The organism is Streptomyces sp. NPDC097107 (assembly GCF_044762405.1).
In the GTDB taxonomy this organism is placed as follows: Bacteria; Actinomycetota; Actinomycetes; order Streptomycetales; family Streptomycetaceae; genus Streptomyces; species Streptomyces thinghirensis.
Genome location: NZ_JBIWEF010000005.1, coordinates 56,129 through 171,471, shown reverse-complemented (window position 1 = coordinate 171,471; position 115,343 = coordinate 56,129). Strand labels below are relative to the sequence as shown.

Annotated in this window: 88 protein-coding genes, 7 pseudogenes and 1 riboswitch (1 of these 96 cut by a window edge); of the genes and pseudogenes, 32 read left to right on the top strand and 63 right to left on the bottom strand. The window is 70.6% G+C overall.

The window, feature by feature from the left end; all coding sequences use genetic code 11:
* Positions 1-74 precede the first annotated feature (74 nt).
* The 3 genes and pseudogenes from ACIQ1J_RS13495 to ACIQ1J_RS13485 form a co-directional block, all read right to left on the bottom strand.
* Entirely contained in the window at positions 75-356 is a 282-nt protein-coding gene (locus ACIQ1J_RS13495) for a metal-sensitive transcriptional regulator (protein ID WP_018845516.1), read from the bottom strand.
* 242 nt (positions 357-598) lie between these two features.
* Complete coding sequence (locus ACIQ1J_RS13490) at positions 599-1,600, bottom strand: TIGR00341 family protein (protein WP_403556873.1); 1,002 nt, start codon at positions 1,598-1,600, stop codon at positions 599-601.
* Between the two features lie 128 nt (positions 1,601-1,728).
* Positions 1,729-2,061: pseudogene (locus ACIQ1J_RS13485) on the bottom strand (LuxR C-terminal-related transcriptional regulator); the annotation flags it as partial.
* Between the two features lie 66 nt (positions 2,062-2,127).
* Between ACIQ1J_RS13485 and ACIQ1J_RS13480 the strand changes: the two are divergent.
* Both ACIQ1J_RS13480 and ACIQ1J_RS13475 read left to right on the top strand, forming a co-directional pair.
* Positions 2,128-3,098, top strand: a pseudogene (locus ACIQ1J_RS13480) (IS3 family transposase); the annotation flags it as partial.
* A 4-nt stretch (positions 3,099-3,102) separates the two neighbouring features.
* Positions 3,103-3,507, top strand: a pseudogene (locus tag ACIQ1J_RS13475) (helix-turn-helix domain-containing protein); the annotation flags it as partial.
* Positions 3,508-3,611: 104 nt separating this feature from the next.
* Here ACIQ1J_RS13475 and ACIQ1J_RS13470 read toward each other — a convergent pair.
* The 3 genes and pseudogenes from ACIQ1J_RS13470 to ACIQ1J_RS13460 all read right to left on the bottom strand — a co-directional run bounded on the left by ACIQ1J_RS13470 (position 3,612) and on the right by ACIQ1J_RS13460 (position 6,250).
* The gene (locus ACIQ1J_RS13470; RefSeq protein WP_403557186.1) at positions 3,612-4,400 is read right to left on the bottom strand and encodes a serine protease; all 789 of its coding nucleotides are present in this window, start codon (positions 4,398-4,400) and stop codon (positions 3,612-3,614) included.
* A 537-nt stretch (positions 4,401-4,937) separates the two neighbouring features.
* Positions 4,938-5,117, bottom strand: a pseudogene (locus ACIQ1J_RS13465) (IS256 family transposase); the annotation flags it as partial.
* 20 nt (positions 5,118-5,137) lie between these two features.
* Positions 5,138-6,250 (bottom strand): ISAs1 family transposase, encoded by a 1,113-nt coding sequence (locus ACIQ1J_RS13460; RefSeq protein WP_403556871.1) that lies wholly within the window; start codon positions 6,248-6,250, stop codon positions 5,138-5,140.
* Between the two features lie 366 nt (positions 6,251-6,616).
* On the opposite strand from ACIQ1J_RS13460, the gene ACIQ1J_RS13455 reads away from it, so the two are divergent.
* On the top strand, positions 6,617-7,444 hold the full coding sequence (locus ACIQ1J_RS13455; RefSeq protein WP_403556869.1) for a glycoside hydrolase domain-containing protein: 828 nt from the start codon (positions 6,617-6,619) through the stop codon (positions 7,442-7,444).
* Positions 7,445-7,713: 269 nt separating this feature from the next.
* On the opposite strand, the gene ACIQ1J_RS13450 is transcribed toward ACIQ1J_RS13455, so the two are convergent.
* From ACIQ1J_RS13450 to ACIQ1J_RS13440, 3 genes are all read right to left on the bottom strand, one after another.
* A complete protein-coding gene (locus ACIQ1J_RS13450; RefSeq protein WP_403556867.1) occupies positions 7,714-7,857 on the bottom strand; it encodes a hypothetical protein in 144 nt (47 codons plus the stop codon).
* A gap of 172 nt (positions 7,858-8,029) precedes the next feature.
* Positions 8,030-8,467, bottom strand: a complete 438-nt coding sequence (locus ACIQ1J_RS13445; RefSeq protein ID WP_403556865.1) for a hypothetical protein — start codon at positions 8,465-8,467, stop codon at positions 8,030-8,032.
* 80 nt (positions 8,468-8,547) lie between these two features.
* Positions 8,548-14,694 carry a DNRLRE domain-containing protein gene (locus ACIQ1J_RS13440; RefSeq protein WP_403557185.1) on the bottom strand — a complete coding sequence of 2,049 codons (6,147 nt, stop codon included), beginning with the start codon at positions 14,692-14,694 and terminating at the stop codon, positions 8,548-8,550.
* Between the two features lie 450 nt (positions 14,695-15,144).
* Between ACIQ1J_RS13440 and ACIQ1J_RS13435 the strand changes: the two genes are divergently transcribed.
* The 4 genes and pseudogenes from ACIQ1J_RS13435 to ACIQ1J_RS13420 all read left to right on the top strand — a co-directional run.
* Entirely contained in the window at positions 15,145-17,370 is a 2,226-nt protein-coding gene (locus ACIQ1J_RS13435) for an N-acetylmuramoyl-L-alanine amidase (protein ID WP_403557184.1), read from the top strand.
* 281 nt (positions 17,371-17,651) lie between these two features.
* Complete coding sequence (locus ACIQ1J_RS13430) at positions 17,652-18,455, top strand: IS3 family transposase (protein WP_403556863.1); 804 nt, start codon at positions 17,652-17,654, stop codon at positions 18,453-18,455.
* A 198-nt stretch (positions 18,456-18,653) separates the two neighbouring features.
* Positions 18,654-19,724 (top strand): IS110 family transposase, encoded by a 1,071-nt coding sequence (locus tag ACIQ1J_RS13425; protein WP_403556861.1) that lies wholly within the window; start codon positions 18,654-18,656, stop codon positions 19,722-19,724.
* Between the two features lie 16 nt (positions 19,725-19,740).
* Positions 19,741-19,932: pseudogene (locus tag ACIQ1J_RS13420) on the top strand (integrase core domain-containing protein); the annotation flags it as partial.
* Positions 19,933-20,170: 238 nt separating this feature from the next.
* Here ACIQ1J_RS13420 and ACIQ1J_RS13415 read toward each other — a convergent pair.
* Positions 20,171-20,362 carry a hypothetical protein gene (locus tag ACIQ1J_RS13415; RefSeq protein WP_403556859.1) on the bottom strand — a complete coding sequence of 64 codons (192 nt, stop codon included), beginning with the start codon at positions 20,360-20,362 and terminating at the stop codon, positions 20,171-20,173.
* On the opposite strand from ACIQ1J_RS13415, the gene ACIQ1J_RS13410 reads away from it, so the two are divergent.
* Complete coding sequence (locus tag ACIQ1J_RS13410) at positions 20,361-20,669, top strand: hypothetical protein (RefSeq protein WP_103509394.1); 309 nt, start codon at positions 20,361-20,363, stop codon at positions 20,667-20,669. The genes ACIQ1J_RS13415 and ACIQ1J_RS13410 overlap by 2 nt on opposite strands.
* Before the next feature lie 226 nt (positions 20,670-20,895).
* Here ACIQ1J_RS13410 and ACIQ1J_RS13405 read toward each other — a convergent pair whose 3' ends face one another.
* Positions 20,896-22,248 carry a class I SAM-dependent RNA methyltransferase gene (locus tag ACIQ1J_RS13405; protein ID WP_403556857.1) on the bottom strand — a complete coding sequence of 451 codons (1,353 nt, stop codon included), beginning with the start codon at positions 22,246-22,248 and terminating at the stop codon, positions 20,896-20,898.
* Between the two features lie 83 nt (positions 22,249-22,331).
* On the bottom strand, positions 22,332-24,389 hold the full coding sequence (locus ACIQ1J_RS13400; protein ID WP_403556855.1) for an APC family permease: 2,058 nt from the start codon (positions 24,387-24,389) through the stop codon (positions 22,332-22,334).
* A 550-nt stretch (positions 24,390-24,939) separates the two neighbouring features.
* Between ACIQ1J_RS13400 and ACIQ1J_RS13395 the strand changes: the two genes are divergently transcribed.
* Positions 24,940-25,611 (top strand): TrkA family potassium uptake protein, encoded by a 672-nt coding sequence (locus ACIQ1J_RS13395; RefSeq protein ID WP_210964025.1) that lies wholly within the window; start codon positions 24,940-24,942, stop codon positions 25,609-25,611.
* Entirely contained in the window at positions 25,611-26,288 is a 678-nt protein-coding gene (locus tag ACIQ1J_RS13390; RefSeq protein ID WP_121749677.1) for a TrkA family potassium uptake protein, read from the top strand. The genes ACIQ1J_RS13395 and ACIQ1J_RS13390 overlap by 1 nt, the downstream gene beginning before the upstream one ends.
* Positions 26,289-26,360: 72 nt before the next feature.
* On the opposite strand, the gene ACIQ1J_RS13385 is transcribed toward ACIQ1J_RS13390, so the two are convergent.
* The 8 genes and pseudogenes from ACIQ1J_RS13385 to ACIQ1J_RS13350 form a co-directional block, all read right to left on the bottom strand.
* Positions 26,361-27,191 (bottom strand): DUF3159 domain-containing protein, encoded by an 831-nt coding sequence (locus ACIQ1J_RS13385; protein WP_403556852.1) that lies wholly within the window; start codon positions 27,189-27,191, stop codon positions 26,361-26,363.
* A gap of 3 nt (positions 27,192-27,194) precedes the next feature.
* The gene (locus tag ACIQ1J_RS13380) at positions 27,195-27,593 is read right to left on the bottom strand and encodes an OB-fold nucleic acid binding domain-containing protein (protein WP_073731801.1); all 399 of its coding nucleotides are present in this window, start codon (positions 27,591-27,593) and stop codon (positions 27,195-27,197) included.
* A 113-nt stretch (positions 27,594-27,706) separates the two neighbouring features.
* Positions 27,707-28,390: a response regulator gene (locus tag ACIQ1J_RS13375; RefSeq protein ID WP_403556850.1), complete on the bottom strand. Its 684-nt coding sequence runs from the start codon at positions 28,388-28,390 to the stop codon at positions 27,707-27,709.
* Positions 28,387-30,936 (bottom strand): ATP-binding protein, encoded by a 2,550-nt coding sequence (locus tag ACIQ1J_RS13370; protein WP_403556848.1) that lies wholly within the window; start codon positions 30,934-30,936, stop codon positions 28,387-28,389. The genes ACIQ1J_RS13375 and ACIQ1J_RS13370 overlap by 4 nt, the downstream gene beginning before the upstream one ends.
* Positions 30,937-30,980: 44 nt before the next feature.
* A pseudogene (locus ACIQ1J_RS13365) lies at positions 30,981-31,419 on the bottom strand (hypothetical protein); the annotation flags it as partial.
* Between the two features lie 173 nt (positions 31,420-31,592).
* Positions 31,593-32,345, bottom strand: coding sequence for a DUF3710 domain-containing protein (locus tag ACIQ1J_RS13360; protein WP_121749673.1), 753 nt, complete (start codon positions 32,343-32,345; stop codon positions 31,593-31,595).
* 1 nt (position 32,346) lies between these two features.
* Positions 32,347-32,925 (bottom strand): dUTP diphosphatase, encoded by a 579-nt coding sequence (gene dut, locus ACIQ1J_RS13355; protein WP_210964028.1) that lies wholly within the window; start codon positions 32,923-32,925, stop codon positions 32,347-32,349.
* Positions 32,922-33,506: a PaaI family thioesterase gene (locus ACIQ1J_RS13350; protein ID WP_403556845.1), complete on the bottom strand. Its 585-nt coding sequence runs from the start codon at positions 33,504-33,506 to the stop codon at positions 32,922-32,924. The genes dut and ACIQ1J_RS13350 overlap by 4 nt, the downstream gene beginning before the upstream one ends.
* A gap of 57 nt (positions 33,507-33,563) precedes the next feature.
* On the opposite strand from ACIQ1J_RS13350, the gene ACIQ1J_RS13345 reads away from it, so the two are divergent.
* A complete protein-coding gene (locus ACIQ1J_RS13345) occupies positions 33,564-34,025 on the top strand; it encodes a DUF3093 domain-containing protein (RefSeq protein WP_403556843.1) in 462 nt (153 codons plus the stop codon).
* Positions 34,026-34,037: 12 nt separating this feature from the next.
* Here the strand turns inward: ACIQ1J_RS13345 and ACIQ1J_RS13340 are convergent, their stop codons facing one another.
* The 4 genes from ACIQ1J_RS13340 to ACIQ1J_RS13325 all read right to left on the bottom strand — a co-directional run bounded on the left by ACIQ1J_RS13340 (position 34,038) and on the right by ACIQ1J_RS13325 (position 37,597).
* On the bottom strand, positions 34,038-34,976 hold the full coding sequence (locus ACIQ1J_RS13340; protein WP_403556841.1) for a hypothetical protein: 939 nt from the start codon (positions 34,974-34,976) through the stop codon (positions 34,038-34,040).
* 13 nt (positions 34,977-34,989) lie between these two features.
* A complete protein-coding gene (locus ACIQ1J_RS13335) occupies positions 34,990-35,286 on the bottom strand; it encodes a DUF4193 domain-containing protein (protein ID WP_003993510.1) in 297 nt (98 codons plus the stop codon).
* A gap of 406 nt (positions 35,287-35,692) precedes the next feature.
* Positions 35,693-36,937: a sensor histidine kinase gene (locus ACIQ1J_RS13330; protein ID WP_403556839.1), complete on the bottom strand. Its 1,245-nt coding sequence runs from the start codon at positions 36,935-36,937 to the stop codon at positions 35,693-35,695.
* A 6-nt stretch (positions 36,938-36,943) separates the two neighbouring features.
* On the bottom strand, positions 36,944-37,597 hold the full coding sequence (locus tag ACIQ1J_RS13325) for a response regulator transcription factor (protein WP_003993508.1): 654 nt from the start codon (positions 37,595-37,597) through the stop codon (positions 36,944-36,946).
* Positions 37,598-38,012: 415 nt separating this feature from the next.
* Here ACIQ1J_RS13325 and ACIQ1J_RS13320 point away from each other — a divergent pair, with 415 nt between their 5' ends.
* A complete protein-coding gene (locus ACIQ1J_RS13320) occupies positions 38,013-38,186 on the top strand; it encodes a hypothetical protein (protein ID WP_189231859.1) in 174 nt (57 codons plus the stop codon).
* Positions 38,187-38,666: 480 nt separating this feature from the next.
* Here the strand turns inward: ACIQ1J_RS13320 and ACIQ1J_RS13315 are convergent, their stop codons facing one another.
* Together ACIQ1J_RS13315 and ACIQ1J_RS13310 are read right to left on the bottom strand one after the other, a co-directional pair.
* Positions 38,667-39,485 (bottom strand): inositol monophosphatase family protein, encoded by an 819-nt coding sequence (locus ACIQ1J_RS13315; protein WP_403556836.1) that lies wholly within the window; start codon positions 39,483-39,485, stop codon positions 38,667-38,669.
* Between the two features lie 8 nt (positions 39,486-39,493).
* Positions 39,494-40,621: a ferrochelatase gene (locus tag ACIQ1J_RS13310; protein WP_403556834.1), complete on the bottom strand. Its 1,128-nt coding sequence runs from the start codon at positions 40,619-40,621 to the stop codon at positions 39,494-39,496.
* A 173-nt stretch (positions 40,622-40,794) separates the two neighbouring features.
* On the opposite strand from ACIQ1J_RS13310, the gene ACIQ1J_RS13305 reads away from it, so the two are divergent.
* On the top strand, positions 40,795-42,051 hold the full coding sequence (locus ACIQ1J_RS13305) for an MFS transporter (RefSeq protein ID WP_210964035.1): 1,257 nt from the start codon (positions 40,795-40,797) through the stop codon (positions 42,049-42,051).
* Positions 42,020-43,339, top strand: coding sequence for a D-arabinono-1,4-lactone oxidase (locus ACIQ1J_RS13300; RefSeq protein ID WP_403557183.1), 1,320 nt, complete (start codon positions 42,020-42,022; stop codon positions 43,337-43,339). The genes ACIQ1J_RS13305 and ACIQ1J_RS13300 overlap by 32 nt, the downstream gene beginning before the upstream one ends.
* Here the strand turns inward: ACIQ1J_RS13300 and ACIQ1J_RS13295 are convergent.
* Positions 43,263-44,114 (bottom strand): hypothetical protein, encoded by an 852-nt coding sequence (locus ACIQ1J_RS13295; RefSeq protein ID WP_403556832.1) that lies wholly within the window; start codon positions 44,112-44,114, stop codon positions 43,263-43,265. The genes ACIQ1J_RS13300 and ACIQ1J_RS13295 overlap by 77 nt on opposite strands.
* A 472-nt stretch (positions 44,115-44,586) precedes the next feature.
* Between ACIQ1J_RS13295 and sepH the strand changes: the two genes are divergently transcribed.
* Positions 44,587-45,651, top strand: coding sequence for a septation protein SepH (gene sepH / locus ACIQ1J_RS13290; protein ID WP_403556830.1), 1,065 nt, complete (start codon positions 44,587-44,589; stop codon positions 45,649-45,651).
* A gap of 221 nt (positions 45,652-45,872) precedes the next feature.
* On the opposite strand, the gene ACIQ1J_RS13285 is transcribed toward sepH, so the two are convergent.
* Positions 45,873-46,724: a sulfurtransferase gene (locus ACIQ1J_RS13285; protein ID WP_403556828.1), complete on the bottom strand. Its 852-nt coding sequence runs from the start codon at positions 46,722-46,724 to the stop codon at positions 45,873-45,875.
* A gap of 253 nt (positions 46,725-46,977) precedes the next feature.
* Between ACIQ1J_RS13285 and ACIQ1J_RS13280 the strand changes: the two genes are divergently transcribed.
* On the top strand, positions 46,978-47,817 hold the full coding sequence (locus tag ACIQ1J_RS13280) for a VOC family protein (protein ID WP_403556826.1): 840 nt from the start codon (positions 46,978-46,980) through the stop codon (positions 47,815-47,817).
* On the opposite strand, the gene ACIQ1J_RS13275 is transcribed toward ACIQ1J_RS13280, so the two are convergent.
* The 4 genes from ACIQ1J_RS13275 to ACIQ1J_RS13260 form a co-directional block, all read right to left on the bottom strand.
* Positions 47,806-48,456, bottom strand: a complete 651-nt coding sequence (locus ACIQ1J_RS13275) for a thymidine kinase (protein WP_310870784.1) — start codon at positions 48,454-48,456, stop codon at positions 47,806-47,808. The genes ACIQ1J_RS13280 and ACIQ1J_RS13275 overlap by 12 nt on opposite strands.
* Before the next feature lie 82 nt (positions 48,457-48,538).
* Complete coding sequence (locus ACIQ1J_RS13270; protein WP_403556824.1) at positions 48,539-49,732, bottom strand: alkaline phosphatase family protein; 1,194 nt, start codon at positions 49,730-49,732, stop codon at positions 48,539-48,541.
* Positions 49,732-50,328 (bottom strand): DUF5998 family protein, encoded by a 597-nt coding sequence (locus ACIQ1J_RS13265; RefSeq protein ID WP_403557182.1) that lies wholly within the window; start codon positions 50,326-50,328, stop codon positions 49,732-49,734. The genes ACIQ1J_RS13270 and ACIQ1J_RS13265 overlap by 1 nt, the downstream gene beginning before the upstream one ends.
* Before the next feature lie 62 nt (positions 50,329-50,390).
* Positions 50,391-53,234, bottom strand: a complete 2,844-nt coding sequence (locus ACIQ1J_RS13260) for a GNAT family N-acetyltransferase (RefSeq protein ID WP_403556822.1) — start codon at positions 53,232-53,234, stop codon at positions 50,391-50,393.
* Between the two features lie 198 nt (positions 53,235-53,432).
* Between ACIQ1J_RS13260 and ACIQ1J_RS13255 the strand changes: the two genes are divergently transcribed.
* Positions 53,433-53,714, top strand: a complete 282-nt coding sequence (locus ACIQ1J_RS13255) for an HPr family phosphocarrier protein (protein ID WP_403556820.1) — start codon at positions 53,433-53,435, stop codon at positions 53,712-53,714.
* Between the two features lie 129 nt (positions 53,715-53,843).
* Here ACIQ1J_RS13255 and ACIQ1J_RS13250 read toward each other — a convergent pair whose 3' ends face one another.
* From ACIQ1J_RS13250 to ACIQ1J_RS13235, 4 genes are all read right to left on the bottom strand, one after another.
* Positions 53,844-54,539, bottom strand: coding sequence for a GntR family transcriptional regulator (locus ACIQ1J_RS13250; RefSeq protein WP_403556818.1), 696 nt, complete (start codon positions 54,537-54,539; stop codon positions 53,844-53,846).
* Between the two features lie 199 nt (positions 54,540-54,738).
* A complete protein-coding gene (locus tag ACIQ1J_RS13245; RefSeq protein ID WP_403556816.1) occupies positions 54,739-55,503 on the bottom strand; it encodes a M23 family metallopeptidase in 765 nt (254 codons plus the stop codon).
* 12 nt (positions 55,504-55,515) lie between these two features.
* A riboswitch (cyclic di-AMP (ydaO/yuaA leader) is annotated at positions 55,516-55,678 on the bottom strand.
* Between the two features lie 191 nt (positions 55,679-55,869).
* The gene (locus ACIQ1J_RS13240; RefSeq protein ID WP_403556814.1) at positions 55,870-57,258 is read right to left on the bottom strand and encodes a M16 family metallopeptidase; all 1,389 of its coding nucleotides are present in this window, start codon (positions 57,256-57,258) and stop codon (positions 55,870-55,872) included.
* Entirely contained in the window at positions 57,255-58,607 is a 1,353-nt protein-coding gene (locus tag ACIQ1J_RS13235) for a M16 family metallopeptidase (RefSeq protein ID WP_403556812.1), read from the bottom strand. Before ACIQ1J_RS13235 ends, ACIQ1J_RS13240 begins: the two co-directional genes overlap by 4 nt.
* A gap of 330 nt (positions 58,608-58,937) precedes the next feature.
* Between ACIQ1J_RS13235 and ACIQ1J_RS13230 the strand changes: the two genes are divergently transcribed.
* A complete protein-coding gene (locus ACIQ1J_RS13230; RefSeq protein ID WP_403556810.1) occupies positions 58,938-61,394 on the top strand; it encodes a DNA topoisomerase (ATP-hydrolyzing) subunit A in 2,457 nt (818 codons plus the stop codon).
* Positions 61,395-61,567: 173 nt separating this feature from the next.
* On the opposite strand, the pseudogene ACIQ1J_RS13225 reads toward ACIQ1J_RS13230, so the two are convergent.
* Positions 61,568-62,620, bottom strand: a pseudogene (locus ACIQ1J_RS13225) (CobW family GTP-binding protein); the annotation flags it as partial.
* 319 nt (positions 62,621-62,939) lie between these two features.
* On the opposite strand from ACIQ1J_RS13225, the gene ACIQ1J_RS13220 reads away from it, so the two are divergent.
* Positions 62,940-63,488, top strand: a complete 549-nt coding sequence (locus ACIQ1J_RS13220; protein WP_403556808.1) for a DUF6082 family protein — start codon at positions 62,940-62,942, stop codon at positions 63,486-63,488.
* Positions 63,489-63,624: 136 nt separating this feature from the next.
* A complete protein-coding gene (locus ACIQ1J_RS13215; RefSeq protein WP_121749648.1) occupies positions 63,625-63,861 on the top strand; it encodes a hypothetical protein in 237 nt (78 codons plus the stop codon).
* Between the two features lie 171 nt (positions 63,862-64,032).
* Here ACIQ1J_RS13215 and ACIQ1J_RS13210 read toward each other — a convergent pair whose 3' ends face one another.
* Positions 64,033-65,205: a citrate synthase/methylcitrate synthase gene (locus tag ACIQ1J_RS13210; protein ID WP_403556806.1), complete on the bottom strand. Its 1,173-nt coding sequence runs from the start codon at positions 65,203-65,205 to the stop codon at positions 64,033-64,035.
* Positions 65,206-65,317: 112 nt separating this feature from the next.
* On the opposite strand from ACIQ1J_RS13210, the gene ACIQ1J_RS13205 reads away from it, so the two are divergent.
* From ACIQ1J_RS13205 to ACIQ1J_RS13190, 4 genes are all read left to right on the top strand, one after another.
* On the top strand, positions 65,318-66,577 hold the full coding sequence (locus ACIQ1J_RS13205; RefSeq protein WP_403556804.1) for a citrate/2-methylcitrate synthase: 1,260 nt from the start codon (positions 65,318-65,320) through the stop codon (positions 66,575-66,577).
* 54 nt (positions 66,578-66,631) lie between these two features.
* Positions 66,632-67,582 carry a sucrase ferredoxin gene (locus ACIQ1J_RS13200; protein WP_403556802.1) on the top strand — a complete coding sequence of 317 codons (951 nt, stop codon included), beginning with the start codon at positions 66,632-66,634 and terminating at the stop codon, positions 67,580-67,582.
* Between the two features lie 234 nt (positions 67,583-67,816).
* Positions 67,817-69,502, top strand: coding sequence for an ATP-binding protein (locus tag ACIQ1J_RS13195; protein WP_403556800.1), 1,686 nt, complete (start codon positions 67,817-67,819; stop codon positions 69,500-69,502).
* A complete protein-coding gene (locus tag ACIQ1J_RS13190) occupies positions 69,499-70,179 on the top strand; it encodes a response regulator (RefSeq protein WP_403556798.1) in 681 nt (226 codons plus the stop codon). The genes ACIQ1J_RS13195 and ACIQ1J_RS13190 overlap by 4 nt, the downstream gene beginning before the upstream one ends.
* Positions 70,180-70,209: 30 nt before the next feature.
* Here the strand turns inward: ACIQ1J_RS13190 and ACIQ1J_RS13185 are convergent, their stop codons facing one another.
* From ACIQ1J_RS13185 to ACIQ1J_RS13175, 3 genes are all read right to left on the bottom strand, one after another.
* Positions 70,210-71,802, bottom strand: a complete 1,593-nt coding sequence (locus ACIQ1J_RS13185; RefSeq protein ID WP_403556796.1) for a cation acetate symporter — start codon at positions 71,800-71,802, stop codon at positions 70,210-70,212.
* Entirely contained in the window at positions 71,799-72,362 is a 564-nt protein-coding gene (locus tag ACIQ1J_RS13180; protein WP_403556794.1) for a DUF485 domain-containing protein, read from the bottom strand. Before ACIQ1J_RS13180 ends, ACIQ1J_RS13185 begins: the two co-directional genes overlap by 4 nt.
* A 201-nt stretch (positions 72,363-72,563) precedes the next feature.
* A complete protein-coding gene (locus tag ACIQ1J_RS13175) occupies positions 72,564-74,687 on the bottom strand; it encodes a type IIA DNA topoisomerase subunit B (RefSeq protein WP_403556792.1) in 2,124 nt (707 codons plus the stop codon).
* Between the two features lie 440 nt (positions 74,688-75,127).
* On the opposite strand from ACIQ1J_RS13175, the gene ACIQ1J_RS13170 reads away from it, so the two are divergent.
* Complete coding sequence (locus tag ACIQ1J_RS13170; RefSeq protein ID WP_055419847.1) at positions 75,128-75,358, top strand: hypothetical protein; 231 nt, start codon at positions 75,128-75,130, stop codon at positions 75,356-75,358.
* 112 nt (positions 75,359-75,470) lie between these two features.
* Here ACIQ1J_RS13170 and ACIQ1J_RS13165 read toward each other — a convergent pair whose 3' ends face one another.
* The 7 genes from ACIQ1J_RS13165 to ACIQ1J_RS13135 form a co-directional block, all read right to left on the bottom strand.
* Complete coding sequence (locus ACIQ1J_RS13165) at positions 75,471-76,325, bottom strand: S1 family peptidase (RefSeq protein WP_403556790.1); 855 nt, start codon at positions 76,323-76,325, stop codon at positions 75,471-75,473.
* A gap of 135 nt (positions 76,326-76,460) precedes the next feature.
* A complete protein-coding gene (locus ACIQ1J_RS13160) occupies positions 76,461-77,993 on the bottom strand; it encodes an RNA polymerase sigma factor (RefSeq protein WP_403556788.1) in 1,533 nt (510 codons plus the stop codon).
* Positions 77,994-78,416: 423 nt separating this feature from the next.
* Positions 78,417-79,304: a sporulation transcriptional regulator WhiH gene (gene whiH / locus ACIQ1J_RS13155; RefSeq protein WP_403556786.1), complete on the bottom strand. Its 888-nt coding sequence runs from the start codon at positions 79,302-79,304 to the stop codon at positions 78,417-78,419.
* Positions 79,305-79,465: 161 nt separating this feature from the next.
* A complete protein-coding gene (locus ACIQ1J_RS13150) occupies positions 79,466-81,514 on the bottom strand; it encodes an ATP-binding cassette domain-containing protein (protein ID WP_403556784.1) in 2,049 nt (682 codons plus the stop codon).
* Positions 81,515-81,637: 123 nt separating this feature from the next.
* Positions 81,638-82,396, bottom strand: a complete 759-nt coding sequence (locus tag ACIQ1J_RS13145; RefSeq protein WP_345636512.1) for an NUDIX hydrolase — start codon at positions 82,394-82,396, stop codon at positions 81,638-81,640.
* 130 nt (positions 82,397-82,526) lie between these two features.
* On the bottom strand, positions 82,527-84,710 hold the full coding sequence (locus ACIQ1J_RS13140) for a glycogen debranching N-terminal domain-containing protein (RefSeq protein WP_403556782.1): 2,184 nt from the start codon (positions 84,708-84,710) through the stop codon (positions 82,527-82,529).
* Positions 84,711-84,906: 196 nt separating this feature from the next.
* A complete protein-coding gene (locus ACIQ1J_RS13135) occupies positions 84,907-86,460 on the bottom strand; it encodes a DUF4192 domain-containing protein (protein WP_403556780.1) in 1,554 nt (517 codons plus the stop codon).
* Between the two features lie 143 nt (positions 86,461-86,603).
* Here ACIQ1J_RS13135 and ACIQ1J_RS13130 point away from each other — a divergent pair, with 143 nt between their 5' ends.
* Together ACIQ1J_RS13130 and ACIQ1J_RS13125 are read left to right on the top strand one after the other, a co-directional pair.
* On the top strand, positions 86,604-88,769 hold the full coding sequence (locus ACIQ1J_RS13130) for a RecQ family ATP-dependent DNA helicase (RefSeq protein WP_403556778.1): 2,166 nt from the start codon (positions 86,604-86,606) through the stop codon (positions 88,767-88,769).
* Between the two features lie 276 nt (positions 88,770-89,045).
* Complete coding sequence (locus ACIQ1J_RS13125; protein ID WP_403556776.1) at positions 89,046-89,660, top strand: hypothetical protein; 615 nt, start codon at positions 89,046-89,048, stop codon at positions 89,658-89,660.
* A 186-nt stretch (positions 89,661-89,846) separates the two neighbouring features.
* Here the strand turns inward: ACIQ1J_RS13125 and ACIQ1J_RS13120 are convergent, their stop codons facing one another.
* The 3 genes from ACIQ1J_RS13120 to ACIQ1J_RS13110 all read right to left on the bottom strand — a co-directional run bounded on the left by ACIQ1J_RS13120 (position 89,847) and on the right by ACIQ1J_RS13110 (position 91,948).
* Positions 89,847-90,476: a hypothetical protein gene (locus ACIQ1J_RS13120; RefSeq protein WP_210962806.1), complete on the bottom strand. Its 630-nt coding sequence runs from the start codon at positions 90,474-90,476 to the stop codon at positions 89,847-89,849.
* A 68-nt stretch (positions 90,477-90,544) separates the two neighbouring features.
* Complete coding sequence (locus ACIQ1J_RS13115) at positions 90,545-91,246, bottom strand: ribonuclease HII (RefSeq protein WP_210962805.1); 702 nt, start codon at positions 91,244-91,246, stop codon at positions 90,545-90,547.
* Positions 91,247-91,327: 81 nt separating this feature from the next.
* Positions 91,328-91,948 (bottom strand): TetR/AcrR family transcriptional regulator, encoded by a 621-nt coding sequence (locus tag ACIQ1J_RS13110; protein ID WP_403556773.1) that lies wholly within the window; start codon positions 91,946-91,948, stop codon positions 91,328-91,330.
* 185 nt (positions 91,949-92,133) lie between these two features.
* Here ACIQ1J_RS13110 and ACIQ1J_RS13105 point away from each other — a divergent pair, with 185 nt between their 5' ends.
* Positions 92,134-93,681 carry an MFS transporter gene (locus tag ACIQ1J_RS13105; protein WP_403556771.1) on the top strand — a complete coding sequence of 516 codons (1,548 nt, stop codon included), beginning with the start codon at positions 92,134-92,136 and terminating at the stop codon, positions 93,679-93,681.
* A gap of 329 nt (positions 93,682-94,010) precedes the next feature.
* Here ACIQ1J_RS13105 and ACIQ1J_RS13100 read toward each other — a convergent pair whose 3' ends face one another.
* From ACIQ1J_RS13100 to ACIQ1J_RS13090, 3 genes are all read right to left on the bottom strand, one after another.
* On the bottom strand, positions 94,011-94,916 hold the full coding sequence (locus tag ACIQ1J_RS13100) for an ADP-ribosylglycohydrolase family protein (RefSeq protein WP_403556769.1): 906 nt from the start codon (positions 94,914-94,916) through the stop codon (positions 94,011-94,013).
* Between the two features lie 12 nt (positions 94,917-94,928).
* Positions 94,929-95,588, bottom strand: coding sequence for a histidine phosphatase family protein (locus ACIQ1J_RS13095; RefSeq protein WP_210962801.1), 660 nt, complete (start codon positions 95,586-95,588; stop codon positions 94,929-94,931).
* A 121-nt stretch (positions 95,589-95,709) separates the two neighbouring features.
* A complete protein-coding gene (locus tag ACIQ1J_RS13090) occupies positions 95,710-96,315 on the bottom strand; it encodes a YdbC family protein (RefSeq protein ID WP_403556767.1) in 606 nt (201 codons plus the stop codon).
* A gap of 158 nt (positions 96,316-96,473) precedes the next feature.
* On the opposite strand from ACIQ1J_RS13090, the gene ACIQ1J_RS13085 reads away from it, so the two are divergent.
* The gene (locus tag ACIQ1J_RS13085) at positions 96,474-97,007 is read left to right on the top strand and encodes a TerD family protein (RefSeq protein ID WP_403556765.1); all 534 of its coding nucleotides are present in this window, start codon (positions 96,474-96,476) and stop codon (positions 97,005-97,007) included.
* A 57-nt stretch (positions 97,008-97,064) separates the two neighbouring features.
* On the opposite strand, the gene ACIQ1J_RS13080 is transcribed toward ACIQ1J_RS13085, so the two are convergent.
* Entirely contained in the window at positions 97,065-99,959 is a 2,895-nt protein-coding gene (locus ACIQ1J_RS13080) for a vitamin B12-dependent ribonucleotide reductase (protein ID WP_403556763.1), read from the bottom strand.
* Positions 99,960-100,126: 167 nt separating this feature from the next.
* A complete protein-coding gene (gene nrdR, locus ACIQ1J_RS13075; RefSeq protein WP_210962799.1) occupies positions 100,127-100,678 on the bottom strand; it encodes a transcriptional regulator NrdR in 552 nt (183 codons plus the stop codon).
* Positions 100,679-101,306: 628 nt separating this feature from the next.
* Here nrdR and lexA point away from each other — a divergent pair.
* The gene (lexA, locus tag ACIQ1J_RS13070; RefSeq protein WP_210962798.1) at positions 101,307-102,086 is read left to right on the top strand and encodes a transcriptional repressor LexA; all 780 of its coding nucleotides are present in this window, start codon (positions 101,307-101,309) and stop codon (positions 102,084-102,086) included.
* 151 nt (positions 102,087-102,237) lie between these two features.
* Here the strand turns inward: lexA and ACIQ1J_RS13065 are convergent, their stop codons facing one another.
* The 4 genes from ACIQ1J_RS13065 to ACIQ1J_RS13050 all read right to left on the bottom strand — a co-directional run bounded on the left by ACIQ1J_RS13065 (position 102,238) and on the right by ACIQ1J_RS13050 (position 108,746).
* On the bottom strand, positions 102,238-104,274 hold the full coding sequence (locus ACIQ1J_RS13065; protein WP_403556760.1) for an ATP-dependent DNA helicase: 2,037 nt from the start codon (positions 104,272-104,274) through the stop codon (positions 102,238-102,240).
* A gap of 180 nt (positions 104,275-104,454) precedes the next feature.
* Complete coding sequence (locus ACIQ1J_RS13060; protein WP_403556758.1) at positions 104,455-105,153, bottom strand: GNAT family N-acetyltransferase; 699 nt, start codon at positions 105,151-105,153, stop codon at positions 104,455-104,457.
* Positions 105,154-105,240: 87 nt separating this feature from the next.
* Positions 105,241-107,286, bottom strand: a complete 2,046-nt coding sequence (locus tag ACIQ1J_RS13055; protein WP_403556756.1) for an IucA/IucC family protein — start codon at positions 107,284-107,286, stop codon at positions 105,241-105,243.
* A 41-nt stretch (positions 107,287-107,327) separates the two neighbouring features.
* Positions 107,328-108,746 carry an aminotransferase class III-fold pyridoxal phosphate-dependent enzyme gene (locus ACIQ1J_RS13050; RefSeq protein ID WP_403556754.1) on the bottom strand — a complete coding sequence of 473 codons (1,419 nt, stop codon included), beginning with the start codon at positions 108,744-108,746 and terminating at the stop codon, positions 107,328-107,330.
* A gap of 463 nt (positions 108,747-109,209) precedes the next feature.
* On the opposite strand from ACIQ1J_RS13050, the gene ACIQ1J_RS13045 reads away from it, so the two are divergent.
* Positions 109,210-110,439: a trypsin-like serine peptidase gene (locus tag ACIQ1J_RS13045; protein ID WP_403556752.1), complete on the top strand. Its 1,230-nt coding sequence runs from the start codon at positions 109,210-109,212 to the stop codon at positions 110,437-110,439.
* A 209-nt stretch (positions 110,440-110,648) separates the two neighbouring features.
* Positions 110,649-111,860 carry a trypsin-like serine peptidase gene (locus ACIQ1J_RS13040; RefSeq protein ID WP_403556750.1) on the top strand — a complete coding sequence of 404 codons (1,212 nt, stop codon included), beginning with the start codon at positions 110,649-110,651 and terminating at the stop codon, positions 111,858-111,860.
* An 82-nt stretch (positions 111,861-111,942) separates the two neighbouring features.
* On the opposite strand, the gene hflX is transcribed toward ACIQ1J_RS13040, so the two are convergent.
* The 3 genes from hflX to ACIQ1J_RS13025 all read right to left on the bottom strand — a co-directional run.
* A complete protein-coding gene (hflX, locus tag ACIQ1J_RS13035; protein ID WP_403556748.1) occupies positions 111,943-113,436 on the bottom strand; it encodes a GTPase HflX in 1,494 nt (497 codons plus the stop codon).
* Between the two features lie 148 nt (positions 113,437-113,584).
* Positions 113,585-115,111, bottom strand: a complete 1,527-nt coding sequence (locus ACIQ1J_RS13030) for a M1 family metallopeptidase (RefSeq protein ID WP_403556746.1) — start codon at positions 115,109-115,111, stop codon at positions 113,585-113,587.
* A gap of 160 nt (positions 115,112-115,271) precedes the next feature.
* On the bottom strand, positions 115,272-115,343 hold the 3' portion of the coding sequence (locus ACIQ1J_RS13025) for a RelA/SpoT family protein (RefSeq protein WP_403556744.1). The gene runs 2,097 nt beyond the window's last position; only the last 72 of its 2,169 coding nucleotides appear in the window; its start codon lies off the right edge, out of view; it ends in the stop codon at positions 115,272-115,274.

The following is a 115,343-nucleotide window of genomic DNA, read 5'->3' as shown; positions in this document are numbered from 1 at the left end:
GCAACGATCTGGCGGCGATACGCGGGCCGAGCCCCAGGGGTGGCCGGCCTTTGATGTGCAGTTGACTGTCCGGCTCAGGCCAGCGAGAGAAACAGCTTCTCCAGCCGGGCTCGCATCTGTTCCCGGTCACCGGAAGCGGCCATGTCCGCATCGGTCAGGCAATGCTGAAGACCGGTGGCGATGATCGCAAAGCCCGCCTTGTCCAGAGCCCGGGACGCCGCCGCGAGCTGTGTGACCACGTCCTCGCAGTCCCGCCCCTCCTCTATCATCTTGATCACCCCGGCGATCTGTCCCTGCGCCCTGCGCAGTCGGTTGACCACCGTCTTCAGTTCCTCAGCCGCCATCGCGAGTTCCACAACTACTCTCCTTCGAGATACCCCCTCGGGTACCCTATCGAAAGGGAGAACCCGGTCGGCGGCGGAGAAAGTCCCTCTGCGGCATACCATCACTGTCCGGCCACCGGCCGGCACCCTCTGCCTCCGCGAGGGCGGCCGGCGCACGCGTGTCCAGGAGTGAACCTCACTCGCAGCCGGACGGGGTGGCGCTGAGGCGCTCACACCGTGGGGCCGGGACGGCTGGATGAGCCGCCGTGCGACGCTCAGTCGCCGACCACCCCGGCGTCGATGCGCCGACCACGTGACGCGTCCACCACGACGGGGATGCCGTCCGGGATGCGTCCCTCGAGCCGGTCGAGCAGAGACTCCACCGGCGGGAGGTCCTGCGGGGTGCGTACGTGGATGTACATCGTCCGGGAATTCACGTCGACGCTCGTGACGGACGCGCCGGGGGTTTCGGCGAGCCACTGCTGCGCCACGTCCTTGGTGCTGCCGGTCCATGTGTTGAGCAGGAACGTCAGCACGGTGTTGGCCGTCAGCGGAACGGTCACCGCGGCGAACAGCAGGGCCATGGCGGCGTATGCGCTGCGGGCGGGCCGTCCGGCAGCCTTGTCGGCCTCCACCCCGTAGCCGAGCGAGGCGAACACCACCATGCCCCCGAAGACCAGGGCGAACAGGTTCGACACGAACAGCACCAGCGCGCCCAGCGCCAGCCATCCCGAGAGCTGTCCCAGACACACCCCGACCACCACCAGGGGCGGAACGAGGGAGATGGCGATCGCGACACCGGGCAGCACGGCTGCGACATCCCGCCGAGCCAGCGCCACCGCGCCGGCGAAGCCGGTCGCCAGGGCGGCGATCAAAGCCATCAGGCCGGGCGACGTCCGCGACGAGATCTGACTGTTGGACAGCAGGTCGTAATCACTGGGGAGGGCCACCGACATCACCATCCCGACGGCGATCACCAACAGGCACGCAAGGAGGACGGTCCTGGCCGACCCGGTGCGGCGGCGCTGCACCGAGCCCAGGGCGATACCCATGATCGGTGTGGACAGCGGCGCGATGATCATGGCGCCGATCACGGTGGCCGTCGAGTCCGTGAGCACTCCGCCGGCCGCGATGACCGACGACAGCGTCAGCATGGTCCAGAACGCAGAACGCTTGGATGTGGTGTCCCCGGTCGACAAGTCCAGGTCCTGGCTCAGTTCGTCCAGCGAGCGACGTTGGGAGGCTGGCAGGACATGGGTACGAACTGCGCTGATCACGTTCCCAAGCAACCACGGTCAGCACGGTTTCGGCGGGCAGGACACGAGCAGGGACACGTCCGGCTCAGGGCCCGGGTTCAGTGGAGGATCTTTTCCTTGGCCCGCCGGAACTCGTCGCGTCGGTGATGTCACCCCTGGAGCGGACCTCCGAGAGTCTGACGACCGGTTCGGGCCACGGTGCAGCTCCTGCGGGGCGGGGAGATCACCGTCCCGCATTTGGCGTAGACGCGAGCCAGGTGGGCCTTGACGGTGCCTTCGGTCAGGTGGAGGCGGTCGCCGACGGCTTGGTTGGACAGGCCGTCGGCGACCAGGACAAGGACTTCGGTCTCGCGCCGGGTCAGGGCGGTGCCCGGTGTGCGCAGCCGGTTCATCAGGCGGTCGGCGACGGTCGGTGCCAGTGTCGTGCGTCCGGCGGCGGCCGTGCGCACGGCGGCGGCCAGGTCCTCGGGCAAGGCGTCCTTGGGCCTTGACCCCTGATCTTGGACACCCGAGACGCTGGATCCTGAGGATCTGAGAACGGACATCTCGTGGTCATGAAGAACTATCCGCCGCAGTTCAAGGCGGACGCGGTCGCGCTGTACCAGTCGCGGCCCGAAGCGACGATCAGGCAGGTCGCTGCCGATCTGGGGATCAATCCCGAGACCCTGCGGAACTGGGTCCGGGCCGCTGGTGCGAGCCGGCCCCGGGGACGCCGAGCCGAGGTACCGGCCGAGCCGCCCACGCCGTTGGAGGCGGAGAACGCAGCTCTGCGCAAGAAGGTCCGCGAGCTGGAAAAGGAACGCGAGATCCTGCGCAAGGCGGCGAAGTATTTCGCCGGGGAGACGCGCTGGTGAACCGCTTCCAGTTCGTCGCCGACCACCACCGCCGCTACGGCGTGAAGCGGCTGTGCACCATCCTCGGCATCGCCCGCTCCAGCTTCTACTACTGGCGCCGCACCGCTGCGGACCGGGCCGCCCGGCAGGCGGCCGACGCCCGCCTCGCCGCCCGGATACGGGCCGTGCACTACGAGTCGGACGGCACCTACGGCGTCCCCAGGATCACCGCCGAGCTCCGCGAGGCGAGCGAGCGCGTCAACCACAAGCGGATCGCGCGCGTGATGCGGGGTGCCGGTCTGGCGGGCGTGCGCTCGCGCCGCAGACACCGCACCACTGTTGCCGACCCGGCCGCGGCCAAGGCCCCAGACCTCATTGGCCGCGACTTCACCGCAAGCACGCCGAACACGAAGTACGTCGGCGACATCACCTATCTCCCGCTGGACGGCGGGAAGTTCCTCTATCTGGCCACCGTCATCGACCTCGCCTCACGGCATCTTGCCGGCTGGGCGATCGCGGACCACATGCGCACCGACCTCGTCACCGACGCCCTGGCCGCCGCCGAGCGGACCCGCGGCGGCCTCGCCGGGGCGGTCCTGCACACCGATCACGGCGCCCAGGGTGGTTTCAACTGGTCGTCGCAACACCCTGATCTTGGAGGTGTGCGACGTGGCCACGGCGGACTGGAGTTTGAAGACCAGCGATGTTCCGGAGGGGCGGCGTCGGCAGTGGCGCGCTGACCGTGCGTTGCGGCCGGCGATGCGCTCGCCGGGGCGGCCTGATCCGTCTCGGGTCGTGCAGCGCCAGTTCTGGCGACTGATCGCCACGGGGGTCACGACGGCCGAGGCGTCGCTGGCGGTCGGCGTGTCGTGGCCGGTGGGCGCGAGGTGGTTTCGTCACGCTGGCGGCATGCCTCCGATCTCGTTGGCCGAGCCCTCGGGCCGGTACCTCACGTTCGAGGAACGCGAGGAGATCGCGATCCTCAGGGCGATGAGCAAGGGCGTGCGCGAGATCGCCCGTGCCCTGGGGCGTGCCCCCGGGACAATCTCTCGCGAACTGCGCCGCAACGCCGCCACACTCTGGGGCCGGACCGATTGACCGTCCGGCCACCGCTCCCCGCCCCGCCACCCGGCCGGCGGGGTAGCGGTCACCCGGCCACGTTCCTACGGCGGTCCCATGGCAGTTGGCGGATAGTGATGTCAGCGCCGGGAAGCGGGCCAGGTCCCGCTCGTTTCATAGACGGCGTCGGGGGTGTTCTGGACAATCCATTGCAGATAAGAGCTGACGCGAGTGCTCACGGAGGGACTGTCGGTGGCACAGCCCCTGCCGTAGGAGATGACTCCGATCAGGACGGGGTACCCCGCGTCGTAGGTCACAGGACCGCCACTGTCGAACACACAGGTGTCCCGGCCCGGTGTGTGGGTGCAGATACTGCCGGACGTGACGTCCTCCATGCCTCGGCTGACGCACTCGGCGTTGGTCATCGTGTCGAGGCCGACGCTCTGCAGGACGCTGCTCGCCGGGCCGCCGAGGCTTTGGCTGCCCCAGCCCATAGCCGTCACGCGGACGTTGTCGAAGGCACCGGGCGCGTGCTGCCAGGGCAGGTAGGCCTCCCTGATGCCCCCGCTTCTCTCCACTGGCGCCACGAGTCTTACCAAGGCGATGTCAGCGTCCTGGGTGTAGTGGTTGTAGTTCTCGTGAACTCTGATGTGGTCGACCTGGACCAGCTTCGTGTAGGGGTTTTCCATGGCCTTGCTGATGTCGTGATCGCCCAGCAGAACCCTCAAGCTCTGGGCTTGCGTCCCCTGAAGGCAGTGCGCGGCAGTCACCACATACCTGGGGGAGATCAGTGTCGCCCCGCAGAACACGCGATGCTTCGTGTCGACCAGGCCGGCCATGAACTGATGGCTGAGGGGATTCGCCTCCCCTCCTCCGACGATGGCCGTGGCCGGCCCGGCCTGCAGGCCCGCCGCCAGGCACGCGCCCATCAGCAGCACAGCGAGATTCCTCTTCCAGCGCACAGCCGTTCCTTCCGCTTTCCGATGTGTCAGACGACCCTGGCATGATCGCGCCAGTTCCCGCCGACGGCACCATGCCTGCCCGGCTTCCCCTGTGACGCATCGGGTAGCCAGGTGCCGTCGTGCCTGGCCTGATTCGGCCTTGGCCTTCTTCCCAACCGAGGTCACCGGAGCGCAGAAGTCACCCGAAGGAGTTACTGCGCCGCCCAGGGCGACCGGCACCCTTGTCGAGCCCGGAGAAGGACGCCTGGATCTGCAGCCCTGCTGGACCGCAGGCGGAACGGCGTCCTGACGAAGACGAGAGTGCGGGACCTCGAAGAAGAGGCCGGGTTTCTCCGCCGCCAGCTGGGGACGGGCGTTGATCGACCGTCGTCTCTGCTGTCCGAGCAATACTGGTGCGCCGATGCCGAGCGCCGCCAGGCGGCCGGGAGACCCGACGAAGTACGGCTCACGGCCAAGCTGACGGGGGTGTGTCCAGTAAACGGCTGATCCAGTTTCTGTAGTGGGTCAGTTGGCAGCCGGGGTGAGCCGGCCTTCGAAGGCGATCTGGAAGGCGTTCAGGGGTGCCTTCCAGCGCATGGTCCACCGCTTTCGGCCCTTTCCGGTGGGGTCCAGGCTCATGAGGGCCGTGTAGACGCACTTCATGGCCGCGGCCTCGTTGGGGAAGTGTCCGCGCGCCCGGACGGCCTCGAGGTTCCAGGGCTTGATCAAGTTCCCTGAGCGTCGGGGTTGTTGGTGACGCCCAGGAGTGGGAGGGCTCGTTCGGGCTGGGCACGGATTGCCCGGGTGGTCTTGGCGATGTTGGTGGCTCCGAGGGTTTTGAGCAGGCCGATGGCGAGGTTGCGGAAGGTGGCCATGGCGCGGGGTCCGGTGCCGGTGTGGACGGTGGATGCGTCCTCGGCATAGGTCACGTCTCTCACGTGGTGCAGGGCCTCGACGGCCCAGTGGCCGCGGACGGCGGCGGCGAGTTCTGCCGGGGTGGTCGCGTGGGCGTCGAGGCTGGTGACGGCGTAGACCGTCTCGCGGCTCTCGCGCCCGCCAGTTTGCTTGCGGCGTCGGTGAACGCGGAGGGCGAGGCGGCCGTGGGGGAAGGTGATCCCGCCGAGTTCGTCGGCGATGCCGCAGGTCTTGATGGAGCGGGACTCACGGCGGCCGTGTCCGGTGGAGGATGCGGTGTGCTGGACGGTGATGTCATGCCAGGGCAGGGCGGCGAGCTGCCGGCAGGCGGTCGGCTGATTCCGCTTGATCATGGCGATGTAGTGGGCGTTCTTCGTCTCGGCCAGCCAGGTGACGTTCGCCTTCACCGAATGCAGGGCGTCGAAGGTGACCAGTGATCTGTCCAGGTCCAGGGGTTCCAGCAGAGGCCGGAAGTGCATGGTCTCGTTCGTCTTCGCTCCGACCTCCGCCTGCGCGAGGCTCAGGGCCCGGTGGTGGGTGACCGCGGAGAGCAGATGCCTGCGGCCGGCGGACAGGCGGGCCGTCCCTCTCAGTGACTTGCTCTCGACGGCGATCACCTGCCGTTTCTCCGAACCCGTTACCGCGGTATTCAAGCCGGTGAGGTAGGCGCCGACGGCCTGGTCCAGGGCGCCACTGTCGACAACGGCCAGCACGCGGCCGGTCGTGGTCCGCGAGGGCGAACGACGCCACCGCAGCGGATGCCGACGGACACCTACGGCCGTCAGCACGGTGTCCGAAGCCCGCGCCGCCCACTCGGCGCTCTCGTCCGTGCTCCTCGCTCCGGACACGGCCGCGCAGGCACAGACGAGGAGGATCGCGGTCAGCGAGTACCAGCGGCCCCGCCTTGCGCGCGGGTCGGGCACCCGCTCCAGGAAAGGCCGCAGGTCAGCGACTTGACCGATGTCCAGCGGACCTAGCTTCATCAACACCGGCGGAATGGGAGAAGATACAGCGGCAGGCACGGGCCACCTCATGATCGTTGAGCTTCGACACCCCAATGATCACGAAGCCCGTGCCTGCCCTGCTATACACCCCAAACCATCACAGCCTGACGAACCGCCCGACCACGGAACTCGCCCAAGCCCTGCTTCGGGCATCCGAAACGGAGGCGGCGCCACTACGCAGACGCTGCACCCGTCTGCAGTCGAGTTGCGGCGTCGCGCAAGCTGTCCTCCGCAGATGCGTCGGATTCACGGCAGCCGTCGGCTGCCATACGAATGGGGTGGGGATTGTCCAGTCATCGCCTGTCCAAAAAGGGCCGCTACATCGCCTGGGCGACGACGGGTGTTGTCGTCACTGCGGGCGCCGGAATCGCAGCACAGACATCCATGGCGGCCACCGTTTGGCCCGCGCAGAAGACCTACACCGGTCGGGCGTTCGATACGTGCACTGCGCCCTCCCTCGCGGCGATGAAAGCGTGGAACACGAAGTTTTACGGCGCCGCCGCTGTCTACATCGGCGGCAAGAACCGTGGCTGCGCCCAGCCCAACCTGACCAAGTCCTGGGTGAAGTCGGCCAACTCCACAGGCTGGAAGCTCATACCGCTCTACGTCGGCGCGCAGCCGCCCTGCCAGAAGAGCGCGAACCCGGAAAGGATCACTGCTTCCACGGCGGCCTCCGTCGGTGCGAGTAACGCGAGGGACGCGGTGGCCAAGGCATCAGCCCTCGGGATGAAGGCCGGCAGTCCGATCTACCTGAACATGGAGTCGTACGACATCACCGACAAGGCGTGCAACGACGCCACCCTGACCTATGTGCGCTCCTTCACTAAAACGCTGCGGAACGCAACCTACCGTGGCGGCCTCTACGGCTTCAGCAGCTCCAGTGCCAAGGCCATCGCCACCGCCCCGAACAAGACGGACCTGCCAGGCAACCTCTGGTACGCGCTGTGGGACAAAAAGAACACGACCACCACCGACTGGCCGTGGAACCCCGCTCAGTACACCAACCACAGCCGCGGCCACCAGTACATGGTCAACAGCAGAGAGACGCGAGGCGGATACACCATCACAGTCGACCGCAACGCCTGGGACGCCCCTGTCGCCATCATCGGCTGAGAAGCTTCAACCTAGCAAGGCCCCGGCTGGTCGAGGGAAGGCCAGCCGGGGCGGCACGAAGGCATGGGTGCCCGAAGATACTCGTCTCTTGAGGGCAGGCGCCAAGCGGCTTCAGCCGAGGGATCTTCCCCGAGGCGGTAGTCCCTCGTATCGATGCCTTCAGGCCGCCTTTAGCCTCGATCTTTCGTGACGGGCCGCCGGAAAATCCGACGGCCCGTCACGAAAGATCGAGGCTAACAGGGAAACCCTCGCTGAGGCGGGTGCGCTATTCAGTCGTTCGATTCCCTTTCGACCACCCAGCCGACTCCGAGGATGATTGTCGAGCAGAAGAAGAGCCGCTCGCCGTCCATGTGCCCGTAGAGCAGGGATACGGTGATCCCTAGGGCGAAGACGAGCCCCCCGGACCAAAACATCGCTCGTGAGGTTTGCTTTGCTTTGCTTGTCAAAGTTCCTCCGGGTCCGGGACTGGCCTTCATGTTGTGGGACCAGCCCCCGGGGGGCGTGTTTCGGCGCCAAGTGCGCGTCACCAGATCGGGTCACAGACAGTCTCCCTCTATATTCGATCGACCGAGCGAGTCGCGTCTATTAACCTCGCACTGCCGCCCCGGCGACACTAGCGGAAGCAATCAATTTATCGACGGTCTCATCATCCATATCGACCCAGACTTTTACTGGGGATTCCACCGTGCCAAAAACTTGATTTTCTCCGCACCACGCCTCAGCATTGATCACCCGATGCGCCAGGAGGGAAAAATGGGCAACCGCATCCGTTTTTACCAAATCGACCTCCATTCCCATAAATGGATCCCTCCGCCGAGAAAAACGTCGCGGTTCGCGAACGCTCGACTCTCGAGTCGCAGCCTCCTTCATTTTCCCGAACGCCTCTTGAGTTCGCTCATCGGCGATCGACTCATCGACATAAAGGTCAATAATTACTTTCGCCCGAATTGAAAGAAGCTCCGAAGCCAGTCCGGTCAGAAATATTTCCATATCGCGAGGACTTGCTGATTCAATGTACCGCATTACGAGACCTCTTCCGGGAGGCATGTTGCCCCTCCTTGGTTGACCAAGGAGGGGCAACATTATATCGCATTACTGATGGATTATGCTACGCAAACCCTCTTGTAGCAGGGGTTTCGGTACCGGCGGACTTCATCCGGTATCCAGATGGGCGGCCCCCACCTACCTGCAGAGCGACCAATTATCCTAGCCGCACGACCTCCCCATCTAGCCGCATACCGGAGCGCACTTCTTGCCCTGTAGTGCTTCTTCCCAACATTGACATGCCACCCGTTGGACCGATCCCATTCGGCCCGAATTCTGTGATTTTTGAAGTGCAATCCAGGCCTGCCATCCCGCATCACGAAATGACGATTCTTTTTGCTGAAGAAGAGGCACTTAGTTGCAGTGCAGCGCAACGCCTTCTTCACCCAACCCCATTTACCGTCGAGGTCAAAGCGGTTTACGGGGTCTGCGTTGACATATTCGTAGGCGTTTGCGTTACCTCCGTAGATGGGGTCTACGGAGAGGAAACGGCCGGTGGTGGGGTTGTAGAGGCGCACGCCCATGAGGGTGAGGCCGGTAAGCGTCTCGGCAGACCTCTGCTTGGCGCCGAGCCAGTTGTAGCGCGTGGCCGCCTGGCCGGGGCGGGTGTTGCCGTACTCGTCCGAGTCCAGGGCGACGGGGACCTTGCTGGTGTCCAGCGGCAGCTGGAGGGCGACGTCGCCGTGGATGGTGGTGAGCTGGAGGACGGTGTCGCCGGTCTTGCTGGTGGTCGCGGCGAGGTCTCCGGAGGCGGAGTCGACGTTGCGGGTCAGTGCGCCGGTGGCGGTTTCCTCGGTGATCCAGCGGGGGTTGTCGCCGTCGCTGTCGTAGTGGTTGAGCTTGGACTGGGTCTGGGTCCAGGTGGTGCCGCTGCCGGTCTCGACCTTCCAGGAGCGGAAGCGCAGGTTGGCGTCGAGCTGCCAGGTCTGGCGCTTGCCGCCCGATGTCTGCTGGTAGGCGAGGTCGTTGGCGTAGTAGCCGATGGTGCTGGCGGGCAGGGCGGTGGTGCGGCCGAAGGCGTCGTAGGTGTAACCCGTGTCGACGAGCCGGTCGGCGCTGTCGTAGGTGTGGTTGGTGGTGGTGCCGCCGGTGGTGGCGCAGTCGAGGCCGGGTGCGGTTGTCACCGTGGTGAGCGACTTGCGGTTGGTGCGTGTGTCGAAGGCGTACGCCCGGCGGGTGCATACCGTCTCGGAGGTGTCCTCGACTGTGGTGAGCCGTCCGACGTTGTCGTAGCGGTAGGTCTGGTCGGACCAGCCCGCGTGGTTGGTGACCTGGCTGTGGATCGACTCGGTCACGGTGTCGGAGTAGACGATCGCACCGTCGCTGTCGCGGGTGTAGGTGCGGTCGGCAGCCGAGCCGGTGGTGTCCTCGGTCTGCTTGAGTGTGTATCCGCCTGGCAGCTTTTCGCTGCTGACGGAGCCGTCGGCGTCGTAGGCGGCGGAGAAGGCGCCTGCGATGGAGTCGGTGGTCTTGGTGACCAGGCCGCGCGGCTCAATGGTGTGGTCGTAGGTGTAGGTGACGGTGGAGGGTGAGGTGTCGGTGACCTTGACGGGGCGGTCGAGCAGGTCGTACTCGGTAATGGTCTTGCCGCCGTCTGCGTCTGTGTAGGAGATCTGGCGGCCGAGCTTGTCGTACGCCCTGGTGATCGTTCCGCCGGTCGGCGAGATCGTCTTGACGGCCTGGCCGGTGGCCGGGTCGTACTCGGTGGTGGCTTCCGGGACGGCCTGCCCGGTGCCGCCGGTGACGGCGACCTTGGTGGGACGGCCGGCATCGTCGTACGTCGTCGTGGTGGTGCGGGTGATGCCGTTCGCGGTGTCGGTGACCTTGGCTGCCTTGCCCCACCAGTCGTACTCGGTGGTGGTGGTCGGCAGTGCGGTCGGGTTGGAGCCGCCGCCGGTGATTGCTCCGGCCGCGCTGGTGGAGCATTGCAGGTCAGCCCACTCCGGGCGTCCGGCGCAGGGTCCACTGCCGGTCGCGGACCAGTAGGTGGTCACCCGGGTCGCGGCGTCGGTGCCGGTGGCTCCTGGCAGGAGCTGCTTGGCGACCCGGCCCTGGGTGTCGTACTCGGTGGTCTCGGTGATCGCGAGGCCGCCCGGGTCCTTGATCGTCTTGGTCGGCAGGCCCTTGGCCCAGTCGTAGACCGTCTGCGTCACCCGGGTCTCGCCCTGGATGCTCGAATGCTCCCGCACCTGAGCACCTGTGGTGACCTTGGTGATCTGGTCCTTGACCTTGGCTGTTCCGTCGGTCGGACGTCCGGCGTCGTATTCATTGACCGTCCAGGTACGGGCGGTCACGGACGTTCCGGACGGGACGAGGGTGGTGGTGCCGGACTTGAGGTCGGCGGTGAGGTCGATGCGCCGCAGCGGGCCGAACTCCTCCAGCTCGCGGGTTCCGGTCTCGTCGTAGACGGATCGGGTGGACAGCAGGTCGGCTCGCTCGGCGCCGGTGAGCTGGCCGATGCCGAGGTCTGCCTGGGCTGCCTTGTCATCGGAGGTGAGGCCGAGCGCGACAGCGCGGTTGGCGGCCGAGAGTTCACGGACCGTGTTGCCGAACCGGTCGTATTCGGTGCTGGAGATGTGCCCGCCGGGAGTGACGGAGTTGACCTCGCGGCCGGAGACGCCCAGGTACTGGACACTGGCGCGCTTGTAGTCGGCTGCGGACAGCGCGCTGCCCGTGTTGGAGGAGGGCACGGAGTCGGCGGGGAAGACTGCGGTCGCGTCGGTCGGCGCGTCCAGCTGTCCCCATGCCTTCACATCCGCGGCGCCCATCTTGTAGGGGGCGGAGGTGCCGGTCAGCGGAACGTCGTAGACGACGCTGGTGGCTGCGGTTTCTGCTTCGGTGCCGGTCGTGCCCTGCTGGAGGCCGGGGCGAGTGGCTTTGAGGAGCATCCCTTCTCCAGCGGTGGCGGCGTTACCGGCCTTGCCGTAGGTGAAGGTCCAGGGCAGCTCGCCGGGCGTGGTCTGCTGAATGATCCGGCCGGCCGTGTCGTAGGCGTATTCCGTCTTCAGCGACGGGGTGATCTGCGGATCCCAGGTCTGGCGCAGACGCCCGGTGTCGTCGTACAGGTACATCTGTACGGACTTGGACGTCGCCGCTGCTGCTCCGGGTGCGGTGGACCACAGGCGAACTTCCTTCACCTGGCCGCTGACGTCACCGAATGCGGCGTCTGTGGCGGTGGTGGAGGTGGCGTAGACGTACTCCATGACGCGGCAGCCCTTGGTCGCCGGGGCGGTGGTGCAGGCGGCGGCGGTGGCGGCCGAGGTCGGCGCGATGACCCGCTTGGGGCGGGCCAGCTTCTTGCCGTCCACGGTGACCGTTTCGGAGATCACGGTGGTGGTGGAGTTGGCGAGACCGTCCAGCAGGGTGCTGGAGACCTGCCAGGTCGTGGCTGCCGCGTCGGCCTTGGTGAACTCGGTGACCGTGCCCTCGGTGTCGGTGAGTGTGAAGGTGCCGCTCACACTGCCCTTGAGGGTCAGGTCCTCGGAGCCGGGCTCGGATATCCAGCCGGTCTTGCCGGCGTTGGCGGTGAAGTGGGTGTCCTCGCCCTCGGAGTCGACGACGGCCACAGCGGTGTCGGAGGTCCGGCGAACGTGCGAGTAGTCGGAGTCCGTCAGCTCACCTGCGGTTCCGGCCACCCATTCCTTGCCGAAGATCGGCGCCTGGCCCTCCTGCTTGGCCGCCTTCTCCGGTGTCCGTGAGGTGGCGGTGCGTGACACCGACAGACCGAACGCGGAGGCGTCCGAGGCGGACAGGGTGTAGTCACCGGTCAGCAGGTTCACCGAACCCGGCCCCACCTCGCTGCCGGCGGCGCCGTCGGCGTTGCGGTCCACGATCACGGTCAAGGGCTCGGTGCTGCCCGAAGCAGAGCTGGGGCCGGTGAAGTCGGCCTTGATCTGCACGCTGCCGTCCGGGTCGACGGTGCTGGTGGCATTCCACACGAGCGGAGCGTTCTTGCCGCCCGTCATCGGGACCGGCCACGCGGACAGCGCCGTGCCGCTGGAGGTCACATCGCCCGCCGGGATCTTCACCCAGGGGTCGGCCTCCGAACGGCGCCAGGAGAAGGACACATGGTCGTACTTGGCGGCATCGACCTCGGCGACCAGAGGCAGACGGCGCGCGGTGCGCTCACCCTCACCTGGCTGAATGAACCCGCCAGGTCCTGCGTGGAAGGTGTAGTCGATGGCCTCGGACTTGTTGTCCGCCTTGTCCACGGCCCGCACCTGCAGGGTGTGGGTACCGTCCTTCGGCGGCACGATGCTGATGCCCTTGGCCGCCGTGGAGCCGCCGGTAGCGACCTTGGTCCACGTCACACCGTCCAGCGACCACTCAAGCCAGTTGTGATCGGCCGCGGGCGGGGTCACGGTAAAGATCCCGGCCTGGCCTGCGCCCTTGACCCACGCGGTCGAGGGATAGTCCGTCGAGACGATCTTCGCCGGGGCGGAAGGGGCACTGGTGTCGACCGTGAACGTCTTCCACGCCGACCAGCCGACGTTGTAGTGCGCACCGTCGTACGGCGAGGTCCGGAACTTGTACGTCTTGCCGTTGGTCAGCACACCGGCAGGGACGGTCACCGAGGCGACTTGGCCCGAGGGCACGTATTTCGAGACGATGACGTCGCCGACCTGGGTGTTGGTGGCGTTGTCGAAGATCTGGAAGGTGCCGTTGACCTTGTCACCGTCGGAGTCGACGAACGTGTCCCGCAGCGTCGGGGTGACCGTGTTGACCGTGTAGGCGCCGCCGTAGGAGAAGTAGGGCGGGCCGGCTTCCTGCTTGGTGCCGGTGCGCGGCCGGTAGTTGTAGTTGACCACCAGCTTCGGCGGGTTCGAGGCCGCGTTGGCGGAGTTGACCCGCTTCCACTGGGCAACCACGCTCTCGTCAGTGGCTCGCAGCCCCATGTGACCGCGGGTGGCCTTGGCTGACGCCCACTCCTGGACAAGTGTCGTGACGTTGGCGTTGATCCACCCGTCGGGCTGCGTGGTGCACGAGGTGTTGCCGCGCGTCTCGGTGGAGGTGGCCTTCTTGGCCGTCATCGTCGGCCGGTTCGTCCACCGGCTGGACGTGGAGGCCGCGGGCGAGGACCACACCTCCCACGGATACGCTTTGCAGTCCACGTTGTTGCCCGAGTGGAAGTTCCACAGGGACAGCTTCGCGTCCAGGACCAAGGCGTCCTGGATAGGGGAGCTGTTCCAGGAGATGAAGGACTGCGCTGTGCGCGGCGTGCCGTCGGCGTTCTTCGTGCCTGGGTTTCCCAGGTCGAGCTCGACGTCGTTCGACCAGTCGACGGTTTCGCCCTGCTGCACGTAGGTGTCGAAAACGCTGGACAGGGATGAGGTGGAGGGGTCCACCGTCACCGGGTACTTCGTGGCCGGGTCGGCGAGGAACTTTGCGTCCGGGGTGATCACCAGGTCGACGCCGGAGCCCTTGGCCACGACCTTCATGGCGACCGGCACCCGGCGGGTGTGCTCGCCGGAGCGCTCGTCGACGGTGGAGTCCCACATCACCGGCGCAGGCATGAGGGCCTGCTTCTTGTTCTTCTTGTCCGTGAACAGCACGCTGCCGTCCGCCTGCTGCTTCGCCTTCAGGCCCTTGGCCTTGAGCGGCAGGGTGTAGGTGTAGCCGTCGGTGGCAGGCTTCTGCTTGATCTCGACGAACTGCTCGAAGCCGGTCCGGGTGGCCTCGACCACCACGTCAGCGCCGGGCACCGCGTTGACGTACTCAGCACGTGTGCCCTCCAGCTTCGGCGCGGGCAGACCGCCCTTCCACTGCAGCGTGATCTGCTGCTCACCCTCACCGAGCGTCACCAAGTCGGTTGCCTTGGATGCCTGTGCCGCCTTGAGTGACGTGGCCGGAGCGCCGGTCTTGCCCGCGAGCTTCAGTCCGCGGGGGTGGGCCGTAGGCTCGACCGAGCCGTCAGATCCCTGTACGAGATCGAGATCGACGTCCCGCCAGTCGCCAGTGGTTTCGTCCTCGAACCGGACCGGGCCGGCGGCGAGTTCAGTAGTGAGCGAACCGTCCTTGTTGGCCCAGGTCGTGGACGTCTCGGTCCGCTCCGAGAGGGCCTCCACACGCCTACCGGACAGTCGCGCGGCAACCCGCGCAGAGGGAATGTCCGCCGCTTGCGTGACCGCCGGCTTCTTCGGAGCCGCAGGTGCTTTCGACGCGGCGGCGTCCGCCGGGCTGGCACCGTCGACCAGCGTGACCGACAGGGCCAGCGTGAGCGTGCCCGCGATGAAACGCAGACTCCTGCTGGACCATGGCCGACCGCGCCCTGATCGCGCGGGTATGTGAACCGTCATCATTCCTCGGTCTCTTGCTGACTGCACATCACTTATGTGATGCATACGTGAAGGTATCGAGGAGGAAAAGATGGAAAAGCGTGACAAGCATGCCCAAGATCGACAGCGCAACGAACGGGCGACCTGTGAACTGGATCACTGACTAGTCGTCAAACCTTGTCGCCTACCCGGATTTTGCTGAATGACACCTGCACTTCTCTCTTGATGTGGGGATGCTGGTAGCTGCCGGGGTATCTTCTGGCGAGCCGGTGCGTCCGGGGACACCGGTGTGGACCCTGCTGGGCAGGGTGACGGAGCGAGGGGTGGGGCTGCGTGAAGCGGCATCGGATATGGGGCACGGCTGCGGCCGTGGTGACCGGGTTGACCGGAGTGCTGATCTTTCAGGGGGTGACCGGCAGCGCGGACGGGCCTGCCGACGCGGACGCGAAGCAGGAGCCGGTCACAGCCAAGGCGTATGCCCAGGAGTTGCTGACCAGCCAGGACGGGGGTACCGCTTCTCTGGGCCGTCATGAGGCGAAGCCGTTCAGCATGCTGGGCATGACGTGGACGGACCCGGGCGCGCACATCACGGGCAAGGTCGAGGTCCGTACCCGCGACACGAAGACCGGGCAGTGGTCACAGTGGCTTCGGCTGGACGGTAACAGCGGTCAGGGGGAGAACGGCGCGGCCCGGGGCGGCACCGAGCCGGCGTGGGTCGGCCCCTCCGACGCGGTCGAGGCACGGGTGAACGCAGGCGGACAGACATCCGCCGGACTGCCCCGAGGACTGCGCCTGGACATGGTCGATCCCGGTCCCGGCGGTGCGAGCGTCATGAAGCCCGCCGCGTTCGCCGTGGAGGAGAGCGGGGAGCCGACGCCCTCCGCAGCGGACTCCGCCGGTCCGGAACCGGATGTCACGGCGGAGCCGGAGACGTCCTCCAGCCAGGAGCCGCCCGTCCAGCCGCCCGTTAGCGAGCAGCCGGCCGAACCCACCACGCCACCCACCGAGTCGAGCCTCTCCCCCACTGCGTCCATGACGGAGAGTGCGAGCCCGACCGCAACCGCCCCGACGGCCCCGTCGAGCAGCAGTCCGCGCCCTCCCATCACGTCGCGCGCCGGCTGGGGGGCGGATGAGTCGATCAGCCCGGAGGCACCGGGATATCTACCCGGAGGCAAGATCAAAGCGGTAGTGGTGCACCACACCGCCGAGTCCAACACCTACACCTGCGAGCAGGCGCCGGCGGTGGTCCGGGGCATCTACGCCTACCACGTCAAGCAACTGGGCTGGAAAGACGTCGGCTACAACTTCCTCGTCGACAAATGCGGCACCATCTACGAAGGCCGCAAGGGCGGGGTGGACCAGCCGGTCCAGGGCGCCCACGCCTACGGCTACAACGCCGAAACCACGGGCATCTCCGTCCTCGGTACCTACACCGACGCCGCCCCCTCCCAGGCCGCGATGACCTCCGTCGCGCGGATCGCCGCCTGGAAACTCGGCCAGTACGGCGTGAACCCCGCCGGCACCACCACACTGACCGCCGGAGACGCAGGCACCAACTACTTCCGCAAGAGCTGGACCAAGGGCGCCCAGCTGTCCTTCCCTGTCATCCACGGCCACCGCGACGGGTACAACACCCAGTGCCCGGGTAACGCGTTCTACAGCCAGCTCCCCACCATCCGCACCTGGGCCGCGGGGCCGATCTCAGGGCTCTCGGTCAAGTCCGTCACCGGCGCCGGCCTGTCCGGGACGAAGTACTACACCAAGGCCGACATCACCGTGAACTGGTCGGCCACCACCCCGACCGCGCTGATCAAGCAGAACGAACTGCTCATCGACGGCAAGCCCGTCGCGACCACCGCGGGCACGGCCACCTCGGCAAAAGCGAAACTCGCCATCGGCACCCACACCGTGGCCGTCCGCGCCACTCACCTCTCCGGCAGGACATCGACCAGCTCAGCCGCGACCGTGATCGCGGAGACGACCACTCCCTCCTTCACCGCCAAGCCCGCCCTGGCCCTGCGCACCGGCACCGTGAACACCACAGCAGTGCCCATGACGCTGAGCTGGAAGGCCGCCGACAGTGCCGCGCTCAAGGAAGTCCGGCTGACCGCACCGGTGGCCAAGACCTACGGACCGACCACAGCCAGCGCCTCGCACACCGCCCCGTCCGGCACAGCCAGGACCTGGAGCATGGCGGCCTACGACTACGCGGGCAACACCGCCTCGGCCTCGGTCACCGCCACACCGGTCATCCTCCAGGAGACCGCAGCCATCAAGTACGGCACCTGGACGACAAAGTCGTCCTCCAGCTACCTGGGCGGCAAGTCGTACTCCAGCTCATCCAAGAACGCCTCACTGACATGGACGTTCACCGGCCGCTCAGCAGCATGGGTCGTCTCCCGCGCTTCCACCTCCGGCCAGGCGTACATCTACGTCGACGGCACCAAAGTCGCCACCATCGACCTCAAATCCTCCACCATCAAATACCGAGACGCCCTCTGGACCAAGACCTGGAGCAGCAGCACCAAGCACACCGTCAAGATCGTCGTCGTCGGCACGACCGGCCGCCCGGCCATCACCACCGACGGGCTCGTCTACATCAAGTAGACACAAGCTGGGCCGGGCGCCTCGTGCAGCACCCGGCTGTCAGCTCCATCAGAGAGGCTGAGGATTCGCCCGCGGGGACGCCTCTGGCGGCGGCTTCACTATGGTGCTCACTCTGCGCGCCGCCGCGTATCGTCCGCAGATCGGCCTCGGGCGCGATGGTGAGCGCGTTAGCTTCCTCTCCCTGGTTGCGCTGTCGAAGGGGTTCTCGGGTCAGCCGCCACCCTCACCGGCGCGCCGAGCACGCCGGCGAAAGCTGCGGAGGCCCCTGAAGCCTCCCCTTGATGTTGGACACCTGGAGACTGGGACGTGAGGTTCCGAAAAGCGGCGGTCTTCTTCGCGAAGGAGAGCGATCGATGACCGATGTCCACCGGTTCATCGAGGCGGAGAAGGCCACCTTCGGCGTCGCTTTCCTGTGCCGAGCCCGGTCCTCCTTCTATGCGTGGGCTGAGGGCGAGGTTGCCCGCCGTCGCCGCCAGGAGGCCGACGACGCGCTGGCCCACGAGATCACCGTGCTGCACGTCGCCTCGAAGCACACCTACGGGTCCCCGCGCATCCACGCGGAGCTGGCCCGCCGCGGACGCCAGGTCAACCGCAAGCGGGTGGAGCGCGTCATGCGGGAGCGGGGCATCACCGGCGTCACGCGCCGCAGGCGCCGGTCGCTCACCAGGCCCGCGAAACGGGCGGTGCCGGCCCCGGACCTGATCGGCCGCGACTTCACCGCTCCGGCGCCCGGAGTAGAGCTGGTCGGCGACATCACCTTCATCCCCACCGAACAGGGCTGGCTCTACCTGGCGACCTGGCTGGACCTGGCCACCCGCGAGGTCGTCGGCTACGCGATGTCCGACCACCACCGGGCCTCACTGGTCGTCGACGCACTCACCATGGCCGCAAGCCGAGGCAACCTCCAGCCCGGCTGCATCGCGCACTCGGACCGCGGCAGCGAATACACCTCGGACGAACTCCGCCGCCGCATACAGGGCTTGAACCTGCGCCAAAGCATGGGCCGGACCGGATCCTGCTACGACTGTCAGTCTGTTCGTACCGGATCTCGCAAGGATCGGGTAGTCCCGGCCGTGACGGTCTGACTCTTGCTTACGACCGACCCCACGGGTGTCCTGGCGTTGATCTGTCGACCGTCCGGCCGGGCACGCAACAAGCGCTGCCGCCGGACGGACGTGACCTCATAGGAGCCTGGAGCCAACTCGTCGAAGCGTCCCCGTGACAGTCCTGTCCCTCCGGCCGGCGACAGCGTGCACCCCACGCTACCGGCCGAAGGGAACGCGGTGGATAACAACGAGCGGCACAGTTCCGGGCACGTCGTGATCGGCGTCGACACACACAAGCATGTGCACGTCGCTGCAGTGATGGACACAATCGGCGGGATCCGGGCGACCTTGACGATCCCCACCGACACCGGTGGATTTCAGCAACTCATGGACTGGGCAGGCTCATACGGCAGGATTCTGGCCTTCGGAAACGAGGGCACCGGCTCCTACGGCGCCACCCCGGCCTCGCTCCTTCGACGGGCCGGGCACAAGGTGGTCGAGGCCGGCCGCCCGGACCGGCGGCTGCGACGGATGAACGGCAAGTCCGACACCCTGGACGCCGAGAACGCCGCCCGAGCCGTCCTGGCCGGGTTCGCGACGGCCACGCCCAAGAGCGCCGACGGTGAAGCCGAGATGATCCGGCAGCTCAAGATCGCCCATGACCAGGCCGTCGAACAGCGCTCAGCGGCGATGGTCACCATGAAAGCGATGCTTGTCCACGCTCCTGATCCCTTGCGCAACGAGACCGCGGGCAAAACTCAAATCGCTCTGGCCCGGCACCTGGCGGGCCTGCGTCCTCGACAGCTGGAGGGCCCAGAGGACGCACTGCGTCACGCCCTTCGAACACTGGCCAAGCGGTGGCAGTACCTCGACGCCGAGGCCAAGGAACTGACGAAGATGATCGCTGAGCTGGTCCGCCGCGCCGCCCCGCAATTACTCGAACCATTCGGCATCGGTGTGGACACCGCCGCGGAGATCCTCGTCGTGGTCGGCGACAACCCTGAACGCATCAAGTCCGAAGCCGCCCTCGCCAAGCTTGCGGGCATCGCTCCTGTGCCCACCGGCTCCGGCATGACCAGCGGCAGGCACCGCATCAACCACGGCGGCCACCGCCAGCTCAACGCCGCGATCTACCGGACCGTCATCGTCCGCATGCGATTCCACCAACCGACGATCGACTACGTCACCCGCCGCACCGCCGAGGGCAAGACGAAACGCGAGATCATCCGTTGCCTCAAACGCTACGTCATCCGCGAGGTCTACCACCTGATCCGACCCGCACCACGGGCCCTCCCCACAGCGAGTTGACAACTATAGGAGCGTCAACGCCCTCATGGAGTCCACGATCGGCCTGTTCAAGACCGAGCTGATCAAACCGGGGCGACCCTGGAGGACGCTCTCCCAGGTTGAGCTGGCCACCGCGGAATGGGTCGACTGGTACTGCCACCGCCGGCTCCACGGTGAAATAGGGCACATTCCACCCGCCGAACACGAGACCAACTACTACCTCGCGGCCACGAAACCCCAGTCACAACCACAAGCTGAAGTCTCTACCGAACCCGGAACGGTTCACTCCCCCACCCCACCGTCGCCGCAGCGCACCACCGCACTTCACCATCACCGCCCAAGGCGAAAGCGTCGGATTCCTCGTCCTTCAAGAACAAGACCGCAGCGAACACATCCCTACCGACAAGGAACTCGCCGACGCCAAGATGCACTCATGGATGCGCATCGCCCGCTTCGACTACACCCCCTCAAACCGCGTGCGCTTCATCCTCCGCGGCGGCAGCCCGCACCGTGCGAGCGAATGGGCCGATGTCCCCGACCGGCCACTGGAAGACCAACTCGCCGAAATCGCACAAGAAGTCGACCTCCGCGGCAAAGCCGCAGAACACAAACGCCTTGCAGACCAGGGAAGCCCAGCAGAGGCGCTGGGAAACCGCCATGGAGGAAGCGCGCACCGCATACGCCTACGCCTATCGCGTCAAGCACCTCGAAGAACAAGCAGACGCCTGGCACCAGACCAAGCGCCTGACCGAATACGTCACAGCAGTACGCGACCACGCCACATCGCTGCCACCCGGACAGGAAAGGACAGAGATCGAGGCGTGGCTCGCCTTCACGGACGCCCGGCTCCAGCACCTCACCGAGTCCGCCGCAGCGCCGAAGCTGCCCACCCCACCCAAGCCCAGCGGCGACGACCTCAAGCCTTTCCTCGGCCACTGGAGCCCTTACGGACCCCGTTCCTACTGAGCCTGAAATCAGGCCATATCGAGCACCGGTTCACCAAGAGGCGGTAAAGAGGGAGCCCCCTCAAGCCGCACTCGCCACACCGTCACCTGCAGAAACGGGCATCTGACACCTCATCAGAACGTGCGTCAAACGTGCGCCAGAAGGGCCCAACGTGCGTCGAATATGCGTCAAGATATCGCCCGTAACGCCCACACCGCACATAACGCACGCTCGGCGAAACCGCAGGTCAGACGCCCTTTGCGGCGGGCTCAAGGATCGCGACGCACTCCACATGGTGCGTCATCGGAAACAGATCGAACACCCGCAACATCCGCACCCGATACCCCCCGTCCCGGAAGTACCCCAGATCCCGGGCCAGCGCAGCGGGATCGCACGCCACGTACGCGATCCTCCGTGCCCCCAGCGACGACAGGTGCTCGACCGTCTTCCGCCCCGCTCCCGCGCGCGGCGGGTCGAGGACGATGAGGTCGACCTCGTCGATGCCCGTACGCGGCAGAACGGACTCGACCTTGCCCTGCTCGATGCGGACGCGGTCGAAGGCTGCGAGGTTGTGCCGGGCGTCCTCGACGGCGCGCTTGCCGGACTCGATGCCGAGGACCGCGCCCTTGTCGCCGACGCGGTCGGCCAGGGCGCCCGCGAAGAGGCCCACGCCGCAGTAGAGGTCGAGGGCCATGTCGCCCTTGCGGGGAAGCAGGCCCTGCATGACCGCGAGGACGAGGGTGTCGGCGGCCTTGGGGTGGACCTGCCAGAAGCCGCCGCTGCCCACCCGGTAGGTGCGGTCGTCCGCGCGCTCGCGGACGAAGGGGCGGCCGTGGACGCGGTGGACGCCGCCGTCCTTCTCGTCGACGCGCATGACGGAGACCGGGCGGTCCAGTTCGACGAGGGGGAGCCTCGCACCCGGGCGGGGAGTCAGGATGACCTGCCGGTCCTGCGAGCCGCTCGCGGCGATCGCCTCGACCGACTCCATGCCGGTCCAGTCGCGCTGCTCGATGCCCAGCTCGCTGACGCCCTCGGCGGCGATCATGCAGTGGTCGATCGGTTCCACCTCGTGCGAGCGGTGCTTGCGCAGGCCCGCGTTGCCCTCGGCGTCCACGGCGTACTGCACGCGCGTGCGCCACGACGGGACCTGGCCGGCGGGCAGCTTGTCGCCCTCGGCCGGCATCACCGTGCCGTCCCAGCCGGCCTCTTCGGGCGTGAGGCCCGCGAGGCGCTTGAGCTGCTCGGTGACGACCTCGCCCTTCAGGCGGCGCTGGGCGCCCGGCTTGGCGTGCTGCCAGTCGCAGCCGCCGCAGCGGCCGGGGCCGGCGAAGGGGCACGGTGCCTCGATGCGGTCCTTGGAGGCGTCCAGGATCTCGACCGCGTCCGCGCGGAGGAAGCGGGCGCCCTCCTCCCCCTCGGTGACCCGGGCCACGACGCGCTCGCCGGGCAGCGTGTGCCGGACGAACAGTACCTGCCCCTCGGACGTACGGGCGATGCAGTGGCCGCCGTGGGCGACGGGGCCGATCTCGACCTCGTACTCCTGGCCCACCAGCGAGACCGCCTGGGACTCCGCCTGCGATTTCTTCGGTTCTGCCTGCATGGCGGGGTGACTCCAGAGAACGGACGACGAGAGACGGACGCCGGCAGACGAACGTCAAAGGACAACAGCCGTCCAGTCTACGTCTATGACGAGGGCTCCTTCGCCCGGTCGTGCTGGGCCGGACCGCGACGGACCGCGCCGGGCGCGTTCCAGTCCTGCCGCTTGCGGGCCCGGCGCTTGGCGGCCTCGGAGGACTGGAGCTGATAAGGGACGGAGGTGACCATGACCCCGGGGGTGAACAACAGCCGCCCCTTGAGGCGCAGGGCGCTCTGGTTGTGGAGCAGGTGCTCGTACCAGTGGCCGACGACGTACTCGGGGATGATGACCGAGACCGCGTCGCGCGGGGACTCCTTGCGCAGGCTCTTGACGTACTCGATGACCGGGCGGGTGATCTCCCGGTACGGCGAGTCCAGCACCTTCAGCGGTACGGCGATGCCGCGCCGCTCCCACTCGTCGCGCAGCGCCTTGGTCTCCGCCGGGTCGACGTTGACGCTGAGCGCCTCCAGGGTGTCGGAGCGCATGAGCTTGGCGTAGGCGAGGGCACGCAGGGTGGGGCGGTGGATCTTGGAGATCAGGACGACCGAATGGACGCGGGAGGGGCGCACGATGTCGTCGGTCTGCGCCTCGTCGGGGTCCTCGGGGGCGGCGATCTCCTCGGCGACGCGGTCGTAGTGCTTGCGGATCGCCGTCATCGTCGCGAAGAAGATGCACATGCCGAGCAGGGCGACCCAGGCGCCGTGGGTGAACTTCGTGGCCAGTACGACGACCAGGACGAGTCCGGTGAAGAAGGCGCCGAAGGCGTTGATCGCGCGGGAGCGGTGCATGCGGCGGCGCTTGGCCTGGTCCCGTTCGGTGGCCAGGTGGCGGTTCCAGTGGCGGACCATGCCGATCTGGCTGAGCGTGAAGGACACGAAGACGCCGACGATGTAGAGCTGGATGAGGCGGGTCGAGTCGGCGCCGTAGATGAAGACCAGGAGCATCGCCGCGCCGGCCAGGAGCACGATGCCGTTCGAGAAGGCCAGGCGGTCGCCGCGGGTGTGCAGCTGGCGCGGCAGGTAGCGGTCCTGGGCGAGGATCGAGCCGAGCAGCGGGAAGCCGTTGTACGCGGTGTTCGCGGCGAGGAAGAGGACCAGCGCGGTGGCGGCGGCCAGGACGACGAACAGGAAGCTGCCCTCGCCGAAGACCGCCTCGGCGACCTGCGAGATCACCGGGTGCTGGACGTAGTCCGCGCCGACCGCGACGCCGTTGTGGAAGAGGTCGCTGGCCGGGTTCTCCGACATGCGGACGTCGGTCGCGGCGGCCAGCGCGATGATGCCGCAGAACATGGTGACGGCGAGCAGGCCCATCAGCGCGAGGGTGTTCCCCGCGTTCTTCGACTTGGGCTTGCGGAAGGCCGGGACGCCGTTGGAGATCGCCTCCACGCCGGTCAGGGCGGCGCAGCCGGAGGAGAAGGCGCGCAGGAGGAGGAAGACCAGGGCGAAGCCGGCCAGGCCGCCGTGTTCCGGTTTGATCTCGTAGTCCGCCGTCGGGGCGCGCATGGTGTCGTCGAGCACCAGGCCGCGGAAGGCTCCCCACGCGATCATGATGAAGACGCCCGCGACGAAGACGTAGGTCGGAATCGCGAACAGGGTGCCCGACTCCCTGACCCCGCGCAGGTTCATCAGTGTCAGCAGCAGGATCACGGCGACCGCGCAGAGGACCTTGTGCTCGACGACGAAGGGGATCGCGGAGCCGAGGTTCTCGATGCCGGAGGAGATGGAGACGGCGACGGTCAGGACGTAGTCCACCAGCAGCGCGCTCGCCACCGTCAGGCCGGCCTTGGGCCCGAGGTTGGTGTTGGCGACCTCGTAGTCGCCGCCGCCGCTCGGGTAGGCGTGCACGTTCTGCCGGTAGGAGGCGACCACGGTGAACATGAGCACGACGACCGCGACCGCGATCCAAGGACTGAAGTGATACGCCGACACGCCCGCGATGGACAGGACCAGCAGCACCTCGCCGGGCGCGTACGCCACGGAGGAGAGCGGGTCGGAGGCGAAGACGGGGAGGGCGATGCGCTTCGGCAGGAGCGTCTCCCCCAGCCGGTCACTGCGCAGTGCGCGCCCGATGAGGATTCGCTTGGGCACGTCGGTCAGTTTGGACACAACAGAGGATCGTAAGCGTTCGAACGGGCGCCCGCCCACCCGCCACCCCCGATCGGCCCGCCGTCTGCTCTACGGGTGAATTCGGGGGATGGTGCGGCTGCGGATTCCGTGGGCCGCCGGGTTGGCATGCCTATATGACAAGCACCGTCCGATTGCCGTTCACTTCCCGGCCGTTGCCGCCCCTGGAGGTCCCATGCACCTGAGCGCAGAACTGATCGGCGGCGCCGCCACGCTCGTCGGCCTCGGGATCCTGACTCTTGCCAGCATCCGCAGCATCGGTCGGCGGGGGTCGTCGGCCGGGGGGTGAGACGGCCCCTGCGGGCCCTGGAGGCTTGCCGATACGTTGGGTGCGGACAGGGGGTCCCGGCTTCCCGGACGGGGAATCCGGCTTCCCGGGGCCCCGAGAGGCGTCATCGTCGGTGCGCACCGGCATGATGTTCCCCTGCGGCCCGCACACTGGCCGCGACGTGTCGCCAGGCGAGCCGAAAGAGAGACATGAGCAGGACATCCACAGAGGCCGGCGGGCCCGCAGAAAGCGGGGTGTGAGGCGATGCACATCGTCATCATGGGCTGCGGGCGCGTGGGCTCGGCCCTCGCGCAGACCCTGGAGCAGCAAGGGCACACGGTCGCCGTGATCGACCAGGACCCCACCGCGTTCCGCCGCCTCGGCTCCACGTTCGGCGGCCGCAGGGTCACCGGTATCGGTTTCGACCAGGACACCCTGCGCGAGGCGGGCGTCGAGGAGGCCGGCGCCTTCGCCGCGGTCTCCAGCGGTGACAACTCGAACATCATCGCCGCCCGGGTGGCCCGCGAGATGTTCGGCGTGGAGAACGTCGCCGCCCGTATCTACGACCCCCGCCGCGCCGAGGTCTACCAGCGCCTGGGCATCCCCACGGTCGCCACCGTCCGCTGGACGGCCGACCAGATGCTGCGCCGGCTGCTTCCCTCGGGCGCCGAGCCGCTGTGGCGCGACCCCACCGGCGGCGTCCAGCTCGCCGAGGTGCACACCTCGGCGTCCTGGGTCGGCCACAAGATCAGCCGGCTCCAGGAGGAGACCGGTGTGCGGGTGGCGTTCCTCACCCGGCTCGGGGAGGCCATCCTGCCGACCTCGCAGACGGTGTTGCAGGAGGGTGACCTGGTGCACGTGATGATGCGCGCCGACGAGGTCCACAAGGTCGAGGCGTCGTTCGCCCAGGGTCCCGAAAAGGAGGGCGGTCACTGATGAGGGTCGCCATTGCCGGCGCCGGTGCGGTCGGCCGCTCGATCGCGGGCGAGCTGCTGGAGAACGGCCACGAGGTCCTGCTCATCGACAAGGCGCCGACCGCCATCTCGGTCGAGCGCGTCCCGATGGCCGAGTGGCTGCTCGCCGACGCGTGCGAGATCACGTCCCTGGACGAGGCGGCGCTCCAGCGCTGCAACGTCGTCATCGCCGCGACGGGCGACGACAAGGTCAACCTGGTCGTCTCCCTGCTGGCCAAGACGGAGTACGGCGTTCCGCGCGTCGTCGCCCGGGTGAACAACCCGAAGAACGAGTGGCTGTTCAACGAGTCCTGGGGCGTGGACGTCGCCGTCTCCACCCCGCGGCTGATGTCCGCCCTGGTGGAGGAGGCGGTGAGCGTCGGCGACCTGGTCCGGCTGCTGCGCTTCAGCCACGGCGACGCCAACCTGGTGGAGTTGACGCTGCCGGAGGAGTCGGCGCTGGCCGGCATCCAGGTCGGTGACGTGGAGTGGCCCGAGGACACCTCGCTGGTCACGATCATTCGCGGCACCCGGGTGCTGACACCCTCCCGGGAGGACTCGCTGGAGGCGGGCGACGAGCTGCTGTTCGTGGCGGCTCAGGCCCGCGAGGAGCAGCTGGAGGACCTGCTGTCGGCGCGGCGGACCGACGCCGCGCGCTGAAAACAACCGAGGGCCCGCGTACGACGGTGGGGGTGCCCGGAGATCTCCGGGCACCCCCACCGTCGTACGACGTCAGCCCTTGCGGTGCCGGCCGCTGTGAGTGGAGTCCACTGCGGGCTCCACGGCCGCGCCGCCCTCCCGGGCCTCGCGTTCCGCCTTCTCGCGCTCCGCCCTTTCCTCCTCGGCCTTCTCGGCCTCCTCGGCCTTCTCGGCCTTCTCCGCCGCCTCCATCTCCGCGAACACGTCGATGGGGGCCGGCGCCTTCGCCAGGAACACCCAGGTCAGCCACACGGCGAGCAGGAACGGCGGGATCTTCAGGGTGACCAGGACCCAGCCGAGCTGCTCGGTGTCCGCCCACCAGTACAGCGGGAAGAGGATGGCGCTCTTGCCGAGCAGGATCAGACCCCAGGCGTAGCTGGCCTTGGTGTACGCCTTCTTGCGGCCGGGGTTGCGGGTGCGCCAGGAGAGGTTCTCCTTGAAGACCGGGCCGAGGATCAGGCCGATCAGTGGCACCCCGGCCAGCGAGGTGACGATGTACGCCATCGCCAGGCCCAGGGTGTAGAGCATGCCCGGCAGATAGAAGTTCTTGGCGTTGTCGGTCATCATCGCGAAGACCACGCCGAAGGCGACGCCGAAGACCCCGCCGAAGGCGTGCTTGACAGTGTCCTTCATCGCCAGCCGGACCACGACCAGCACCAGCGACACCGCGAGCGCCGCGATCGCGGACATGTGCAGGTCGTTGTTGAGGGTGAAGATGGTGACGAAGAGCAGGCCCGGCAGCACCGTCTCGACCATGCCCCGCACGCCGCCGAACGCCTCGAACAGCGCGGCCTCCGTCACCGCCCGGGCGTCGTCGGCTTCCGTGTCTTGGGTGTCTTCGGTCGGCTTGTCGAGCGACGTCACCGGCTACTCCCGTCCGAGGGGTCTCAGTTCGTATTTCGGGTTGAAGAGCACCCGGCGGCCCCGGCTCATCGAGATCCGGCCCGATGCGATGAGCTTGCGCCCCGGCTCTATGCCCACGATGGAGCGTCTGCCCAGCCACACCACGTCCAGGGCGGCGGAACCGTCGAACAGCTCGGCCTCCAGGGCCGGGACGCCCGCACGCGGTCGCAGGGTGACCGTGCGCAAGGTACCAGTAACCGACACGATCTGCCGGTCCTGACAGTCGCAGATACGGGTACAGCCGGCGGTGTCGGCGTCCTCGCGCAGTTCCTCGGACTCCAGGTCCTCCTGAGACGAGGAGAGCCGGTCGAACATGCGCCGGAACCGGCCCACCGGCTTGTCGGAACGCGGAGCAGCACTCATATCTGAAGCGTACCGGGGCGCACCGACAGCCAGACACCCTCTCCGGACCGGTATCGCGAGGCTCACTTTCGGCTCGCCTCGAGCACCTCGCTCACCTGCCGCTCACCTGCCGCTCACTTCTCGAAGCGGTACCCCATGCCGGGTTCCGTGATGAAGTGCCGCGGGTGCGCCGGGTCCGCCTCCAGCTTGCGGCGCAGCTGCGCCATGTAGACCCGGAGGTAGTTCGTCTCCGTCCCGTACGACGGCCCCCACACCTCCTGCAACAGCTGCTTCTGGCTGACCAGGCGCCCGGTGCTGCGCACCAGCACCTCCAGCAGATGCCACTCGGTGGGGGTGAGCCGTACGTCCTTCCCGCCCCGGTTCACCTTCTTCGCGGCCAGGTCGACGGTGAACTCCGCGGTGTCCACGACCACGTCGTCCTCACCGCCCGGTACCGGCTCGGCCCTGCGGACGGCGGCGCGCAGCCGGGCCAGCAGTTCGTCCATGCCGAAGGGCTTGGTGACGTAGTCGTCGGCGCCCGCGTCCAGCGCCTCGACCTTCTCGTCGGAGGAGTGCCGGGCGGACAGCACCAGGATCGGCACCCGGGTCCAGCCGCGCAGCCCTCTGATCACCTCGACGCCGTCCATGTCGGGCAGGCCCAGATCCAGCACCACGACGTCGGGGTGGCGGGCCGCGGCGAGCTGGAGGGCGGTGGCACCGTCGTGGGCGGCGTCGACCTCGTAGTGCCGGGCCTTGAGGTTGATCACGAGGGCACGCACAATCTGCGGTTCGTCGTCGATCACGAGCACCCGGGTCATCGGCCGGCCTGCCTTTCTGCTGTCGCGGAGCGCGCTGCCGCGGGTCCGGGGGAGCCCGCCGCGCGGAGGGTGAGCACCATGGTGAGACCGCCGCCGGGGGTGTCCTCGGCGTTCAGGGTGCCGCCCATCGCCTCGGCGAAGCCCCGGGCCACGGCCAGGCCGAGCCCCACACCGGCGCCGCGCGGGGCGTCGCCGTAGCGCTGGAAGGGCTCGAAGATCCGGTCCTTGGCCTCGTCCGGCACCCCCGGCCCCCGGTCGACGACCCGCACCTCGACGCGGTCCGCGAGGGCGCTTGCGGCGACCAGGACGGTGCGGCCGGCGGGGCTGTACTTGACGGCGTTCTCCACCAGGTTGGCCATCGACCGCTCCAGGAGCCCGGCGTCCACGGCGACCATGGGCAGCGTCTCGGGGATGTCCAGTTCGGCGCTCCCCTCGGGCACCCCGCCCAGCGCCATCGGCACCACCTCGTCGACGTCGATCTCACGGATCAGCGGCGTGACCGTACCGGTCTGGAGACGGGACATGTCGAGCAGGTTGCCGACGAGGTGGTCGAGGCGGTCGGCGCCCTCCTCGATGCCCTCCAGGAGTTCCGCCTCGTCCTCCTCCGACCACGCCACGTCGTCGGACCGCAGGCTGGTGACCGCCGCCTTGATCCCGGCGAGCGGGGTACGGAGGTCGTGGCTGACGGCGGCGAGCAGCGCCGTGCGGATGCGGTTGCCCTCGGCGAGCGTGCGGGCCCGGTCGGCCTCCTCGCGCAGGCGCCGCCGGTCCAGGACGACGGCGGCCTGGGCGGCGAAGGCGGCCAGCACCCGGCGGTCCTCGGCCGGCAGGACACGGCCGGACAGCGCGAGCGCCATGTGGTCCCCGACCGGCATGTCCACGTCCGCGTCCTCGGGGCGTTCGACCGGCGGTCCCGCCCCGGCCCGGCCGGCGCAGGTCCAGGGCGCCACGTCGCCCTCCCGCTCCAGCAGGGCGGCCGACTCCATTCCGAAGGTCTCGCGGACCCGCTCCAGGAGGGCCTCCAGGCTGGTCTCGCCGCGCAGGACGTTGCCCGCGAGGAAGGAGAGGATTTCGGACTCGGCGCGCAGCCGGGCGGCCTGGTGGGTGCGGCGGGCCGCGACGTCGACGACCGAGGCCACGGAGACCGCGACGCCCACGAATATGGCGAGCGCGAGTATGTTCCTCGGATCGGCGATGGTGATCCGGTGGACCGGGGGCGTGAAGAACCAGTTCAGCAGGAGGGATCCGACCGCCGCCGAGGCGAGGGCCGGGTACAGCCCGCCCAGCAGGGCGGCGGCCACCGTCAGCGCCAGGTAGAGCAGGACGTCGTTGGCGAGCCCGAGGTGAACGGCGTTCAGCAGCAGCGTCAGCAGCACCGGCCCGCCGAGGCCCGCGAACCAGCCCCAGACGCTCCGGGAGCGGCCGAGCCGCGCTCCCCTGGCCACCGGCAGTCCGCGGCCCTTGGCGACCTCCCCGTGGGTCACGATGTGGACGTCCAGGTCGGGGCCGGACTCGCGGGCGACCGTGGCGCCTACGCCGGGGCCGAAGACGTACTGCCAGGCCTTGCGGCGCGAGGAGCCGAGGATGATCTGGGTGGCGTTGACGCCGCGCGCGAAGTCGAGCAGGGCCGCCGGTATGTCCTCGCCGAGCACGTGGTGGAAGGTTCCGCCGAGGTCCTCCACCAGGGTGCGCTGCACCGCCAGTTCCTTCGGGGAGGCCGAGGTCAGCCCGTCGCTGCGGGCTATGTACACGGCCAGCACCTCGCCGCCGGCGCCCTTCTCCGCGAGGCGCGCGGCCCGCCGTATCAGCGTCCTGCCCTCGGGGCCGCCGGTCAGGCCGACCACGATGCGCTCGCGCGAACCCCAGATCTTCGACACGCGGTGTTCGCTGCGGTACTGCTGCAGGTACTCGTCGACCCGGTCCGCCACCCACAGCAGAGCGAGCTCGCGCAGGGCGGTGAGGTTGCCGGGACGGAAGTAGTTGGACAGGGCCGCGTCGACCTTGTCCGGCTGGTAGATGTTGCCGTGGGCCATGCGCCGCCGCAGTGCCTGCGGTGACATGTCGACCAGTTCGATCTGGTCCGCGCGCCGCACCACCTCGTCCGGCACGGTCTCCTGCTGTCTCACCCCGGTGATCGACTCGACGACGTCGCCGAGTGACTCCAGGTGCTGGATGTTGATGGTCGAGACCACGTCGATCCCGGCGGCCAGCAGCTCCTCGACGTCCTGCCACCGCTTGGCGTTGCGGGCACCGGGGACGTTGGTGTGGGCCAGCTCGTCCACCAGGGCCACCCTGGGGGCCCGGGCCAGCACCGCGTCCAGGTCCAGCTCGGTGAAGAGCGCGCCGCGGTGCTCCAGCTCCCGGCGCGGCACCTGCTCCAGGCCGTGCAGCAGTACCCCGGTGCGCGACCTGCCGTGGTGCTCCACGAAGGCCACGACGCAGTCGGTGCCCCGCTCCGTGCGACGGTGCGCCTCGGCCAGCATCGCGTACGTCTTGCCGACGCCCGGCGCCGCGCCGAGGTAGATCCGAAGCTTGCCGCGTCCCATGGCCTCATTGTCTTCCGGTCGACGCTGACTGCGCAGCGTCGACCTTACGGCGAGCAATCCCGACAAATCGTGGCGGGGTACGGGATGAGGGTGCTCTTTGACGGAACTCTGACGTCCGCGGCCGTCACGGCCATCTCCCCGTCCCGCAGCTCCAGCACCCGACCGGCGAGGTCCGGCAGCGTGGCGTCGTGGGTGGCGGCCAGGGCGGTGGCCCGCTCACTGCGTACGACCGCCCGCAGCGACTCCGTCACGGCGTGGCCGGTCTCCGCGTCCGACTGACCGGTGGGTTCGTCGGCCACGAGCGGGGCGGGGCTGTTGGCGCGGGCGCGGGCGCGGGTGATCCTCCCCCAGCGCCCGAACGGCCTGGGGGCACCCCCAGCCGCCGGACGGCCCGCCGGGCTGCTGGGCGGCGTGGTCGGCGAGGCCGACCGGGGAGAGCAACAGCTCTACGCGCTCCCGGTCCCTGTGCCGTTCAACGGTCCGGTCCGGATCGTCGGACGTGGGTGGCTCCCGGCCCGTCCGACGGACTCCTCCGAGCCCCTTACGACCTCCGACGTGCCAGGGATGACGGAAGGGCCGCGCCCCCGGCGGGGAGCGGCCCCTCACGCGCGCGTGCGGACGCTCGCGCGCGTACGGAAACCGTACGGAGACTTCGCCTAACGGACCTCGGTGATCTCCGGTCCGCGCTGGAGCTGGCCCATACCGCCGGCGAAGCGGGAGCCCTCCTCCTGCTGCACGCCCTCGGGGACCATCTGCGCGTCGTTCGGCAGCTTGAGGACGATCGGGTCACGGGGGGCCATCGGGCCGTCGCCGCGGACCACGACCGTGTCCCGGAAGATCTGCTCCAGCAGACCGGCGGCCTGCGGCTGCACCGCGCCCTGGCCCGAGATCACTCCGCGCAGGAACCAGCGGGGGCCGTCCACACCGACGAACCGTACGACCTGGAAGCCGCCCGTGCCGTCCGGCAGCTGCACCGGGACCTGGGCACGCAGCTCCCAGCCCAGCGGGCCCTCGACCTCGTCGATGATGCCGCCCTTCTGGGTGATGCCGGAGCCGATCTCCTCGCGCACCTCGCCCCAGATGCCCTCGCGCTTGGGCGCTGCGAAACCCTGCAGCTGGATGGCGCTGTCGCGCAGCACGACGGTCGCGGCGACGATCGCGTCGCCCGCGACCTCCACGCGCAGCTCCATGCCCTCGACTCCGGGTACGAACAGGCCGCCCAGGTCCACCCGTCCCTCGGCCGGGTCGCGGACCTCGGTGCTGTCCCAGGGCCCGTCGGGCCGCGGTTCGGGCTCGAGCCGCACGCGCTCGGGCTCTTCGTCCGCCTCGGTGTCGACGCTGTCGACGACCTGCTCGGTCTCGCCGGCCGCGTCCTCGGCGGCATCCCTCTTCTTGCGACGTCCGAACACGTCACTGTCCTTCCCGGTCGGATACGACCGAAGCGTATCGATTCCCACCCGTCGGGCCGCCCTCGGCGACCTGACCGCTTGTGCCGCTTGCACGGTCCGTCCCGGCGTGGCCGCCGGTGGACCCGAAGCCCCCTCCGGCCCGCACCGAGTCGGGAAGCTCCGCGACCTGGCGGAAGCGGACCCTCTCGACCTGCTGGACGACCAGTTGGGCAATCCGGTCGAAGCGCTCGAACCGCACGGTCTCGCGCGGGTCGAGATTCACCACGATCACCTTGATCTCCCCACGGTACCCGGCATCAATCGTCCCTGGGGCATTCACGAGGGCGACACCGCAGCGGGCGGCCAGCCCGGAACGCGGGTGCACGAACGCCGCGTACCCCTCCGGAAGCGCAACAGACACGCCCGTGGGCAGTACGGCGCGCTCGCCGGGCTTCAGTTCGCAGTCGACGGTGGTGCGCAGATCGGCGCCCGCGTCGCCGGGCTGCGCGTACGTCGGGAGCGGTACGCCGGGGTCGACGCGGCGGATCAGGACGTCGAGTTCCGGCCTCGGCTCCCGGTGCCCGGGGTCGGGGAGGGTCACGGATTCACCTCGAAGGCGCGCGTGCGGCGGACCTGGTCCGGGTCGTCCATGGCGGCGCGGATCTCCTCCTCGCGGCCGTGGTCGACGAAGTGATCGATCTTGACTTCGATGAACAGCGCGTCGGCGCGGACGGCCACGGGCCCGTCGGGGCCGCCGATCCGTCCGGTGGCGGTGGAGTAGATCTTCCGGCCGGCCACGGCGGTCACCTCGGCCTCCAGGTGCAGCGTCGTGCCGACGGGCACGGGCCGCAGGAAGTCCGTCTCCAGCCGTCCGGTCACCGCGATCGTGCGCAGCAGCCAGTTCAGCGAACCGAGGGTCTCGTCCAGGGCGGTGGCCAGCACGCCGCCGTGCGCCAGGCCGGGGGCGCCCTGGTGGGCGGGCTGCACGGTGAACTCTGCGGTGATCGACACGCCTTCACCCGCCCGTGCCTGGAGGTGCAGTCCCTGGGGCTGGTCGCCACCGCAGCCGAAACACTGGCCGTAGTGCGCGCCGAGCAGTTCGCCGGGGGCGGGCGCGTCGGGGTGCCGTACGGGTTTCACGGCGTCGGCGGGGGGCTGAAGACCTGGGGAAGTACCACTCACAGGCGCAGACCTTACCCGCGCGTCGGCCGAACACCGCTACCGTGCCAAGCTTGGTTCATGCAGCTCTCCACCGCCCCTTACGAAGAACGCCTCACCGCGCCGCGCTCCTGGTGGCTGGTCTCCTTCCTGGTGGGGCTTTCGTTCGCCCTGATTTTGCTGCCCTTCGGCACGCTGCCGATGCTGGGCGGCCTGGCCGGCGGGACGGCGGTGGCGGCGGTGGCGGCCAGTTCGTACGGCGCGGTCCGCATCCGGGTCGTGGGCGGCTCGCTGATCGCGGGCGAGGCGAAGGTGCCGGTCTCGGCCCTGGGCGAGGCGGAGATCCTCGATCCGGAAGAGGCCCGCGCCTGGCGCACCCACAAGGCCGACACCCGCGCCTTCCTGCTGCTGCGCGCCTACATCCCGAGGGCCGTGCGCGTGATGGTCACGGATCCGGAGGACCCGACTCCGTACCTGTACCTGTCGACCCGCGAGCCGGAGCGGCTGGTGGAGGCCCTGACGGCGGCGAAGGCTGCGGCCTAGCACCCAGCGGGATCAGTGCCCGCCGTCCCCTCCGGGGCGGCGGCCGAGCCCTTTCGGGCCGAGTCCCTTCGTGAGGGCGCCCATGTCCAGCGCGTCCCGCGGCCCCTCCAGCGCCGGGAGTTCGCCGAGGGCGCTCCACGGCACCTGCTTCTTGCGCAGGTCCGCCCGGATCCTGTCGGCCAGCTTTCTGGTGTCGCGGCGGTTCATGACGGCGCCCACGGCCGCGCCCACCATGAACGGCATCAGGTTGGGCAGGTTGCGCACCATCCGCTTCATGATCTGCTGACGGAGCTGGCGCTTCATGTGGCTGTTCATGGCCGAACCGAGCGTCGACGGCTTGGACACGTCGACGCCGCGCTCGTCCGACCAGGAGTTCAGATACGCGGTGCTGCGCTGGGCGAGGCTGCCGGGCGGTCGTACGCCGTAGACCTCATGGAGTTCGGCGATCATCTTGAGTTCGATCGCCGCGACGCCGGTGATCTCGGCGGCCAGTTCCGTGGGCATCGCGGGCGGTACGGGCATCATCGCGGCCGCGCCGATGCCCGCTCCGACGGTCGCGGTGCCCTTGGCGGCGCCCGCCACCAGCCGGTCGGCGAGCTCCTCGGGTCCGAGACCGGGGAACTGCCTGCGGAGCGTCGCCAGGTCCCGTACGGGCACGCGCGGCGCCAGGTCGATGATCCGGTCGGCGAGGTGCCCCAGGGCGGCCCTGGCGCGCTGACCGCCGTTGCGGACCCCCTGTCCGGCCTTGTGCCGGAACGCCGCCGCCCGTCGCCGGGCAGCGGGTGCGGTCGCCGGGAGGTCACCCCGGTCGGTCACTGAGTCGAGCGAGGCCGTCCCCATATCGGTCGGGCCCCGCTCGTCGTCACGCACGCCATAGGGACCGTCGGACGGTCCTTGGTCCGCTTCCCGCCTGGGGAAGCGGCGCTTCCAGGGAGGGGTCGAGCCAGTCACGGCCGACCCCGCCTCAGTCGCAGTCGCGGCAGATCGGCTGGCCGTTCTTCTCCCGGGCCAGCTGGCTGCGGTGGTGCACCAGGAAGCAGCTCATGCAGGTGAACTCGTCCTGCTGCTTCGGAAGTACACGGACGGCCAGTTCCTCGTTCGAGAGGTCGGCGCCGGGAAGTTCGAGGCCTTCCGCGGCCTCGAACTCGTCGACGTCGACGGCCGAGGCGGACTTGTCGTTCCGCCTCGCCTTCAGCTCTTCGAGGCTGTCCGAGTCGACATCGTCGTCGGTCTTGCGTGGAGTGTCGTAATCGGTTGCCATGGTCGCTCTCCCCCTCTGGGTGTCTGCGGGTGTCTCCAGCGCACGTAACGCGTGAGAGGCCGGACTTGTGCCCGACCCGAGGCGGAGATTTTGCCTCACATCAAGGTCTGTTACTCAATCGACACCCAACCGGACCCCTCTTGAGTGATCGGCTTGGATGGCGATGGGGACCGTACACGGTCCGAATGCCGCACTTCAAAGGCGTCTCACCGTGTACTTCCCGTGATCAGGACCCCTGAAAACCAGGATTTTCCCGGCTTTCCGACAGGGTGCATGATCACGGAGAGTAAATGGCGGGAAAGCCTCCGCTGTGATCGATCACACAGGCGACTCCAGGGCCGGTGGCCTGGAAATTCCGCTCAAAGCGAACATCCTCGGGTCTCGGTGAGATGTCGGGGTCATGGTCTCAGACGGGCAGCGTCACCCGCATCACGAGCCCTCCGCCCTCGCGCGGCTGTGCGTAGATGTGCCCGCCGTGCGCCCGGGCCACCGACCGTGCGATGGACAGGCCGAGGCCGACCCCCTTGTCGCTGCCCGTGCGCTCGGTGCGCAGCCGCCGGAACGGCTCGAAGAGGTTGTCGATCTCGTACGCCGGCACGACCGGGCCCGTGTTCGTGACCACCAGGACCGCCTGGCCGCTCTCGACCGCGGTGGTGACGTCCACCCAGCCCTGCTCCGCCACGTTGTAGCGCACGGCGTTCTGTACGAGGTTCAGGGCGATCCGCTCCAGCAGGACGCCGTTGCCCTGGACCACGGCGGGCTGGTGTGTGCCGCGGATCTCCACGCCCTTGGTCTCGGCCTCGGCACGCACCTGGTCGATGGCCTGGCCGGCCACCTCGGAGAGGTCCACCGGCTTGCGCTCGACGATCTGGTTGTCGCTGCGGGCGAGCAGCAGCAGGCCCTCCACGAGTTGCTCGCTGCGTTCGTTGGTGGCCAGCAGTGTCTTGCCGAGCTGTTGCAGTTCCACCGGGGCGTTCGGATCGGAGAGGTGCACTTCCAGGAGGGTGCGGTTGATCGCCAGTGGTGTGCGCAACTCGTGGGAGGCGTTGCCGACGAAGCGCTGCTGGGCGGTGAAGGCCCGTTGCAGCCGCTCCAGCATGTCGTCGAAGGTGTCCGCCAGTTCCTTCAGCTCGTCGTCCGGGCCGTCCAGCTCGATCCGCCGGGAGAGGTCGGAGCCCGCCACCGCGCGCGCGGTGCGGGTGATCCGGCCCAGCGGCGACAGGACGCGTCCGGCCATGGCGTACCCGAAGGCGAAGGCGATCACGGCGAGGCCGAGCAGGGCCAGCAGCGAGCGGCTGAGCAGCCGGTCCAGGGCGACCTGGCGCTGGTGGTCGATGCAGTCGCTGATCGCGGCGTTGAACTGCGACAGCGACAGGTTGCCGTTGGTGACCCCCGGGCAGTCGCTGCTCGCGACCTCGAGGTCCTGGAAGTTGACGATCTTGTAGAGCGGCTGGTTGCCGGTGCGTACCGCCTGGGCGGCCAGCAGGTAGATGATCGACAGCAGCAGGATGCCGGCGATCAGGAACATGCCGCCGTACAGCAGCGTGAGCCTTATCCGGATGGTGGGCCGCAGCCACGGCAGCGGGGTGGCCGAGCGCGGGTCCCAGGTGGGCTTCGGAGGCGCGCCGGGGGGCGCGGGTGTCGTCGCCACGTCCGATCAGATCCGGTAGCCGGAGCCGGGGACGGTGACGATGACGGGCGGCTCGCCCAGTTTGCGGCGCAGGGTCATCACGGTCACGCGCACGACGTTGGTGAACGGGTCGGTGTTCTCGTCCCAGGCCTTCTCCAGCAGTTGCTCCGCGGAGACGACCGCGCCCTCGCTGCGCATGAGCACCTCCAGCACGGCGAACTCCTTGGGCGCGAGCTGCACCTCCTTGCCGTCCCGGAAGACCTCGCGGCGGTTCGGGTCGAGCTTGATGCCGGCCCGCTCCAGGACGGGCGGCAGGGGCACGCTGGTACGCCGGCCCAGGGCGCGCACGCGCGCGATGAGCTCGCTGAACGCGAAGGGCTTGGGCAGGTAGTCGTCGGCGCCGATCTCCAGGCCCTCGACCCGGTCGCTGACATCGCCGGAGGCCGTGAGCATCAGCACGCGCGTGGGCATGCCCAGCTCGACGATCTTGCGGCACACGTCGTCGCCGTGCACGAGCGGGAGATCCCGGTCGAGGACGACCACGTCGTAGTCGTTGACGCCGATGCGCTCCAGGGCGGCCGCACCGTCGTACACGACGTCGACGGCCATGGCCTCCCGGCGCAGTCCGGTGGCCACCGCATCGGCGAGCAGTTGCTCGTCCTCGACGACGAGTACGCGCACGTCGCTTGTCCTTCCTGTGTCCACCCGCGTAGCGCTTCTCGAACGCACGAGGGCAGGGAGCTGGTGGGTGTGTTGCCTCCATCCTGCCCTTTTCGGCCATAAGTCGGCTGTAAGACGGGGGAGGGTCCGGGAGGAAGGCCGGTGAGGAACCGGGAATGCGAGATTTTCTCGCGGGGTTGAGGTTTCCGCGGAAGGGAGCGGGGGGAGGACGGCTTTACACCCCGCGATCACGCTCTGCCTGTACCGCGTTACCGCGCGGTACGCCGCGGTCCGCTTCCGCAGAGCGGGCGTGGGTGTCCGGCACCGTCGCCGCCCGGCAGGGCTGCGCTGGGCACTCCACCGGAGACGTGATCGTCCCTTCCGAACGGCACACCCCCGTGCCACCGACCCACGACCCAGGACGAGGGGGCGCAGCATGGACGCTTTCACCGCAGGACTTCTGCAGCGCATACAGACGACCGAGTCCGACCTGTCCCGCGCCCGCGACGAGGGGGACGAGTTCCTCGTCGAGGTGGAGCTGGGAGAGCTCGACGACCTGCGCCGTCTCGCTGCCGAGCACGGTGTGGAGGTCGGCGCGACCGGCGTCTGACCGACCCGTGATCGACAAGGCCCCGGCGGGTCCAGCGCCGGGGCCTTGTCGTGCGGGTTGCCGTCCGGCGGTGGGCAGGCGGGGGCGCGGGTCCGCCCCGCGGACGAATATCGGGCGGGGCCGGTGTCCGGCAGGTTGCCGTCCGGCGGTGGGCAGGCGGAGGCGCGGGTCCGCCCCGGCGGACGGATATCGGGCGGGGCCGGTGTCCGGAAGGTTGCCGTTTTGGGGTGAGCAGGCGGGGCGTGGGCGCCGGGGGCGGTCGACACCGGGACGGCGTACCGAGCCGGGTGACGGCGTACCGAGCCGGGTGACGGCGTCGGGCCGATGGTCGCGGTCGGCCGCCGTGCCGGTGCGGTCGCGGGTGAACACCGCGCGGGGCCGTCCGCAACGGGGCCCGGGGCGCCCCGCAGGACGGCAGAGGCACGGAGCGGGCACACGCCGTCCGAAACCGGCCGACGTCCGCCCCGAACCGCCGGAGGCCTACGCGCCGAAGTCCACCAGGAGCCGCTGGAGGGGCTCGAAGACGTCCGGGGTGGCCGCGATCGTCAGGGCTCCGGACGGGCGCTCACCGGGGCGTCCACCGGTCACCGCGCCCGCCTCCCGGGCGATCAGGTCGCCCGCCGCGAGGTCCCAGGGGTGCAGACCGCGCTCGTAGTAGCCGTCGAGGCGTCCCGCGGCCACGTCGCACAGGTCGATGGCGGCCGAGCCGCCACGCCGGATGTCGCGCACCAGCGGAATGAGCCGCCGCGCGATCTCGGCCTGTTCGGCGCGGACATCGGCGACGTAGTTGAAGCCGGTGGAGACCAGGGCCTGGTCGAGCGGCGCCGCGGAGCGGCAGGCGAGCCTGCGTTCGCCGTCCCAGGCGCCCGTCGCCCAGGCTCCGCCGCCCAGTACCGCGTGGTACGCCTCGCCCCGCATCGGGGCCACGACCACCCCGGCCACCCTCTCGCCGTCCTGCTCGGCGGCGACGGAGACCGCCCAGGTGGGCAGTCCGTACAGGTAGTTGACGGTGCCGTCGAGCGGGTCGATGACCCAGCGGATGCCGCTCGTGCCCTCGGTGGCGGAGCCCTCCTCGCCCAGGAACCCGTCGTCGGGGCGGCGGTCGGCGATCAGGCCGGTGATCAGCTTCTCCGCCGCGATGTCCATCTCGGTGACCACGTCGATCGGGCTGGACTTGGTGGCGGCGACCGCGAGGTCGGCCGGGCGGCCGTCGCGCAGCAGCTCGCCCGCGCGGTGGGCGGACTCCTGGGCGATCTTCAGCAGCTCGGCGTGGAGGGGCTCGGGCGTCACGTCGGTCACGGTGCTCCTCACGCGTAGGGGCTGTCGGCGCCCGCGGCGGCGGGGCGGGGGGCACGGGCGGGGCAGCAGCCGACCGGGCACAGGTTGTGGCTCGCGCCGAGCGCTCCGAGGGCGCACGGCGCGACCTCCTGCCCGCGCTCGTCCGCGGACCGCTCCAGGACGAGGTCCCGGACCGCTGCGGCGAACCGCGGGTCGGCGCCCACGGTGGCCGAACGGCGTACCGGCAGGCCCAGCTCCTCCGCCTTGGCCGTGGCCTCCGTGTCGAGGTCGTACAGGACCTCCATGTGGTCGGAGACGAAGCCGATGGGGGCCATCACCACTGCGGGGACGCCGGCCGCGTGGCGCTCCTCCAGGTGGTCGCAGATGTCGGGCTCCAGCCACGGGGTGTGCGGGGCACCGGACCGGGACTGGTAGACGAGCTGCCAGGGGTGGTCGACGCCGGTGCGCTCGCGGACGGCGTCGGCGATCACCTGTGCCACGTCCAGGTGCTGGCGTACGTACGCCCCGCCGTCACCGTGCTCCTCGACCGGACCGGAGGTGTCCGCGGCGGAGGTGGGGATCGAGTGGGTCGAGAAAGCGATGTGCGCGCCGTCCCGGACCTCCTCGGGGAGCTCGGCGAGGGACCGGAGGACTCCGTCGACCATGGGTTCGACGAAGCCCGGGTGGTTGAAATAGTGCCGGAGCTTGTCGGTCCTCGGCAGCTCCAGGCCGTCGGCCTCGAGGGCGGCCAGCGCGTCCGCGAGGTTCTCGCGGTATTGCCGGCAGCCCGAGTACGAGGCGTAGGCGCTGGTGGCCAGGACGAGGATGCGGCGGCGGCCGTCGCGGACCATCTCGCGCAGGGTGTCCGTCAGGTACGGCGCCCAGTTGCGGTTGCCCCAGTAGACCGGCAGGTCCAGGCCGTGCTCGGCGAAGTCCTTGCGGAGGGCGTCCAGCAGGGCGCGGTTCTGGTCGTTGATGGGGCTGATCCCGCCGAAGAGGAAGTAGTGCTGACCGACTTCCTTGAGGCGTTCCTTGGGGATGCCGCGCCCGCGTGTCACGTTCTCCAGGAACGGGACCACGTCGTCCGGGCCCTCCGGGCCGCCGAACGAGAGCAGGAGCAGGGCGTCGTAGGGGCTGGCATCGAGCACGTCTGGCATGTCTCGATCCTGCCACCCGGCACTGACAGCGGGAAAACGGCGGGGTGCCGGCCGTGCGTTTCGCCAGCTCCGCGGGGCTGTTTCCGGGCGGTCGGGCGAGTAATCTGTATCGACTGCGTTCGCACCTTACTAAGCCGCTTCTGAGCTGTTACCGAGCCGTTCCGGAGACCTCGTTGCCCAGCCCCTACCGCGCTCTGTTCGCCGCCCCCGGCACCAAGGCCTTCTCGACCGCGGGCTTCCTCGGCCGGATGCCGCTGTCGATGATGGGCATCGGCGTGGTGACGATGATCTCGCAGCTCACCGGGCGGTACGGACTGGCCGGGGCCCTGTCCGCCACCATCGCGCTCGCCGCCGCCGTGGCCGGACCGCAGGTCTCCCGTCTGGTGGACCGGTACGGCCAGCGGCGGGTGCTGCGCCCGGCGACCCTCGTGTCGCTCACCGCGGCGGCCGTGCTGCTGCCGGCCGCACACTACGGCTGGCCGGACTGGGTGCTGTTCGTGTCCTGCGTCGGCATCGGCTGCGTGCCGAGTCTCGGCGCGATGGTCCGGGCCCGCTGGGCGGCCCTGTACCGGGGCACCCCCCAGTTGCACACCGCGTACTCGTTCGAGTCCGTGGTGGACGAGATCTGCTTCATCTTCGGGCCGATCATCTCCATCGGCCTGTCCACGGCCTGGTTCCCGGAGGCCGGGCCGCTGCTCGCCGCCTGCTTCCTGGCCACGGGCGTCTTCTGGCTGACCGCGCAGCGCGCCACCGAGCCGGAGCCGCATCCGCGCGAACACAAGGGCGGCGGCACCCCGCTGCGCTCCCGGGGACTCCAGGTCCTGGTCGTCACGTTCGCGGCGACGGGCACGATCTTCGGGGCCATCGACGTGGTCACCGTGGCCTTCGCCGAGGAGGAGGGGCACAAGGCCGCCGCCAGCCTGGTCCTCGCCCTGTACGCGGCGGGTTCGTGCACGGCGGCCATGATCTTCGGGCTGATGCGCTTCGCCGGGCCGCCGGAACGGCGCTGGCTGCTGGGCGTCTGTGCGATGGCCGTGAGTATGATCCCCCTCCTACTGGTCGGAAACCTGCTGTTTCTGGCCGCGGCGCTGTTCGTTGCGGGTCTGTCCATCGCTCCCACGATGATCACGACGATGTCCCTCATCGAAGAGCACGTACCACGCACGCAGCTCACCGAAGGCATGACCTGGGTGAGCACCGGCCTCGCGGTCGGGGTCGCGCTCGGCTCCTCCGGGGGCGGCTGGGTGATCGACGCCTCCGGAGCGCGCGCGGGGTACTGGGTTCCGGCGGTGGCCGGAGCCGTCGCGGTCGCGGTCGGTTTCCTCGGGTACCGCCGGCTCAAGCGGCCGGAACCGCGTCGGGGAGGGACCGTTGAGCAGCACACGCACAGCGAACGGGATGGCGAGCGGGAAGAACGGCACATGGCGTAACTGGGGCGGCAACGTCTCCGCGCGCCCCGCGCGGGAGGTCACTCCCGCCTCCGTGGACGAACTGGCCGAGGCCGTGCGCCGGGCGGCCGAGGACGGCCTGCCGGTCAAGGCCGTCGGCACCGGGCACTCCTTCACGTCCATAGCCGCGACGGACGGTGTGTTGATACACCCTCAACTGCTGACCGGCATCCGCAGCATCGACCGCGACGCCATGACGGTCACGGTCGAGGCCGGCACACCGCTCAAGAGGCTCAACCTGGCCCTCGCGCGGGAGGGTCTGTCGCTGACGAACATGGGCGACATCATGGACCAGACCGTCTCCGGGGCCACCAGTACCGGCACCCACGGCACGGGCCGCGACTCGGCCTCGATCGCCGCCCAGATCCGGGGCCTGGAAATGGTGACGGCGGACGGCTCGGTGCTGACCTGTTCCGAGCAGGGGACCGGCGAGGAGCGCGCCCTGTTCGCCGCCGCCCGGATCGGGCTGGGCGCACTGGGCGTCGTCACCGCGATCACCTTCGCCGTGGAGCCGATCTTCCTGCTCACGGCCCGCGAGGAACCGATGCCGTTCGATCGTGTCCTCGCCGACTTCGACGAGCTGTGGACCGAGAACGAGCACTTCGAGTTCTACTGGTTCCCGCACACCGGCAGCACCAACACCAAGCGCAACAACCGCAGCGCCGGCCCCGAGCAGCCGGTGGGGCGGCTCCAGGGCTGGTTCGAGGACGAGTTCCTGTCCAACGGCGTCTTCCAGGCGGCCAACTGGGTCGGCCGCGCCGTGCCCGCCACCGTTCCCACGATCGCCCGGGTCTCCAGCAAGGCGCTGTCCGCGCGGACGTACACGGACACCCCCTACCAGGTCTTCACTTCTCCGCGCAGGGTGCGCTTCGTGGAGATGGAGTACGCCGTTCCGCGCGAGGCCGTCGTGGAGACGCTGCGCGAACTGAGGGCGATGGTCGACCGGTCGCGGCTCCGGATCAGCTTCCCGGTCGAGGTGCGTACGGCTCCGGCCGACGACATCACGCTGTCCACGGCATCGGGCCGCGACACCGCGTACATCGCCGTCCACATGTTCCGGGGCACGCCCTACCAGGCGTACTTCACCGCCGCCGAGCGCATCTTCACGGCGCACGAGGGGCGGCCGCACTGGGGCAAGATCCACACTCGGGACGCCGAGTACTTCTCGCGCGTGTATCCGCGCTTCGGCGAGTTCACGGAGCTGCGGGACCGTCTTGACCCTGATCGCCTGTTCCGGAACGACTACTTGCGCCGGGTTCTGGGGTCGTAGCCGAGGCCTCGGGGGCCGGGCTCGTGGCGTCGTCGGAGCCGTCGGTTCCGTCGGCGTCCGGAGTGGACGTCGGGCTGGACGCCGTACCGCCGTCCTCGGTGGAGGTGCCGCCCGACGACGTGCCGTCGCCGGTTTCGCCCGGGGTGCCGGACGGGGTGGCCGCCGGAGTGTCGCCGCCGGAACCGGAGCCCTCCGAGCCACCTGGCCCATCGGAGCGCCGATTGCCCTGGTTGTCCTGGACGTCCTCGGATCCACCGGAATCGCCCGACTCCCCCGGATTCGCCGTGGACTTGCCGTGGCCGGTGAAGGCGCTGCCCACAGTGGTACTGCGGCCGCCGCCGCTCAAGCTCTCCCCGGAGGCGAGTTCGTACGTGGTGATCCCGACCATGGTGACACCGAAGACGAGGGCCGCCGCGACCAGCGGACGCCTCCAGCCCGTGGTCCGGGCGCGATAGACGGTGCCCCTGGTGAACTCGCCCGGGACCGGCGCGGCCGGACCACCGGTGCGTACGGCGCCGACGGCGCGCTTCACCCTCATCTGCTCGCCGGTGCGCTTGAAGAAGTGCTGGAAAACCGATCCTCCGCACGTGGCGATGACACTGATCAGACCGGCCCCGAGGATCGTGCCGTACACACCGAAGGAGGAGGCGAGTTTGGCGGCCACCACCGCCGCGAGGGCGCTGCCGGCGACCTGGGGCACGCTCAGGTCGATTCGCTTGGACTTCACCTCCGCACGCATATCCGTTTCGCCTGCTCCATCGGGCTTTTCACGCATCCCCGGACCTTGCCTGTCTTTCCCGTACGTGGTCGATCAACTGCACGAGAAAGGGACGTGGGGGCGAAACCATTAGTTCCGTTTCTGGTGATTCCGTGAAGTACGCCACGTCCAAGATCGCGGGAATCGCGCCGGGGGCGGCCGGGCGTCACCCCTTGACGGAAGTTGGGCGGCGCGCCAATCCACGCACGTGGCCCGAATGGAGTACTGTTGCGAGCCCTGGGTCCGGTCTCCCGACAGGGGGTGCAGGACCGCGAAGGACCGCCGGGAGGGGGCTAGTTGCACAGGGTGACGCAGTTGGTCACTCAGCGTTGCCAATAGGTAACCGTGCCATAACGGCGATTCAGGGCCCGCGCCCGACACGCCGGGCAACTCGGCAAGGTTGTGGCAGGCTGCACCCGGGCAGGCCACACTCGACAGAGCGGAAGCAGCGACGCACGTGACGTCGGCAGGCACCACCCGGGAGGTCCCCATGCCCGAACTGCGTGTCGTGGCCGTCTCGAATGACGGCACACGGCTGGTGCTGAAGGCTGCGGACAGCACGGAGTACACGCTTCCGATCGACGAGCGGCTCCGGGCCGCCGTACGCGGCGACCGTCCCCGCCTCGGCCAGATCGAGATCGAGGTGGAGAGTCATCTCCGCCCACGCGACATCCAGGCGCGTATACGTGCCGGCGCGACCGCGGAAGAGGTCGCGCAGATGGCCGGTATCCCCGTCGACCGCGTACGGCGCTTCGAGGGGCCCGTGCTGGCCGAGCGCGCCTTCATGGCGGAGCGGGCCCGCAAGACCCCCGTCCGTCGTCCCGGCGAGAACTCCGGACCGCCCCTCGGCGAGGCCGTCCAGGAGCGGCTGGTGCTGCGCGGCGCCGACAAGGACACCGTCCAGTGGGACTCCTGGCGCCGCGACGACGGCACCTGGGAAGTTCTCCTGGTCTACCTGGTCGCGGGCGAGCCGCACTCGGCGAGCTGGACGTACGACCCGCCCCGGCGGCTCGTTCAGGCCGTCGACTCGGAGGCGCGCGCGCTGATCGGCGAGTCCGACGACCTCGCCGCGCCCGAGCCCAGCTTCCCGTTCGTCCCACGCATCGCACGGCTGCCGCGCGACCGGCCACTGGACCGCACTCTCGACCGGGAGCAGCGGGAGCGGCCGAGCCTGCCTCCGGCGCCGTCCGAGCCGCCCGAGGAGACCGCGACCGCGGCCACCGCCTCGGTCGAACGCGAACGCGACTCCCTCACCAGTCTGCTGGAGGCGGTACCGAGCTTCCGGGGCGACCTGGTGGTGCCCGAGCGCGCTCCGGAACCGGCGGAGGAGCCGGTCGAGGAACCCGAGGTGGAGGAGCCCCCGGCACCTGCGGCGTCGGCCGGTTCCGCCTATGCCGACGTACTCATGCCGCGCTCCGTGGCCAGCCACCGCGACCGCCTCACCGGTTCCACCGACCGCCAGGCCGAGGCCGACGGCGTTCGCCCTGGCCGCCGGGCGGCTGTGCCGAGCTGGGACGAGATCGTGTTCGGGACGCGGCGGAAGAAGCAGGAGTAGGCGGTCTCCGACGATCGGGGCCGGGGTCGCACCCACGTCGGTGCGACCCCGGCCCCGGTCGTCGGGCCAACTCGGCGGTGGGGCCCCGCTGCGGCTTCGCCGCCCCTGCCCCGGGTTTGCCCCCGCCAGGCCCTCGTCGGCTCTGCTCGGGACCCGGCCCCACCCGCTCGGGACCCGGCCCCATCTGCCCGGGACCCGACCCCGCCACTCCTCCGCCAGGCCTACTGCGGGTCCGGCCCCACGGCGACCGGCCGGCCCGGATCCGACGACCACTCCGACCACGAGCCCACGTACAGCGCCGCCGGAATGCCCGCCACCGCCAGCGCGAGCACCTCGTGGGCGCCCGACACGCCCGAGCCGCAGTACACACCCACCTCGTCGTCCTCCGTGGCGCCCAACGTCTTGAAGCGGGCGCGGAGTTCCTCCGCGGGCAGGAACCGGCCGTCCGCCGCCACGTTGTCCGTCGTCGGCGCGGACACGGCGCCCGGGATATGACCACCCACCGGGTCGATCGGCTCGGCCTCGCCCCGGTACCGCTCCCCCGCGCGGGCGTCGAGCAGCACCCCGGAGCGGGCCAACGCGGCGGCCCCGTCGGCGTCCAGCAGCCCCGCCGCGCCCGGCTCCGGAGTGAAGTCGCCCTCCGTGGGCGCGGGGACGTCGGTCGACAGCGGCGCCTCCCAGGCCGGCAACCCGCCGTCCAGCACCCGCACGTTCGGGTGACCCGTCCAGCGCAGCAGCCACCAGGCGCGGGCCGCCGCCCACCCCTGGCCGCCGTCATACACGACGACCGGCCGGCCGGACGACACGCCCGCGCGACGCATCGCCGCGCCGAACACCGCCACGTCGGGCAGCGGATGCCGGCCGCCTCCACCGGGCGCGGAGGCGAGTTCCCTGTCCAGATCGACGAAGACCGCACCGGGAAGGTGCCCGGCGGTGTACTCGGCCCGGCCGTCGAACGGCGGAGCGCCGGCCGCCCCGGCCGTGCTCAGCTGCCAGCGGACGTCGAGCAGGACCGGCGGGTTCGCGTCCGCCAGTTCGGTCACGAGTTGCGATGCGGAGATGGTGGCGTTCATGGCCCCATCCTGGCGTACCGAGTGGCCGCCGCGTCGATGTCGGGCTACTCTGCCCGCCGGACAGTACCGATCACGAGGCGTACGGGTTCGGGCACATGCTGTACTACCCATACAGCCCCGGGCTGCCCCACGGGCGCGCCCGAAACGTGCGGCACCGGATCCGGTGCCGGCATCGGCGCGCAGGTCCGTCAAAGCGGAATCCGTCAGGCGGAAGCGGACGCACGGCCCGCGGAGGGCCGAGAAGAGAGTGACGATGACCGACGCACGGGGGTCGGCCGGCCGGAACGGCGAGACGAACGCCCGGCGCACGCCCGGCACGCCCTGCTGGGTGAGTCTGATGGTGCACGGGCCGGCCGCGACCCAGGAGTTCTACGGAGCGCTGTTCGGCTGGGAGTTCCAGCCCGGCCCGCAGCAGCTGGGCCCGTATGCGCGGGCCCTGATCGACGGGCGCGAGGTGGCGGGTATCGGCCAACTGCCCCCGGACCGGCAGCTGCCCATCGCCTGGACGCCCTACTTCGCCTCCGACGACGTCAACCGGACGGCCGAAACGGTACGCCTGTGCGGTGGCACCATCGGCGTGGGCCCGCTGGACGCGGGCGAGGCCGGCCGTCTGGCCATCGGCTCCGACCCGTCGGGGGCCGTCTTCGGCATCTGGCAGGCGGCTGCGCACCTCGGCACGGCCGTCACGGACGTGCCCGGCACACCGGCGTGGAACGAGCTGATGACCTTCGAGTCGGCGAGCGTCGCCAAGTTCTACGAGACGGTGTTCGGCTTCGAACTGGTACCGGAGGTCTCCGCCGATCTCGACTACGTGACGCTGTGCCTCGAAGGCCGCCCCGTCGCCGGCATCCACGGCGTCGGCAACGCCCTGTCCCGTGACCGGGGGCCGCACTGGGTGACGTACTTCGAGGTGGCCGACGTGGAGGAGTCCCTGGAGCACCTCGCCGATCTGGGCGGGCACGTACTCAAACCGGTCCGGGACACCGCCCACGGCCGGTCCGCGATGGTGGCGGACCCGGAAGGGGCGCGGTTCTCGCTGCTGGAGGGCCGACGGGGCCCGGCCGCGGGGTCGCGGAGTCGCTCAGGCGGGTGACACCGGTAGCACGTCCGGTGACAGCGCCGCCGCGCGGGCCGTCGCGGCGGTCGTACGGCGCCGGTGGTGCCGTCGGCACAGCACCTCGTAGCCGATCTCGTCGGGGGACTGGGCCACGTCGCCGACGACCACCTGGGCGCCCTCGACGACCATGACGCCGCCCACGGTGCGGGCGTTGTGCGTGGCGCGGGCGCCGCACCAGCACAGGGCCTCGACCTGGAGCACCTCGACGCGGTCGGCGAGTTCGACCAGGCGCTGGGAGCCGGGGAACAGCTTGGAGCGGAAGTCGGTGGTGATGCCGAAGGCGTACACGTCCATGCCGAGATCGTCGACCACGCGCGCGAGCTGGTCGATCTGGTCCGGCGCGAGGAACTGCGCCTCGTCCGCGATCACGTAGTCCGCGCGTCCGCCCTGCGAGAGGTGGTCGACGACGTAGGCGTACAGGTCCTGTCCGTCCTCGACCTCCACCGCGTCGGTGACCAGGCCAAGCCGGGAGGAGAGCTTGCCCTCGCCCGCGCGGTCGTCGCGGGTGAAGATCATGCCGGCCAGGCCGCGCGCCGAGCGGTTGTGCTCGATCTGGAGAGCCAGTGTCGACTTCCCGCAGTCCATCGTTCCGGAGAAGAAGACCAGCTCGGGCATGAGGGGTTGAGCACCTTTCGGCAGCGGCGGCGGGAAACGGGGCGGGATGAGACGGGGAGCGGGCGGGATGGGGAGCAGGGCTTCAGGAGCGTACTTCGAGCAGGGGGACGAGTTGTTCGGCAGGGGTCATCGACCCGTGGTTGCCGACCATCGCCGACTCCTTCGGCTCCCGCTCGGAGGCGATGAGCAGGACGTCGTCCCGCGCGGCGGCGACCACGTCGCCGATGCGGTCGTACACCCGGTCGTCGATGCGGGGGCCGAACCAGCCCGCCGCGACCGCCTCGTCCCTCGACGCCACCCAGAACTGCTCGCCGAGCACCTCGCGCCAGCAGGTCAGCACGTCGTTCGCCGCGCCGGGGACGGCGTAGACGTGCCGGGCGCGGCCCTCGCCGCCGAGGAGGGCGACGCCCGCCTTCAGCTCCCAGTCGTCGTCGAAGTCGATGCGGTGGTCCTCGTCGAAGGGCACGTCGACCATGCCGTGGTCGGCGGTGACGTACAGGGCGCTGCGCGGTGGCAGCTGCTCGGCGAGGCGCTGGACGAGCCGGTCGACGTGCCCGAGCTGGCCGCGCCAGGTGTCGGAGTCGACGCCGAAGCGGTGGCCGGCGCCGTCGACCTCGGCGTAGTACGTGTAGACGAGGGCGCGGTCGGCGCCGGCCAGTTGCTCGGCGGCGCAGTCCATCCGGTCCTCGCCGGACAGCCGCCCGTGGAACGTTCCACCGCTGAGCGCGACCTTGGTCAGCGGGGTGTTCGCGAAGGTCGGGGAGGAGACCTGCGCGGCGCGCACGCCCGCCTCGTGGGCGAGCTGGAAGACGGTGGGGTACGGCTGCCAGGGGCCCGGCGCGGTCCACGGCTGCCAGCGCAACTGGTTCATCAGCGCGCCGGTGGCGGGATCGCGCACGGTGTAACCGGGCAGGCCGTGGGCGCCCGGTGGCAGGCCGGTGCCGACGGAGGCGAGGGAGGTCGCGGTGGTCGCCGGGTAGCCGGCGGTGATCGGGCGTCCGGTGCCGCCGCGCGAGGTACCCAGCAGCGAGCTGAGGAAGGGGGCGTCCTCCGGGTGCGCGCGCAGTTGCTCCCAGCCGAGGCCGTCGATCAGGAACACGCAGCTCCGGTCGGCCGGGGTCAGCTCCGTGATGCCCGCGGTCATGCCGGGGACGCCGAGGCCGGCGGCCAGGGTGGGCAGCAGGTCGGCGAGCGAGCCCGTGCCGTACTCGGGCACGGGGGCGGAGTCGACGGGGAGGGGCTCCGGATCGGTGTCCCAGGCGGCGGGCTGCACCATCAGCGGGCGGAATCCGCGGTCGCCTCGGAGAGGGCCTGGGCGAAGGCGAGCGCCTGGCGCACCGTCTCCGGGCCGTCCCCGGCCTCGCTGACGCGCAGGCTGAGGTCGTCGGCCGTCGAACTGCCCGTGTAACCGTGGTCGGCCTCGCAGTTGGGGTCGCCGCAGGCGGCCGGCTCCAGGTCGAGGCGGGAGACGGCACCCCAGCCGATGGTCAGCACGATCTCGCGGGGCAGCGTGCCCGGCTTGTACTGCTCCGGGTTGGCGACCACGCGGCTGACGACGATGGACGAGATCCGGCCGAGCTTGACGGACTCCGTGGAGGTCGTGGCGTACGGCGTCGGGGAGGTGTCGTCGGCGGCCTGCTCGTCGGTGTGGCTGACGATGAAGCGGTTGCCGGTGAGCACGAGCACGGTCACGTGCCTGCGCACCTCGTTCTGGTCGAACGTCGTCTCCTGGTGGACCAGGTACGACCTGACGGGCTCGCCGCCCACGGCGGCCTCCACCGCCTCGGCCACGAGGGCCGGGTAGTAGCCGCTGCGCTCGATCGCCGCTCGCAGCCCCTGGGTCGTCGTACTGGTCTTGGCCATGACGTCCATCCTACGGGGGCGCACCGACTGCGAGGCACGCTCGTGCCGTACCCGGCCCCGGCAGTGGGCGGTCAGTACGCAGGCAGGGTCCGCGGGCCGAGGTCGTCCCTGGCAGGCGGGGGCGCGAGGCGGACGGAGGCGCCGAGGACGCTCAGGCCGCGCGGGGCGACGACGACCGGTTCCAGGGTGACCGCGACGACCTCCGGGTGGTCGTCGACCAGCCGGGAGACCCGCAGCAGCAACTCCTCCAGGGCGGAGCTGTCGACCGGGGCCGAGCCGCGCCAGCCGAAGAGGAGGGGCGCCGTACGGATCGAGCGGATGAGCGAGGTGGCCTCCCGGCCGGTGACCGGGATCAGCCGGTGCGCCATGTCGCCGAGCAGCTGGGTGGCGGCCCCGGCGAGCCCGAAGGAGAGCACGGCACCGGCCGCCGGGTCGATGACCGCCCGCACGACCGTGTCGACGCCGCGCGGTGCCATGCCCTGCACCACCGGGCGCAGTTCCTGGGGCTTCCCGAAGAGCTCGGTCAACTCGGCGTACGCCCGACGCAGTTGCTCCTCGTCCGCGAGGTCCAGGCGTACGCCGCCCAGATCGGCGCGGTGGCGCAGGTGCGGGGCGGTGGCCTTGAGGGCGACGGGGTAGCCGATGGTCCGCGCGGCGGCGACGGCGTCGTCGGGGGTGGGGGCGGGCAGGGCCCGGTGGACGTGGATGCCGTACCTGCCGAGCAGGTCGCAGGTCTCCTGGGTGCCGAGGGTGAGCCCCTGCCCGCGCGCGAGGTGCCCGGCTATCAGTCCGGCGGCGCCCTTCTCGTCGATGTCCTCGTACTCCGGCACCTTTCCGGGGTCGGCGGCGTCGCGTCGCCACTGGGCGTATGCGACGGCCTGGGCGAGGGCGCGGACGGCCCGCTCGGCGGCGGGGTAGGCGGGGATGAGGTGGGCCCCTTCCGGAGCCTCGGCGGAGGGCAGCCGCTGTGCCGGGGCCGCGGAGCGGGGCTCCTCACGGGTGCTCGACGCCGTCCGGGGGGCCGTGCTCGCGGTGGCCTGAGGTGCCGTGCTCGTCGCCGCGGACAGGGCTTCCGCGAGGCCGCCCAGTTCCACGTGGACCACCAGGACCGGTTTGCCGGGCTCCGCGGCGGCCGCCGACCGCAGGGCCGTCGCCAGCGCCGCGTCACCGGCCGATCCCTCCCCCACCGTCGGGATGGCCGTCACCACCACCGCGTCACACGTGTCGTCGGCCAGGGCGCGGGAGAGAGCCGAGTGGAAGTCGTCCGCGGAGGCCGCCGTCGTCAGGTCCAGGGGCGAGTGCGGCCGCAGCCCCTCGGAGAGGCAGACGTCGTACGTCAGAAGGCCCAGTGATTCGGAGTTCCCCAGGATCGCCACCCTCGGGCCGGCGGGCAACGGCTGGCGGGCGAGGAGCAGCCCGGCGTCGACCAGGTCGGTGATCGTGTCGACGCGGATCACGCCGGCCTGCCTCAGCAGCGCGGAGACCGTCGCGTGGGGCAGCCGCGTCGCTCGGACCGCGTGTCCCTGCGGTGCCACGCCGCCGTGCCGGGCGCCCTGTACCACGACCAGCGGTTTGACGGCCGCCGTCCGCCGGGCCAGGCGGGTGAACTTGCGCGGGTTGCCGATGGACTCCAGGTACATCAGCGCGACGTCGGTCTCCGGGTCGTCGTACCAGTACTGGAGTACGTCGTTGCCGGAGACGTCGGCACGGTTGCCGGAGGAGACGAAGGTCGACACTCCGGTGACGCCGGTGACCCCGCCGCCGCGCCGGTGCAGCCGGGACAGCAGGGCGATGCCGATGGCGCCGGACTGGGCGAACAGCCCGATCCGGCCGGGGCGGGGCATCTCGGGGGCGAGGGAGGCGTTGAGCCGCACCTGGGGGGACGAGTTGATGATCCCGAAGGCGTTGGGCCCGATGATCCGCATGCCGTACGTGCGCGCGTGCCGCACGAGGGCGCGCTGTCGTTCGCGTCCTTCCGGGCCGCTGTCGGCATACCCGGCGGAGATCACCACGAGGCCCTGCACGCCGTGCTCGCCGCACTCGGTGACGACCTCGGGGACGTGTTCGGCGGGCACGGTGACGACCGCGAGGTCGACGGGCCCGCCGATCTCGCGCACCGAGCGGCGGGCGGGCACCCCGTCGAGCTCCTTCTGTGCCTCGGGGAGGGCCCTGTTCACGGCGTACAGCCGGCCGGTGTAGCCCGCGTCCCGGATGTTGCCGAGGATGCTGCGGCCGACGCCTCCCGGTGTGCGGCCGGTGCCGATGACCGCCACCGAGCCGGGCTGCAACAGCCGCTGAACCGAGCGCGCCTCCGCGCGGTGCTCGCGCGCGTACTGCACGGCGAGCGAGCGGTCGGTCGGTTCGAGGTCGAACTCCAGCCGGACCACACCGTCCTCGAAGCTCCGCTTCTGGGTGTACCCGGCGTCCATGAACACCTTGATCATCTTGGTGTTGGCGGGCAGCACCTCGGCGGCGAAGCGGCGGATGCCGCGCTCGCGGGCGACGGCGGCTACGTGCTCCAGCAGGGCGGAGGCGACGCCGCGCCCCTGGTGGGCGTCCTGGACGAGGAAGGCGACCTCGGCCTCGTCGGCCGGTGCGGAGGCGGGTGTTCCACCGGCGCCGATCCGGTCGTAGCGTACGGTGGCGATGAACTCGCCGCCGATGGTGGCCGCGAGTCCCACCCGGTCCACAAAGTCGTGGTGCGTGAAGCGGTGGACGTCCTTGGCGGACAGGCGAGGGTACGGCGCGAAGAAGCGGTAGTACTTCGACTCGTCGGAGACCTGCTCGTAGAAGCTGACCAGGCGCCCGGCGTCATCAACGGTGATGGGGCGGACGCGCGCGGTGCCGCCGTCGCGCAGCACCACGTCGGCTTCCCAGTGGGCGGGGTACTCGTGCCGGTCCGACGAGGTCTGCATGGGCCCCAGAGTACGGCTCGCGTACGACAACGGCGCGAGGCAGTCTGTGGAGGACGGAAGGTCGGGCCGAGGCCGCGGTCCGACGACCACACGGGACGGCAGCGGCCGTCCTCGCAAGCTTCACGATGTGGGAAACTGGTCTAGACAAGACTGGTCTAGACAACCTGAAACCCCTGAAAACCTGAAGGGCAGCATCACATGGCTGAGCGCCGCGTCAACGTCGGCTGGGCCGAGGGTCTCCACGCCCGCCCCGCCTCCATCTTCGTCCGAGCCGCCACGGCCACAGGCGTCCCGGTGACGATCGCCAAGGCCGACGGGGCCCCCGTCAACGCGGCCTCCATGCTGGCCGTCCTCGGCCTCGGCGCCCAGGGCGGCGAGGAGATCGTCCTCGCCGCCAACGCCGAGGGCGCGGACGCCGCCCTGGACCGGCTGGCGAAGCTGGTCGCCGAAGGACTCGAGGAACTTCCCGAGACCGTCTGAGCAACGCAACACCGAAAGGCCCGCCCGGAACACCGGGCGGGCCTCTTGTTTTCTATTTCCGCTTCCCCCGTTCATGGGCAGCAAGAAATAGCCCCCCGAATTAATCTCTCTTTGTATACGGCGCCCGCGTTAATGCCGCAGGCTCGGCATGTTTACGGGACGTTGCGATTTCCTCACACGCTCCGCCCGCTCACCCCCGGAAACGAATCGCAGCCGGTACGCCGACGTCGACCGCTCGGTGTGCAGCGTCATGAGCGCCCGCGCGCGCTCGCCGTCGCCCCGGGCCACCGCGTCGACGATCGCGCCGTGCTCCGCCCAGCACTCCACCGGCCCGGCCGACGCCTCCACGACGTACATCCAGGCGATCTTGTGGCGCAGCTGGGTCAGCAAGGCCGTCAGCGAAGGGCTGCCGGCGGCCTGGGCGAGGGTCTCGTGGAACCACCCGTCCAGTGAGCGCAAATCCTCGCTGTTGCCCTGCCTGGCGCGCTCCTGCCCCAGCCTGACCAGCCCGCGCAGCACCCTGAGGTGGGCCTCGGTGCGGCGCCGGGCGGCCCGGGAGGCGCCGAGGGGCTCAAGGAGCGTGCGCGTCTCCAGCAGGTCGGCGGCCTCCTGCTCGGTGGGTTCCGCGACGCACGCGCCCGCGTGCCGCCTCGTCACCACGAAGCCTTCGGCCTGCAGCGTGCGCAGGGCCTCACGGACAGGGACGCGGGAGACGCCGTAGCGGCGGGCCAGGAGTTCCTCGGTGAGCCGACTGCCGCGTCCGTGGACGCCGGTGACGATGTCGTCCCGGATCGCCGTGCACACCGAGTGCGCCGGAATACGCATGCCCGACCTCCGCCTTAATCCCCGTGAAACGTCGACGATTGACGTGTGCTCAGTGACTCTAGGCCAATCAAGCGCATATTCCGACGGCAGGGCGGATTTCATGGATATTTTTTGGCCAGCGACACTTCCACCGAGGGAAAAGAAGTCCGAAAGCCCCGGCTCGGGGAGCCGGGGCTTTCGGATGCCGTACCGTCCGTCGTCAGACGTTCACACCGTGGGAGCGGAGGTAGGCGACGGGGTCCAGGTCCGATCCGTACTCGGAACTCGTACGGGCCTCGAAGTGCAGGTGCGGTCCGGTGACGTTGCCGGTGGCGCCGGACAGGCCGATCTGCTGCCCGGGGGTGACCGCCTGGCCGACCGAGACGCCGATGGACGACAGGTGGCCGTACTGCGTGTACGTGCCGTCGTGCATCTTGATCACGACCTGGTTGCCGTAGGCCCCGCCCCAGCCGGCCTCGACGACGGTGCCGACGCCGACCGCGTGCACGGACGTGCCGCTGGAGGCGTGGAAGTCGATGCCGGTGTGACTGCCGGAGGACCACAGCGAGCTGCCGGCCTGGTAGGCGGTGGAGACGTAGGAGGCGGTGATCGGCGGCACGAAGGTGTTGAGGCGCTTGCGCTCCGCCTCCCGCGCGGCGCGCTCCTTGGCCTCGCGCGCCTCCTTGGCCGCCTCGGCCGCCCGCTCGCGCGCGGCCTCCTGGGCCGCCTCACGGGCGGCGGCGTGCAGGGCCGCCTGCTCCTGCGCGGTGGCCTGGGCGTCGATCTCGTCGGCTATGGAGTCGCCGATGGTGATGACCGGGGTGAGTCCGCTCTGCTCCGCCCGGGGCTCGGCGGCGAGCGCCGGAGCCGCGAGGGTGCCGACGACGCCGGTGGTGGCGAGGGCCGCGACACCCGCCGCGCGGGCGGTGGTGCGGTGCACCCGGCTGGGACGACGGTGCTTCCCGGTGGCGCGCGTGAACGCCATGTAGAGGCTGGTCCTTTCCTTCCCTCTCGCCTACCGGGTTAGCTGACGGGTTCGGAGGTGGAAGGTCTCCTACGGACCCCCTCGCTGCGCGCGGGCGCCCGATTCACCCCAGGGACTGCGGTGGGTCCCCGGCTCCCCTGGCTCGCGCCGTACGGGGACTCGGCGATGACTGTCCGGTGCCGCGGGTGCGGCGCACTGCCTGACGAACAGCCCGGATGACGCTAAACGCGGCTGTGTTCAATCCTCAAACGCAACAAGCCTTTTGTAGCGCACGCCACAGGGCAGACAGGCAGCCTTTCCCTCAATCCGGACAAAAGGCGGCCCTGGTGACACTCCGGTCACCAGGGCCGCCGCGCGTGTGTGCCGCTAATCGGCCGCCACCACGGTGACTTCACCGATGCCGAGGGCCTCGACGGGCTCCTTGATCTGCGCCGCGTCGCCGACGAGGACCGTCACCAGACGGTTCACCGGGAAGGCGTTCACGACCGCCGCCGTGGCCTCCACGGTGCCCGTGGAGGCGAGTTGGCGGTAGAGCGTGGCCTGGTAGTCGTCGGGCAGGTGCTGCTCGACCTGGTCGGCCAGCGTGCTCGCCACGGCCGCCGCCGTCTCGTACTTCAGCGGCGCCACGCCCACCAGGTTCTGCACGGCGACGTCACGCTCGGCGTCGGTGAGACCCTCCGCTGCGAGCGTGCGCAGCACCGTCCACAGGTCGTCCAGGGCGGGACCGGTGTTGGGAGTGTCCACGGAGCCGCTGATGGCGAGCATCGCGGCGCCCGTGCCGTCGGGCGCGGAGCGCATGACCTGCCCGAACGCCCGTACGCCGTAGGTGTAGCCCTTCTCCTCGCGCAGGACGCGGTCCAGGCGCGAGGTGAGGGTCCCGCCGAGGCAGTAGGTGCCGAGTACCTGCGCGGGCCACACGCGGTCGTGCCGGTCGGCGCCGGTGCGGCCGATCAGCAACTGCGTCTGGACGGCACCGGGCCGGTCCACGATGACGACCCGGCCGGTGTCGTCGGCGCTCACCGGGGGTACGGGACGCGCCTCGGCCGCGGAGCCGGTCCACGCGCCCAGCGTCTCGCCGAGCAGCGCGTCGAGGTCGACGCCGGTGAGGTCGCCGACGACCACGGCGGTGGCGGTGGCGGGTCGGACGTGCTTCTCGTAGAAGGCGCGTACGGCCGCCGAGTCGATGCTCGCGACCGTCTCCTCGGTGCCCTGGCGCGGGCGCGACATACGCGTCCCGGCCGGGAACAGCTCCTTGGAGAGTTCCTTGGCCGCGCGGCGCGAAGGGTTGGCCAGCTCGTGCGGGATCTCGTCGAGCCGGTTGCGGACCAGCCGTTCGACCTCGCCGTCCGCGAACGCGGGCGCCCTGAGCGCGTCGGCGACCAGGCCCAGGGCCTTGGCCAGCCGTGAGGCCGGCACCTCCAGGCTCAGCCGGACGCCGGGGTGGTCGGCGTGTGCGTCGAGGGTGGCACCGCAGCGCTCGAGCTCGGCGGCGAAATCCTCGGCGGAGTGCTTGTCGGTGCCCTCGGAGAAGGCGCGCGCCATGATCGTGGCGACACCGTCGAGGCCGGCCGGCTCGGCGTCCAGGGGGGCGTCGAGAAGCACCTCCACGGCGACGACCTGCTGGCCGGGGCGATGACAGCGCAGCACGGTGAGGCCGTTGTCGAGGCTGCCGCGCTCGGGGGCCGGGAACGCCCACGGCCTGGGCTCGCCGGCCTGCGGCCGGTTGTGGAATTCCATGGTGGCGAGCTCGGTCACTTGGCCGCCTCCTCGTTCTCGTCGGTGGCGTCGTTCTCGTCGGCGGGGGCGGTCGGCTCGTAGACGAGCACCGCGCGGTTGTCGGGGCGCAGGCGGGCCTTGGCGACCTCCTGGACCTCCTCGGCCGTCACCTCCAGCACCCGCTGCACGGCGGTCAGGGCCAGCTGCGGGTCGCCGAACAGGACGGCGTACCGGCACAGTTCGTCGGCGCGGCCCGCGACCGTGCCGAGGCGGTCCAGCCACTCGCGCTCCAACTGGGCCTGGGCGCGCTCCATCTCCTCGGCCGTCGGGCCCTCCTCGGCGAACCGGGCGAGCTCCTCGTCGATGGCGGTCTCGATGACCGGCACCTCGAAGTCACCTGACGTCTTCACGTCCAGCCACCCCAGGGAGGGCGCTCCGGCGAGCCGCAGCAGGCCGAAGCCGGCGGCGACGGCCGTACGGTCGCGCCGTACCAGCCGGTTGTACAGGCGGGACGACTCACCGCCGCCCAGGACGGTGAGGGCCAGGTCGGCCGCGTCGCACGCGCGCGTGCCGTCCTCCGGCAGACGGTAGGCCGCCATCAGGGCGCGGGCCGGGACCTCCTCCTCGACCACCTCGCGCAGCTGCCCGCCCATGACGTCGGGCAGCGAACCGCCCCGGGGGGCCTGCTTGCCGTCGTGCGAGGCGATGGAGCCGAAGTACTTCTCGATCCAGGCGAGCGTCTGCTCGGGGTCGATGTCGCCGACGACCGAGAGCACCGCGTTGTTCGGCGCGTAGTAGGTGCGGAAGAACGCGCGCGCGTCCTCCAGCGTCGCCGCGTCCAGGTCGGCCATGGAGCCGATCGGAGTGTGGTGGTAGGGGTGCCCCTGCGGGTAGGCGAGGGCGGTCAGCTTCTCGAAGGCCGTGCCGTAGGGCACGTTGTCGTAGCGCTGGCGGCGCTCGTTCTTGACGACGTCCCTCTGGTTCTCCATCGACTCCTCGTCCAGCGCGGACAACAGGGAGCCCATGCGGTCGGCCTCCAGCCAGAGGGCGAGCTCCAGCTGGTGGGCGGGCATGGTCTCGAAGTAGTTGGTGCGCTCGAAGCTGGTGGTGCCGTTGAGCGAGCCGCCGGCGCCCTGCACCAGTTCGAAGTGGCCGTTGCCCTTGACCTGGGCGGAGCCCTGGAACATGAGGTGCTCGAATAGGTGAGCCAGGCCGGTACGTCCCTTGACTTCGTGGCGCGAGCCGACGTCGTACCAGAGGCACACCGCCGCGACCGGGGTCAGGTGGTCCTCGGAGAGCACCACGCGCAGGCCGTTGGCCAGGCGGTGCTCGGTCGCTGTCAGGCCGCCGGAGCCTGCCTGGGCGGTGGCCGTGTGACCCATGGGCATGTACGTCCCTTCGATCGCGAAATCCTTGGTGGAAACACTTGGTGGATCATTGGGCGGAACTGCGGAATTCCGCCGATCCTGCCACTGTATGCAAGCGTGCGGGACACCGGTGGAGTTCCCGGACCTCGTACGCCGAGAGCGAGAACGGGGTTGGCGGCCCGAGCGGCCCGAGCGGCCCGACCGGGGCGGGGGCGCAGGACGAGGGCGTACCCTGCGGGCAGCGCCGGGCCGGGCAGCCCGTGACGGGTCCTGGTCGGTCGCTGTCAGTGCCGCAGTCCACAATGGACCGCGTCAGATCACCGTTCACGCTTCAGCAAGGAGCCGGCAGCGATGGCCCGCCGTAGTACGAAGACCCCGCCGCCCGACGACTCGTACGAGGAGAAGATCCTCGACATCGACGTCGTCGACGAGATGCAGGGCTCCTTCCTCGAGTACGCGTACTCGGTCATCTACTCCCGGGCGCTGCCCGACGCCCGCGACGGCCTCAAGCCGGTGCACCGCCGCATCGTCTACCAGATGAACGAGATGGGCCTGCGGCCCGAGCGCAGTTACGTGAAGTGCGCCCGCGTCGTCGGCGAGGTCATGGGCAAGCTGCACCCGCACGGCGACGCGTCGATCTACGACGCGCTGGTGCGCATGGCCCAGCCGTTCTCCATGCGCGTGCCCCTGGTCGACGGCCACGGCAACTTCGGCTCCCTGGGCAACGACGACCCGCCGGCCGCCATGCGGTACACCGAGTGCCGGATGGCCGAGGCCACCAGCCTGATGACGGAGTCCATCGACGAGGACACCGTCGACTTCGGCCCCAACTACGACGGCCAGGAGCAGGAGCCGGTGGCGCTGCCCGCCGCCTTCCCGAACCTGCTGGTCAACGGCGCCTCCGGGATCGCGGTCGGCATGGCCACGAACATGCCGCCGCACAATCTGCGCGAGGTGATCGCGGCCGCCCGGCACCTGATCCGGTATCCGAACGCGGACCTCGAAGCCCTGATGAAGCACGTTCCGGGACCCGACCTGCCCACCGGCGGCCGGATCGTCGGCCTGCCCGGCATCCGGGACGCCTATGAGACGGGCCGCGGCACGTTCAAGATCCGGGCGACGGTCGCCGTGGACACCGTGACGGCCCGCCGCAAGGGGCTCGTCGTGACCGAGCTGCCCTTCGCGGTCGGCCCCGAGAAGGTGATCGCCAAGATCAAGGACCTGGTCGGCTCGAAGAAGCTCCAGGGCATCGCCGACGTCAAGGACCTCACCGACCGCGAGCACGGGCTGCGCCTGGTCATCGAGATCAAGAACGGTTTCGTGCCCGAGGCGGTCCTGGAACAGCTCTACAAACTGACGCCGATGGAGGAGTCCTTCGGCATCAACAACGTCGCCCTGGTGGACGGCCAGCCGCTGACACTGGGCCTCAAGGAGCTGCTGGAGGTCTACCTCGACCACCGCTTCAACGTCGTACGGCGCCGCAGCGAGTTCCGCCGGAGCAAGAAGCGCGACCGTCTGCACCTGGTCGAGGGCCTGCTCACCGCCCTGGTCGACATCGACGAGGTCATCCGCCTCATCCGCTCCAGTGAGAACTCCGCACAGGCCAAGCAGCGCCTGATCGAGCACTTCTCGCTCAGCGACGTCCAGACCCAGTACATCCTGGACACGCCGCTGCGCCGGCTCACCAAGTTCGACCGCATCGAGCTGGAGTCGGAGAAGGAGCGGCTGAACGCGGAGATCGAGGAGCTGACCCGGATCCTCGACTCGGACGCGGAGCTGCGCAAGCTGGTCTCGACCGAACTGGCAGCGGTGGCCAAGAAGTTCGGCACCGACCGCCGTACGATGCTGCTGGAGTCGTCCGGCGCTCCGGTCGCCGCGGTTCCGCTCCAGGTGGCGGACGACCCGTGCCGGGTGCTGCTGTCCTCGACGGGCCTGCTGGCCCGCACCGCGAACGACGAGCCCCTCGTCACGGAGGCCGGCGCCAAGCGCGTCAAGCACGACCTGATCGTCTCGGCGGTGCCGGCCACGGCCCGCGGCGAGGTGGGCGTGGTGACATCGGCCGGGCGCCTGCTGCGGGTGAACGTCGTGGACCTGCCCCAGCTCCCGGAGCCCATGCCGACGCCGAACCTCTCGGGTGGTGCGCCGCTGGCGGAGTTCGTGACCCTGGAGGACGACGAGACGGTCATCTGCCTGACCACCCTGGACGAGTCCTCACCCGGCCTGGCGCTCGGCACGGAACAGGGTGTCGTCAAGCGTGTGGTGCCCGACTACCCGTCCAACAAGGACGAGTTGGAGGTCATCGCCCTCAAGGAGGGTGACCGGATCGTCGGCGGCGCCGAGCTGCGCACCGGTGACGAGGACCTGGTCTTCATCACGGACGACGCGCAGCTGCTGCGCTACCAGGCCTCGCAGGTCCGCCCGCAGGGCCGTCCGGCGGGCGGTGTGGCGGGCGTCAAGCTCGCCGACGGCGCCAAGGTCATCTCCTTCACGGCGGTGGACCCGGCTGCCGAGGCGGTGGTGTTCACGGTCGCCGGTTCGCGCGGCACGCTCGACGACTCCGTCCAGACCACGGCCAAGCTCACGCCGTTCGACCAGTATCCGCGCAAGGGCCGCGCCACGGGTGGCGTGCGCTGCCAGCGGTTCCTGAAGGGCGAGGACTGCCTGGCCTTCGCCTGGGTGGGCGCCACCCCGGCGCTCGCCGCGCAGAAGAGCGGCGCCCCCGCCCAGCTCCCGGACATCGACCCGCGCCGTGACGGCTCGGGCGTGTCGCTGCCGAAGACGGTGGCGGTGGTGGCGGGACCGGCCTAGGACCCGTCCCGGGCACCGGGCGGCGGTTCGTCGGCGCCTGGTTCGTCGGCGCCTGGTTCGTCGGCGCCCGGTTCGTCGGCGCCCGGTTCGTCGGCGCCCGGTTCCTCGCCGCCCGGTTCGTCGGCGCCCGGTTCCTCGCCGCCCGGTTCGTCGCCGTCCGGTTCCTCGCCGCCCGGTTCGTCGCCGTCGGGGTCCGGTACGTAGCGCAGGACACCCCACATTCCGTGCTCGTCGGCCGGTGGGGCGTCGGCGTCCCTGCGGCACGCGCCGAGTTCCTCGCCGAGGGCCGGCGCGTCGATGCCTGAGCCGATGAGCACGAGCTGGGTGCGGCGGGCGTCGGCGGGCGCCCAGGGCCCCGGGTAGAAGCGCAGGAAGCGCCCCACGGCGTGGACGGCGTACCGGTTCCGCGTGTCGTACGGGCCGAAGTCGGCGTATCCCTTGATCCGGTACAGGCCCTCCGGCCGGCTGTCGAGGAAGCGCATGAGCCGGCGCGGGTCGAGCGGGACGTCGGAGACGAACGACAGGGTGTCGTAGGCGGCGTGCAGATGCTCGGCGTGGGCGCCGCCCCTGGAGTGGTCGTGCAGGTCGTCGAAGGACAGCTGCCCCACGCGCTCCTCGCTCGGCCGGCAGTCGTAGAGGAACTCCGGGTCGATGCGGCCGTAGGTCGCGGGCACCACGGCGGCGCCGTCCGCGAGCGAGTGGACGAGGGCGAGCACGCGCTCGGCGTCCGGAGCCCGGTCGGTCTTGTTGACCACGATCAGGTCGGCGAGCGCCAGATGCCGGTCGATCTCGGGGTGCCTGTCGCGCGTGGCGTCGAACTCGGCCGCGTCGACGACCTCGACGAGTCCGCCGTAGACGACCTCGTGCTGCTCGCTGGCCAGCAGCATGCGCACCAGTTCCTGCGGCTCCGCGAGGCCGCTGGCTTCGATGACGATGACGTCGATGCCGGCCTCGGGGCGGGCGAGCCGCTCCAGGTACCCGTCCAGTTCACTCGCGTCGACGGCGCAGCACAGGCACCCGTTGCCGAGTGACACGGTGGAGTCGCCGAGTGCACCGGCCACGGCCATCGCGTCGATCTCGATGGAGCCGAAGTCGTTGACGATGGCACCGATACGGCTGCCTCCGCTGCGGTGGAGGAGGTGGTTGAGGAGTGTGGTCTTTCCGGAGCCGAGGAATCCGGCGAGTACGACGACCGGGATCTGCTGCGGAGTCGGGCGATGCCCCACCGTGCGACCTCTCTCTCACCTACGCGTACGCCGGCCCGCGGCGGGGCGTACACCCACGTACGGAACTGCCTGATCAGGATACGAGCCGGCGGAGTGGGCGTGGAGTGAACGATTGTTAGCAGCACTTGCTGGGCAGACGTTTTGCATGGCGCCGGACTGTGCGACCCTCGCTTCCCTCCGTGCGCCGCCTCTCCGCCTCCCCGCCGGTCAGCGCCGCTCGGCACTCTGGAGGCGGCAGCGCCATCACATCGCTCGCCGGTCCCCGTCAGCCGACCCGCACTCGACGACCGGCGGGCGGTCGCCTGATTCGGGGGTTGACATGGCCACACGGGAAAGCATCACGGGGAGGTTCGGCTCCGCCGCGGCCGGCATGCTGCTCGCCACGGGGGTGACGCTGGCCGCGCGCCGGCGAGGGCTGGAGAAGGCCCGTCTGCACGAGCGGCAGCTGGAGCTGGAGGAGCTGGCGATCCGGCGCAAGTCGCTGCGGCATCAGCAGCGCCTGCACTGGGAGTTGCTGGCCAGGGCGATCGACGACCCCTCTCTGGCCGAGGTCGTCGACACGTACGACAAGGGCATCCCGGCGCGGAGGCGACGCCAGTTCTTCTACGCGAACGCCTGGTACGTCAACCTCTACCACCTCTACGAAGCGGGCCTCCTGGATCAGGAGGAGTTGTTCGGGCGCTTGCGCGAGCTCTTCCAGACCCCACTGATGCGGGAGTACTGGGAGGCGTCGAAGGAGCAGCGGGCGTCGCTCAAGGCGACATCCACCGAGTCACGCGTGGGCGTCATGGTGGACGGGCTCATCAAGGATCTGGACGAGGCCGACACGGACGAGTGGTGGGTGGTGGGCACGCCCCCGTCCGTCTGATGCTCCGGGGCGCAGGTCAATCTCAGGAGAGAAATGCTTCTCATGGGTGTCTTTCGGCCATGCAGTCACACCGGCAACACCGATCCCAGTAGCGTGCTCCCTAGCACAGTGCCCAACCTGTAAGGACCGGTACCCCTTGAAAATCGTGCGCCGCATCGGTGTGCCTCCAAGCTCGCGCGGCAGTACCTCGGGAGCCAGCTGTCCGGACCTCTTCGAGCTGAGCGACGGCAATTTCGCCGTCATCGGCACCGAGGCCACCGAGACCCTGGAGCGCGAACTCCCCGCCGATGCCTCCCGTGCGGGCTATGAACGCATCGTGGTCATCAGCAGGGAGACCCTGATCCGCGCCAAGGCGGACATCCCCGACGCCTGATCTCCCGCGGGCACGTGTCCACCCCGACCCGTGTCCCGTCACGCCCTCCGGCCGCACGCAACCGTCCACCGCGCCGGACCAGCCGTCCGTCGAGCCCTCGGCACCCCGTCCCGCTCGGCGGCCCCACCGATGAGGCCTGGCGCCAGAACGGCACCAGGCCGCACGCATTCCTCAGCCCGCCGCGGGCACCCCGACCGGCGCCGCCGGTCCCACATACCGCGCCGCCGGCCGGATGATCTTCGAATCGCGTGCCTGCTCCAGGATGTTCGCGCTCCATCCCACCACCCGCGCCGCCGCGAACGTCGGCGTGAACATCTCGCGCGGCAGACCGCACAACTCCATGACCACGCCCGCGTAGAACTCGACGTTGGTGTGGAGCTCGCGCCCCGGCTTCAGCTCCGCGAGGATCGCCTCGACCTGCCGCTCCACCTCGACGGCGAACTCCACGCGCGGACCGCCGAACCGCTGCGCCACCTCTCGGAGCATCCGGGAGCGCGGGTCCTCCGTGCGGTAGACCGCGTGGCCGAACCCCATGATCCGGTCACCGGCGAGCACCCGCTCACGGATCCAGGGGTCGACGCGGTCGGGAGTGCCGATCGCGTCCAGGGCGTCCAGCGCCCGGCTGGGCGCCCCGCCGTGCAGCGGGCCGGACAACGCCGACACCGCCCCGGCGAGGCAGGCGGCCACGTCCGCACCCGTCGAGGCGATGACCCGCGCGGTGAAGGTTGACGCGTTGAAGCCGTGATCAACAGTGGAGATCAGGTACTGCTCGATCGCCCGCGTCCGCTGCTCGTCCGGCTCCGTACCGGTCAGCATGTAGAGGTAGTTGGCGGCGTACGACAGATCCTCGCGAGGCTCCACCGGTTCGAGTCCCTGCCCGAGCCGGTGCAGCGCGGTGAGCAGCGTCGGTACGGCCGCGGCGGCCACGAGGGTGTCCTGGCGGCGCTCGTCGGCCGACAGGTCGTACACGGGTTTGAAGCCTCGGGCCGCACCGAGCAGCGACAGGGCCGTGCGCATCCCGGTGAGCGGACCGGAGCGTCCACCGGCCGCGGCGACGGCGGGCAGTGCCGTGCGTACCGCGTCGGGGAGCCGGCGCAGGGCCGCCGTCTCGGCGGCGAAGGCGGCACTGTGCCCGGCGTCGGGCAGTTCGCCGTGGACCAGGAGGTGCCAGACGTCCTCGAAACCACGGCTCCGGGCGAGCTCGACGGCCGAGTACTGGCGGTAGTGGTAGAAGCCCTCGGGCCCCCGCACGTCACCGACCTCGGTATCGGCCACCACGACACCGGCGAGCCCTCGCGGCACGTCGGCGAGCGTTGCGGCGGCTGCGGTTCTGTTGACGGACATGATTGCCTCCCTGGTCTCGAATTCACTGTCCATAGTTGACGCAACTTCTGTCAATGTTGATTGAATCAATACACACGCCAAGACGACCGTCGCGATCGATACGGTGACCCCCATGCGCGATCAAGAGCCCGAGCACCCCGCCGCCGGCGAACGGCGCCTGACCACCAAGGAGGCGGCCGAACTGCTCGGGGTGAAACCCGAGACCGTCTACGCCTACGTCAGCCGCGGCCAGCTCGGCAGCAGGCGCACACCCGGCGGTCGGGGCAGCACCTTCGACGCGCAGGAGGTGCGGGCGCTCGCCCGGCGCAGCCGGCGCGACAGCGGCACCCCCGAGGCCGCGGGCCAGGAGCTGGCCGTGCGCACCCGCATCACGCTCATCGAGAGCGACCGGTTCTACTACCGGGGCGTCGACGCGGTCGCACTCGCCGCGCGCCACAGCTACGAAGAGGTGGCCGAGTGGCTCTGGACCGGGCGGTTGCGCCCCGGCATCGCCTTCGCCGCGCCCGAGGACTCCGTGGCCGTCGCCCGCCGGGCCGTCGACGCCCTGCCCGAGCACGCCGGTCCCGCCGACCGGTTGCGCGTCGCGGCCATCGCCGCCGCGGCCGCGGACCCGCTCCGCTTCGACCTGTCCGAGGACGCCGTGCTGGGCACCGCGCGCATCCTCGTCCCCACCCTCGTCGCCGCGCTGCCGCCCGTACTGCACACCGGGCACGACCAGGGCCCTCTCGCCCATCGTCTCTGGACGCGGCTCAGCGGGCGGCCGGCCGACGAGGCGGCGCTGCACGCCCTCGACACGGCGCTCTCCCTGCTCGTCGACCACGACCTGGCAGCCTCCACGCTCGCCGTGCGCGTCGCCGCGTCGGCCCGGGCGCACGCCTACGCGGCCGTGTCCGCCGGGCTCGGCGTGATCGAGGGCCCCTTGCACGGCGCGGCCGGCGGTCTCGCCCACCGGCTGCTGCTGGAAGTGCTCGACCAGGGCAGCGCGGCGCCGGTGGTGGCGGAGGAACTGCGGGCCGGGCGCCGCATCCCGGGCCTCGGCCACCGGCTCTACCCCGGCGAGGATCCACGCGCGCGTGCTCTCTTCGCGCTCCTGGACGACATCCCCCGGGCGGCGCCCGCGCTCGCGGCGGCCCGTGACATCCAGGCCACCGCGGCCCGCCACACGCCGCTGAACGCCAACGTCGACCTGGCGCTCGCCGTGCTCACCGCGTCCTGCGGCATGCCCCCCACCGCAGCCGAGACGATTTTCGCTGTGGCCCGGACGGCGGGCTGGATCGCACATGCGCTGGAGGAGTACGGGGAGCGCCCCCTGCGTATGCGCCCCAGTGGGCTCTACTCGGGTCCGAGGCCGCCGCAGCCACTGCCGGAGTAGCGTTCAGGCGCGGTTGGAAGTCACCGCGGCACAAGTCAGGTTAGGCTCACCTCTGTGAGTACGTGCTCAACCGTCTCCCGGGACCTCGACGAGCCCGTTTCGGGCACCGCACCCGTCGCGAGGACCTGGTTGCTGCTCGAACAGCCCGGCCCGTGGGGCGCCAAGGCGCTCACTTCGAGCCACCTGGATCCCGCGCTGGGGCGCGCCCTGGAGGCCGCGGTGAAGGGTACGGGCGTGCGTATCGCGCTCATCCGCAGGCCCGGGCGTCACGCGGACGCGGACCGGGGCGCCCCCGCCGAGCGCCGGGTGTACGCGGCCCACACGGTCCCGGGAAACGTGTGGTTGCACACCACAACGCTGACCGACCCCCGTCGGCTGCTCGCCCTCGATTTCGCCGCGCTCGGCAGGGGTGACCGCCGTGCCTTCGACTCGGTCCTCGAAGGCGCCCCCCACCCGGGCGCCCCGCTCGCTCTCGTCTGCACCAACGGCAAGCGCGACCGGTGCTGCGCTCTCCTCGGCAGGCCGCTGGCGGCCGAGCTCGCGGCGTCCGGGGCCGAGGGCGTGTGGGAGGTCACCCATCTGGGTGGCCACCGCTTCTCGCCGGCGGTGCTCGTGCTGCCCCACGGATACGCCTACGGCCGGGTCCAGGCCCACACCGTCAAGGAGATCCTGCACGGTGCGGCGCGGGGGAGGATCGTCGTCGAGGGCTGCCGCGGGAACTCCGCGTGGGAGCGCCCCGGCCAGGCAGCCGAGCTGGCCGTGCGCGCCGCCATGGAGGAGGACGCGGCCCAGGCGCTGAACGTCGTAGGGACGGACGGTGCCGCACCGCACTGGGAGGTGACCCTGGCGCACGCCGACGGCCGGCACTGGCGGGTCACCGTCACTCAGGGCGCGTCGGCACCCCCGCGTCCGGAGAGCTGCGGGGCCTCGGTGCTGGGCTCGCCGGCGCGGATGGAGGTCACGGCGGTGCGCGAGCTGTCGGTGACGGCGGCGCTCGCGAGCTGACGTTCCGGCCCCGGGGGTGAGCGCGGCCGGCCCCGCGGTGGCGGCGACGACTCGGGAAACGGCGTGCGAGCCGGGCGAGGGGCGGAAGCCCCGGGGGAACGGTGCGAGCCCTCTGGGTGAACGGCACACGCGCGGGACGGCGAGGCACGGCCGAGGCACTCGCTCCACAGCGCCCGGGAGATCCGCGCCACACCCCGTACGGCATGCCGCCACCTCCCACGTACCGTCATGGGTATGAGCCCCACTCCCCCCGTGCGCCGCCTGCGCCTCGGCCTGCCGCGGCGGGTGTTCTCGCAGGTGCTGCTCATGCAGCTGGCTATCGCCGCGGGAGTCACCGTGCTCGCGACCGGGCTGTTCCTGGCGCCTCTCGGTGACCAGCTGGACGACCAGGCGATGCGCCGTGCGCTCGCGATCGCGCAGACCACAGCGCAGCAGCCCCAGGTCGTACGGGACCTGCGGGCCACCCGTCCGGCGCCGGACGGCCCGGTGCAGCGGGAAACGGAGCGGATCCGGAAGGCCACCAAAGCGGAGTACGTCGTCGTGATGGACCGGCGGGGCGTGCGATGGTCGCACACCGATCCGGACCGGATCGGCGACATCGTCTCGACCGACCCCGGACAGGCCCTGGCGGGCCGCGAGATCATGGAGATCGACGACGGCACCCTGGGACGGTCCGCGCGCGGCAAGGTACCGCTGCGTGACGGCGACGGCGACATCGTCGGCGCGGTCTCGGTCGGCATCGCGTACGACAGCGTCCGGGCCCGGCTCATCCACGCCATCCCTGGGCTGTTCGCGTATGCCGGCGGCGCGCTGGCCGTGGGCGCGCTGGCAGCCTGGCTCATCTCGCGCCGGGTCCAGCGACAGACCCGTGACCTGGCCTTCTCGGACATCGCGGGGCTGCTCGCGGAACGCGAGGCCATGCTGCACGGCATCCGGGAGGGTGTCGTCGCCCTGGATCGCGGCGGCAGGGTTCGACTGCTCAACGACGAGGCGCAACGCCTGCTGGGCATCGGCGGCGAGGCCGTCGGCTGCTCCCCCGACGAGGCGCTCGGCGCGGGGCGCACGGCCGACGTCCTGGCCGGCCGGGTGACCGGCACCGACCTGCTGACCGTGCGCGGCCAGCGGGTCCTGGTCGCCAACCGGATGCCCACCGACGACGGCGGAGCCGTCGCCACCCTGCGCGACCGCACCGAACTGGAGCAGCTCGGCCGGGAACTCGACTCGACGCGCGGCCTGATCGACGCCCTGCGCGCGCAGGACCACGAGCACGCCAACCGCATGCACACCCTGCTGGGGCTGCTCGAACTGGAGATGTACGACGACGCCGTGGAGTTCGTCGGCGAGGTGGTCGGCGACCACCGGGTCACCGCGGAGCAGATCACCGAGCGGATCCACGACCCCCTCCTCGCCGCCCTGCTGGTCGGCAAGGCGACCGTCGCGGCCGAACGCGGAGTCGTGCTGTGGGTGTCCGACCGGACGCGACTGCCCCACCGTCTGGTCGACCCCGGAGGGCTCGTCACGGTCGTCGGCAACCTGGTCGACAACGCACTCGACGCCGTCGCGGGCGAGCCGCACGCGCGCGTGGAGGTCGAATTGCGCGCGCGGGGACGTGCCGCCACGCTACGGGTGCGTGACACGGGGCCCGGGATCCCCGCGGAACATCGCGAGCTGGTGTTCACGGCGGGCTGGTCCACCAAGGAGCCGCCGGCGCACCGCCAGCGCGGCATCGGGCTGTCGCTGGTACGCAGGCTGGCCGAGCGACAGGGCGGCAGCGCCACCGTCCGTGAGGCGCACGGCGGGGGCGCGGAGTTCGTCGTCGTCCTGCCCGAGGCACTGACCGAACCGGACCTGGACCCCTCCACCCCCGCCCCCGCCCTCACCGCCCCCGTGAACACCGCTGCCGAGGAGGAGTCCCGATGATCGAGGTCCTGGTGGTGGACGACGACACGCGGGTCGCGCGGGTCAACGCCGCCTACGTCGAGAAGGTCCCGGGCTTCCACGTCGCCGGCGAGGCGCACAGCGCGTTGGAGGCGCTGCGCAGCGTGGAGGCGCTGCCCCGCCTGGACCTGATCCTGCTGGACCACTACCTGCCCGACCGGACCGGCCTGGAGGTCGTCCAGGAGATGCGGCGGCGCGGCCACCAGACCGACGTGATCATGGTGACGGCGGCGCGGGACGTGTCGACCGTCCAGGCGGCGATGCGCCAGGGGGCCCTGCAGTACCTGGTCAAGCCATTTGCGTTCGCGGGGCTGCGTGCCAAGCTGGAGGCGTACGCGGAGCTGCGGCGCACTCTCGACGGTGGTGGCGAGGCGGAGCAGGCGGAGGTCGACCGCATCTTCGGCGCTCTGTCGGCACCGTCGGAACCGGGGCTGCCCAAGGGCCACTCCCCCACCACCGCCGAGCTCGTACGCCAGTGCCTGATGAAGGCCGACGGCGCGCTCTCCGCCCAGGAGATCGCCGACCGGACCGGGGTGAGCCGCCAGACCGCTCAGCGCTACCTCAAGCTCCTGGAACGCACGGGACGGGCCAGGCTGACCCTCAAGTACGGCGACGCCGGCCGTCCGGAGCACCGCTACGAGTGGGCGACCCGCCCCTGAGCGGCGTCGGGCCGACCGCGCCACCGCCTCCTACACGGCCCCCGCCCCGGTCAGCGACCGCACCTCCGTCTCGGCGTGCTTGGCCTCGTCCGGGGCCTCCCGCGAGGTGACCGTGCCGAGCCAGCCCGCGACGAAGCCCAGCGGGATCGACACCAGTCCGGGGTTCTGCAGGGGGAAGTACTGGAAGTCGACGCCCGGGAAGAGCGCCTGCGGGCTGCCCGACACCACCGGCGACAGCAGCACGAGCACCACGGAGGGGACGAGGCCGCCGTACACGGCCCAGACGGCACCGCGTGTGGTGAAGCCGCGCCAGAACAGCGCGTAGAGCAGCACCGGCAGATTGGCGGACGCGGCCACGGCGAAGGCGAGGCCCACCAGGAAGGCGACGTTGAGGTCACGGGCGAGCAGGCCGAGAGCGATCGCCACGGCGCCGATACCGACGGCGGCGATACGCGCCACGGCGACCTCACTGCGCGGCTTCGCGTCGCGGCGCCGCAGGGACGCGTACAGGTCGTGGGCCACGGACGCCGAGGAGGCCAGGGTGATACCGGCGACCACCGCGAGGATGGTGGCGAACGCGACGGCGGCGACGACCGCGAACAGAACCGTTCCCCCGGTGGACCCCGCGCCGCCGCCCAGATCGAGGGCGAGCAACGGGACCGCCGTGTTCCCGGCGGCGTTCGACGCTCGTACGGCACCGGTTCCGACCAGGGCGGCGGCGCCGAACCCGAGCACGATGGTCATCAGGTAGAAGCCGCCGATGAGGCCGATCGACCAGACGACCGACCGCCTTGCCGCCCGGGCGGTGGGCACGGTGTAGAAGCGGGACAGGATGTGCGGCAGCCCGGCCGTGCCCAGCACCAGGGCCAGCCCCAAGCTGATGAAGTCGAAGCGCGAGGTCCAGTCCCCGCCGTACGCCAGACCGGGCGCCAGGAACGCCTCGCCGTGGCCGCTGCGTTCGGCCGCCGTGCGCAGCAGCCGGTCGAAGTCGCCGTGGAAGCGCACCAGGACGAGCGCGGTCAGCGTCACGGTGCCGCCGAGCAGCAGCACGGCCTTCACGATCTGGATCCAGGTGGTGGCCCGCATCCCTCCCAGCGACACGTAGATCACCATGAGGGCGCCGACGCCGATGACCGTCCAGGTCCGCGCCGCCTCGGTCGTCCCGCCGAGCAGCAGCGCGACCAGACTGCCCGCGCCCACCATCTGCGCCACCAGATACATCACGGACACGGTGACCGAGGAGGTCCCCGCCGCGATCCGTACCGGTCGCTCCCGCATCCGTGCCGCCACCACGTCGGCGAGGGTGAAGCGCCCGCAGTTGCGCACCAGTTCGGCGACGAGGAACAGCACGACGAGCCAGGCGACCAGAAAGCCCACCGAGTACAGCATGCCGTCGTAGCCGTAGAGCGCGATGAGCCCCGAGATGCCGAGGAAGGAAGCGGCCGACATGTAGTCGCCGGCGATGGCGAAACCATTTTCCATCGGGGAGAACAGGCGGCCGCCCGCGTAGAACTCCTCCGCCGAGCCCTGCCTCTTGCGGCTCACCCACGTGGTGATCGCCAGGGTGACGGCGACGAATGTGCTGAACAGCAGCAGCGCCAGCGTCTGGTGATCGCCCGTCACGACGCACCGCCTCGCACTCCGCGCGTCAGTTCCTGGGTGACCCAGCGCAGTTCGAGCGCGGCCCGGTCCCTGCGCAGCCGGGCGTGCCGGGCGTACGCCCAGGTGAGAAGGAACGTGGTGAGGAACTGCCCGAGTCCGGCGACCATCGCCACGTTCACCGCCCCGGCCACCGGCCGGGCCATCAGCGTGGGCGCCGTCGTGGCGGCCACCACATAGGCGACGTACCAGACGAAGAAGGCGGCCACCGCCGGCACCACGAACCTCCGATACCGGCTGCGGACCTCCTGGAAGGCCGCGCTGCGCTGGACCTCCAGGTACACGTCGCCCGCACCCCGGGACGGCTCTCCCGCCGGCTCCCGGCGCATCGAGGGCAGCGCGGACTCCGGTACCCCCGTACCGGCCGGCTCACCCCAGCCGGAGGCGAGGGCGTCGTACCACGGGTCGTCGTATCCCGGACTCGGAGACGCGTCGGCTGAGGCGCCGGCCGGGGCGTCGCGGTGGTCGACCGCGCTTTCGGGACCACCCCACGCACCGCTGAGGCGATCATTGCTTGGCTGCATGCCCAAGGATGGACAGAACGGGAAGATCCCCGACTCTTCTTCCCCTCCCGCTTCACCCCATCAGGTGACTGTGTCCCCGGGTGGCCGCACAAGCCCCTTCCCGTACGCGTAAGCAGCTTCCGAGTTCGGTCCTTGAACCTCGCCGGGCCCGGGGTCGAGGACCCCGGGCCCGGCTCGAATGTTACGTATGGTTACCAAGCGTCACGCGTCGATGCGCGACCGGTCGAGCGTCGCCGCCGAACTGGAGATGAACTCCTTGCGGGGAGCGACGTCATTGCCCATCAGCAGGTCGAAGACCTGCTCGGCGGAGTCCAGATCGGTGAGGTTGATGCGGCGCAGGGTGCGGCGCCGCGGGTCCATGGTCGTCTCCGCCAGCTGGTCGGCGTCCATCTCACCGAGACCCTTGTAGCGCTGGATGGAGTCCTTGTACCGGATGTTCTTGCTCTGGAACTCCATGAGCGTGTCGCGCAGCTCGCGGTCCGAGTACGTGTAGACGTACTTGTCCTGGCCCTTCCTGGGCTGGACGAGCTCGATGCGGTGCAGCGGCGGCACAGCGGCGAAGACCCGGCCCGCCTCCACCATGGGCCGCATGTAGCGGTGGAACAGGGTCAGCAGCAGGGTGCGGATGTGGGAGCCGTCCACATCGGCGTCGGTCATCATGATGATCTTGCCGTAGCGGGCCGCGTCGATGTCGAAGGTGCGGCCCGATCCGGCTCCTATGACCTGAATGATCGCACCGCACTCGGCGTTCTTCAGCATGTCGGTCACAGAGGACTTCTGGACGTTGAGGATCTTGCCGCGGATCGGCAGCAGCGCCTGGAACTCGGAGTTCCGGGCGAGCTTCGCCGTGCCCAGTGCGGAGTCGCCCTCGACGATGAACAGCTCGCTGCGGTCCACGTCGTCGCTGCGGCAGTCGGCGAGCTTCGCGGGCAGCGAGGAGGACTCCAGAGCCGTCTTGCGGCGCTGAGCGTCCTTGTGCTGACGGGCGGCGATGCGGGTACGGGCCGCGGCAACGGCCTTCTCCATGACCACCCGGGCCTGCTGGGCGGCGTCGCGCTTGGCGGAGGTGAGGAACGCCTTGAGTTCCTTGGTGATGACGTTGTTCACGATGCGGCGGGCGGCCGAGGTGCCGAGGACCTCCTTGGTCTGGCCCTCGAACTGCGGCTCGGCCAGGCGGACCGTCACGACCGCCGTGAGGCCTTCCAGGGCGTCGTCCTTGACGATGTCGTCCTCGGCGACGCGCAGCATCTTCTTGGTCCGCAGCACCTCGTTCATCGTCTTCGCCACCGCTTGCTCGAAGCCCGCGACGTGGGTGCCGCCCTTGGGCGTGGCGATGATGTTGACGAAGGACTTGAGGGTGGTGTCGTAGCCGGTGCCCCAGCGCATCGCGACGTCGACGCCGAGGTCGCGGGTGACCTCGGTGGGCGTCATCTGGCCGTGCTCGTCGAGCACGGGGACCGTCTCCTTGAAGCTGCCGTTCCCGCTGAAGCGGAGGACGTCGCAGACGGGCCTGTCACTGGCCAGGAACTCGCAGAACTCGCTGATGCCGCCGTCGAAGCGGAAGGACTCCTCGCCCTTGCTGCCCCCGTCGCCGAGGCCGAACTCGTCGCGGACGACGATGGTCAGCCCGGGCACCAGGAACGCGGTCTGGCGGGCCCGCTGGTGCAGGTTGTCCAGGGAGAGCTTGGCGTCCTTGAGGAAGATCTGCCGGTCGGCCCAGTACCGCACGCGCGTGCCGGTGCGGCTCTTGGGGATCTTCTTGCCCTTGCGCAGCCCGCTCCCGGCCTCGAACTTGGCGTCCGGGCCCGTCCCGGTGAACGCGCCGGGAACGCCACGCCGGAAGCTGATGGCGTTCGTGTGCCCGCTGCGGTCCACCTCGATGTCCAGCCGGGCTGACAGGGCGTTCACCACGGAGGCGCCGACGCCGTGCAGACCGCCGGAGGCCGCGTACGAGCCACCGCCGAACTTGCCGCCGGCGTGCAGCTTGGTCATGACGACCTCGACGCCGGACAGACCGGTCTTGGGTTCGACGTCGACCGGGATGCCCCGGCCGTTGTCCCGGACCTCCACCGACGCGTCGTCGTGGAGGATCACCTCGATGTGGTCGCAGTAACCGCCGAGGGCCTCGTCGACGGAGTTGTCGATGATCTCCCACAGGCAGTGCATCAGGCCACGGCTGTCGGTCGATCCGATGTACATGCCCGGACGCTTGCGTACGGCCTCGAGCCCCTCGAGGACGAGCAGGTGCCGCGCGGTGTAGTTGGACCCGTCCCGGTCTGCTCCTGCCAGCAGCGCAGTGGACGGCACGGATGTCTCGGCGGTCACGCGGTTCGCTCCTCGCTGAATTTCAGATGGGGCCCCGCTGGGTAAGGGCGCGGCTCGGTTCACCGGTCAGAGGGTACCGATGCCTGGTAGAGCCGTTGTAACGCCACCCTCGTCGAGGACACACCCTAGTCCAGCGTCGCATACCTGTTCGATCCCTCGACGGGGTGAAGTACACATCACGTTCCCTTCGAGGCATGAACCATTTAGGCTCCGGGCACGTCCTCATGAACAAACCGGCAACCCAGCCGGCGGGACTGACACTGACCGACCGCGCGAACCCGTACGACACAGAGACACGCAATACGGCACATTCGCCGCCAACCGGCAACAGCCTGCCCCTCGGAAAGTTTTTTCGAGGAAAAGCCACGAGCGGGAACGTTTTGGGGCTGGTTGGATGTTGACCCTGGTACGACAGCTCGTCGAGCTAGAGAAGAGGCGACGTGACTACTGTTCTGACTTCCGCAAGCCCGCTGACGGCCGCTGATCGCTGCGACCGCTGCGGCGCCCAGGCATACCTGCGCGTCGTCCTGCTGAGCGGCGGAGAACTGCTCTTCTGCGCTCACCATGGGCGCAAGTTCGAGCCGGAACTCAAGAAGATCGCCGCTGAGATACAGGACGAGACGGAGCGGCTGACGGCCGTTCCGGAATCTTCCCCGGAGGAAGAGCGCTGACGCGACGCGCCCGACGACGAGCCAGCCCGGCACAGGCCGAGGAACGGGCGGCCGCCCCCGGAAACCGGGGGCGGCCGCCCGTGCTCGTGTCCGGCGAGGCTCTCAGGGGCCGTCAGGCGCCCTCGCGCTGCCGCGAGGCGGAGTCCCATCCCAGCGTCCGCAGAACGGCGGAGACGCGCGTGTAGACCCCGGGACTGCCCGGGCGCCCGCAGCCGCTCCCCCAGGACACGAGCCCGATGAGCCTTCCCTGGGCGACCAGCGGCCCCCCGCTGTCCCCCTGACAGGCATCGCGGCCACCTACTTTCTCCCCGGCGCAGAGCATGCTGTCGGCGAGATACCGCCCGTCGTCGCTTCCCGGGTACGCCCGCTCACAGAGCGCGTCGGGGAGCACGCGCACGCGGGCCGCCCGCAGGCCGTTCGCGTAGTCCCCGGCTCCCGAGGTGTCGCCCCATCCGTAGACGAGCGCTCCCGTCTCGGGCCGGTACGCGGGGTCGCCCTCCGCCGCCATGCCTATGACCGAGCCGGCGGGAAGGGCTCCGGAAAGCGTGAGCACCGCGAAGTCACCGGCGTTGCTGACGTCGTCGTGCGCCGGGTTCACCCAGACGTCGCGGACGGGAATCTCCTGGCCCCGGTCCGAGAGCAGGTCGGTACGGCCGGCGACGACCCGCAGATCGCGCACCTGCTCGGGCGGCGACCCGAGAACCACCTCGCCCAGGCAGTGTGCCGCCGTGAGCACGGTGGTGCGACCGACGGCCACTCCCCCGCAGAACTGTCCCGCCCGCGTACCTCCGAACCGGTCACGACTGGACAGGGCGACGGTCCACGGGCTGTCGGACACCTCGACCGGAAAGCCTCCGACGACGATGCTGTCGGCGGACGCGGGGGCAACGGACACCAGCGGTATCGCGGTCGCCGCGGCCGCCAGGACCAGCGGCCGGGCCAGTGCCCGGACAAAGAGGTGACGCATGCAGGCTCCTCACTCCGAGATGGTGATGGAACACCCAGAGTGATCCAGCCCGCCGGACCGCGCACCCGCTGGTCAACGCGAAGGCCCGGTTCCCCACCTGGTGGAACCGGGCCTTGTCGCTTGTACGACCGCGATCTAGTCGAGGTAGTCGCGCAGCACCTGGGAGCGCGACGGGTGACGCAGCTTCGACATGGTCTTCGACTCGATCTGGCGGATGCGCTCACGCGTGACGCCGTACACCTTGCCGATCTCGTCGAGGGTCTTCGGCTGACCGTCGGTGAGACCGAAACGCATGGAGACGACGCCCGCCTCGCGCTCGGACAGGGTGTCGAGGACGGAGTGCAGCTGCTCCTGCAGGAGCGTGAAGCTGACCGCGTCGGCCGGGACCACCGCCTCGGAGTCCTCGATGAGGTCGCCGAACTCGCTGTCGCCGTCCTCGCCCAGCGGGGTGTGCAGCGAGATGGGCTCGCGACCGTACTTCTGGACCTCGATGACCTTCTCCGGGGTCATGTCGAGTTCCTTGGCCAGCTCCTCCGGAGTGGGCTCGCGGCCCAGGTCCTGGAGCATCTGGCGCTGCACGCGAGCGAGCTTGTTGATGACCTCGACCATGTGCACCGGGATACGGATGGTGCGGGCCTGGTCGGCCATCGCGCGGGTGATCGCCTGACGGATCCACCAGGTGGCGTACGTGGAGAACTTGTAGCCCTTGGTGTAGTCGAACTTCTCCACCGCGCGGATCAGACCGAGGTTGCCCTCCTGGATGAGGTCTAGGAAGAGCATGCCGCGGCCGGTGTAGCGCTTGGCCAGGGAGACCACCAGGCGGAGGTTGGCCTCCAGGAGGTGGTTCTTGGCGCGGCGGCCGTCCTCGGCGATGATCTCCAGCTCGCGCTTGAGCTTGGGCGCGAGCTTGTCGGAGTTCGCCAGCTTGTCCTCGGCGAACAGACCCGCCTCGATGCGCTTGGCGAGCTCGACCTCCTGCTCGGCGTTGAGCAGGGGGACCTTGCCGATCTGCTTGAGGTAGTCCTTGACCGGGTCGGCGGTGGCGCCGGCCGCGGCGACCTGCTGGGCCGGAGCGTCGTCCTCGTCGTCGTCGGACAGCACGAAGCCCGCGTTCTCGGTGCCCTCGGGCTCCTCCGTCGCGGCCTTCGGCTCCTCGACCGCCTCGTCCTCGAGAAGCTCGCCGTCTTCCTTCTTGGCGGTCGTCTTCTTGGCCGCCGTCTTCTTGGCGGTCGTCTTCTTCGCTGCCGCCTTCTTGGCGGTCGTCTTCTTGGCCGCCGCCTTCTTGGCGGGCGCCTCTCCCTCGACGGCGGGGTCGGTGGCGGGCGCCTCCGGGGAGGCGGGGGCGGTGGCCTTCCTGCTGGTCACCGCCTTCGCCGCGACCGCCTTGGTGGCGGTGCGCTTGGCGGGACTCTTCGCTGCGACGCTCTTACGGGTGCGCTTGGGCTCCGCGGCACTGACCATCAGCGTCACACCCTCTTCCTCGAGGATCTGGTTGAGGCTGCGCAGTACGTTCTTCCACTGAGTGGCCGGAATCTGGTCAGCTTCGAAGGCCCGACGCACGTCGTCGCCGGCGATCTGCCCCTCAGCCTTTCCCCGCTCAATGAGCGCCATGACAGAGACGGACTCGGCGATCTCCGGCGGGAGCGTACGGGATGTGCTGGCCGACACGAACAACCTCTCGGAACGTTGGAAAACGGCTTCCGGCCCCATCCATGATGGACAGGAGCCGACCGCCGGCTTGGGAGTGGGCCGACGGCGCGGGCGTGCCGGGGAGATACACAGCGCCATGAACGGCGTCCGTATTCCCTCCGCGGCTGTCACCTCTTAGGTCATCGCGTTGTTCCCACGAGCGTTACGCCCAATCCGCGTGGCCCGAGTCACACCCCGTAAGCGTTCAAAATCAGCCAGACACGGATAAACAGGGACTCCTACGAGTACAACCTGACCACACCGGGAGGCCCAGCCTCTCATCACACCGTCGGACCCCGCGGAATCACAGGATTCCACGGGGTCCGGTGCCGGCGAACCGGCCGATCACTGCCATAGGAGGGGTCTGGCGTGCCCGGCCCGCGCCGTAGCGGTGGAACGCGGTCAGTGCTCGCGCGGGGCGGGCACCACGCGTTCCACCTCGGGGTGGACGGTCAGAAGTTGGCGCATGGCGGTCTCGGCCGCCACGCCGTCCCCCGTGGCGAGGGCGTCGACGATCCTGCCGTGCTGCGCCAGCGAGACGTCGTTCGGCCGGTCACAGCCCGTGACCGGGCCGCCGGAGACGTGGAGGGCGGCGGAGACGATCCCGGAGAGGTGATCCAGCATGCGATTGCCCGCGATCTGGATGAGGAGCGCGTGGAACTCGGCGTCGGCACGCGAGAAGGTGAGCGCGTCGCCCTGCCCCATGGCGTGGCCCATGATCCCGACCATGTCGGACAGACGCTGCTGGATGTCCTCGCGCCCGTGCCCGGCGGCGAGGCGCGCGGCGAGGGGCTCGATCGTCCAGCGCAGTTCGCTGAGCTCGCGGCGCTGGTTGTCGCGCTGCGGCCCGAAGGCGCGCCACTCGATGATGTCCGGGTCCAGGAGATTCCAGTCAGTGACGGGACGTACGCGCGTGCCGACGTTCGGGCGGGCGCTGACCAGTCCCTTCGCCTCCAGGACGCGGAGGGACTCACGGACGACGGTGCGGGACACCTCGAAACGCTGGCCGATCTCCTCGGGCACCAGCGGACGGTCAGCGCCCAGGTCGCCCGAAACGATCATCTGGCCGAGCTGCTGGACGAGTTGTCCGTGCAGTCCGCGGCCGCGGTTGCCCGCGGTGCGCCGGCCCACGCGGCCGAGCTCGGGCTCCACCCCTTCCCAGGCAGGCACCCCGACGCGGTCGACGGCGGGCGCCTCGGCGTAGGGGTAGCGGTCGAATTCGCCCGGGTTCGCGAGGCCGGAGTCGGCGGAGCGGGCGGCGGTCATCATGGTGTGCGCAAGGGTAGTCACGCATCCTTTGTCGGCGTCGTCCTCAACTCCCTTGAGGTCTTTGGTGAAAAGCACACGAAAGGGTGATCGCTCACCCCGTCGCAATTGACGCCTTATCGGAAAGAAATGGGCTTTCCCCGGGGAGTTGCGCACACGGTCGGACCGGAAGGGTGAGGCGGAGGTCATCGGGCCCTGCTACGCAGGGTCATGAGCAGGTATGCGCAGAGCAGAGCGGTCAGCGACAACGTCAGTGCGCTGCCGACGGGTTGGACGATCATGCGCAGCACCTCGGCCAGATACCGCTCACCACCGAACGGCCACTGCGTCAGGAGAACCTCGCGCACCCTCATCGGGAAGCCTGCGGCGGTCCGCACGGACGGGCCCGCCCAGACCCTTTGTACGAGCGGTACGACGAGGACGGGGACGGCGACCACGGCGGCGAGCCCGGCCGTGGTGGAGCGGAAGACGCCCGCGGCAAGCACACCGGACCAGGCGCATCCGACGACGAGTCCGAGCCAACCGGCGGTCAGTGCGGGCCAGTCGGCGGGAACCTTCGCGAGCTCCTGTCCGTAGAACAGATGAAGCACTTCGGCGTCGCAGCCGACCGTCAGGGCGGCCAGCACCAGCGCGGTGGCCGCGGATACGAGGAGTTTGGCGGTCAGCAGCCCCATTCGGCGGGGCACGGTGCCCCGGTCCGCCGCCAGGGCGGGGTGACGGAACTCGTCACCGAAGGCGAGCGCGCCGAGCAGCCCCGCCCCGAGCGCCGCGGGCGGCAGCGGCAGTTCCCGCGGCCACGCGGCCAGGAGGCGTGGCTGCGGGGTGTGCCCGACGCGCGCCAGGACCACAGCGGTGACGGCGGACACGACGAGTACGACGGCGCCGGTGACGAACCCGGTGCTGATGCCGACCGCGCGGCGCAGTTCGTAGCGGAGTGGGCTGAGAGGGCTGGGGGCGGAGCGGACGGAGATGGGAGGCGGCAGCGAGGACGCTGCCTTCCGGGTGTCCGCTGCGGCGGGAGTGAGGGCGGCGAACGGGCGCGGTGTGTGCCGGGGGGCGGTGAGGGCGGGTGGCGTGTGGGCGGGTGGCGTGTGGGCGGACTCGGCCCCGGAGACATCGCCCGCGGGCCCGGTGGGGGACGGCTGTGGGCCCTCGGGCTGCGGGCTGTCGAGCGGCTCGTCCCGGGGAAACAGGCGCGGGTCGCCTCCGCCGGAAGCGGTCGCGGCCGGGGGCGGGGCCGGGGCCGAGGGTGGTGGGTCTGCGGGTGACGGGCGAGGGGCGGCGGTCGGGTTCCCCGCGCCGGGCTCCCGGCTGTCTTCGGCATCCTGCTGCCGGGCTGCCGGCACCGCGCCCGCCCCCGGACCCATGTCACCGATCTCGTCGGCCAGTTGGTGTACGAGGATCCCGTGGCGGAACGCGGTCTCACCGATGTCGGCACACGTACTGCCGTACACCGCGAGGCGGTTGCCGCCTTCGCGCACGACCTCCACGGAACGGCGGGCCGCGCGCGCCTCTTTGGCCAGCAGGGCGGCGAGCCGGGCGGCGTGCGGGCTGCGGACCGCGACGCGGGGGCGCAGACGCGTACGGGAGAAGTCCGCCACCTCCTGATCGGCGACGACTCTGCCCTTTTCGAGCGTGACGACGTGGTCGGCGGTACGCGCGGCCTCCTTGGGATCCGCCGTACTGAACAGGACGGTGCCGCCCTGGGCGGCATGGGCACGCAGCGTGTCGTGGACGCGACGGGCCTCATGGGCGGACAGCGCTCCCGCGGGGTCGTCGAGCACCAGGGTGTGCGGATCGGGAAGCAAAGCACAGGCCAGTCCGAGGCGTCGGTCCACACCGCGGGAAAGGGTGCCGAGGCGTTCGCCGCGCAGGCCCACCAGTTCGGCCGACTCCAGGACTTCGTCGGCCCGCCGGACGGGAACCCCGGCCGCCGCGCACAGCATGCGCAGATGGCCGCGAACCGTCCGGGACGGGTGCCCCGGCACATCGCCCAGCAGGACTCCGACCTCACGTGAGGGGTGGGCGATGCGGTGCAGGGGCCGGCCTCTGAAATAGGTGAGACCACGGCCGTGCTGGAGTTCGAGCATGAGTCTGAGCGCCGTCGTCTTGCCGGCGCCCGCTGCTCCGAGCAGTGCGGTGACGTGGCCCGCGCGCGCGTCGAAGGAGACGTCGTCGACGGCGGGCGGAAGCTCCTTGCGGGGGTTGCTGGTCAGTCCGAAGGCCTGGATCACCCGTAGCAAGATAGCGTGCTATATCCGATTTTTCGGGCATGGCAAGGCCCGGCGGACACGGAGTGACGGACCCCGTCGATCCCTCGTTCGCCGTTCGCCCCGGGTTCCTGCCCGGGCTCGCCGTCACACCTCGGGGCGCAGCATCGGGGGGTTGAGGAGAGTCGCGCCGCCGGCCCGGAAGAGCTGAGCGGGACGGCCGCCCTGGCGGGTGGTCGTGCCCCCGGTGGGGACGAGGAAGCCCGGCGTGCCCGTCACCTTGCGGTGGAAGTTGCGCGGGTCGAGGGCCACGCTCCACACCGCCTCGTAGACGCGCCGCAGCTCCCCGACGGTGAACTCGGGCGGGCAGAACGCGGTGGCCAGCGACGAGTACTCGATCTTGGAGCGGGCTCGCTCCACCCCGTCCGCCAGGATCTGGGCGTGGTCGAAGGCGAGCGGCGCCACCGGCTCGCCGTCATGGCCGTAACCAGCCTGTTCCAGCAGCTCCTCGACCGGCGCCCAGCGCGCGTTGCTGGCGTCACCGCCCGCCCTTGGTGCGGGCAGGTCGGGAGCGAGCGCGAGGTGGGCGACGCTGACCACGCGCATCCGGGGGTCGCGCTCGGGGTCGCCGTACGTCGCGAGCTGCTCAAGGTGGGCGCCATTGTCCTGGGTGGGTTCGACCGGGTCGTGGACGCACAGCCCCGTCTCCTCGGCCAGCTCCCGCGCCGCCGCCTGCGCCAGGTCCTCGTCGGCCCGCACGAAACCTCCGGGCAGGGCCCAACGGCCCTGGAACGGCGGCTCGCCCCTGCGCACCGCCAGCGCGCACAGGGAGTGGCGGCGAACGGTCAGCACGACCAGGTCCACAGTGACGGCGAAGGGCGGAAACGCTGACGGGTCGTAGGGCATGCGGTGATCATAGTCGTCTGCCTGACGATAAACACTCCCTTCGCCACCGCTTCGTCGGCTGGTCCACGTCGCTGGGCCCACGTCCCGCCGCCCGGCTCCCGGACGCCGTGCGAAGCCACGTACTGCCAGGTCAGGCTCCTAGTTGCAGCCCGGCGGCGGCCTCTTCGACCATGGCCAGACCGAGTCGGCTGACCCGGATTGAGAACGGCGCTCCGGCGACGCGCAGCCCCGTGAGTCCGAGCTCCCCCAGAGGCGCGTCGCGCACGGGACGCAGGGTGACGGTCTTGGCCGGGGCGTCGGGGCGGATGCCCGCGAGCGTGGTCAGCAGCAGCACACCGGCGGCGGCCGCGGTGGCGGCGGGGCGGCAGGCCGCCGGGTGCGGGAGGGGCGCGCCCGCGTCGGTGCGTTGCTCGCCCGCGTACATCTCCGGCAGGCGGTGCCCGAAGGTGCCCGCCGCGGCCACTACGCCGCGCAGCAGCGAGCCCGCCTCCTTCTCGTGACCGGCAGCGGCCAGACCCGCCACCGCGATCGCCGTCTCCTGGACTCGTACCGCCCCGGCGCGGTGCCCGAAGGGGTTGTATCCCGCTTCCTTCTCGGCCAGTCCGCGCAGACCCCAGCCCGAGTCCATGGCCGGACTGCCCAGCAGCCGGGCGAGTCGATCGGTCTGCACCGGGTCCAGCAGGCCCGGAGCCGGAGCGCCACCACCGAGCAGCCCGGTGTCGAGGAGGTGAGCCGCTGCCGAGCTCAGGTGCGGCACGAGGCGACCGTCCGGGGCTCGTGCAGCGGCGGGCCGTCCGCCTGCCGGGTCGTCGATCCAGAAGTCCCGCTGGAACGACGTCCGCAGCCGCCCGGCGAACTGCCGCAGTCCGTCACCGCCCGGTCTGCCGAAGTCGTCGAGCAGTTCGGCACCGAGCAGGGCGGCGCGGTGGGCTCGAGCCTGAGTATCGCATCGGACGGGGCCGCCCGGGTGCGGATCGGGTACGTACGTGCCGTCCCCGGCAGTGGTGCGCAGCCAGGCCAGACACCGCTCGGCGGCCGGCATCAGCTCCTGCGTCTCGTGTTCGCAGAGCCCCCAGCGGCGGGCTTCCGCGAGGAGCACGGGGAAGAGCAGGGTCGCCTCGGTGCCGGTGCAGCCCGGCGGCAGGTGCGGGCCGGTGTCACGTCTGGGTCCGGGGATCATGCCGTAGCGCGGGCCGGGGCCACGGTGTTGGGTGCGGGCGAGGGCGCGCAGCGTACCGGCGGCGAGCCGGGTGCCGAGCGGAAGTGTCATCCGCGCGGCGGCGAGAGCCTCGGCGGGGGCCAGACCGCAGCGCCAGGGAACGCCGGCCGCGAGATGGACGTCGGCGGGGTGTGCGGGATCGCGCAGCAACAGGGCTCTGAGGTCCTCGATGCTGGTCCGCAGGAGGGCGGGGACCGCGGGGTCGTCGCCGGTGGCGTGCGCGGAGGCCAGCGGGTCGGCCGCCGTGCGGCCCACGGCCCGGAGCGGGCCCACGCCGTCCGGTCGTACGCGCAGTTCGAGGCTCGTGCTGCCGCCCGGAGGCAGTAGGAACTCCCACCGCAGGAGTCCGGCGGAGGCCAGTGCGTCGGCGGGCGGCGGAACGGCTGTGACCGAAGCGCCGCCTCCGGCCCCGGACCACCGCAGCCCGGAGGCGTGGACACTGGCCGACAGGGCGGGGCCCGCGCGGCCGGCGGCGATCGATCCCAGGTCGGCCAGGTCCGTGCCGAGGTCCACCTCGACCGGCAGCCGCAGTGGGTGGGGTGACCAACTGCGCAGCGTGATTCGCTCCGTACCGTCGGCGTCCCGGGTCCGCTCGACCATAACGTCCGGGTCCGGCCCCGGCGCGGACGACGTCCGAAGCGTCCCCACGAAGCGGGCACGGTGGGCGTCTGTCATCCGGGCCTGCGACGGGAGGGGCTCACGCCCGGCCACGCGAAGGCGGCACCGGGAGAGCAGGCGTCGGCCCGCGCGGTAGAACCCTTCCAGCCCCAGGCCGGTCAGCTGCCCATGTTCCGTGGAGATCACGAGGCCGGGCAGGGCCACGCCGATCATGGTCTTGTGAGCGGGCGGCAGTTCCCCGGATCTGCGGAACGTCGCGGACGGGGCACTCCGCGGAGTCACCCCCTTTGTGCCCGGCCACGCCGACGAGAGCGGCGCCCCCGGCCGGGTGCGGGCCGTCGGCGGGCCGAGGTTCTGTCCCTGCCCGGAGCCGCGGCTCCTGGCGTGCGCCAAGGAGACGGCGAGGGACGGCAGCGTGGTCCTCCCTCCGGCGGCAGAGGTGTCCGGGGCGGCGAAGGGCGGAGTCGGCTGGTGCATGGGAGGGCTCCCTCTTTGCTCGGTGCGCCTCTGGCGGAACGGCGCCGTGTGAAGTCCGGCCGGACGGCTGCGGTGCGGCGTCCCGACCGGTCCGGGCGTTCCGCCACTCAGGTGAACGGAGCTGGTGTCCTCCGGGTCACGCCTGCGGCGGGGATGCCCGGCATATGAGGGTGCGCGCCGCGGACCGCCTCCCCCGTCAAGCTCGCCCTTCGCCCCCTTCAGTCGCGTGCTCCCCCGCACTTGCCCCTTCCACGCAGGTCTCCTTCCGGCCCCTGGCCTCTGCCCCCGAGACGTGCGACCGCGTTCGGGCCGTCCGTGCGCCGCCCGGGCGTTCACCACCCGCCGGAGTACGAGGACGCCCGATCCTCCCGCCCGGCTCACGGCCCTGCGCCCTCGCACGGCGTCGGGCTCCATCGGCCGGGACGACGGAGCCCGTGCGGCGCCGGCGGCCGGGTGGCGCCTGCGAAGCGGACGAGGGCTCGGCCGGCCGGCGGTGCGCGGGCCCGTCGGCCTGCTCTCCCCCGCCCGAGGCGTCGCCTCCGCCTCCGCGGCCCCCGCGCTCCGCTCGCAGGCAGCGGCGGACCGACTCGGGATCGAGGCCCTCGTTGCACGCCTGGTGCAGGAGCCGGGCGAAGAGGTAGTCGGGATCTGCGCCGAGTGCCATGGCCAGAGCCTCCCGGGCCTCCAGCTCATCGCCGGCGGACCACGCGACCCAGCCCGCGAGCGTGAGGGGCGCGGCCGCGTGTTCGCCGTAGGAGCGGACGCAGCGACGGGCCAGGGCCCGCCAGAGGCGCAACGCGGGTCCCGCCTCGTCACCCTCCATCCACTCCGCCGCATGGTCACGGGTCGTACGGTCCTGGAGGCCGAGGATCAACGCCGCCGCCTCGTCGTGCCCGAGCAGTTGGTCGTCGCGCAGATCCTCGGCGGGCACGCCGGACACGGGCAGGGCGTCCGTGAGGCGTCGCATGACCCGCCGCGCCAGGTCCAGCGTCTCCTCGGCCACCTCCGAACGCCCGGCGTCATCGAGGATCCTGGAGACCACTGTGACGGCGGCCGCGTCCAGGGCTGCCTCCTGTTCGAGGGCCGCGGCGTTCTCCCGGGGCAGCAACCTGGCCCGCAGCTCGCTCAGCGAACCGCGCACCTGGATACCGGCGTAGGTGGCCGCCGCGGCCAGCACGGACGTGCCCGGCATCCCCATGGGGATGCCCTCCGCCGGGCAGCAGGCTTCCTCGTCGCAGCAGTACGACCAGAAGCGGCCCGCCGAGATGCACAGCGCCTCGACGACCGGTACGTCGAGGGCGCCGCACTCGACGCGCAGTTTCTGGGCCAGTGGCCGCAGTCGCTCCATCACCTCCCGGCCGGTCTCGCCCCGCGCCGGTTCCTGGCAGAGGTAGGCGACCATCTGCTCGGGCCTCACGCCTCGGCGCTCGCTGCCGGTCACCAGCCCGTGGACCAGCTGTCCGGCGGCGCCTGTCCAGTCGTCCGCGTTCGCGGGAATGCCGAGCCGGGCCCGGCCCCCGAAACGGCCCCGTCCGTCCCTGTCGCGCAGGGCGGCCAGGACGATGCTGTCCTCGGGTCGGTACCCGAGCAGGTATGGCAGGGCGTCGGCCAACTCGGCGGGGGTGCGCAGGGTGACCTGGTGCTCGTCGCCGGGGCCGTCGTACCCGGTGCGGGCCGTGCGGCCGGGCCGCACGGGGCCCGGGGTGTCGCCGTTCTCGGAGGATCCAGTCGCTTCGCTGTGGTTCGTCATGGCCCGACGATCTCGCGGATTCAGAAGTTCCGCTTTGCCCTGTGGATAACTCCCATCAGGGACACGCCACCCGGCGGCGCCCGGTGACCGCACCGCCCCGCCCCACCGCCCGGCTGTCAGTCCCGTCCTGTTGTATGTAACGCATGGAGCACACGAGCAACGCGGATCTCCGGACAGCCGCCGACACGGTCCTCGCCCGCCTCGTCGGGGACGCCTCCGGCACGGCCCGGCTGCGGGAGGACCAGTGGCGGGCGATCGAGGCACTGGTCGCCGACCGGCGCCGGGCCCTGGTCGTCCAGCGCACCGGATGGGGCAAGTCCGCGGTCTACTTCGTGGCGACCGCGCTGCTCCGCGACCGGGGAGCCGGGCCCACCGTGATCGTCTCCCCGCTGCTCGCGCTGATGCGCAACCAGGTCGGGGCCGCGGCACGGGCCGGCATCCGCGCCCGGACCATCAACTCCTCCAACACCGAGGAGTGGGACGCGGTCCAGGAGGAGATCGCCGCGGGCGAGGTCGACGTTCTGCTGGTGAGTCCCGAGCGGCTCAACAACCCGGACTTCCGCGATCAGGTGCTGCCCAAGCTCTCCGCCGCGACCGGGCTGCTCGTGGTGGACGAGGCCCACTGCATCTCCGACTGGGGCCACGACTTCCGCCCGGACTACCGGCGGCTGCGCACGATGCTCACCGACCTCCCGCCCGGTGTGCCCGTCCTGGCGACCACCGCCACCGCCAACGCGCGCGTGACCGCCGACGTGGCGGAGCAACTCGGCACCGGCGGTACGTCGGACGCGCTGGTGCTGCGCGGCCCGCTGGACCGGGAGAGCCTCAGCCTGGGCGTGCTGCGACTGTCCGACGCCGCGCACCGGATGGCCTGGCTCGCCGACCACCTCCACCGGCTCCCGGGTTCCGGGATCATCTACACCCTCACCGTGGCCGCCGCCGAGGAGGTCACCGCCTTCCTGCGGCAGCGCGGCCACACCGTCGCCTCCTACACCGGCAAGACCGAGAACGCGGACCGGCAGCAGGCCGAGGACGACCTGCTCGCCAACCGGGTCAAGGCGCTGGTCGCCACTTCCGCGCTCGGCATGGGATTCGACAAGCCCGACCTCGGCTTCGTCGTGCACCTGGGCTCGCCCTCCTCCCCCATCGCGTACTACCAGCAGGTCGGCCGTGCCGGGCGCGGTGTCGAGCATGCCGAGGTGCTCCTTCTGCCGGGGAAGGAGGACGAGGCGATCTGGGAGTACTTCGCCTCGCTGGCCTTCCCGTCGGAGGAGTTGGTGCGCCGCACGCTCGACATCCTCGCGGGTGCGGAGCGCCCCCTGTCCCTGCCCGCTCTGGAGCCCTTGGTGGAGCTGCGCCGCTCCCGCCTGGAGACCATGCTCAAGGTCCTCGACGTGGACGGCGCGGTCAAGCGGGTCAAGGGCGGCTGGATCGCGACCGGGCAGCCGTGGACGTACGACGCGGAGCGGTACGACTGGGTCGCGCGGCAGCGGAAGGCCGAGCAGCAGGCGATGCGCGACTACGCCTCGACGACGGACTGCCGGATGGAGTTCCTGCAACGCCAGCTGGACGACGAGGGTGCCAAGCCCTGTGGCCACTGCGACAACTGCGCGGGCCCGCGCTTCACCGCGGACACCTCCACCGACTCCCTCGACGCCGCGCGGGTCGATCTGGGCCGGGCCGGCGTCGAGGTGGAACCCCGCCGCATGTGGCCGACCGGGCTTCCGGCCATCGGCGTCGAGCTGAAGGGGCGCATTCCGGCCGGAGAACAGGCGGAGCCGGGCCGGGCATTGGGCCGGCTGTCCGACATCGGCTGGGGCAACCGCTTGCGACCGATGCTCTCGGCCCAGGCGCCGGACGGTCCTGTGCCGGACGACGTCGCGAAGGCCGTCGTGGCTGTGCTCGCCGACTGGGCGAAGAGTCCCGGCGGCTGGGCCTCGGACGCGGCCGACGGCCGGCCGCGCCCCGTCGGGGTGGTGACCGTCGCCTCGCGCACCCGGCCCCAGCTGATCCACTCTCTCGGTGCACGCATCGCCGAGGTCGGCCGGCTGCCGCTGCTCGGTTCGGTCGAGTACACGGGCGAGGTATCCAGGACGTCCCGCAGCAACAGCGCGCAGCGACTCAAGGCACTCGACGGCACGCTGACGGTCCCGTCCGCCCTCGCCACCACGCTCACCGGACTCGAGGGCCCTGTTCTGCTCGTGGACGACTGCACCGAGACCGGCTGGACCCTCGCGGTGGCGGCCCGGCTGCTCCGCCGTGCCGGTGCCCGAGGGGTGTTGCCACTGGTCCTGGCCGTGCAAGGCTGATCGCCGGCCGCGGCGCACGTCGTCGGGCCCAAGCGCGGCGGCGGGTGGGGCGTCCCGTGCGTCACCCGGGTGCGCTCTGGGTAGGGATATAGGGCGCGCATCATCCGATAACGGTCGTCGGTCCCAATTGCTCGTTGCCGCAACCAAGTTCGACAGGAAGAATTGCAGTCCGCTCCCCGCACGGCTCGTCCGTGATCCGGCAGGGCTTCACTGCGGTGCGCGCTCCCCCGAATCCGATCCCGCCCGCAGTGCGGGCGCGTAGCCGAAGGGAGGAATGTGACCTTCGGATTCGCTCCGTCCTCGGCGGCTTCATTGTCGCCGTCCGCCGCCTCCGCCACCCGCCTGCTCGAACCGGCGGAGTGGGCCGCCGCCGGGATCCCGCTGCTGCGCGATCCACGGGAGATCGTCGGCGGACTGCATTCGCGGCACCGCCCCAAACCGGCGACCGCGATCGTGGCCGTGCTCGATCCGGACGAACGACTGCGTGCGAGCGCCTCGTTCACCAGCCGCCGGGTCCCCGCCGACGGATGGATGTTCCGCAACACACTGCTCGCCCAGCTTCGCCGGGTCATCCCGCACGACCTGCGGCGTCGCACCCCGGTGCGCACCGCCGTACTGCTCTACTGCCGCGAGGGCGATGCGCGTTGGACGGAGGAGGACGGCGCGTGGATGTGGGGGCTGCGGGACGCGTGCACACTGCACGGGCTGCGCTGCGGCGCGTACATCACGCTGACCCGTGACGGCTGGCAGGTCCTCGGCGAGGGCCGTGGGGGGCGTCGGCCCAACGCCGCGTCCGTGCCGGAGCCGTTCGCCACGTCGGAGACGTCGCCACCGCCACCGCGCACCGGCGGCGTCGCCTCGGACGTGCTGCGCCGCGCGGCGGCTCGCTGAGCGCCACGGGCGCGGAGCACCTTCGGGTACGGCCGCGGCGTCCAGGTCTGTGAGAGCACCTGGCGACACCCGACTACGTCACCGAGTGGGCGTTGCCGTCCGGGCATGCCGGAGCCGCCACCGTGCGGGGGCCGACTCGGCGGCCCCCGTGTCGCATCGGCGTCCGCCGGGTACGGCGGAACTGGCTCAGACGCCCGCGCCCAGCACCGAGTTGATCCGCTGCGGGTCACCGCAGACGATCAGCAACGCGCCGGCCCGGGAGCGGGCCACGGACAGGGCGGTGACAGCGGCGGCCTCGGGGCCGCCACTGAGCGCGACCACGACCACGGCCCTCGGCGCGGCACGCTCCGCGACGGCGGCGTCCGCGTAGAAGACGTCGTCGCCCGCGTCGTGTTGTGCCCAGTAGGCGGCATCGCCGAAGGACAGTTCGTGGACGGCCCACGGGTGCGGTTCGCCGGTGGTGATCACCAGCACGTCACCGGGGGTGCGACCCGAGTCCAGCAGCAAGTCCACGGCCTCCTCGGCGGCGTCGAGCGCGCCTTCGGGAGAGGCCGGGATCAGTTGGATCTGCGGGGCGGCCGGGGCGGCTGCGGGAGCCGGACCCGACGGGGCGGGTTGGGGCGCGGCCGTGTCGCGCGACGCGCGCTGCGCCGGCGGCGCCGGCCGCGCGGGACCGGGACGGCCGGGGCGCGGCGGAGCCGCGGGTCGGGGGCCGGGTACGGGGCGAGGGGTCGGCGCGGTGCGGCCGCTGGCCGGAGTGGCGCGGGGACCCTGGGCCTGCTCGTGAATCTGAGGCTCCTCGGGAATGAGAGGCATGAGCTGATATTTATCAAACGTTGGTGCGGCTCGCGTCGGCGGGTGACACATGCCTGCGAGCGGAAGCGTCAGAAATCGAATCCGAGCTGGCCCTCGATTTCCGGAACACTTCCGTCCACCCAGCTGCGGACCTTCTTGAGGTGCCGCCACTGGGGCAGCGCATCAAGATACGCCCACGACAACCGGTGGTGCGGGGTGGGTCCCCGTTCCTCCAGTGCGGCCTTGTGCACGGGCGACGGATACCCGGCGTTGTCCGCGAAACCGAAGTCTGCATGGTCGATACCCAGTTCGGCCATCATTTTGTCGCGCTGGACCTTGGCGAGCACCGATGCGGCCGCGACGGCCACGCAGGACTGGTCGCCCTTGATCACCGTACGGACCCTCCAAGGCGTCCCGAGATAGTCGTGCTTGCCGTCGAGGATGACGGCGTCGGGGCGGATCGGCAGGGTCTCCAAGGCGCGCACCGCCGCGAGTCGCAGCGCCGCGGTCATGCCCAGCGCGTCGATCTCCTCCGGAGAGGCGTGCCCCAAGGTGTACGAAGTCACCCAGGTCCGCAGCTCCGCGGCGAGTTCCGTGCGTCGCTTGATGGTGAGCAGCTTGGAGTCGGTGAGGCCGGCCGGGGGCCGGCGAAGTCCGGTGATCGCGGCACAGACGGTGACCGGCCCGGCCCAGGCACCGCGCCCCACCTCGTCGACACCGGCAATGATCTTCGCTCCGGTCGTGGCGCGGAGAGAGCGCTCGACGGTGTGAGTAGGTGGTTCGTACGGCATGGCGTGCTTAGCCTACGCCGCCCCGAACCTCCGGCGACACCCCGGTTCCCCAAACGGGACCGGGGCTCGTGCAGCCGGGAGTCAGACGCTGTCGGGCCGCAGCAGCGGCACCATCAGCTGGTCGATCATTTCCTCGATCTCCTGGTCCGCCCATTCGCTTGCACAAATCTTGGAGCGGTACATCATCATCGCCGGGATGGCGTCGAAGACGTATCCGTTTGCCGCGTCGCGCCGGACCTCGCCCCGCTCTATTCCGCGGTTGATGACCTCGCGGAGCATCGTCAGAGTCGGCTCGACCACCCCCTTGAGGATCACCGCGTGGAAACGCTCCGCCTGCGTGCTGTCGCATTCGTGAATCACCGAGCGCAAGGCGAAACCGGGGCGGGAGAACATCGCGTCGCGTGCCCTCACACACAGCGCCAGGAGGTCCTCGCGCACGCTCCCGAGGTCGGGCACCGTGTCGAAACGCGGCAGCCCGGACCGGAGCGCGTCCGCGACGAGGTCCTCCTTGGACGGCCAGCGGCGATAGACCGCCGCCTTGCCGGTCTGGGCTCCGGCGGCCACACCCTCCATCGTCAGACCGTTCCAGCCGACGGTGCCGAGCTGGTCCAGCGCGGCGTCGAGGATCGCGCGTTCGAGGACCGCGCCACGCCTGCGGGAGGGTGTCTGGGCGGAGGCGGCCGCCCAGTGCGAAGCAACCATGTCGAGGGTCTCCAGGAAGCGGGATACGGGTTTTCGGGGTCAGAGGCCTTCCGCGCGGCCACAACGGGGGGACGGCGCGCACGGCGGCACCACAAGTGAACGCTTGCGTTCACTGTTGGGGAGTCACTAACGTTGAAGCAACAGTGAACGCCAGCGTTCACTAAGTCGGTCGTGGGGGACACATAGTGACAACCTCTTCTCTGATCAAAGACCAGAAGCCGGGAGCTGCCCGCCGGGAGGGGCGTCCCGGCATCGCGCTCACGGTCATCGCGGCCTGCCAACTCATGGTGGTACTCGACGCGACGATTGTGAACATCGCTCTCCCGCACATTCAAGAAGCGCTGAGCTTCAGCACCACCGACCTCACCTGGGTCGTCAGCGCCTACACGCTCACCTTCGGCGGTCTCCTCCTGCTCGGCGGGCGAGCCGGTGACATCCTCGGCCGTCGGCGGGTCTTCATGACCGGCATCCTGCTGTTCACCTTCGCCTCGCTGCTCGGTGGCTTCGCCCAGGAACCCTGGCAACTGCTGGCGGCGCGCGTCCTGCAAGGTGTGGGAGGGGCCATCGCGTCGCCCACGTCGCTGGCCCTCATAACCACCACCTTCCCCGAAGGGCCGGAACGCAACCGGGCCTTCGGCGTCTTCGCGGCCGTATCCGCGGGCGGTGGCGCCATCGGCCTGCTGGCGGGCGGCATGCTCACCGAGTGGCTCGACTGGCGCTGGGTGCTCTTCGTCAACGTGCCGATCGGTGTGTTGATCGCGGTGCTCACCCCGCTGTACATCAGCGAGTCCGAGCGGCACTCCGGACGCTTCGACATCGCCGGAGCGGTGACCTCGACGGCGGGCATGGCGTCTCTCGTCTACGGCTTCATCCGGGCCGCGGACGAGGGCTGGCGGGACAACCTGACCATCGGTTCCTTCGCGGCCGCGGTGGTCCTGCTGTTGTCCTTCGCGTTCATCGAATCGCGGGCCAAGGAGCCGATCACCCCGCTGAGGATGTTCGCCGACCGCAATCGCGCCGGCACGTACGTGATCATGCTGAGCCTGGCAGCGGCGATGTTCGGCATGTTCTTCTACATCGTGCTGTTCGTTCAGAACGTACTGGGCTACACCCCCATCCAGGCCGGTCTGGCCTTCCTCCCGGTCACGGTGGTGATCGCGCTCGGGGCGGGGCTGTCGCAGCGGTTCCTGCCCGTGTTCGGCCCTAAGCCGTTCATGGTCGTGGGCTCGACACTCGCCGCGGTCGGCCTCGGCTGGCAGGCCCTCATCAGCTCCGACAGCTCCTATGCCGGCGGAGTCCTCGGCCCGATGCTGATCTTCGGATTCGGCATGGGCCTGAACTTCGTGACGCTGACGCTGACCGCGGTCTCCGGAGTGGCCCAGCACGAGGCAGGCGCGGCGTCCGGCCTGCTCAACGCGATGCAGCAGGTGGGCGGATCGATCGGCCTCGCGATCCTGACGACGGTGTTCGGCACGGCGACCAAGGACGAGGCGGAGAAACAGGGGGCGGACTTCCTCACCAACGGCTCCGCGGAACAGAAGGCGGAGTTCACCCAGACGCACCAGCTGCCGGCGCCATGGGGGCACGAAGTGCTGGCGCAGGGCATCTCGGCGGCCTTCCTTCCGGCTGCTGCCATGGCCGTACTCGCCCTGGCCACGGCGTGGCTGGTGATCCGGGTGCGCAAGAGCGATCTGGAGGCCCTGTCCGGCTCGGCCGGGCCGGGCATCGGCTGACGGTACGCCACCGCGGGCTGGGCGAGGGCGGTGTCCACCGGCGGGCGCCGGGCACGCCTGCCGATGTCCGCCCCGACGGCTCGCGGTCGCCGGCGCGCTCAACCGGGCGCGCAGCACGAGGGGCAGCGGCGCGAGAGACAGCAGCGCGAGGACCGGCAACAGCAAGGCCCCCATGACCCACCCCCTCGTGACACTCCGGGCTGTGCGGGGCTCATGCCTCGCACAGCGGATGTCACGACAACGGACGACCGGTCACGGAGAGTTCCCGTCACACACGGAGAGTTGAAGCGAATTACTCGTCCCCTCCGTCGGCGCCCCTCGCGGGCCGGCTAGGCCGACGTCACCATCCACTCGGGCAGCGCCTCGACCCGCCCGGCCCATTCGCCCGGCGGCGCTCCCGCCTTGGCGGCGGCGACCACTCCGCCCACGATGGCGCAGGTCGTGTCCACGTCCCCGCCGACCTGGGCGGTCGTCCAGAAAGCACGCTCGTAGTCGCCCAGGGCGCGGGCCGCGGACCAGAGAGCGAAGGGGACCGTGTCATGAGCGGTCGTACGCCTGCCGCAACCCAGTACCGCCGCGACCGTGGCCGCGTCGCCGTAGTCGAGCATGTCCCGGGCGCGGCGGAGTCCGGCGCCGACCGCGCTCTTCGGTACCAGGGCGACGACCCCGTCGAGGAGCGCGTGCGGGGTGGGCGGGCCTGCGGGGTCCGCGGCCAGGGCTGCGGCAGCGGCGACCGCCATGGCGCCGACCACCGCCTCGCGGTGCTGGTGCGTGGGGTAGGCCGAGATCTCCGCCTGATGGGTCGCCTGCTCGGGGTCGTCCGCGTACCAGGCGCCCAGCGGGGCGATACGCATGGCGGCGCCGTTGCCCCAGGACCCCTGGCCGTTGAACAGCGCGGCGGAGAGTTCGCGCCAGTCGCCGCCCTCCCGGACCAGTCGCAGGAGGCGGTTGACCGCGGGGCCGTAGCCGCGGTCGAAGTCGTGGTGCCGGGCGAAGGAGAGCGCCAGCGCGTCCTGGTCGATGCGGTGGTGCGTGGCCAGGACGGAGATCACGGAGCAGGCCATTTCCGTGTCGTCCGTCCACTGCCAGGTGCCTGGGGGCAGCTCGCGGAGTCTCAGCAGCGGGTAGTTCGCGGGCACGAAGAACTGTGAGCCCAGCGCGTCCCCCACCGACAGTCCGCGCAGGCTGGACAGGGCCCGGTCCAGGCGCACGTCGGGAGATGAATGAGCGGTCATCGCACTGCCACTCTATCCGGTGATCCCGTACGGTTCCGGATCTCGCCAGCGTTCGAAGGGGCGGTCAAGGGTGTACTTGCCGTCCTCACCGAGAACGAGCATCCGCATCTCACCGTTCCCGGGGTTCGACAGCGACTCGAATTCCGCGACCGTCCAGTGGAACCACCGCATGCAGAACAGCCGCATGGCCAGACCGTGGGTCACCAGCAGCACGTTCGGCGGATGATCGGGGTCCTCGAAGCTGCGGAACAGACTCTCCAGGAAGCCGCCGACCCGGTCGTACACGTCGGCTCCGGACTCGCCCTGGGCGAAGCGGTAGAAGAAGTGGCCATAGGCGTCCCGGTAGGCCTTCTGCAGACGCACGTCGTCCCGGTCCTGCCAGTTGCCCCAGTCCTGCTCACGGAGCCGTGGCTCCTCCCGTATCCGTATGAGTCCCGGGTCGAGGTTGAAGGCGTGCAGCGTCTCGTGCGTCCGACGGTACGGGGAGACGTACACGCTGACCCGCTCGCCGCCGAACACCTCTCGCAGCCCCTTGCCCGTCTCCTCCGCCTGCGCCCGGCCCTGCGCGGTGAGGGCCAGCGCGTGGTCGGGTTCGCGCTCGTACACGGAGTCATCGACGTTGCCCGTCGACTCGCCGTGGCGGACAAGAACGATGCGCCGTGGTCGTGCCATGCCAGAACCCTAGATCGGGTCGGGCGGAAGCAAGCACTCGAACGGGCCCCAGACGGCGTACGTCACACAGTTCCCACATCCCGGCCGGCGCACGTCGACACCCGAAGAGTCGATCCGGAGCTCAAACGGTCCAGGTGGGTTCCAGTTGCACGATGTCCCCCGTCAGGGCCGCGATGTCGGCCTCCGTCTGGGCGCGCAGAGCGAGCCGCTCCACCCGCTCGGTGCGGTACTTGCCGTGCTCGGCGGCCGACCGCCACATGGACAGCACCAGGTACTCGTTCCCCGGCGCCTCGCCGAACAGCCCGCGGATCATGCCGGGTGAGCCGGCCATCGCGGGGTTCCAGACCTTCTCCTGCATGAGGACATAGTGCTCGGCCCGCTCCTCGTGGACGCGGCAGAGCGCCACCCGCACCAGGTCGGCGTCCGTGAAACGCGGTTCGAACCCGGTCTTCACATCGAACCGGTAGTCGAAGAGCCTGACCTGGGCGTTCTTGAAGGTGCCCGCCTGGGCATGGGCAAGGCGGTCGTGCGAGCGGGCCATGAAGGAGTCGTAGAAGGCACGGCTCTCCCAGAAGGCGAAGACGTGCGCCACGTCCGGCCGTCCCCGGCTCCAGCCACCCCCCTGCCCGCGAAAACCCGGCTCCCCCGGAAGCCCCGCCCACTTCCGCTGCCCCCGCTCGAAACCGCGGCGGTCCACCACGGTGCAGCGAATCCACTTGACCAGCACCGCGCCATGGTAAGGCCAGGGAAGGTGGCACCGGTCACTCTCCGGGGGGCCGCTTGCCCGCAACTGCCTCGCTGTGCGTGGCAGGATGGACAACCGGCCGTCACCGCTCGGCACTTGAGGTGGCCGGGCAGGGCGGGGGACCTGGGAAGGGGAAGTTCGTGAACGGCCTCAGCAAGGGAATCGGCAAGGTCGAGGTCGCACTGCGGTGGGACCCGAGTCCGGCGGGTGAGCCGCCCGCCGACCTGGATGTCGTCGCCGGGACCTATCCGGCGGACGATCCGTACGGTGATCCCGCCTACGTGGTGCACTTCGACAGCCGCTCCCCCGACGGCACCATCTATCTCAACCGGGACAGCCAGGACGGCAAGGGCTTCGGTTTCGACGAGGTCATGACCCTGGAGCTGGAGCGGCTCGACGCCCGGTACGCGCGCGTGGTGGTGGGCGTCGCGATCCAGCAGCGTACCGAGGACCGGACCTTCACCGACGTGACCAACCCGGGCCTGCGCATCAGGGAGGGTTACACCGACCTCGCCACGGACGACTTCAGCGGTGTGCCGGCGGCGACGGCGGCGACGGTCGCGGAGTTCGTCCGCGACGAGACGGGGGCCTGGGAGTTCCGTGCCGGGGTGCACGGCTTCGAGGGTGATCCCCCGACGTTCGCACGCGTGATGGGCCGGGCCCGCCGCCCCTGACGTCAGTAAGGGGCGCCCGCCAGTGGCGGGCGCCCCTTACTCATGTGGACCTACGCGTCAGCTGCAACCGCTGGTCGAACCGCAGCCCTCACAGATGTAGCAGGAACCGGCGCGCTGCATCTTCGTGCCGCAGGAGAAGCACAACGGTGCGTCGGCCTGGATGCCCAGCTGCATCTCCACCAGCTCGGCGCTGGTGTGCGCCTGCTGCGGAGCGGGCTTGGCCGCCTCGACCTCGGCCTTCGGCGTGGCGACGGCCTTCAGCTCCTGGGCGCGCGGCGCCGACTGGGCCAGGCCCTCGACGTCGAGCTCGTCGTCGGACGGCTCGTACGAACCCGTCTCCAGGTGACGCTGACGTTCTTCGGCGGAGTGGATGCCGAGCGCGGAGCGCGTCTCGAAGGGCAGGAAGTCCAGCGCCAGGCGGCGGAAGATGTAATCGACGATCGACTGCGCCATCCGCACGTCCGGGTCGTCCGTCATACCGGCCGGCTCGAAGCGCATGTTGGTGAACTTCGAGACGTACGTCTCCAGCGGTACGCCGTACTGGAGGCCGACGGAGACCGCGATGGAGAAGGCGTCCATCATGCCGGCGAGGGTCGAGCCCTGCTTGGACATCTTCAGGAAGACCTCGCCGAGACCGTCGTCCGGGTAGGAGTTGGCCGTCATGTAGCCCTCGGCGCCGCCGACCGTGAAGGAGGTGGTGATGCCGGGACGACCCTTCGGAAGGCGCTTGCGGACCGGGCGGTACTCGACGACCTTCTCGACCGTCTCGCGGATCGCCGCCTCGGTCTTCTCCGTGACCTCGGCCTTCTCCTTCTCCTTGGTCTTGGCGGAGAGGGGCTGGCCGACCTTGCAGTTGTCGCGGTAGATGGCGAGCGCCTTGACGCCCATCTTCCAGGCCTCGAAGTAGACCTCCTCGACGTCCTCGACGGTCGCCGACTCCGGCAGGTTGACCGTCTTGGAGAGGGCGCCGGAGATCCACGGCTGGATCGCGGCCATCATGCGGACGTGGCCCATCGCGGAGATGGAGCGCTCGCCCATGGCGCAGTCGAAGACCTCGTAGTGCTCGTGCTTGAGGCCGGGGGCGTCGATCACATTGCCGTGCTCGGCGATGTGGGCGACGATCGCCTCGATCTGCTCCTCCTGGTAGCCCAGGCGGCGCAGGGCCTGCGGGACGGTGCCGTTGACGATCTGCATCGAGCCGCCGCCGACCAGCTTCTTGAACTTGACCAGGGCGAGGTCGGGCTCGAGGCCGGTGGTGTCGCAGGACATCGCGAGACCGATGGTGCCGGTCGGAGCGATGACGGACGCCTGGGAGTTGCGGAAGCCGTTCTTCTCGCCGAGACGCAGCACGTCCTGCCAGGCCTCGGTGGCGGCGGCCCAGACCGGCGTGTCCAGGTCGTCCATGCGGACGGCCTTGGCGTTCTCGTCGGAGTGCTGCTTCATGACCCGAAGGTGCGGCTGCGCGTTGCGGGCGTAGCCGTCGTACTGGCCGACGATCGCGGCGAGTTCGGCGGAGCGCCGGTACGACGTGCCGGTCATCAGGGAGGTGATGGCGCCGGCCAGGGCGCGGCCGCCGTCGGAGTCGTAGGCGTGGCCGGTCGCCATCAGCAGGGCGCCGAGGTTGGCGTAGCCGATGCCGAGCTGGCGGAAGGCGCGGGTGTTCTCGCCGATCTTCTGGGTCGGGAAGTCCGCGAAGCAGATGGAGATGTCCATCGCGGTGATGACGAGCTCGACGACCTTGGCGAAGCGCTCGGCATCGAAGGACTGGTTGCCCCTGCCGTCGTCCTTCAGGAACTTCATCAGGTTCAGCGAGGCGAGGTTGCAGGACGTGTTGTCCAGGTGCATGTACTCGCTGCAGGGGTTCGAGCCGTTGATCCGGCCGGACTCCGGGCAGGTGTGCCAGTGGTTGATGGTGTCGTCGTACTGGATGCCCGGGTCGGCGCACGCCCACGCGGCCTCGGCCATCTTGCGGAAGAGCGCCTTGGCCTCTACCTCCTCGATGACCTCGCCGGTCATGCGGGACGTCAGACCGAATTTGCCGCCGTCCTGGACGGCCTTCATGAACGTGTCGTTCACGCGGACCGAGTTGTTGGCGTTCTGGTACTGGACGGACGTGATGTCGTCGCCGCCCAGGTCCATGTCGAAGCCCGCGTCGCGCAGGGCGCGGATCTTCTCCTCCTCCGAGACCTTGGTCTGGATGAAGTCCTCGATGTCGGGGTGGTCGACGTCGAGGATGACCATCTTCGCGGCCCGGCGGGTGGCGCCACCGGACTTGATCGTGCCGGCGGAGGCGTCGGCGCCGCGCATGAAGGAGACCGGCCCCGAGGCGTTGCCGCCGGAGGAGAGCAGCTCCTTGGAGGAGCGGATCCGGGAGAGGTTCAGGCCGGCGCCCGAGCCGCCCTTGAAGATCATGCCCTCTTCCTTGTACCAGTCGAGGATCGACTCCATGGAGTCGTCGACGGACAGGATGAAGCAGGCGGAGACCTGCTGCGGCTGGGGCGTGCCGACGTTGAACCAGACGGGGCTGTTGAAGCTGAAGATCTGGTGCAGGAGGGCGTAGGCCAGCTCGTGCTCGAAGATCTCGGCGTCGGCGGGCGAGGCGAAGTACTTGTGGTCCTCGCCGGCCTTCCGGTACGTCTTCACGATGCGGTCGATGAGCTGCTTCAGGCTCACCTCACGCTGCGGGGTGCCGACGGCACCCCGGAAATACTTGCTGGTGACGATGTTGACCGCGTTCACCGACCAGAACTCGGGGAACTCGACGCCACGCTGCTCGAAGTTGACCGAGCCGTCGCGCCAGTTGGTCATGACGACGTCACGACGCTCCCAGGCCACCTCGTCGTAGGGGTGGACGCCGGGAGTGGTGTGGACGCGCTCGACGCGGAGTCCCTTGCCCGCCTTCGTGCCCTTGGCGCGGGAACTCCGTGCCGGACCGCTCGCCGTCTCTGTCATGCCGCCTCCCTGTACGGGCGAAAACGCCCTGAAGTGCCCCGATTGTTCCCGTGGCACGGTGTTCTGTCTTGTGTTGCGGGCATCTCTCACACCGCCCGCAACAGGTCTTTGTCACTCGCCGCCGTCCGGCCGGGCCCGGGCGCCGAAGTCCGGGCCCGGCCCGCCGGTCAGTCGGCGGCGCCTGCGGGCTCGGGGACCTGTGCCGCCCCCGTGGATCCGCGGTCGTTCTCCTGGCTCCCCGCGCCGGCGTCGTCGCCGTCTCCGCCGGAATGCCCCGTCGCCTCCCTGAGCTCCACGATCGCGGCCTCGAAGTCCTCGAGCGAGTCGAACGCCCGGTAGACGGAGGCGAATCGCAGATACGCGACGAGGTCGAGTTCCTGCAGCGGGCCGAGTATGGCCAGCCCCACGTCGTGGGTGGTCAGCTCCGCGCTTCCGGTGGCCCGCACCGCCTCCTCGACCCGCTGGCCGAGCTGGGCGAGCGCGTCCTCGGTGACGGGCCGGCCCTGGCAGGCCTTGCGCACACCATTGATGATCTTGGTCCGGCTGAACGGTTCGGTGACCCCGGACCGCTTCACCACCATGAGCGAGCACGTCTCCACGGTCGTGAAACGACGGGAGCAGTCAGGGCACTGGCGGCGCCTGCGGATCGACGTGCCGTCGTCGGTCGTACGACTGTCGACGACGCGACTGTCGGGGTGCCTGCAGAAGGGGCAGTGCATGAACTCCGAACCCTCCTCACAGCAGACTCAATAGCCTCGAAAGACCCTTCAGGCCCCTCGAAGCAGCCCCCAGCATAGGCGATCGCGGCGGGCTCGAAGACCCGGGGGACCACAACTTGTGGGCTGCTGCTGCAATCCAACCACTAGATGTGGGGATTGGCTCATACATACACGCCCTGCACGCGTGTCGCTCCACTACGTACAGGTGCCGTACGGCCGAGGCGGCACGGCGTACGGCCGAGGCGGCACGGCGTACGGCCGAGGCGGCACGGCGGACACCCGCACGCACGCCCGTATCGCCCGCACGCACGCCCGTATCGCCCGGACGCATGCGGAGATACCGTGGGCACCGCGAGGAGGGGGCGTGGGGCTACGGCACAGATGAGGGGACCCACGCCATCGAACGGGATGCCGGATGGCAGACTGGAGCGACCTCCCCGAGGTTGTCACCACGGCGGTGAAGAGTACAGCAATGGGCCCTTATGTCCGCCAGGCACCGCGATAGCCATACACCCAGAAACACATTCCGGGCGAGCGATTCGCGATTTTTCACTCGAACGTGTGTTTGGCGCAACCTTTCGAAAGCTACTACCGTTGTGCAGCAGGGAGACCATCGAGAGGGGCCGACGTGACCACCACCGCCGACAGTGCCGCCATCACTGCCCAGGACCGCCCCCAGGGCCGACCTGAGCCGGTGCACGCGATGAGCGACGCCACGAATCCCGAGGGGCACAAGCGCTCCCTGCCAGGCCGACCTCCTGGCATCCGGGCCGACAGCTCGGGACTCACCGACCGCCAACGCCGGGTGATCGAGGTCATCCGCGACTCCGTGCAACGGCGCGGCTACCCGCCGTCGATGCGGGAGATCGGCCAGGCCGTCGGCCTTTCCAGCACCTCCTCCGTCGCGCACCAGCTGATGGCGCTGGAGCGCAAGGGCTTCCTGCGCCGGGACCCGCACCGCCCGCGCGCCTATGAGGTGCGCGGCTCCGACCAGGCCGCCTCCGTGCAGCCCACGGACACCGCGGGCAAGCCGGCCGCGTCGTACGTCCCACTCGTCGGGCGCATCGCCGCCGGTGGGCCGATCCTCGCCGAGGAGTCCGTCGAGGACGTCTTCCCCCTGCCGCGGCAGCTGGTCGGTGACGGCGAGCTGTTCGTCCTCAAGGTCGTCGGCGACTCGATGATCGAGGCCGCCATCTGCGACGGCGACTGGGTCACGGTACGCCGCCAGCCGGTCGCCGAGAACGGCGACATCGTGGCCGCGATGCTCGAGGGCGAGGCCACCGTCAAGCGCTTCAAGCGCGAAGACGGCCACGTCTGGCTCCTCCCGCACAACTCGGCATACGAGCCGATCCCCGGTGACGACGCGACCATCCTCGGCAAGGTGGTGGCCGTACTGCGCCGCGTCTGAGCGCCACGGCGGGCGGGTACGCCACGACAGCGACCCGCCGACCCGACCGGGCCCCGGAACCTCTGCGCCGGTTCCGGGGCCCCGCGCTGTGCGGAGTCGGGCCGTGGTGTCCAGCCGAGCACCCCGTCGGCGCCGGCGGGAAACCACGGGCTCAGTCGCCGTCCGTCTCTTCCGCCGCTTCCGCCGCTTCCGTCTCTTCCGTCTGCCGCGCCTTCGCGTCGATCGCGGCCAGCGACTTGCGGACCTGGTTGCGGTCAGTGGTGAACCAGAAGTCGGGCAGTGACGCCTTCAGATAGCTCCCGTACCGGGCCGTCGCCAGTCGCTGGTCCAGTACGGCGACCACGCCGCGGTCGCCCGACGCCCGTACGAGGCGGCCCGCGCCCTGGGCCATCAGCAGCGCGGCGTGCGTGGCGGCGACCGCCATGAAGCCGTTGCCGCCGGCCTCCTCCACCGCCTTCTGACGGGCGCTCATCAGAGGGTCGTCCGGGCGCGGGAACGGGATCTTGTCCATGACGACCAGCTGACAGCTCGGACCGGGCACGTCGACGCCCTGCCAGAGCGACAGCGTGCCGAAGAGGCAGGTCTTCGGGTCTGCGGCGAAGTTCTTGATCAGCTCGCCGAGTGTCTCCTCGCCCTGGAGCAGGATCGGGTACTCCGGGATGCGGGAGCGCAGTTCCTCGGCGGCCAGCTGGGCCGCCCGCATCGAGGAGAACAGTCCCAGCGTGCGGCCGCCGGCCGCCTGGATCAGCTCCGTGAGCTCGTCGAGCATGTCACCGCGGTCGCCATCCCGCGCGGGGCGCGCCAGGTGCTTGGCGACGTAGAGGATGCCCTGCTTGCGGTAGTCGAACGGCGATCCCACGTCGACGCCCTTCCACTGGGGCACGTCGTCGCCCTCGGTGCCCTCGGGGGCGAGGCCCAGGGAGGCCCCGACGCCGTTGAAGTCGCCGCCCAGCTTGAGGGTCGCGGAGGTCAGGACGACCGAGCGGTCCGCGAAGAGCTTCTCGCGCAGCAGACCCGCGACGGACATGGGAGCGACCCGCAGCGAGGCGCCACTGTGCCGATATGCGGCTCCGCCGCGGGGCTCGTGCCGCTCGTACCAGACGACGTCCCACTCGGAGCCGTTCGTGATCCGCTCCGACACGTCGTGCACGGACTCCACCGAGGCCAGCGCCTGCTTGCGGACGGCGTCCTCGTCCTGCACCGACTTGTCGCGGGTCGCGCCGATCGCGGAGATGACCGTACGGCAGGCGTCGCGCAGTGCCATGAGCGCGTAGCCGAGATCCTCCGGGACCTCCTCCAGACGCCCCGGCAGTGCCAGCTCCATCAGCCGCTCGAAACCCTCGGCCGCGGTCTGGAGCTGGTCGGCGGCCTTCTCGTTGACGAGCTTCGCGGCCCGCCGCACCGCCCGATTGACCTGGCCGGGGGTGAGCTCGCCGGTGGCGACGCCGGTGACCCGGGAGACCAACTCGTGCGCCTCGTCGACGATCAGCACCTCGTGCTGCGGCAGCACCGGAGCACCCTCGATGGCGTCGATGGCGAGAAGGGCGTGGTTGGTGACGACGACCTCGGAAAGCTTGGCGCGCTCGCGGGCCATCTCGGCGAAGCACTCGGCTCCGTACGCGCACTTCGAGGCGCCCAGGCACTCCCGGGACGACACCGACACTTGCGACCATGCCCGGTCGGACACACCGGGCGTGAGGTCGTCGCGGTCGCCGGTCTCGGTCCCGTCCGCCCAGTCGCGCATCCGCAGCAGGTCCTGGCCCAGCTTGCTGGTGGGGGCGGCGGCCTCGAACTGGTCGAAGAGGCCCTCCTCCTCGTCCTGGGGGACTCCCTCGTGGAGCCGGTGCAGGCACAGGTAGTTCGACCTGCCCTTGAGCATCGCGAACTCCGGCCGGCGGCGCAGCTGAGGGTGGAGTGCGTCGACCGTGCGGGGCAGGTCCCGCTCGACCAGCTGGCGCTGCAGGGCCAGGGTCGCGGTGGCCACGACGACCCGCTCCCCGTGCGCCAGCGCGGGCACCAGATAGCCCAGCGATTTGCCGGTGCCGGTGCCGGCCTGGACCAGCAGATGGGAGCCGCCGTCGATGGCTTCCTCGACGGCTTCGGCCATGGCCACCTGGCCGGGACGCTCCGTGCCGCCGACGGCGGTGACGGCGGCGTGCAGGAGTTCGGGGAGTGAGGGCTTCGTCATAGCGCGACCACCCTACGGCCCGGCACTGACAAACGGACGGGCGAGGCGGGAGCGAGGGACGGCAGGGGCGGGACGGATCGGGGGGAGGGCCGGGGCAAGGGTGGGCTCCTGGGCGGGCGGGGCGCCGGTCGGCGGGTGGAGGTGTCACTGATCGGGCCGTCGGAACTGGGCCGCACGACGCTACGGCAGCGTGCGCGGCGTCCGGTCCCGGATCATGAGGGCGGCTCGCTTGGCGGGCAGGTCGACCTCGGCGGCGAACCGGTATCCGGCGCCGAGGAACGCGGCGACGGAGGCCGTGTTGCGGACGTCGGGTTCGGCGAGCACGCGCGTGCAGGCGGGCCGCCTCGCGAGGACGAGGTCGGTGACGGTTCTGATCAGGGTGGTCCCGACGCCCTGCCCGCGGTCGGTGACATCGCCGATCAGGAGGTGGAGACCGGTGTCGTGCGGCCGGACAGGACAGTACCGGGCCAGCGGGTCGAGGTCGGCCCGGTAGATCTCCCAGTAGCTCATCGGCAGCCCTTCCAGCATGCCGACGCAGGGGACGCTGCGACCGTCGCCCGCGAGCTGCGCCCGTACGTGTTCCTCGGTCACGCTCCGCGGTCCGGTCAGCTCCCAGAACGCGGCGACGGCGGGGTCGTTCATCCAGCGGGTGATGATCGGGGCGTCCCGGTCGACACGGACGGGCACCAGGTGGAACAGGCCCGCGGGTGTGACGGCCGGGCCCCAGTCGGCGACACGGTCGAGCAGGTCGTCGACGGCCCGCGTCGTCTCCGTCCCGGCTTGGGCCTCCCCCTGCTTGCCCTGGCCGAAGAGGGCGACGAATTCCTCGGGCAGGTGCAGGTCCAGGGTGTCGTCGGCGCTCGCATCGGTGGAAGCCACGGTGTCGCTCTTTCGGGAGTCGGAAGGGGGGCTGGGTGGGGCCGGCAGGGCGTCGGAGAGTGGGCCGGTGAAGGGCCGGCGGTGTGCTCAGGCACGCAGCGGGTTGGTGATCGTGACGTAGGCGGACTGGGTGTCCACCGGGCCGACGAGTTCGTCCAGGCCGCGCAGCCGGGTCAGCAGGTTGGCCTTGCAGCGCAGTACGGGCGAGTCGAGGAGTTGCGCGGGCAGCGGGCTGTGCAGCGGGGCGGGGCCCGACGCGAGATCGCGCAGGAAACGGCGGAAGGCCGCGAGCAGCAGCCGCTCGTCGGCGAGGTGCTGGGAACCGAAGGCGCCGATGAGGCCGAACACGTTGTTGATGGCGAGGTAGTACGTGAATCGCTCGTCGGTGACCTCGTCGGGGACGAACGTGTCACTGTGCTCGCCGATGCCGGGCAGCCGGGCGTCGAGTTCCGCGCGGCGGGACTCGCGGAAGTAGTAGCCCTGGTTGTCGCGGTAGCGGCCGCCGGCGGGCCAGCCGTCGGCGTCCAGCAGAAGGAGGGTGTTCTGCTGGTGCGCCTCCAGGGCGATCCCGGCGTGGGCGTCCAGCCACAGGACGGGGCGTACGACGTGATGGAGATAGCGCAGGAACCACTCGGCGGCGACGGCTTGGCGGAGGCGGCCGGTCCGCCCGGCGAGTCGGGTGACGACCTCGGCCAACCGGGAGCGCGGGACGTCGGCGGCGGGCCGGCCGGAGCCGTTCGCCCGCCCCCGCGGCCGGGGCGCGACGAGGCCGGCGACACAGGAGACGTCGTCCGTGGGCCGGAAGGGGTTGTGCCGGATGACGACGTCGAGCCCTCGCACCGGCTCCCCGTCCGGTCCGTCGACGGCGAGCCAGGCCGGGTCGCGGACGATGTCGAAGTCCGGGTGGACGGCCTGCCACTGACGGGACACTCCAGCGCGCAGCAGGCGGTGGACCTCGACTCCGCGGTGGAGTTCCTTGCGGAGGTTCTCCCGGCGGGAGTTGGTGATGTGCAGGGCCAGCGAGAGCTTGAGCATGGCGGCGGCGCCGGTTCGGTAGACGGTTCGGAGCGAGGAGGTGGGATACCAGGGGGCGCCCCGGGTGCCGAGATCCCTGAGCAGCCCCGCGTCCAGCAGGGCCGCGGTCTCCGGTCGGTGCCGTACCGCGCGGTACTGCCAGGGATGCAGGGGAAGGACCGCGTAGCCCTCCGGTGGCGCCGGCCCGTCCCCCGCGAGGCGGGCGGTGAGCAGGGGCGCGGTGACCGGGCGACCGCGCTCGGTCCAGGCCGAGTCGGTGGCGAGTACGGAGGGGGCGACGGCCACCCAGTGCAGGGGAAAGGAGCCGCGCAGTTCGGGTGAGTACCGCTGTGCCTCCGCCTCCGTGAGCCCTTCTCTGCTGTTGGGTGTGGGGTGCAGTGGATGGCCGAGGAGCAGCGCCTGCTCGGCGGCGAGGAAGAGGTCGGGACCGCCATCGGAACCGCCGCCGGGGCTGCCGTCGGGGCCGTCGGGGCCGTCGGGGCCGTCGGAGGGGCGGTCTTCCCGGCGGTCGCGGAGGAAAACGGCGGTACGGCGGACGGAGTCGGCGACACGCGCGACGAGGTCGGTCCCGTCGGGGCCCGACTCGCCGGCCGTCTCCCGTACGAACAACGCGGCGACCGTGACGGCGTCGGCAGGTGGCGCCGAAGCGGGGGCGCCGGCCAGGCGCGGGAGGCCGAATCGGTGCCGTCCCGTCGGCGACCAGTAGTGGACGGGAACGGCCAGAGCAGTTCCGCTGGCCGGGAGCGGCACATGGAGGACACCGCTGCCGGAGGCGGTCGCGCCGGTTTCCCGCGCCCAGCAACGCAGCAGGTTCTCCACGGTCGCCGCCTGGGCCCCGGTGTACGGGTCCGCGTGGTCCAGGACATCGGCGGTGAGCGGAGGAGCGGGCGCCGAAAGGGCGGCGAGGGCCGGTACGGGCGCGGGCACTGGGGCAGCGGCGGCGGCCGGACCCGATCCCGGGCTGGCGGCAGCAGCAGCAGCCGGAACCGGCCCCGGATGCGCGGCGGCGGCCGACGGCGGCGCCGGAACGGCAGGGGTGGCCGACGGCGATCCGGCGATCGCGGCGGTTGTCGGTCGGGGTGTGGGGGTGGTGTGCAAGGCGGGTCCCTCGTGACGTGCTGTGGTCTGGGCAGCGGATCTCAGCGCGCGGCGCGCGCCCCGTGCGGTGGGGCGTGGTCGGCATGGCTTCGGTCCACCGCCGCCACCGCGTCGGCGAGTCGGTCCAGGACCGCCGACGCCTGCTCCTCGGTGACGATCAGCGGCGGCAGCAGTCGTACGACGTTCCCGGACGGGCCCGCGAGGTCCACGATCAGCCCGCGTCGCAGGCACTCCCGCTGGACGGCGGCCGCTGCCTCGGCGGCGGTGCCCGGCGCGGGGCCTGGGTCCGTGCCGTCGGCAGGGGTCTCGCGCGCACCGTGCGGTGCGACCAGTTCGACGCCGAGCATCAGGCCCCGCCCCCTGACGTCACCGACACACCCGAACTCCTCGGCCAGGCCGCGCAATCGGGTCAGCATCCGACTCCCCAGTACGGCGGCGTGCTCGGCGAGGCGGTGCTCGCGTACGTGGGCGAGGGTCGCCGCGCCCGCGGCCAGGGCGAGTTGGTTGCCGCGGAAGGTGTGCGCACCGGACTCCCCCGTGTGCACGTCGCCGCGGTGCACCACCGCGGCCAGCGGCAGGCTGCCGCCGATCGACTTGGACAGGACCAGTACGTCGGGCATGACGCCGCTGTGTTCGACCGCCCAGAAGGCCCCGGTCCGCCCGACGCCCGTCTCGGTCTCGTCGGCGATCAGCAGAACGGACCGTTCCGCCGTGCTCCGGCGCATGCGCCGCATCCAGGCGTCGGGCGCGGGAAGCACTCCGCCTTCGCTGTGGACCGGTTCGAGGACCATCCCGGCGGGCAGCCGCTCCCCCGGCCGGCGGTCGTCGAGGACGGACTCGGCCCAGAGGGCGGCGAGTTCGGCCCCGCGCTCTCCTCCGACGCCGAACGGGCAGTGGTCCTGCGGGTAGGGCAGGCGCGCGGGGCGGGTGTCGCAGGCGTCGCCGTGGCCCGCGCACGCCTCGGCGGTCGCCCGGTGGTGGGTACCGGTGAAGGTGATCACCCGATTCCGCCCGGTGGCGGCGCGGACCAGCTCGACGGCGGTGGCGACCGGGCCCGTACCGGACGGTCCGCAGAACCGCACGCGCGCGTGGTCGGCGAGTCCGGGCGGCAGGGTGTGCAGCAGCTCGGTGACGAAGGCGTCCTCGACGGGGGTGGTGAGGTCCATGACCTGCAAAGGAGCCCCGGAGTCGAGAACCTTGCGGATGGCCTCCAGCACGACCGGGTGATTGTGCCCCAGGGCCAGTGCGCCCCCGCCCGAGACGCAGTCCAGGTAACGGCGGCCGTCGGCGCCCTCGATGGTGAGCCCCCGGGCCCGGACCGGTACGACGGGAAGGGCGCGCGCGTAGGTGCGAGCCGCGGACTCACGCGCCGGCTGACGCTTCGGGGCGCTGTCCTGCGCGGTACGCGCCCGCGCCGACGACGGCGCCCCGCCCGCAGCATCCTTCCCCGCGGTCGGCACGGCGTTCCCGCCTCCGGACGTAAACCCCCTGCACGCGGATTCCGCCACGGCTTCCCGACCTCCCGCTGTCCAGCGGCGACCCGACGTGCGGGGCGCCCTCGGCACGGGGGACCGCACCCGGACAGCAGGCCCCCACCGCTACCAACACCCGGCCGTTCGCGGGGTTACGGGTTGCCCGAAGATCCGTGCAGGGGCGGGCGGCCGTCGTCACCGCGCGAGGCGCTCAGGGAGGCCTGCCGGTCATCAGGCGAACGCCTCCGACGAGGAGCCCGGGCCGGCGGGATCCCCCGCCGGACATGCGCCGTACTGCGGGGGCGGTGCCGGACCCGCGCATGGATGCTGATGCTGGCCAGGTCAGATGGCTCGTATCCGAACCGTTGCCGTTCCGTCGGAACTCCCCCACAGCGAACGAATAGTGTGTGGTGCCGTTCCAGGGCAGTTCACCATAGGGGGAATCACCAGCATGCGATCCATACGGCCGTCGTTGACCACGCGCGGGCACAGGCGCGGGCGGCGCAGAAACTCCCCCGTGCCGGTCGCCGTGGCGCTCGTCTCGGCACTCGCGCTCACCGCCACCGCCTGCGAGTCCGGCGACCCCGAGGCGAGCGGTGACGCCTCGGCCTCCGCGACCGCCGCGGACGGCGGCAACGGCGAGATCCGGATCCCGGACCACATCAAGGACAAGCTCAAAGAACACGGGATCGACGTCGACGAGTGGAAGAACGGCGCCTGGAAGAACTGGAGCAAGGACGACTGGCTGCGTGAGGCGCAGGACTACGTCAACCCGATCATCGAGGACCTGTGGGACCCGGACCGTATGCGGGACGCCCAGGAGCCGGACCAGGAGGTCGACGACAGCGACCTCTCCGGTGACCAGGGCGTCACCGACCCGGAGCCGCAGCCGGTGCAGGCGCAGGCCGTGCCGCCCAAGTACCACGACAGCGCCGCCACCGCGGGCAAGCTGCTCTTCGACTCCCCCCAGGGCTCGATGGTCTGCTCGGCCACGGTCGTGGAGGACCCGGCCAACCCGGGCAGGTCCAACCTGGTCTGGACGGCCGGCCACTGCGTGCACGCGGGCAAGAAGGGCGGCTGGTACCGCAACATCGCCTTCGTGCCCTCGTACAACGACGCCGGCAAGTCGACCGCGGAACTGCAGAACGCCACCAAGGAGGAGGTCGCTCCGTACGGCGTCTGGTGGGGCGACTGGGCGCAGACCTCGGACCAGTGGATCGAGCAGGGCGGCGCGACGGGCGGTGACGGCGCCTCGTACGACTACGCCGTCATCCATGTGACACCGGAGAAGGGCAGCGACGGCAAGTCCCTGGAGGAGACGGTCGGCGACGCGCTTCCGGTGAGCTTCGACGCGCCCGCGGTGCCCCAGGTGAAGAGCCTCGAGGCGATCGGCTACCCGGCCGCAGCGCCGTACGACGGCCAGAAGCTGTACCAGTGCGAGGACAAGCCCGGCCGGCTGTCGATCGGGGCCTCCGACCCGACGATGTACCGCATCGGCTGCACCATGACCGGCGGTTCGTCCGGCGGCGGCTGGGTCGCGGCCGGTTCCGACGGCCGGCCGGCGCTGGTGTCCAACACCTCGATCGGCCCGGTGACGGCCGGCTGGCTGGCCGGTCCGCGGCTGGGCGAGGAGGCCAAGGGTGTGTTCGACGCGGTGAGCGGCAAGTTCGCCGGCCAGTGACCGCACGCTGAGGCGCACCGTCCCGACGCGGAGGACGGTGGGGTGCGTCGGGCCCGCCCGACGCACCCCACCGCGCCTTCGGTGACATGAGCGTGTTCCACAGCCGTATGTTTCGCATTCGCTGGTTCCGAATTCGTACGTTCCACATCCATACGTTTCAGCAGCTGTACGTTTCAGCGTTCATACGTATCAACGGGGGTCGACCCACCATGCGTTCCACACCACCGTCCGCCGCTCCGCGGCACCGGCGGCGCACCGCGCTCGCCGCCACCGGTCTCGTCGCCGCCCTGGCGCTCACCGCGGCCGCCTGTGGCGGCTCGGAGAAGGACGAGGCCGACGCCAAGCCCGGCGGCGGCACTTCGCAGGCCGCCGACGCCGGCGGTGACGGCAAGGTCGAGGTCCCGGCCGGCCTCGCGGACCGGCTCAAGGAGCACGGCATCGACGTCGACCAGTGGAAGGACGGCGGCTGGAAGGACTGGGACAAGGACAAGTGGCTCACTGAGGCCAAGGACTTCGTCAACCCGGTGATCGAGGGCCTGTGGGAGCCGGACCGGATGCAGTCCGCGACCGAGGCCGACAAGACCGTCACCACCAAGGACACCGCCGCCGACCAGGGCACCACCGACCCGGAGCCGGCGCCCGTCGAGGCCGTGGCCGAGAAGACGCCGTACCACGACAACGCGGCCCCGGTCGGCAAGGTCTTCTTCGACTCCCCCGAGGGGTCGATGGTCTGCTCCGGCACCGTCATCAAGGACGCGAACAACCCGGGCAGGTCCAACCTGGTGTGGACGGCGGGCCACTGCGTGCACGCCGGCGGCAGCGGCGGCTGGTACCGCAACATCGCCTTCGTGCCCTCGTACAACGACCTCGGCAAGTCCGAGGCGGAACTGGCGGGCGCGACGACCACCGAGATGGCCCCGTACGGCACCTGGTGGGCCGACTGGGCCTCGACCTCCAACCAGTGGATCCAGGGCGGCGCGGAGGACGGCGGCGACGGCGCCGCGCACGACTACTCGGTGCTGCACGTGAAGCCGGAGCAGGGCGGCAAGTCCCTGGAGGAGACGGTGGGCGCCGCGCTGGAGGTGGACTTCTCCGCCCCCTCCGCGACGGAGGTCGCCAGCATGGGCGCCTGGGGCTACCCGGCCGCCGCGCCGTACAACGGCCTGCAGATGTTCAAGTGCGTGGACCGGCCCGGCCGGCTGTCGCTGGGCCCGTCGCTGCCGACGATGTACCGCATCGGCTGCACCATGACCGGCGGTTCGTCCGGCGGTGGCTGGTTCCGGGTGGTGGACGGCGAGACCAAGCTGGTCTCGAACACCTCGATCGGCCCTCTGGAGAACACCTGGCTGGCGGGTCCGCAGCTGGGCCGGGAGGCGGAGGCGATGTACCAGGACATGAGCAAGACGTACGGCGGTCGCTGACACGCACACGGACCCGCACGCGTTGAGGGCCCGCCCCCTGCCGGCAGGGGGCGGGCCCTCGTCGTCGCTGTGCGCCTGAGCGTCAGGCGAGCGGGGCCGGAACGTACGGCGTGAGCTCCGCCGCCAGTTCCTCATGCACCCGTACTTTGAGCAGGGTGCCCTCCGAGGTGTGCTCCTCGGAGATCACCTCGCCCTCGTCATGGGCACGGGCGACCAGCTTGCCGCGGGTGTACGGCACGAGCGCCTCGATCTCCGCCGAGGGACGCGGCAGCTCGTTGTCGATCAGCGCGAGCAGCTCGTCGATGTTCCGGCCGGTGCGCGCCGAGACCGCGATGGACCGCTTCTCGACCCGCAGCAACCGCTGGAGCACCAACGGGTCCGCCATGTCGGCCTTGTTGATCACGACGATCTCGGGTACGGCGGTGGCGCCGACGTCCCTGATCACCTCGCGCACGGCGGCCAGCTGCTCCTCCGGAGCCGGGTGCGAACCGTCCACCACGTGCAGGATCAGGTCGGATTCGCCGACCTCCTCCATCGTGGAGCGGAACGCCTCGACCAGGTGGTGCGGCAGGTGCCGGACGAATCCGACGGTGTCCGCCAGGGTGTACAGCCGTCCGCTCGGCGTCTCCGCGCGGCGCACGGTCGGGTCGAGGGTGGCGAACAGCGCGTTCTCCACCAGCACGCCCGCGCCCGTGAGGCGGTTGAGCAGCGAGGACTTGCCCGCGTTGGTGTAGCCCGCGATGGCGACGGACGGCACCTTGTGGCGCTTGCGCTCCTGGCGCTTGATCTCGCGGCCGGTTTTCATCTCCGCGATCTCACGGCGCATCTTCGCCATCTTCTCGCGGATCCGCCGCCGGTCCGTCTCGATCTTGGTCTCACCGGGGCCACGGGTGGCGAGGCCGCCGCCCTTGCCGCCGCCCATCTGCCGGGACAGCGACTGACCCCAGCCGCGCAGCCGCGGCAGCATGTACTGCATCTGCGCGAGCGCGACCTGCGCCTTGCCCTCTCGGGACTTGGCGTGCTGGGCGAAGATGTCCAGAATCAGGGCCGTACGGTCGATGACCTTGACCTTGACGACGTCCTCGAGGTGGATCAGCTGTCCCGGGCTCAGCTCGCCGTCGCAGATGACGGTGTCGGCGCCCGTGTCGAGGACGACGTCCCGCAGCTCCTGGGCCTTTCCGGAGCCGATGTAGGTGGCGGCGTCGGGCTTGTCGCGGCGCTGGATGACGCCGTCGAGCACGAGCGCGCCCGCCGTCTCCGCGAGGGCGGCCAGCTCGGCCAGCGAGTTCTCCGCGTCGTGCACGGTGCCCGACGTCCAGACGCCGACGAGGACGACCCGCTCCAGGCGGAGCTGGCGGTACTCGACCTCGGTGACGTCCTCGAGCTCGGTGGAGAGGCCCGCCACGCGGCGCAGTGCCGCGCGGTCGGAGCGGTCGAACTGCTCGCCGTCCCACTTCGGGTCGGTGTCCTTGCTCCAGGCGACGTCCTCTTCCATCAGGGCATCGGCCCGGAGGCCCTCGGGATAGGTCTGCTCGAGACGCTTGGTGTCCTGGGAGGGGGAAGAAGAGGAGGTCATTGGATCCTTACGCAGCTGGGAACGGAATCGCGCGCGGCACTGACACCGCGACACTCCGGACAACGCACGAGCCGCCGGGGAGATTCCCGCGACCCCTGCCGTGCCGTCCCGAAGATGGTCGCACGGCACGGGCCGTCTCGTCATCGGCTTATTCCCCGTGCGCCTTCCCGGTGGCGGCCGCCGGCGCCTGGTCGGTCGCCGTCGGCTTCCAGTCCGGGTGGCCGGGCATGGGCGGGGTCTTCTCGCCGTACAGCCAGGCCCGGAAGAAGTCGCCCAGGTCGCGGCCGGAGATCTCGGAGGCGAGCCGGACGAAGTCGGCGGTCGTCGCGGTGCCGTCCTGGTGGCGGGTGACCCAGGCCCGTTCGAGGCGCTCGAAGGCGGGGCGGCCGATCTCCTGGCGCAGGGCGTAGAGCACGAGGGCGGCACCGTCGTACACGTTGGAGCGGAAGATTCCGGTTTTGCTGCCGTTCTTCGGCGGCTTCGGCGCGGCCGGCGGTCCGCCCGCCGTGCGCCAGCGGTCGGAGGCGCCGTAGGCGGCCTTCATGCGCGCCGCCATGGGCTTGTCCGCGCTCTCCTCCGCGTACAGAGCCTCGTACCAGGTGGCGTGTCCCTCGTTGAGCCACAGGTCGGACCAGGTGCCCGGGCTGACGCTGTTGCCGAACCACTGGTGGGCCAGCTCGTGCACCATGATCGACTCGACGTACCACGCGGGGTAGACGGGCTCGGTGAACAGCTCTCGCTCGAAGAGGGAGAGCGTCTGGGTCTCCAGTTCGAAGCCGGTGGTGGCGTCTGCCATGAGCAGGCCGTACGTCTCGAAGGGGTAGCGCCCGACCTTGTTCTCCATCCAGGTGATCTGGTCGGGGGTCTTCTCCAGCCACGGTTCGAGCGCCGCGCGGTGCTTCGTCGGCACCACGTCCCGGACGGGGAGTCCGTGCGGACCGGTGCGGTGCAGGACCGTGGAGCGGCCGATGGACACCTGGGCCAGCTCCGTGGCCATGGGGTGCTGGGTGCGGTACGTCCAGGTGGTCACTCCGCCGACCCGGTCCACGTCCGTCGGCAGGCCGTTGGCGACGGCCGTGAGTCCGTCGGGGGCGGTCACGCTGATGGTGAAGCGCGCCTTGTCGGAGGGGTGGTCGTTGCAGGGGAACACCAGGTGTGCGACATCGGCCTGGTTGGCCATGGCCAGGCCGTCGGCGGTGCGCACCCAGCCGCCCTCGCGGTCCTCGGGGTACACGGGGTCGCTGGTGTGCCGCACGGTGATCCTCGTCCGGTCGCCCTTGTCGAGCGTGTCCTCCGGCGTGACGACGAGGTCCTCGCCGGCCGTGGCGAAGCCGGCGGGCTCACCGTCGACCTCGACGGAGTCGACCTTGCCGTGCGCGAAGTCGAGGTTGAGCCGGTCCAGGCCGGCCGTCGTCCGGGCGTCGATGGTGGTGACGGCCTTCAGCGGCTCGCTGTTGCTGCCGGAATAGGTGAAGGACAGGTCGTAGGCCGTCACGTCGTAGCCGGGGTTGCCCAGGTGCGGGAAGAGGCGGTCGCCGATGCCCAGGGGGGTCGGCGGGGCACTCGCGGCGACCAGGCAGACGGAGACGGCCGAGGCGAGCAGCGCAGCGGCCCGAAACCGGCGGCGGGACCACGCGCGGGACAGCGGAGTCGGGGTCTGAGGGGTGTGCAGCATCCCCCACGGCTATCAGCGCGTGCGGACGCTGCGGCGACGGCGCGCGCCCGGAGCACCCGAACGGGTACGTCCCGGCGGCCGACGCTCCGCCGACGTACGGCCGGCCCGGACACAACCAGTCCGCGTATGGCCGGCCCGAACTGACCGGCCCGCGTACGGCTCACACTCCCGTGGTCTGCGGCTGTGCTCTGCTCACGTCGTACACCCCGGCCACGTCGCGCATCGCGCGCAT

What these genes read in the sequence shown, in the direction of transcription:
- ACIQ1J_RS13380 (WP_073731801.1), bottom strand. Translation starts at nt 27,593, where the DNA reads ATGAGTGCTGCTCCGCGTTCCGACAAGCCGGTGGGCCGGTTCCGGCGC.
- ACIQ1J_RS13220 (WP_403556808.1), top strand. Translation starts at nt 62,940, where the DNA reads ATGGCCACACGGGAAAGCATCACGGGGAGGTTCGGCTCCGCCGCGGCC.
- ACIQ1J_RS13210 (WP_403556806.1), bottom strand. Translation starts at nt 65,205, where the DNA reads ATGTCCGTCAACAGAACCGCAGCCGCCGCAACGCTCGCCGACGTGCCG.
- sepH (WP_403556830.1), top strand. Translation starts at nt 44,587, where the DNA reads ATGCCCGAACTGCGTGTCGTGGCCGTCTCGAATGACGGCACACGGCTG.
- ACIQ1J_RS13230 (WP_403556810.1), top strand. Translation starts at nt 58,938, where the DNA reads ATGGCCCGCCGTAGTACGAAGACCCCGCCGCCCGACGACTCGTACGAG.
- ACIQ1J_RS13165 (WP_403556790.1), bottom strand. Translation starts at nt 76,325, where the DNA reads ATGCGTCACCTCTTTGTCCGGGCACTGGCCCGGCCGCTGGTCCTGGCG.
- ACIQ1J_RS13410 (WP_103509394.1), top strand. Translation starts at nt 20,361, where the DNA reads ATGGAGGAAGCGCGCACCGCATACGCCTACGCCTATCGCGTCAAGCAC.
- ACIQ1J_RS13245 (WP_403556816.1), bottom strand. Translation starts at nt 55,503, where the DNA reads ATGGCGTTCACGCGCGCCACCGGGAAGCACCGTCGTCCCAGCCGGGTG.
- ACIQ1J_RS13375 (WP_403556850.1), bottom strand. Translation starts at nt 28,390, where the DNA reads ATGACCCGGGTGCTCGTGATCGACGACGAACCGCAGATTGTGCGTGCC.
- ACIQ1J_RS13300 (WP_403557183.1), top strand. Translation starts at nt 42,020, where the DNA reads ATGGCGAGCGGGAAGAACGGCACATGGCGTAACTGGGGCGGCAACGTC.
- ACIQ1J_RS13255 (WP_403556820.1), top strand. Translation starts at nt 53,433, where the DNA reads ATGGCTGAGCGCCGCGTCAACGTCGGCTGGGCCGAGGGTCTCCACGCC.
- ACIQ1J_RS13120 (WP_210962806.1), bottom strand. Translation starts at nt 90,476, where the DNA reads ATGCCTCTCATTCCCGAGGAGCCTCAGATTCACGAGCAGGCCCAGGGT.
- ACIQ1J_RS13450 (WP_403556867.1), bottom strand. Translation starts at nt 7,857, where the DNA reads ATGTTTTGGTCCGGGGGGCTCGTCTTCGCCCTAGGGATCACCGTATCC.
- ACIQ1J_RS13145 (WP_345636512.1), bottom strand. Translation starts at nt 82,396, where the DNA reads ATGCCCTACGACCCGTCAGCGTTTCCGCCCTTCGCCGTCACTGTGGAC.
- ACIQ1J_RS13335 (WP_003993510.1), bottom strand. Translation starts at nt 35,286, where the DNA reads ATGGCAACCGATTACGACACTCCACGCAAGACCGACGACGATGTCGAC.
- ACIQ1J_RS13235 (WP_403556812.1), bottom strand. Translation starts at nt 58,607, where the DNA reads ATGCCCATGGGTCACACGGCCACCGCCCAGGCAGGCTCCGGCGGCCTG.
- ACIQ1J_RS13295 (WP_403556832.1), bottom strand. Translation starts at nt 44,114, where the DNA reads ATGCGTGAAAAGCCCGATGGAGCAGGCGAAACGGATATGCGTGCGGAG.
- ACIQ1J_RS13110 (WP_403556773.1), bottom strand. Translation starts at nt 91,948, where the DNA reads ATGGTTGCTTCGCACTGGGCGGCCGCCTCCGCCCAGACACCCTCCCGC.
- ACIQ1J_RS13080 (WP_403556763.1), bottom strand. Translation starts at nt 99,959, where the DNA reads ATGACAGAGACGGCGAGCGGTCCGGCACGGAGTTCCCGCGCCAAGGGC.
- ACIQ1J_RS13390 (WP_121749677.1), top strand. Translation starts at nt 25,611, where the DNA reads ATGAGGGTCGCCATTGCCGGCGCCGGTGCGGTCGGCCGCTCGATCGCG.
- ACIQ1J_RS13135 (WP_403556780.1), bottom strand. Translation starts at nt 86,460, where the DNA reads ATGACGAACCACAGCGAAGCGACTGGATCCTCCGAGAACGGCGACACC.
- ACIQ1J_RS13260 (WP_403556822.1), bottom strand. Translation starts at nt 53,234, where the DNA reads ATGCAGACCTCGTCGGACCGGCACGAGTACCCCGCCCACTGGGAAGCC.
- ACIQ1J_RS13370 (WP_403556848.1), bottom strand. Translation starts at nt 30,936, where the DNA reads ATGGGACGCGGCAAGCTTCGGATCTACCTCGGCGCGGCGCCGGGCGTC.
- ACIQ1J_RS13470 (WP_403557186.1), bottom strand. Translation starts at nt 4,400, where the DNA reads ATGGGCGCGTGCCTGGCGGCGGGCCTGCAGGCCGGGCCGGCCACGGCC.
- ACIQ1J_RS13310 (WP_403556834.1), bottom strand. Translation starts at nt 40,621, where the DNA reads ATGCCAGACGTGCTCGATGCCAGCCCCTACGACGCCCTGCTCCTGCTC.
- ACIQ1J_RS13430 (WP_403556863.1), top strand. Translation starts at nt 17,652, where the DNA reads ATGTTGGACACCTGGAGACTGGGACGTGAGGTTCCGAAAAGCGGCGGT.
- ACIQ1J_RS13445 (WP_403556865.1), bottom strand. Translation starts at nt 8,467, where the DNA reads ATGCGGTACATTGAATCAGCAAGTCCTCGCGATATGGAAATATTTCTG.
- ACIQ1J_RS13285 (WP_403556828.1), bottom strand. Translation starts at nt 46,724, where the DNA reads ATGAACGCCACCATCTCCGCATCGCAACTCGTGACCGAACTGGCGGAC.
- ACIQ1J_RS13045 (WP_403556752.1), top strand. Translation starts at nt 109,210, where the DNA reads ATGCGATCCATACGGCCGTCGTTGACCACGCGCGGGCACAGGCGCGGG.
- ACIQ1J_RS13345 (WP_403556843.1), top strand. Translation starts at nt 33,564, where the DNA reads ATGCAGCTCTCCACCGCCCCTTACGAAGAACGCCTCACCGCGCCGCGC.
- ACIQ1J_RS13140 (WP_403556782.1), bottom strand. Translation starts at nt 84,710, where the DNA reads ATGCACCAGCCGACTCCGCCCTTCGCCGCCCCGGACACCTCTGCCGCC.
- ACIQ1J_RS13030 (WP_403556746.1), bottom strand. Translation starts at nt 115,111, where the DNA reads ATGCTGCACACCCCTCAGACCCCGACTCCGCTGTCCCGCGCGTGGTCC.
- ACIQ1J_RS13270 (WP_403556824.1), bottom strand. Translation starts at nt 49,732, where the DNA reads ATGGTGCAGCCCGCCGCCTGGGACACCGATCCGGAGCCCCTCCCCGTC.
- ACIQ1J_RS13190 (WP_403556798.1), top strand. Translation starts at nt 69,499, where the DNA reads ATGATCGAGGTCCTGGTGGTGGACGACGACACGCGGGTCGCGCGGGTC.
- ACIQ1J_RS13095 (WP_210962801.1), bottom strand. Translation starts at nt 95,588, where the DNA reads ATGGCACGACCACGGCGCATCGTTCTTGTCCGCCACGGCGAGTCGACG.
- ACIQ1J_RS13275 (WP_310870784.1), bottom strand. Translation starts at nt 48,456, where the DNA reads ATGCCCGAGCTGGTCTTCTTCTCCGGAACGATGGACTGCGGGAAGTCG.
- ACIQ1J_RS13405 (WP_403556857.1), bottom strand. Translation starts at nt 22,248, where the DNA reads ATGCAGGCAGAACCGAAGAAATCGCAGGCGGAGTCCCAGGCGGTCTCG.
- nrdR (WP_210962799.1), bottom strand. Translation starts at nt 100,678, where the DNA reads ATGCACTGCCCCTTCTGCAGGCACCCCGACAGTCGCGTCGTCGACAGT.
- ACIQ1J_RS13320 (WP_189231859.1), top strand. Translation starts at nt 38,013, where the DNA reads ATGGACGCTTTCACCGCAGGACTTCTGCAGCGCATACAGACGACCGAG.
- hflX (WP_403556748.1), bottom strand. Translation starts at nt 113,436, where the DNA reads ATGACCTCCTCTTCTTCCCCCTCCCAGGACACCAAGCGTCTCGAGCAG.
- ACIQ1J_RS13250 (WP_403556818.1), bottom strand. Translation starts at nt 54,539, where the DNA reads ATGCGTATTCCGGCGCACTCGGTGTGCACGGCGATCCGGGACGACATC.
- ACIQ1J_RS13195 (WP_403556800.1), top strand. Translation starts at nt 67,817, where the DNA reads ATGAGCCCCACTCCCCCCGTGCGCCGCCTGCGCCTCGGCCTGCCGCGG.
- ACIQ1J_RS13065 (WP_403556760.1), bottom strand. Translation starts at nt 104,274, where the DNA reads ATGACGAAGCCCTCACTCCCCGAACTCCTGCACGCCGCCGTCACCGCC.
- ACIQ1J_RS13115 (WP_210962805.1), bottom strand. Translation starts at nt 91,246, where the DNA reads ATGCCGTACGAACCACCTACTCACACCGTCGAGCGCTCTCTCCGCGCC.
- ACIQ1J_RS13205 (WP_403556804.1), top strand. Translation starts at nt 65,318, where the DNA reads ATGCGCGATCAAGAGCCCGAGCACCCCGCCGCCGGCGAACGGCGCCTG.
- ACIQ1J_RS13040 (WP_403556750.1), top strand. Translation starts at nt 110,649, where the DNA reads ATGCGTTCCACACCACCGTCCGCCGCTCCGCGGCACCGGCGGCGCACC.
- ACIQ1J_RS13395 (WP_210964025.1), top strand. Translation starts at nt 24,940, where the DNA reads ATGCACATCGTCATCATGGGCTGCGGGCGCGTGGGCTCGGCCCTCGCG.
- ACIQ1J_RS13415 (WP_403556859.1), bottom strand. Translation starts at nt 20,362, where the DNA reads ATGGCGGTTTCCCAGCGCCTCTGCTGGGCTTCCCTGGTCTGCAAGGCG.
- ACIQ1J_RS13265 (WP_403557182.1), bottom strand. Translation starts at nt 50,328, where the DNA reads ATGGACGTCATGGCCAAGACCAGTACGACGACCCAGGGGCTGCGAGCG.
- ACIQ1J_RS13180 (WP_403556794.1), bottom strand. Translation starts at nt 72,362, where the DNA reads ATGCAGCCAAGCAATGATCGCCTCAGCGGTGCGTGGGGTGGTCCCGAA.
- ACIQ1J_RS13100 (WP_403556769.1), bottom strand. Translation starts at nt 94,916, where the DNA reads ATGACCGCTCATTCATCTCCCGACGTGCGCCTGGACCGGGCCCTGTCC.
- ACIQ1J_RS13130 (WP_403556778.1), top strand. Translation starts at nt 86,604, where the DNA reads ATGGAGCACACGAGCAACGCGGATCTCCGGACAGCCGCCGACACGGTC.
- ACIQ1J_RS13280 (WP_403556826.1), top strand. Translation starts at nt 46,978, where the DNA reads ATGACCGACGCACGGGGGTCGGCCGGCCGGAACGGCGAGACGAACGCC.